Consider the following 87257-nt stretch of genomic DNA (forward strand, 5'->3'; position numbering starts at 1 on the left):
CCCGGAAGACATCATCGACCTCTACCAGCGCTGCCCGATCGGCACCGCGGTGCAGGTCCTGCCGCACATCGCCGACCAGGCGCCCGCTTCCACCACTGTCGAATGATTGGCGCCTCATGAACCGCATGATTGAAAACACGCGCCGGCTGCTCGCCGCCGGCCTGCTGGTGTTGGTCGCATCCTGCTCGACCAGCAACACGCTGGCCCCTTCCACGCCCGACGTCACCAACACCGAGGTTGCCGGCTTCCAGAACGTGCAGCCGGGCAGCGAGGAGGATTTTATCCTCAATGTCGGCCGCCGCACCTATTTCACGCAAGGTTCGGCCGCGCTCGATTCTGTCGCCAAGGCCACCCTCGACACCCAGATCGCCTGGTTAGCAAAGCATCCGCGCTGGCTGCTCAAGCTGCAGGGTTTCGCCGACGATCCCGGCGCAAGTGAAACGGCGCTGTCGCAGCAGCGCGCCGATGCGGTGATGGACTACCTCGCCGCCGGCGGCATAGACCGCAACCGCATGTGGGCCAAGGGCTACGGCAAGGACAGGCTCGTCCGCGAGTGCCCCGACACCGCCTGCAGGTCGCAGAACCGCCGCGTTGTGTCTAATTTGCGCGATGTGCGGGACGAGCCGTAGGGGGCCGCTGTTTTGCTTGTCACCAAATCAGAGTCTCGCACCCGACGGCGGCATGGCTGCTTTGCGTCTCATCTCGGACATTGAGACCAGCATCGCTGTGCGCTCAGAACGGACCCTCGCGATGGAAGAGTTCGATGCGCTGTGCGAGCGCCTGTTCCGAGACCGAAGCAACGTCGCGCGATACCACACGATGTTCGTGATCCGAACGGCCAAAGAAGTGACCGCAATTCCACTGTGGTGTTCGGGTTGCGATAGACCTGCTAGGCCGATTACGCATGCGCCGACTACTTCGCAACGAGACGCTGGAAGTTCGGTTTCAAATGCCCTCGATGCGGAGGCAATCGCGCCTCGCGCCTGGCCAAGCCTCGCTCCGGAAGTTGTCGAAAGGGGCTTCCTTCGCCACGTTCCAATCGGCTCAAAGCTGACCGGAAGCCGTCGGAAAACATCCGAAGTTAACTAGCAGGATCAAGGCGTTCAAACATACTGTCGTCCGGGATGCGCCAGCATCCGTCATTGACCGTCAAGCATCACAGCCATGCATATGGCGTCGACATAGCGACCATCAATGCAAACGCTACGCCTGAGGACACCTTCCGTAACGAAACTAGTTTTTTCATACAGCGTTATGGCCCGGCTGTTATCGGCGTGCACCGAGAGTTCAATGCGAACGAAGTTTTCTTGCCGAGCTTTTTCTAATGCGGCGGTGATGAGGCGACGGCCCAATCCCTGTCCACGAAAACCGGGTATGATTCCCATCGCTAAACTTCCGCGATGAGCGTGGGATGGAAAGAAATGGCGGGTGATGTCGCACCATCCCACAACACGGTTTCCTTCCGTCGCCGCGATATGCGGGTTTCGCTGCTTAATCATATTCAAGACGAAATCGCGTGTCTCGGGAAGCGGGAACGCTTGAAGCATGGTCAGGTATTTTCTCTCCCGCGCGACAACGTCGAGAGCCGCATGGAAACTCTCAATGTGCTCTACGGCTGTATTGACAATCTCAGCCACATTTCCTCCCGAGGTTCTCCAGTATTCCAAAGTCTTTGCCGAAGATTGCCTGATCCGCCAGCGCCCGCAGCTTGGAGGCAACGCCTCGCGCACGCGAGGACGATCGCCGGCGCCGAATGTCGGAACTGGGCGCCAGCTCGGCGCATTTCGTGGCGCCTCCCTCACGCCCAGGCATGAAGCTGTCCTTGTTGACTCAAGGAGTATTTGCATGCGTGGTCATTGCTTATGTGGCGCTATTGCTTTTGAAGTCGATGGCCCGGCACAGGCCTGCGTGGTCTGTCATTGTGAAAGTTGTCGGCGGCAATGTTCTGCGCCGATGACCTCCTATATTGGCGTCTTGAACGGTCAATGGCGATGGCTGGGCAAGCTACCGAAGGTATTCAACTCTTCTCCCGGTGTGGAAAGAACATTTTGCGATCACTGTGGCACGCCGCTGTCCTTCCGCTCAAAGAACATGTCTGATGTCATGCATTTTTTTGCGGCAGCGATGGAGGAGCCAGAAAAATTTGCACCTACGCTGCATGTCGCTTTTGAGGAGAAGCTCCCTTGGTTGAAACTCGCCGACAACCTGCCGACCCGTTTTGGGCCTGACTATACGAAAGACTAGGATCTGCTCGCATCGAGACAAACGGTGGAAGCTGCGGACAGCATGCGGAAGCGAGATGATGACCCCTCCGTTCCAACGGTGATCGAACATTATCGATCGCGGCTGCTCTCGACCTGCTTGAGCGGCAGCAGGTAGGCGATGATCTTCTGATCGCCGAGAGCTGGATCAAAACCAATAATGTCGGATGCAAAAAGGTCGTGGGCGGGGCGTCTCTCGAAGCCAAGGCTCTCATACAGCTTGCATGCAGACGTCATGAACAAGGCGGTGTGAAGCGCAAGGCCGCCTGAGCCCTGCAGACGCGCTTGCAAGACGCACCATTCGCAAAGCGCGCGGCCATATCCGCGGCCCCGTGCCGAGGGAGCAACCGCGAGGGTCCTGAGGCCTGCCAGCCCGGGCGGCCAGCCCATGCCGTCAAAGGCGGCATCGGCGTAGTAGGTGACCGTCCCGACGAGCCGTCCCTCGGCTTCGAGCACCGCGACGCTAGCCTTCGTCCATCGCCCCGCGACATCCCGTGCATCGTTCACGTAGGGCTCGAAGATGTGTGGCGCCAGAACGGGCCGTAACGATGCGAAAGCGTCGGAGACGAGCCCGCCAATTTCATCCAGTTCCTGACGGCTTGCCAGGCGGACGCGTGGCTTGGATGCGATCTGCATGCAGGCCCTCACTGCACCATTTATCTGGACCATATGTAGGGCATTGCATGTCCCTTCGGTTGGCCGGAGTCGCCCGGCTTCGTCCGTCGGCCGCAACCGGAACAGTCGGCTGCCACAATAGCGAAAAATTGCTGCCAAGCCAGCTACGGGCGGGCTCGAGGTTGGCTGCACGAGGCCGTTTCGCGGCTTGAGGTCGAGCCCAAATTATCCCCCGGCAAGACGCGGCAGCAGGAATATCTCCGCCCCTTCCGGCAATTCCTTCGACCAGGTGTCGCGATAGATCGTCCCATCGATGGCGACGGCGATGCCGCGATCGATGTAGGGCTCGAGGCCGGGATACTGTTCAGCCAGTTTCCTGAACAGCTCCCGAATATCCTTCGCCTCGATCTCGACCTTGCTCTTGCCTCCGGCGATCGCGGCGAGCGATCCCCAGAGCGTTACTTCGACCATCAGCCTTCCCGTTCTGCCTCGAGCGCCGCCAGGATGCGCGGCGGCGACATCGGGATGTGCGTCATGCGCACTCCGACCGCGTTCGACACCGCATTGGCGATCGCCGCCAGCGGCGGCACGATCGAGGTCTCGCCGACACCGCGCACCCCGTAGGGATGGTTAGGGTTGGGGATCTCGAGGATCTGTGTGTCGATCATCGGCAGGTCCGAGCAGACCGGGATCCGGTAGTCCAGGAAGCCGGGGTTCTGCAACCGCCCGTCCTTGCCGTAGATATACTCCTCGTTGAGCGCCCAGCCGATGCCTTGCGCGGCACCCCCCTGATACTGCCCCTCGACATAGGTCGGATGCACCGCCTTGCCGGCGTCCTGAACGACGGTGTAGCGCAGCACCCTGGTGGAGCCGGTCTCGGGATCCACCTCGATATCGCAGATATGGGTGGCGAAGGAGACGCCGGCGCCGTCGGCGACGAGCTCACTGTGGCCTGCGATGGGTCCGCCCGTCTTTCCGGAAGCGGCCGCGATCTCCTTCAGCGACAGCGGCGAAAGGTTGCCGTGCGTCGCGCCTTTGGCAATCGCGTGACCCTCTTCCCAGACCACATCGTCGACGGGTATGTCCCACATCTGCGCGGCGCGCTGCCTGAGGACCTTGATGGCGTTGCGTGCCGCCGAGATCGTCGCCATCGAAGACGAGAAGGTGCCGCGGCTGCCGTCCGTCATGTCGTTGTAGCCGAGGCTGGACGTATCGGCGACCACCGCCTTGACTTGCTCATAGGGGATACCGAGCTCCTCCGCCGCGACCAGCGAAAGCGAGGCGCGCGAACCACCCACATCCACGGTTCCGACGGCGAGCGAGACCGAACCGTCCATGCCGATGTTGAGGTCCGTGCAGGTCTGGCCACCGAAATTGAACCAGAAGCCGCAGGCCATTCCGCGGCCCTGATTCTTGCCGAGCGGCGCCTTCATGTGCGGGTGGTTCTTCACCGCCTCCAGAGTCGGGCCGATGCCGATCGGGCCATATACCGGGCCGTAGGATGATCTGGTGCCTTCCTGCGCCGCGTTCCTGATCCGGAATTCGACCGGGTCCATGCCGATTTCCTTGGCCAGTTCGTCGACCGCGCTTTCCACCGCAAACGCCGCCATCGGAGCCGACGGCGCGCGATAGGCCGCGGTCTTGGGCCGGTTGACCAGCACTTCGTAGCCGACCGTCTTGACGTTCTCGAGCTTGTAGCAGGCAAAGGCGGTCATGGCGCCGATCTCGGCCCACATGCCGGCATAGGGGCCGCAGCTATAGCGCAGCGTCGCCTCGGCCGCCGTGATCGTGCCGTCCTTGCGGGCGCCGATCCTGACATCGATCGAGGTGGCGCTGGTCGGGCCGGAGGCGCGGAACACCTCGTCGCGCGTCATGACCAGCTTGACCGGCCGCCCGGCCTTGCGTGACAGCGCCAGTGCCACCGGCTCGGCCCAGACATGGGTCTTGCCGCCGAAACCGCCGCCGATCTCCGACGAGGTGACGCGCAGCTTCGAGGCTTCCATGCCAAGCAGTTGGGCGCAGTGTTGGCGGTAGACAAAATGGCCTTGCGTGCAGACCCACAGGTCGGCGGTGCCGTCCGAGCTGACATTGGCCACGCAGGCATGCGGCTCGATGTAACCCTGGTGTGTCTGCTCGGTCTTGAAGGAGCGTTCGACGACGAAATCGGCCTGGCCGAAACCTTCATGGATGTCGCCATGGCCATACTGGGTGCGCTTGGTGACATTGGAAGGCTTGACGGGCTTCTCCTCGAGGCCCTCGGTGAAGATGGCGTCGTTGACCAGGGGTGCGGAGTGCTTCATCGCCTCGTCGACGTCGGTGACATGCGGCAGCACCTCGTAGTCGACCTCGATCAGCTTCAGTGCCTGTCTCGCCGTGCGGGCATCGACCGCCGCGACCGCGGCCACGGCATGGCCGTCATAGAGCGCTTTCTTGCGCGCCATGCAGTTGTCGAGGATGTCGTACATGGCGGCATCGCCGTCGGTGAGGTCGGGCAGGTCGGCCGCGGTGATCACGGCCTTGACGCCGGCGAGCTTCTCCGCCTTCGACGTGTCGATCTTCCTGATCGTGGCATGCGCATGAGGGCTTCTGAGAACGCGCCCGACCAGTTGCCCGGCCATGTTGAAGTCGGCGCCATAGCGTGCGCGGCCCGTCACCTTGTCGACGCCGTCGGGACGGATAGGACGCGTGCCGACAGAGGTGAAATTGCGTCCGGAGTAACGCGGATCGAAATTCATCGTCAGGCTCCCTTCATCACGCTGGCGGCGTCCTGAACGGCACGCACGATCTTGTCATAGCCGGTGCAGCGGCAGAGGTTCCCGGCAAGGCCGAAGCGGATCTCCTCCTCGGTCGGATCGGGGTTCTTGGCCAAAAGGTCCTTGGCCGCCATGAGGAAGCCCGGCGTGCAGATGCCGCATTGAAGTGCGGCGTGCTCCAGGAATTTCTGCTGCAGCGGATGCAGCCTGTCGCCACGCGCCATGCCCTCGATGGTCTCGACGTGCCGACCCTCGGCCTCCGCGCCGAGCACCAGGCACGAGCACACCAGCCGATCGTCGAGGATGATGCTGCAGGCGCCGCAGTCGCCGGTGCCGCAGCCTTCCTTAGCACCCGTCAGCCCCAGGCGATCGCGCAGCACATCAAGCAGCGTTTCGTCCGGCTGGCAAAGGAACTCGACATTGTCGCCGTTGATTGTCGTTGATACTGCCACACCAGCCATCATTTGCCTCCTGCGCGCGCATAGGCGGTCGTGGCGGCCCGCTTGGCCAGCACACCCGCAACTTTCCGTCTGAATTCGATAGTGCCCCGCTTGTCGTCGATCGGACGGCAGGCCCCCGAGCAGACCTTGGCGAGCCTCTCCAGCGTGGCTTCGTCCAGCTTGGAGCCGATGAGAACCTCGGCGGCCTCCTCGACCAGAATCACCGTCGGCGCCACGGCGCCTAGCGCCAGGCGGGCGGATTTGACGCGACCTTGCTCGTCGAGCGTCAGGTTCACGCCGGCGCTTACCACCGCGATGTCCATCTCCGTGCGCGGAATGAAACGCAGATAGGCATCGCCCGAACGCGGCAGACGTTTGTCGAGCAGGATTGCCTCGATGATCTCGCCCTTGGCCAGCGACGTCTTGCCCGGCCCAGTCGGTACCGCTTCCACGGCAATCGTGCGCCTGGTTCCCGGGCCGACGACCACCGCCTTGGCGCCAGCGGCCACCAGCGCCGGCACGCTGTCCGCGGCCGGCGAGGCGTTGCACAGATTGCCGACGATGGTGCAGCGTCCCTGCACCTGCTTCGAGCCGATCAGGTTCGCAGCTTCGACGACGCCGGGCCATGCGTTCTTCAGGGCCTTGCTCTCGCCCAGCACTGCGCAGGGGACCGCCGCGCCGATGCTGAAGCCCTCGGCTGTTTCCCTGATCTCGCCAAGCCCGTCGATCGCCTTGATGTCGACGATCAGGTCGGGTTCGATAAAGCCGCCTTTCATTCTCACCAAGAGGTCGCTGCCTCCGGCGAGGATGGCGGCCGTGCCGGCTGAACCGGCCAACAGCCCGGCGGCGTCTTCAATTGAAAGCGGACGTATGTAACGCATCGTCTCCCCTTAGTGGTCATAGTCACATCAACTGATATAAACCGTCTCTACGCAATGGCCATCCCGTTCGTGCATTCGCGGATTGGGCCAGGCGGCGCAATTTCATTTGCTCGACCAACTGGACGTCCCGCTGGCCACTAATGCTCGATCGGTCCTTTCGGCATCACCAGCGCCGTGCCTGCTGTCGTCGGGCGCTCGATCATACGGCGGACGCGGGGTGGCTCGTTGCCGCTGTGCAGCGCCCTTATGCGCTCGCCGATGACGGCGTCGGCGTAGGTGGCGCGCCTGTTGTGGCGGATGTATTCGACCCAGGTCGGCGTGTGGTAGTGCTCGATCCATATCGACGGATTTTCGAGATCGCGCGCCAAGGTCCAGTTGCGGGCGCCGTCACGCCGGCGAACGCGGCCGCGCTCGGCCATGGTGGCGAGGAATTCCGGCACGTCCTCGTTACGGATGACATATTCGATCATGATGGCGATGGGGCCGCTGCGTGGCTTGAGATCAAGCGCCAGATGCGGTTCCTGGAAACGGTTAAGCGGATCGAGGTTAAGCACCGCCTGCTGCGGCAGCGGCAGCAGCAGGCCGATGGCGCCTCCCGCCAGCATCGCGACGCTGGCCGCCATCAGGGCGACTTCGGCGCCATGCGCGTCGGCAACGACACCCCAGACCCAGCTGCCGAGCGCGATGCCGCCGAAGGTCGCGGTCTGGTAGACCGACAACACGCGGCCGACCACCCAGCGCGGCGTCGACATCTGCACGGTGACGTTGAAATGCGACAGCGCAGTCACCCAGCAGGCGCCGCCGACCAGCAGGCCGAGCGACGTCTGCCAGGCATGATTGCTGACGGCGGCGTTGAAGGCGCAGACGGCGAAACCGGCAAAAGCCATGCGCACCATGGTTTCGCTGGACAGCAGCTGCCGCAGCCTGACGCTGGTCAGCGCGCCGCCGACGGCGCCGATGCCGAAGGCGCCGAGCATGATGCCGTAGCTCAAGGCATCGCCCTTGACGACGTCACGCGCGACCAGGGGAAGCAGCGCCAGGACCGCGCCGGCGCTGAAGCCGAAAGCCGAGCTCCTGACCAGCACCTTGCCGATATTGGGCGACATGGCGACGTAGCGCAGGCCGGCGCCCATTGCGGCGCCCAGCGTCTCGCGCGGCAAGGTCGATGCCGGCAGTTCCGGCCTCCAGCGGGCCAGCACGACGATGAGGCCGACATAGCTCAGCGTGTTGACGGCAAAGGCCGCGGCGGCGCCTGCGGCGGCAACGATGATGCCGCCGATCGCCGGGCCGACGCTGCGTGTCAGGTTGAACCCCATCGAGTTGAGAGCGATCGCCGCCGGCACCTTGGTGCGAGGCACCATGTCGCCGACCGAAGCCTGCCAGGACGGACTGTTGAGCGCGGTGCCGCTGTCGATCAGAAAGGTGAAGGCGAGCAGCGTCCACGGCGTCATCAGGTCGAGATAGGTGAAGACGGTCAGAAGTGCCGAGACGGCGAGCATGAAGATCTGCGCGATCAGCATGATTTTGCGACGGTTGAAGCTGTCGGCGATGGCGCCGGCCAGCAGCGCGAAGAGCATGATCGGCAAGGTGGTCGAGGCCTGGACCAATGCGACCTGGTAGGACGAGGTGGCGATCGTCGTCATCATCCAGGCGGCGCCGACGCCCTGGATCAGGCCACCGAAATTGGAGACGAGGCTGGCGGACCACACCGCCCGGAAGATGCCGTGCCGGAACGGCGCCAGCGCCGAGGCGCTTTCGCTTTCCGGTATGTCGTCGTTCATAAATGCTTTCCCGGGCTCAAACGCGTTTGTTCTTCCGATGAATCGGCCCCTCAAGCCATGGATTCAAAAAATAGAACATCATGTCGCAAAGGGCGAACGCATTCTGGAAAAACATCATGGTCCAACAACAAGATAGCGGACCGGCCAGCGCGTGCCGCTGCAGGCGGAGCGGTCGGTCAGGCCGGCGGCACCGCTTGCCGAGCGCTGCCATGTAATTGGCAGGCACCGGCAGCACTTCTAGCGGTCCTCGAAGCCGGTCAGCACGCCGACGGCGTTGATGCCGATCTCCTCGACGGCGTAGCCGCCTTCCATGACGAACAGCGTCGGCAGGCCGAGCCTGGCGATGCGGCGGCCGATCCTGGGATAGTCGCCCGTTTTCAGCTTGAACTGGCTGATCGGATCCTTCTCGAACGTGTCGACGCCGAGTGAAACCACGACGACGTCAGGAGCATAAGCCGAAAGCCTCGTGCAAGCGTCCTCAAGTGAGGCGTTCCACACGTCCCAGCCGGTGCCGAAGGGCATCGGGTAATTGTCGTTGAAGCCTTCGCCGTCGCCCTCGCCGCGTTCGTCGGCATGGCCGAGGAAGAACGGATATTCGGTCATCGGATCGCCATGCAGGTTCAGCACCTGAACGTCGCCGCGGCGGTAGAAGATCTCCTGGGTACCGTTGCCGTGGTGATAATCGACGTCGAGGATCGAAACGCGCCCGGCGCCATGGTCGCGGAACCATTGCGCGGCGACGGCGGCGTTGTTGATGAAGCAATAGCCGCCCATGAAAGCTGCACCGGCATGGTGCCCCGGCGGGCGGCAGAGCGCGAAGGCGGACGGCTCACCGGCCTTGACCAGCGCGGCGGCGGTCAGCGCGACGTCATAGGACGACTTGATCGCGTCCCATGTGCCTTTGACGAACGTCGCGCCGCCGTCGAAGGAGTAGAAGCCGAGCAGCGCGTCGATGCCTTTCGGGCGCACGTCGCCGCGCAGGCCGCGCGTCGGCCAGGTGAAGGGAATGGCCGAACCGCTGCGGCCCGACGCTTCCCAGAGCGGCCACACGGTCGGCAGGAAATCGATGTAGTCGCTGGCATGCACCTTCCTGGCGGCGGCGAGGTCGTGGATTTCCGGCGGCAGGATCGGACCGAGCTTCTCGCTCTCCACCCGCGCCCTGATGAACTCGGCGCGCGAAGGTTTTTCAAATGCCGGCACGATGGCGCCGGCGATCAATTCGACATTGCCGGAATGGCCGGCATGGAGAGGCGAAAAAACAGTCTTCATGAAATTGTTCCGTGGTGAGACGCGGCGACCCTAACCGTCCTGCACTGCCTTTCACAAGGCGCTGGGCCAACCAGCCATGGCTTGCTGGCACGGTAGCCGGTCGTCTAGCCTGCCGGCAGCGCAACCGAACCGCGGGTAATCATGAGTTCAAATGCCGACCTAATCGTCACCAATGCCCGTGTGCTGACCATGGACGAAGGCAATCCGACGGCCGAGGCGGTGGCGGTAAAGGACGGCAACATCCTGGCGGTTGGCGATCGTCGGACGATCGAGGCGCTGAAAGGGCCGGCCACGAAGATTATCGATGCGCAAGGCGGTTCGGTGGTGCCGGGCTTCATCGAAGCGCATATGCATCTTTTCGGCGGCGCGGCCGAGCTCGACAATCTGCACCTTCAGGGCGTGCATGGCTTCGATGCGCTGAGCGACGCGATCCGCGCCTATGCGGCAGCACGGCCGAACGCCAAATTGCTGCTTGGGGCCGGCGTCGACTACACCATCCTTTCGAAGGAAGAGCCGGTCACCCGCCATCATCTCGATCGCATCATCGCCGACCGGCCGTTCGCGATGTCGGCTTCCGATCACCACACGATGTGGGCCAACACCAAGGCGCTTGAGCTGGCTGGCATCCTGCACGGCAAGCAACTCGGCCCCGGCAATGAGATCGTCATGGGCGCCGACGGGCTCGCGGCGGGCGAATTGCGCGAGGGCGAGGCGTTCGGGCCGATCCTCGAGCTTTCCGGGCAGAACCGCGTGCGGCTCGGCCTTGCGACAGGCGGCGAGCCCGAGCCGTACCCTTCCGCCGCCGAAGTCGCGGCCGATCGTGACCTGATGCATCGCGGGTTGGAATGGTGCGCCCGCCACGGCATCACCTCGATCCAGAACATGGACGGCAATCTTTACCAGCTCGAGCTGCTAGCCGGGCTGGAACAGGAAGGGCGGCTGCTCTGCCGCACCAAGATACCTTTTCATTTCAAGAACTTCATGACGCTCGACAGGCTGGAAAAGGCATCGAGCATGGCCAACTCCTACCAATCGGAATGGCTGTCGTCCGGCATGGTCAAGATGTTTTACGACGGCGTGCTGGAAGGCTGGACCGCGGTCATGGTCGACGACTATGCCGACCGGCCGGGCTGGCGCGGTGAGCCGCTGTTTACGCCGGAGCATCTCGCCGAGGTGGCGGTGGAGGCCGACCGGCGCGGGCTGCAGGTCGCGGTGCATTCGATCGGCGACGGCGCGGTGCGCGCGGTCCTCGATGGGTACGAGGCGGCGCAGCGGAAGAACGGCAAACGCGACAGCCGGCACCGGGTCGAGCACATCGAGGTCACCACTGCCGCCGACGTGCCGCGCTTCGCCGAACTCGGCGTCATCGCCTCGATGCAGCCGCCGCACCCGCCCGGCGCCATGGACTTCCCGTTGGAGCCGACGCTTTCGCGCATCGGTCGCAAAAGATGGCCGCTGAGCTATGCCTGGCGGACGCTGAAGCAGGCGGGCGCGCATGTCGTCTTCGCTTCCGACTGGCCGGTGTCGCGGATCGACCCGATCCTGGGCATTCAGGCGGCGATGCTGCGCAAACCTTGGGCAGACGGCATTCCCGACCAGAGCTTCTCGCTGTTGGAAGCGCTTGCGGGCTATACGGTCGAAGGCGCTTATGCCGAATTCATGGAGCACCGCAAGGGCCGGCTGAAACCAGGCTATCTGGCCGATCTGGTGGTGCTGTCGGCCGATATCGAGGCAGCTGAACCGGGTTTGTTACACAAGGTGCATCCGGTCAGCACCATTTGCGGCGGCAAGACCACTTATCAGGTTTAATGGTGGCGCTGACTATGGCACGGGGCTTGCGTTCTGAACCGAGATTCAGATGCATGGTTGCCAAGCCGACCGGCATATGCTGACAATCGAATGGGAACTGGATCCGCCAACAAGAGCGGACATAACAATGGGGAAGTGCGTGCCGGATCAGCCGGGTAAGAGTGCAATCGAAGTCCGCGGCGTCCGCAAGGTATTCGGTACCGGGGATGTACAAGTCGCAGCTCTCGACACGGTTTCGGTGTCGATCCGCGAGAACGAGTTCTTCACGCTGCTGGGGCCGTCCGGTTGCGGAAAGACGACGCTGCTTCGGCTGATTGCCGGCTTCGATTTCCCCAGCGAAGGCGAAATCCTGCTGCACGGCCAGGACATCGCGCCGCTGCCGCCGTTCAAGCGGCCAGTCAACACCGTCTTCCAGTCCTATGCGCTGTTCCCGCACATGACGGTGGCCGAGAATATCGGCTTCGGCCTGGAGATGCTGGGCAAACCGAAAGCCGAAATCAAGGCACGCGTTGCCGAGATGCTGAAGCTGGTCAAGATGGAGGCGCTGAGTGCCCGCCGCACCAGCCAGATCTCCGGCGGCCAGCAGCAGCGCGTGGCACTGGCGCGCGCGCTGGCGCCACAGCCGAAAGTGCTGTTGCTCGACGAGCCGCTGTCGGCGCTCGACTACAAGCTGCGCAAGGAAATGCAGATCGAACTGAAACGGCTGCAGCACCAGACCGGCATCACCTTCATCTTCGTCACCCATGACCAGGAAGAAGCGCTGACCATGTCCGACCGCATCGCCGTGATGTCGGCCGGCAAGATCCTGCAGGTCGGCACGCCGCGCGATATTTACGACCGGCCGGCCGAGCGCTTCGTCGCCGACTTCATTGGCGAAACCAATTTCCTCAAGGGCACTGTCGTGTCGAAGAAATCCGGCATCGCAATGGTGAAGATCGCGTCCGAAGCTACGGTGGCGGCGGGATTTCCGGAAAACTTCGACCCTTCCGGGGCGGTGACTGTGGTGGTGCGGCCGGAACATGCTGATCTCGTCGCCGATGCCGCCAAGGGCATGGTCTCGGGAACCCTGGCAAATGTCGTCTATTTCGGCACCGACACCCACTATCACGTGAAGCTCGAAGGCGGCGACGATTTCATCGTGCGCCACCAGAACAGCCGCTCGGGCGCCGTCTCATTCGAGCCGGGCGCCAAGGTCGGTGTCGTGTTCGAGGACGATGGCGCGCGCATTTTGAGGGATTGATGGCAATCACCTTTTCCAAGGCGGCGGTATTCGAAGCGGAGGCGGAGAAAGCCACTGCAAGGCGCCACCGCCTGCTTTCGTTGCCGGCTTTGGTCATCATCGGCGTCTTCGGCGTGCTGCCGCTTCTCATCATCCTCATCTATTCATTTCTCGCCGCAGCACCCTATGGCGGTGTGCAGTGGAAGTTCTCGACAGACGCCTATCTGAACTTCCTGTTCCAGCGCGATATTTTCGACGACACGCTGCAGTTCACGCCGGATTTCCTGATCATCTATTTGCGCTCGTTTCTGTTTGCCGTGGTGACGACGATCATCTGCCTGCTGCTCGGCTTTCCGACCGCCTATTTCATGGCGACGCGACCGCCGGCGCAGCGCAACTGGTGGGTGCTGTTGATGACCATCCCATTCTGGTCGAACCTTCTGGTGCGCACACTCGCCATTATGTTCATCATCCGCGACGAGGGCCTCATCAACAACGCGCTGATGGCACTTGGGGTGATCGAGAAGCCGATCACCATGCTCTACACCAACTTCGCCATCCAGCTCGGCCTGCTCTATTCGTTCCTGCCGTTCATGGTGCTGCCGCTCTATTCCAGCCTGGAGAAGCTGGATTTCCGCCTGGTCGAGGCGGCCTACGACCTCTATGCGACCCGTCGGCAGGTGCTGTGGCGCGTGATCATCCCGCTGTCGCGGCCCGGCATCATCGCCGGTTGCCTGCTGGTCTTCATTCCAGCCCTCGGCGCCTATGTGACGCCGCTGATCCTGGGCGGCGGCATCCATCTGATGATCGGCGATCTCATCGCCCAGCAATTCGGTTCCGGGCGCAACTGGCCGCTCGGTTGCGCACAGGCGCTGATCCTGATGGCCGCGGTGCTGGTGGCGCTCTATTTCTATGTCCGCACCACGTCGGGGAAGATGCGGCATGGCTGACCCCCGCAGTGCCGATATCAAGGACCAGCCGGGGTTCCGCTCGATCGCCATCATCTGCCTCTGCGTGCTTTACGCGCCAATCCTGATCCTGATGATCTTTTCGCTGAACACCGGTTCGCTGGTGACGCGTTGGGAAGGCATCGGATTCGGTTGGTATGGCAGTGCGCTGCTCAACCAGGAATTCCACAACGCCGCCAAGAACACACTGATCATCTCTGTCACCGCCACGATCATTTCGACGATCGCCGCGACGCTGGCGGCAATCGGCATGACCCGGGTGAAGCCGTGGCGCGGGCTGTCGGCCGCCTTCATGATCATCAATCTGCCGCTGATGGTTCCGGAAATTATCACAGCGGTGGCGACGCTCTCGTTCTTTGCGCTGATCGCGGGCACGCTCGGGCTCAATTTCGGCATCGGCAATCTGATCCTCGCCCACACCGTCTTTTGCATTCCATTCGCCTATATGCCGATCCGGGCGCGGCTCGAGGACATGGACCTGACGCTCGAAGCTGCGGCGGCCGACCTCTATGCCACGCCGTGGCATGCTTTCAGGCGCATAACGCTGCCATTGCTGGTTCCCGGCGTTCTGTCGGGTGGGGCGCTCGCCTTCATCGTCTCCTTCGACGATTTCACCATCACGCAGCTGGTCGCCGGCCCCGGGCAGACGACGCTGCCCCTCTACATCTGGAACCAGATCAGGCGGCCGATGACGCCGGAGATCAACGCCATCTCCACCATCCTGCTGCTGGTCTCGATCCTGTTCGTCTCGATATCGTTCCTGATCGCGCGCCGCCGCGCCAAGTGACTCAAGGCCAAGTGAATCAATGGGAAGGCAAAGGAGAGTGTGATGTCTAGGAAACTGATGGCTGCCGTGTCGACGGCGGCGCTTTTATGGGCGGTGCCTGCGCTCGCTGACGGCGAGCTGCACATCTACAATTGGGGTGACTACACCAACCCCAAGCTGATCGAAAAATTCGAAAAACAATACAACGTCAAGGTGACGCTGGACGACTACGATTCGAATGAGACCATGCTGTCGAAGGTACGCGCCGGCAATTCCGGCTACGACATCGTCGTCCCTTCCGACTACACCGTGAAGATCATGATCGACGAGGGCCTGCTCGAAAAGACCGAGCCCAATGCGATGCCAAACGGCAAGAACCTCGACCCGCGCTTCGTCGACATCTACTGGGACAATGGCCGCCACTACACCGTGCCGTGGCAGTTCGGCACCACGACCTTCGAAGTCAACACCGACAAATACAAGGGGGACATCGACACGCTGGCGATCCTGTTCGACCCGCCGGACGAGTTGAAGGGCCAGATCAACATGCTCGACGATGTCAACACTGTGATGCATGCGGCCGAGCGCTACGCCGGCGTACCGCGTTGCGGCGCCGATAAGGCCAATCTGAAGAAGGTCAACGACATACTGATGGCCGCCAAGCCGTCATGGAAGACCTTCAGCTACGACACCATCACCAAGATCACCTCCGGCGACGTGATCGTTACCGAGGCTTGGAATGGCGCGACCTATCGTGCGCGCCAGAAAATCCCGGCGATCAAATATGCCTATCCCAAGGAAGGCATCGAAGGCTGGATGGACAATGTCGCCGTGTTGAAGGGCGCCAAGAATCTCGAAAATGCCAAGCTGTTCCAGGACTTTGTCATGGCTCCCGAAAACGCGGCGCTGATTTCGGAATTCGCCGGCTACGATAACGGCATCACCGGCAGCCACAAGTTCCTGCCGCCCGATTTCGCCAGCGCGCCGGAAATCAATCCGCCGGCCGGTGCACCGGCGGCGGAATTCGTACCGCCTTGCCCACCGGAAGTGGTCGAGATCTACAACAAGATCTGGACCAATTTGCGCAAGTAGCCTTGCTCTAGGATCAGACCGAAGGGAGGCTTCGGCCTCCCTTCCTTGTGCAAGGGGATTGGATGAATTCTTACCGCAACAGCGAACCGGCGCCGCCGATCATGCAGGGTTCGCCGCCGCAGATGGTTCCGCCGAAGCTCGACTGGGACCGGCCGCCATGGAATCGATGGGCGTTCCAGCATATCCGCGAAATTCTGCCGACCGTCGAAGTCTGGCGCGGCAATGGCCATCGCCACAGGCTGGAGCGCGCCGAGGTCAACCTCGACCCGCTGCCGGTGGACGACAGCATGGGGCAGCCGACGACGCTGGCCGGGCTGCTCGACGAGACCTATACCGATGGGTTTCTCGTGCTCAAGGACGGCAAGATCGTCTATGAGCGCTACTTCAACGGCATGACCGAGCGCACGCTGCATCTGTCGCAGTCGATGGCGAAGTCGGTCACCGCCTCGGTGTTCGGCATACTGGTCGGGCGCGGGCTGATCGATCCGGCGTCGCCGGTGACGACCTATCTGCCGGAGCTGGAAGCGACCGGCTGGGCAGGCGCCAGCGTGCAGCATGTGCTCGACATGACGAGCGGGGTGCGCTTTTCCGAGGAATACACCGATCCCTATTCGGACATCGGCCAGGTCGACGTCGCCACCGGCTGGAAGCCGGTGCCGCCGGGCAGCGATCCGGCCTTCCGCTGGCCGTCGCACATATTCGAATTGATCCTGGGCCTCAAGGAAAAGAGCCGGCCACACGGCGCTGCCTTCGAATACCGCTCGATCGAGACCGACGTGCTCGCCTTCATAATGGAACGCGTGAGCGGCAAACGGCTGGCGCAGCTGGTCTCGGAAGAGCTCTGGCAAAAACTCGGTGCGGATGAAAGCGCCTGCTTCACCGTCGACAGCGCCGGCTATGCAGTTGCCGATGGCGGCTTCAACGCCACGCTGCGCGACTATGGCCGCTTCGGCCAGCTGATCCTCGACAATGGCGGTGGCGTCGTGCCGGCCGACTGGATCGAGGCGACGCGCAATGGCAGGCATGGACCGGATTTCAGTCCCAGCCTGCCGGAAGGCAGCTACCGGAACCAGTTCTGGATCGAGGACCCGCGCTCGCGGGCGCTGATGTGCCGGGGCGTGTTCGGGCAGCTGATCCATATCGACTGGGACACGAAAATGGTCGTGGTGAAGCTTTCGAGCTATCCGAATTTTACCAACGTCGCCTATTCGGTGGCGACACTGAAAACCGTGCACGCCATCGCCGCGGCGCTCGCCTAGAACGCCAAAGACCGAAGGAAGCGCCAATGGCCGGCAAGACCGCGTTCGAAACCAGATATGGCTTTGCCCGCAAGGAGGTGCTGCTCGGCAATTGGCGGGAAAGCCCGTTCAGCCGGTGGTCGTTCCAGAATGTCGGTGAACTGGTGCCGAGCGCTGCCGTGGCGGCAAAGCCGGGCAGCAGCGAGGCGCCGGCGCAGGATTTCGGCGGGCTACTTGGTGAAAAGGTCGCTCTTGCAGGCGGCGCGCAGACCGTCGCAGCTTTTCTCAAGCGCTCCGATACCGACGCGCTGACGATCATTAAGGGCGGCAAATTCGTCGGCGACTGGTTCGCGCCGCATATGGAGTCCGGTGCACGCCACATCATCTTTTCGATTAGCAAGTCGCTGACCGCGATTGTCGCCGGCATATTGGAAGGGGAGGGGATTTTCGATCCGCAGGCTCCGGTGACCCATTATATCCCGGAAACCGCAGGCTCGGCCTATGGCGACGCGAGTGTGCGGCACGTGCTCGACATGAGTGTCAGCCTCGACTTCGAAGAGGCCTATCTCGATCCGGAAAGCGCCTTCGCCCGCTATCGCCGCGCCATGCTGTGGAATCCAGGCGGGGGCACCGAGAGCCTGGCCACTTTCCTCATGACGCTGCAGGGCCTGTCCGAGCCGCATGGCCGGACGTTCCGCTACCGTTCGCCCAATTCCGACCTGCTCGGCATCCTGCTCGAACGTGCGTCGGGCCGGCGCTTCGCCGATCTGATGCGCGAGAAATTATGGGAGCCGCTCGGCGCTGTCAGCGAAGCTTTGGTAACCGCGGACATGGAAGGCACGGCGCGTACGGCCGGCGGCATTTCGGTGACGCCGCGCGACCTCGCCCGGGTCGGCGAGATGATGCGGCAAGGCGGCATGGCCAATGGCTGCCGTATCGTGCCGGAGAGCTGGGTGCGCGACACGACCGAAACTGGCGGTGACGCCGAGGCTTGGCAACGCGGCACGATGGCGTTCCTGTTTCCGCGTGGCCGCTATCGCAACAAATGGTACCAGACGGGCGCGGCAAGCGGCGCCTTCTGCGGCATCGGCATCCACGGCCAGTGGCTTTACGTCAATCCGAAGGCCGAAATGGTAATCGCAAAGATGTCGTCGCAGCCGGTACCGGTCGACGATCCGCTCGATCTGGATATGATTTCTTTCTTCGAGGCGCTGAGCCGGATGGTCTGATCCGATCCAGACAGCCGCGCCTTTCCTGTGGACCTCTCGCCGGGTTGAAAATGGCGCAGTTGGCGCAGCAGTGCTCTGCGCCTATGGTCGCTGCTCTTTTCGACCAACGACAGGTACGACATGGCATCCGACATCAAGCGCATCGCAACCATCATAGCCGCCGAGATCGGCGCGCGGCCCGAACAGGCTGCGGCGGCGATCGGCTTGCTCGACGACGGCGCGACGGTGCCGTTCGTGGCGCGCTACCGCAAGGAGGTCACCGGCGGCCTCGACGACACGCAGCTGCGCGACCTTGCCGAGCGGCTCGCCTATCTGCGCGAGCTCGACGCGCGCCGCGACACCATCCTCGGTTCGATCCGCGAGCAGGGCAAGCTGACCGAAGAGCTCGAGGCAAAGATCGCTGCGGCCGCTACCAAGGCCGAACTCGAAGACATCTACCTGCCTTACAAGCCGAAGCGCCGGACCAAGGCCGAGATCGCACGCGAGCGCGGGCTGGGCCCGCTGGCGGAAGCCATTCTCGCCGACCGTACGGCCGTACCCGCCGAGCTGGCGCTGGCCTACATCAGCGAAGACGTCGTCGATACCAAGGCGGCGCTCGAGGGAGCGCGCGATATCCTGTCCGAACAGTTCGCCGAGAATGCCGACCTAGTCGGCAAGTTGCGGACCTATATGAAGGAACGCGCCTTCCTGCGCTCGCGCGTCGTCGATGGCAAGCAGGAGGCGGGCGCGAAATTTTCCGACTATTTCGACCATGTCGAGCGCTGGGCCAACGTGCCCAGCCATCGCGCGCTGGCCATGCTGCGCGGCCGCAACGAGGAGGTGCTGTCGCTCGAGATCGAGGTCGATGCGGACGATGTGTCACCGGTGAAACCGGTCGAGCGGATGATCGCCGATACCTACGCCATCGGCCGCCAGTTGCCGGGAGACCGCTGGCTGATGGAAGTAGCCGGCTGGACCTGGCGCATAAAGCTGTCGCTTCACCTGACGCTCGATCTGATGCGCGATCTGCGCGAGCGGGCCGAGGAGGAGGCAATCCACGTCTTCGCCCGCAATCTCAAGGATTTGCTGCTTGCCGCGCCTGCCGGCTCGCGGCCGACGATGGGGCTCGATCCGGGCATTCGCACCGGCGTCAAGGTCGCGGTGGTGGACGGCACCGGCAAGGTTCTGGCGACGACAACCGTCTATCCGTTTCCGCCGAAGAACGATGTCCGCGGCACGCAGGCCGAACTGGCCAAGCTCATCCGGCTGCACAACGTCGAGCTGATTTCGATCGGCAACGGCACTGGCAGCCGCGAGACCGAAAGGCTGGTGGCCGACATGCTGGGTGACATGCCTGCCGGGTCCGGACCGAAGCCGCTCAAGGTGATCGTCAGCGAGGCCGGCGCCTCGGTCTATTCCGCCTCGGCAACGGCGGCGGCGGAATTTCCCGGCCTCGACGTGTCGCTGCGCGGGGCGGTGTCGATCGCCCGGCGCCTGCAGGATCCGCTCGCCGAACTTGTCAAGATCGAGCCGAAATCGATAGGCGTCGGCCAGTACCAGCACGATGTCGATCAGTACCGCCTCGGCCGCTCGCTGGAAGCGGTGGTCGAGGATGCGGTCAATGCCGTCGGCGTCGATCTCAACACGGCGTCGGCGCCGCTTCTGGCGCGGGTTTCGGGTCTCGGCGCATCGCTGGCCGAGGCGATCGTTGCGCATCGCGACGCCTCCGGCCCGTTCGCCAGCCGCCGCGAACTGTTGAAGGTCTCCCGCCTTGGACCCCGCGCGTTCGAGCAATGCGCCGGCTTCCTGCGCATTCCGAACGGCAGCGAACCCCTCGACGCCTCGGCCGTGCATCCGGAAGCCTATGGCGTGGCCAAGAAGATCGTTGCGGCCTGCGGGCGCGACGTTCGCTCGCTGATGGGCGACAGCGCCGCACTCAAGGCGCTCGATCCGCGCGTCTTCGTCGACGAGCGCTTCGGCCTGCCGACGGTGCGCGACATCCTGGCGGAGCTGGAAAAGCCCGGCCGCGATCCGCGCCCCGGCTTCAAGACCGCGACCTTTGCCGACGGCGTCGACGATATCAAGGATCTGAAGCCCGGCATGCGGCTTGAAGGCACCGTCACCAATGTCGCGGCCTTCGGCGCCTTCGTCGATATTGGCGTGCACCAGGACGGATTGGTGCACGTCTCGCAACTGGCCGACCGTTTCATCAAGGACGCGCACGAGGTGGTCAAGGCCGGCGACGTGGTCAAGGTGCGTGTCGTCGACGTCGATTTCAAGCGCAAGCGCATTGGCCTGTCGATGCGCAAGGACGGTGACGGTGGCGCACCGAAGCCGCGCGACAATGGCAGCAGGCCGGTGCCGCGTGTGCCGGCGCCCCAACGCCAGCCGGAGCGGCCGGCGCAGCAGGGCGCTTTCGGCGCCGCTTTGGCCGATGCGTTGAAGCGGAAGTAATTTCGCGAGCCGGGCTGCGCCAGGTCAGACGGCGGCGCTCGATATTGATGATCCATCACCAATGCTCATGCATCGGCGAAGCTATTTCGTTTGATTTTTTCAGGACGGGAGCCGATAAGCCGCGCGTTTCAAGATTTCTGTTTCGATGCATGTCGTTATCTCCAAGCTGCCAAACACCGTCGGGTCAGGCCCGCGGGCAAGCTTTGGGCCACATGCATGAGTTTGGGAGACCGAGAGCCATGGCCGCCGATAAGAACGCATTCGTCTGGGATGATCCTTTCCTGATCGAGGACCAGCTTTCGGAGGACGAGCGCATGGTGCGCGATGGCGCCGCGGCGTTTGCCGCCGACAAGCTCGCTCCGAAGATCGAGGAAGCCTATCTCGAAGAGAAGACCGACGCCGGCATCTTCCGCGAGATGGGCGAGGCCGGTCTGCTCGGCATCACCATCCCCGAGGAATATGGCGGGCTCGGCGCCAACTACGTCACCTACGGGCTGGTCGCGCGCGAGGTCGAACGCGTCGATTCCGGCTATCGCTCGATGATGAGCGTGCAGTCGTCGCTGGTAATGTATCCGATCCATGCCTATGGCTCGGAAGAGCAGCGCAAAAAATACCTGCCGAAGCTGGCGTCGGGCGAATGGATCGGCTGCTTTGGCCTGACCGAGCCGGATGCCGGTTCCGACCCGGGCGGCATGAAGACGCGGGCCGAAAAGACTGCGAACGGCTACAGGATCTCCGGTTCGAAGATGTGGATTTCCAACGCGCCGATCGCCGACGTGTTCGTCGTCTGGGCAAAGTCGGCCGCGCATGACAACGAGATTCGCGGCTTTGTCCTGGAAAAGGGCATGAACGGGCTGTCGGCGCCGAAGATCGGCGGCAAGCTGTCGCTGCGAGCCTCGATCACCGGCGAAGTGGTAATGGAAGGCGTCGAGGTCGGCGAGGACGCGCTGCTGCCCAACGTCTCGGGCCTGAAAGGACCGTTCGGCTGCCTCAACCGGGCGCGCTACGGCATTTCGTGGGGAGCGATGGGCGCGGCTGAGGATTGCTGGCACCGCGCCCGCCAATATGGCCTCGACCGCAAGCAGTTCGGCAAGCCGCTGGCCGGCACGCAGCTTTTCCAGAAGAAGCTCGCCGACATGCAGACCGAGATCGCGCTGGGCTTGCAGGGCAGCCTGCGCGTCGGGCGGCTGATGGATGAAGGCAAGATGGCGCCGGAGATGATCTCGCTCGTCAAGCGCAACAATTGCGGCAAGGCGCTCGACATCGCCCGCCAGGCCCGCGACATGCATGGCGGCAATGGCATCCAGATCGGTTATCACGTCATGCGCCACGCCCAGAACCTGGAGACCGTCAACACCTACGAGGGCACGCATGATGTGCATGCGCTGATCCTCGGACGGGCGCAGACCGGGTTGCAGGCGTTCTTTTAGCATTGGCAGGTCTCCTCCGCTTCCAGGGCGCCACTGCTTGGCATCTCCCTTCGCAAAGCGGGAGATCGCAACTTTTGCCGCGGTGCCACATTTTGTTCTTGCTTTGTGCCGGCAGCTATGCTACTAATCTCACTATGGTGCTAATTAGCGCCAACGACCCGCCCACCGAGGCGGGTTTTTCTTTTCAGCTTCTTTTCGACCAAGCATCGCGCGTGCTGCCGATACCGCCACGCTGCGGAATCCCAGGGTCGGCGCTCCGTTTCGTGAAGCTGTGAAAGCTGCTTAATTTAGGTGCAGCGCAACATCTCTGCTTGGAGAATGGTCAGCATTCGTGTCAGGGTTCAGCGAACTCCTTTTGAAACGCCGACTTCAGGGGCACCATGGCAATTCTGGCAGCCGTCTATCACCTGACCCACTACAAATACGACCGGCCGGTCGTATTGGGCCCGCAAGTCATAAGGTTGCAGCCTGCGCCGCATTCCCGCACGAAAGTGCTCAGCCATTCGCTGAAGGTCGGGCCGGCAAATCACTTCGTCAATTTGCAGCAGGACCCCTACGGCAATTTCCTTGCCCGCTTCGTCTTCCCCGAACCGGTGACGGAACTGAAGATCGAGGTCGATCTCGTTGCCGACATGACGGTCTACAATCCGTTCGATTTCTTCGTCGAGCCCTCGGCCGAGACGTTTCCGTTCGAATACCCCGAAGAGATCAGGGACGATCTGACCATCTACCGAACGCCGGAACCGGCGGGGCCGCTGTTGGAGGCATTCCTGAAAACCCTCGACCGCAGCCCGACCAATACCGTCAATTTTGTCGTCGACCTCAATGCGCGGCTGCAGCGCGAGATCGCCTATATCGTGCGCATGGAAACCGGCGTCTTCTCGCCCGAGGAAACGCTGGCCGCGGGCAAGGGGTCGTGCCGCGATTCGAGCTGGCTCCTGGTGCAGATATTGAGGAACCTCGGCATCGCCGCGCGTTTCGTCTCCGGTTATCTGATCCAGCTCAAACCCGACCTCGTCGCGCTCGACGGGCCGCCTGGCACGGCGACCGATTTCACCGATCTTCATGCCTGGTGCGAGGTGTATCTGCCGGGCGCCGGCTGGATCGGCTTCGACCCGACCTCCGGCCTGCTCACCGGCGAAAGCCATGTGCCGCTCGCGGCAACGCCGCATTTCCGCAATGCCGCGCCGATCTCCGGCATGGCGAGCTTCGCCAATGTCGAATTCGGCTTCGACATGCGGGTCGATCGCATCGCCGAACATCCGCGCATCACCAAGCCGTTCTCCGACGAGAGCTGGCAGGCGCTCGATGCGCTCGGCAACCAAGTCGATGCCGCGCTCCAGGCCGGCGACGTGCGGCTGACCATGGGCGGCGAGCCGACATTCGTCTCGATCGACGATTTCGAGGCTGCCGAGTGGAACACCGCGGCCGTCGGGCCGACCAAGCGGGAAAAGGCCGATGCGCTGATCCGCCGGCTGCGCGAACGCTTCGCGCCGGGCGGCTTCCTACATTACGGGCAGGGCAAATGGTACCCCGGCGAAAGCCTGCCGCGCTGGACGTTCTCGCTCTACTGGCGCACCGATGGCGAGCCGGTGTGGAGCGACCCGTCGCTGATCGCGCATGAAAAGAGCGAGGCGGATGTCGGACCAAAGCAGGCCGAGAGCCTGCTGACCGCGATTGCCGACGAACTCGGCATCGACAAGATGATGGTCAGCGAAGCCTATGAGGATCCGGCCGAATGGCTGCTCAAGGAAGGCAAGCTGCCGGACAACGTCGATCCTTCCAATTCGAAGCTGGAGGACCCGGAGGAGCGCAGCCGCATGGCGCGGGTGTTCGAACGCGGGCTGACCAAGCCGTCGGGCTATGTGCTGCCGGTCCAGCGCTGGAACAGCCAGGCTTCCGGACCGCGCTGGCGCTCGGAGAAATGGAAGACGCGCCGCGGCAGGCTGTTCCTGGTGCCCGGCGATTCGCCGGTCGGCTACCGCCTGCCGCTCGGCACGCTGCCTTATGTGCCGCCGGCGCAGTTCCCCTATATCGTGCCGGTCGATCCATCGCTGCCGCGCGGACCATTGCCGGCGCGTGAGGCGATCTTGCCCGGTGCTGCTTCTTCGCCTGCTCCGGCCGAACTGGAAGGCGCCGACGAGATGGCGCGCCGCCAGCAGGCGGTATCCTTCACGGCCGTTACAGGCCAGCAAGACCGCGTCGAACAGGAGATCACCGAGATCGGCGGCGCCGTGCGCACGGCACTTTCGGTCGAGCCGCGCGACGGACGGCTTTGTGTGTTCATGCCGCCGGTCGAGGCGCTGGAGGATTATCTCGAACTGGTCGCGGCGGCGGAGAATGCGGCAAGGGCGATCGGACTGCCGGTGCACATCGAGGGCTACGGCCCGCCGCACGATCCGCGCCTCAATGTCATCCGTGTCGCACCCGATCCCGGCGTCATCGAGGTCAATATCCACCCCGCCGCGAATTGGCAGGATTGCGTGGCGACGACCACGGCGATCTACGAAGAGGCGCGGCAGACGCGGCTTGGCGCCGACAAGTTCATGATCGACGGCCGCCACACCGGCACCGGCGGCGGCAACCACGTCGTCGTCGGCGGTGCCACGCCCAATGATAGCCCGTTCCTGCGCCGCCCCGACCTGTTGAAAAGCCTGGTGCTGCAATGGCAGCGGCATCCGTCGCTGTCCTATCTGTTCTCCGGCCTGTTCATCGGCCCGACCAGCCAGGCGCCGCGCTTCGACGAGGCGCGCCATGATTCGCTCTTCGAACTCGAGATCGCGATGGCGCAGGTGCCGCATCCGGATAAGGGCGCGGTACCCCTGCCGTGGCTGGTCGACCGTCTGTTCCGCAACCTTCTGACCGACGTGACGGGCAATACGCATCGCTCGGAAATCTGCATCGACAAATTGTTTTCGCCGGACGGGCCGACCGGCCGGCTGGGGCTGGTCGAATTCCGCGGCTTCGAGATGCCGCCCAATGCGCGCATGAGCCTGGCGCAGCAATTGCTTGTCCGCGCCATCATTGCCCGGGCCTGGAAGAACCCGCTCGACGGCCGTTTCGTGCGGTGGGGCACCTCGCTGCACGACCGTTTCATGCTGCCGCATTATGTCTGGGCGGATTTTCTCGATGTGCTGGACGACCTCAAGCTGAACGGCTTTGCATTCCGTCCGGAATGGTTCGACGCGCAGCTCGAATTCCGCTTCCCGTTCTGCGGCGAGGTCCAGCATGCCGGTATCAAGCTGGAGCTCAGGCAGGCGCTGGAGCCGTGGCATGTGATGGGCGAGCAAGGCGCGATCGGCGGCACCGTGCGCTTTGTCGATTCCTCCGTCGAGCGGCTGCAGGTGAAGACCGAGGGACTCAACCCGGAGCGTCACGCCGTCGTCTGCAACGGCCGCCTGGTGCCGATGAAGGTGACCGACAACCGCGAGATCGCTGTGGCCGGCGTGCGCTTCAAGGCCTGGCAGCCGGCGTCGGGCCTACATCCGGCGCTACCGGTCAACACGCCGCTGGTCTTCGATATCTATGACCGCTGGTCGGGCCGCGCGGTCGGCGGCTGCGTATACCATGTGGCACACCCCGGCGGGCGCAGCTACGACACGTTCCCGGTCAACGGCAATGAAGCGGAGGCGCGGCGGCTCGCCCGCTTCGAGCCGCGTGGCCATACGCCGTCCAGCTATGTGCTGCGCAACGAAGAAGCCTCTGAAGATTTCCCGATGACCCTTGACCTTCGGCGGCCGCAAAGACTCTGATCAACAATGGCGAAGGGGAATCACAAAAGGCTGCGCAGCAAGCCGCAAACCCACAGTCTGCTGGAGCACTACCAGCCGATCGACGGCGTCGTCGACGAGATGGTCGATGCGTCGGGCAATCCGCGGCCGGCCTGGCGGCACTTCATCGAGGCACTGGAGGACCTGGGGCCGGAAAAACTTGCCCAGCGCTTTGCCCGCGCCGACCAGTACCTGCGCGATGCCGGCGTCTATTACCGCGTCTATGACAAGGCCGGCGCCAATGAGCGAGAATGGCCGCTGGCGCATGTGCCGCTGCTGATCGAGGAGCAGGAATGGGCTGACATCAGCGCCGGCCTGGTCCAGCGTGCCGATCTGTTCGAAGAGACCATCGCCGACATTTATGGACCGAACCGGCTGGTCGAGAAAGGCATTCTGCCGGCCGGATTGATCGCGGCCAGTCCCGAATATTTGCGGCCGGTCGTCGGAACCAGGCCGGCCAGCGGCCATTTCCTGCACTTCTGCGCCTTCGAGCTCGGCCGTGGCCCGGATGGCCGCTGGTGGGTGCTTGGCGACCGCACACAAGCGCCGTCGGGCGCCGGCTTTGCGCTGGAAAACCGCGTCGCCACCACAAGGGCGCTGTCCGACATTTACGGCGAGATGCATGTGCACCGCCTGGCCGGTTTCTTCCGCCGTTTCCGCGATGCGCTGATCGGCATGGCCAAGCAAGCCGGCGGCCGTGTCGCCATCCTGACGCCGGGACCGCTGAACGAAACCTATTACGAACATGCCTACATCGCCCGTTATCTCGGCATCATGCTGCTCGAGGGCGAGGACCTGACCGTCTCCGGCGGCAGGCTGATGGTGCGCACGGTTTCGGGGCTGATGCCGGTCAGCGTCTTGTGGCGACGACTCGACGCCGCCTTCGCCGATCCGCTCGAACTGCGGCCGGACTCGCAGATCGGCACGCCGGGGCTGGTCGAAGCGGTCCGGCAAGGGGCGGTTTCGGCCGTCAATGCACTGGGCTCCGGCCTGATGGAGACCCGCGCGCTGCTCGCCTTCCTGCCGAAGATTTCGCGCGCCCTGCGCAATGAGGAGCTGCTGCTGCCGACCGTCGCGACATGGTGGTGTGGGCAGGAGACGGAGCGCGAGCATGTGCTCGCCAATATCGACCGCATGGTGATCGGCCCGGCATTGTCGACACGGCTTGCCTTCGAGGACGACGGCTCGACCAAGCTCGGGTCAGCGCTGTCGGTCGAGGAACGGGCCGCGCTCGTCGCCCGGATCGAACAGGACGGCGGCGACTTCGTCGGCCAGGAAGCGGTGACGCTATCGACCACCCCGGTCTATGTCGGCGGCTGGCTGGAGCCGCGGCCGGCAAGCCTGCGCGTCTATCTGGCGCGGACGCCGGAAGGCTGGACGGTGATGCCGGGCGGTTTTGCTCGTGTCGGCTTTTCGCTCGACCCGACGGCCATCGCCATGCAGCGCGGCGGCCAGGCGGCGGATGTGTGGGTGGTCAGCGACAGGCCGGTCGAGCGCGAGACGCTGCTGCCGCAGGAGCACGACAGCTTCACCCGAACCTTGCCGGGCAGCCTGCCCAGCCGCGCGGCTGAGAACCTGACATGGCTCGGCCGCTATATCGAGCGGTCGGAAGACACGGTGCGCATCCTGCGCGCCTACCATGTGCGGCTGGCCGAGACATCCGATCCCGAGATGCCGCTGCTCGCCGATATCAGGGACTATCTCGCGCCGTTCGGCATCGACGTCGAGACGGCAATCCCATTGGGGCTCATCGGCACCCTGGACAGCGCCGTCTACAGTGCCGGACAGATCCGCGACCGCTTCTCGCCCGATGGCTGGCTGGCATTGAAAGATCTGTCGAAGACCATCCATCAATTTGCCGCGACAGTGGCGCCGGGCGACGACGCGACAAGGGCAATGACGGTCATCCTGCGCAAGCTGGCCGGGTTTTCCGGCCTGCTGCACGAGAACATGTACCGCTTTGCCGGCTGGCGTTTCCTGGAAATCGGCCGCAGGCTCGAACGCGGCATCCAGATCGCCCGCACGCTCGCCCGGCTGACCAGAGCCCAGGCGCCGGAAGGCGCGCTCGACATGATGCTGGAGATCGGCGACAGCGTCATGACCCACCGTCGGCAATATCCGGTGCAGGCGGGACGGCGCACGGTGGTCGACCTTCTGGCGCTCGATCCGCTCAACCCGCGCTCAATCCTTTTTCAGCTCGAACGGCTGAAGGCCGAAATCGCGCTGCTGCCCGCTGTCGGCGCTGAAGGCCATATGTCGCCCGCGGCCAAGGAAATCCTGCAGCTCAACACGTCGATTGCCATCAAGGAGCCTTCGGACATGACTGCCAAGGCCCTCGGCGATCTCGCCAATGAAATCGGCGGGCTCTACAACAGCCTCTCCAAAGCCTATTTCGGGTAGAGACGGCATGCTCTACGACATCAGGCTTCACCTGCGTTACGACTATGATGCGGCGGCCGGCGGCGGCCGCCATCAGGTCCGCGTGCTGCCGCCGACCATCCCTGGCGTGCAGCGCGTCATCGCCGCTTCTCTGTCGTTTGTGCCGGCGCCCAGCGAACGCTCCGACTTTTCCGACTTTTTCGGCAACAGTGTCACCTCGATCGCCTTTCGTGACGCGCATGATGCGCTCGACATCAGGATGAGCGCGCGTGTTTCAGTGTCGCGGCCGGAGCCCGGGCTCGACGTATCGCCGGACATACGCCGGCTGAGGGAAGAACTCGGCGCAGTGCACTCGCTGGCGCCGGCTTCGCCGCATCACTTTCTGGCCGCCAGCGATCATGCCGGCATCGATGCGGCAATCACTGCCTATGCGAAAGGCAGTGCCGGCAGTTCGACAGTCGGCACGGCCATGGCTCTGTGCAACCGCATTCACCGCGATTTCACCTATGACGGCGAGGCGACCACCGTGCAGACGCGGGCCAGCGACGCCTTCGGCCTGAAGCGCGGCGTCTGCCAGGATTTTTCCCACATCATGATCGCCGGCCTGCGCGGCCTCGGCATCCCTGCAGGCTATGTCAGCGGGTTCCTGCGCACCATTCCGCCGCGCGGGAAGCCGCGGCTCGAAGGCGCCGACGCCATGCACGCCTGGGTCAAGGTGTGGTGCGGGCGCGATGCCGGCTGGCAGGAATTCGATCCGACCAATGGCATGCGGGCAAGCAACGACCATATCACGGTAGGCTATGGCCGCGACTACTCCGATGTGGCGCCGATCGTCGGCGTGCTGAAAACCACTGGTGGACAGGTCGGCGAGCAAGCGGTCGACGTCATTCCGGTCGTGCTCGAAAAGGCGTGAGAATGCACCTCTTCATTGCACGGCGGTGTCGATAGGCTGTCCTGGAACCAAGAGATCAAGAGGCGGTGGAACCCGCAGCCGGCAAGCGGCTTATCTACGGAAATTCCGTGGAGAGGACATGCTGGACAAATCCGGGTCGTCGTCTGGCCGATCGGCTGTGAGGAAAGCTGCACCAAAGAACGGGGTGCCGCAGAACGGAGCGCTGGAGAACGGCGCGCAAGCCTCGGCCGTTCGGGCCTCGCTCAACTATGTCACCGACACTGAACCCGGTATTCGCCGGCTGCGTTCGGGCAAGGGGTTCTCGTACAAAGGACCCGACGGGCCGATTGTCGACGGGGAGGCGCTGGCACGCATCAAGGCGCTTGCCATTCCACCGGCCTGGACGGATGTGTGGATCTCGCCGGATGCCGACGGTCACATCCAGGCGACCGGTCGGGACCAGCGCGGCCGCAAACAATACCGCTATCATCCGCAATGGGCAGAGGAGCGCGACGGGGTCAAATATTCGAGCCTCATCGCCTTCGCCGAAAGCCTGCCCGAATTGCGACGGAAGATCGACGCCGATCTGCGTCGTCACGGCCTGCCGCTGGAGCGCGTCGTGGCGGCCATCGTCTGGCTGCTCGACAACACAATGATCCGTGTCGGCAATGCCGCCTATGCCCGCGACAACAAGAGTTTTGGACTGACCACGCTGCGTGACCGCCATGTCGACATCAAGGGCTCGAGCCTGCGTTTCGCCTTCACCGGCAAATCCGGCAAGGAATGGAGATTGAAGCTTGTCGATCGCCGGATCGCCAAGATCGTGCGTGGAGCGCAGGACCTGCCGGGACAGAAGTTGTTCCAGTATCTCGACGAGGATGGAAACAGGCGTCCGGTGCGCTCAGACGACGTCAACCGCTATATCAGGGATAACGCCGGGGCGGAGTTCAGCTCCAAGCACTTCCGAACCTGGGGCGGCACCATTCATGCGGCGTCGCTGTTTGCGCAAACCGAACGTCCGGAAAGCCAGGCGCAGCAAAAGCGGGTGATGAACAATGTCATCGACAAGGTTGCCGAGCGGCTTGGCAACACACGCGCGGTTTGTCGCCAATGCTACATCCATCCGGAAGTCTTCCGCGCCTGGTCCGAAGGACGGCTGCTCGACGAAATGGCGGATGCCAACAAAGGGAAACGGTCGATCGCCGGGCTCGACGACGAGGAAGCCTTGGTCTTGAGATGGCTGAAGGCGAGGGAATGACGCCGGACCGGAGCGTATTTTTTTGTCGACGCCATGTCGGCATCGGTCCTAGTGTTTCGTCCTTTGATAAAGAAAAGGACGACCCATGCTCTACGCGATCCTCTGCTATGCCTCTGAAGATGTCGTTTGCTCCTGGAGCAAGGAGCAGGACGATGCCGTCATGGAAAAGCTTATCGGCGTGCAGGAAAAATATGCCCAGGCCGGCCGGCTTGGCCCGGTGGCGCGGCTCTTGCCGACGACCGCGGCGACGACGCTGAGGAAGGTCAAGGGCGAATCGATCGTCATCGACGGGCCGTTTGCCGAAACCAAGGAACAGTTCCTCGGCTTCTACACGCTCGAATGCGCCGACCTCGATGAGGCCGTCGACTTCGCGCGCGAGCTTTCCGAGGTCAACCCGAGCGGCGGCTCCTACGAAATCCGGCCGGTCTCGCTCTTCAATCCCGCCAAGGTTTCCGCATGACCGAACTCGCCTGGATCAGCACGGCAATCAGCACCGCTCGCCCGCAGGCGATGGGGGCATTGCTGCGCTACTTCCGCGACCTCGACGCGGCGGAGGAAGCATTCCAGGACGCCTGCCTGAGGGCACTGAACAACTGGCCGAAAAACGGTCCTCCGCGCGATCCGGCAGCCTGGCTGATCTTCGTCGGCCGCAACAGCGGCATCGATGCGGTGCGCAAGCGCGCCAAGCAGGCGCCGCTGCCGGAAGAGGATCAGATCTCCGATCTGGAAGATGCCGAGAGCGACGTCGCCGAGCGGCTGGACGGGGCGCATTACCGCGACGATATTTTGCGGCTGCTGTTTATCTGCTGCCATCCCGACCTGCCGGCGACACAGCAGATCGCGGTGGCGTTGCGCATCGTCTCCGGCCTGGCGGTCAAGCAGATCGCCCGCGCCTTCCTCGTCGGTGAAAGCGCCATGGAGCAACGTATCACGCGCGCCAAGGCGCGTATCGCCGACGCCGGGGTGCCGTTCGAGACGCCGGGAGCGGTCGAGCGCTCCGAACGGCTCGCCGCCGTCGCCGCCATGGTCTACTTGATCTTCAACGAAGGCTATTCCAGCAACAGCGGCGAGGCTTCGGCGCGTGCGCCGCTTTGCGAAGAGGCGATCCGGCTGGCCCGCCTGCTGCTCAGGCTATTCCAGACCGAGCCGGAGATCATGGGGCTGACCGCGCTGTTGCTGCTGCAGCATGCACGCTCGCCGGCTCGCTTCGACGAGAACGGCGAGATCGTGCTGCTCGAAGACCAGGACCGCAGCCTGTGGAGCCGCAAGATGATCGATGAAGGCCTGGCGCTGGTCGATAAGGCGTTGCGCCATCGCAAGCCCGGTCCCTACCAGGTGCAAGCGGCGATCGCCGCACTGCATGCGCGGGCGGAAAAGCCCGAGGATACGGACTGGAACGAGATCGACCTGCTCTACGGCCTGCTCGAGCAGATGCAGCCGTCGCCGGTGGTGACGCTCAACCGCGCCGTCGCGGTCTCCAAGGTGCGTGGACCGGAAGCCGCACTCGCCATGATCGAGCCGCTGGAGGGAAGGCTTTCCGGCTATTTCCATTTCTTCGGCCTCAAGGGCGGACTGCTGATGCAGCTTGGCCGCGGCGAGGAGGCACGCGTCGCTTTCGACCGCGCCATCGCGCTTGCCAATACGGCCGCAGAGGCAGCGCATATCCGCATGCATATCGACCGGCTGATGAAAGAAGGCGCTAAGCAAACGGCGCATTGATCCGACGCCTCCGCCTGGTTCAACGGTCTGACCTTTGCTTAGACCATGCCGGGGTGGCGATTTTTCCCTGAAACGCGTAATGCCACGCCATGACAGCGCCTGGTGTGCCGACCGGCAGGGAGCGGGTATGGCGCAAGGCTTGGACCGACGCCATATGAGCGACGGGATCTGGAAAGGGATGAAAATGACGATTGCGAAGGAAACGGCCGGGCTTCTGGCGAAACTGGGCGTTGCCGAGGGCGCGCTTACGGGCGGCGACCTCATCGTGCGCAGCCCGGTGACCGGCGAGCAGATCGCCGCGCTGAAGACCATCTCGCCGGCTGATGCGGCAACGACCATCGACAATGCCCACAAGGCTTTCCTGGCGTGGCGGCAGGTGCCAGCTCCCAAGCGTGGAGAGCTGGTGCGGCTGCTCGGCGAGGAATTGCGCACACACAAGACCGAGCTTGGCCGGTTGGTGTCGATCGAAGTCGGCAAGATCCCGTCCGAGGGTCTAGGCGAAGTGCAGGAGATGATCGACATCTGCGATTTCGCCGTCGGTCTTTCCCGGCAATTGTACGGCCTGACCATCGCCACCGAGCGTCCCGGCCATCGCATGATGGAAACCTGGCATCCGCTCGGCGTCGTCGGCGTGATCTCGGCCTTCAACTTTCCGGTGGCGGTATGGTCGTGGAACGCGGCACTTGCGCTGGTCTGCGGCGACGCGGTGGTGTGGAAGCCGTCCGAGAAGACACCGCTGACGGCGCTCGCCTGCGAAGCGATCTTCAAGCGCGCAGCAGAACGTTTCGGCGATGCGCCGAAGGGGCTGGCGCCGGTTCTGATCGGCGATCGCGCCGTCGGCGAGATCCTGGTCGATCATCCCAGGGTGCCGCTGGTATCGGCCACCGGCTCGACGTGCATGGGCAGGGACGTCGGCCCACGGCTGGCGAAGCGCTTTGCCCGTGCCGTGCTGGAGCTCGGCGGCAACAATGCCGGCATCGTCTGCCCGACGGCCGACCTCGCCATGGCGCTCCGCGCCATTGCCTTCGGCGCCATGGGCACGGCCGGCCAGCGCTGCACGACGCTAAGGCGCCTTTTCGTGCATGAGAGTGTCTACGACCAGCTCGTTCCGCGCCTGAAGAAAGCTTATGAAAGCGTCTCGGTCGGCAATCCGCTGGAGACAAGCGCTCTGGTCGGCCCGCTGATCGATAAGGCTGCCTACGGGAATATGCAGAAGGCGCTGGAGGAGGCGGCTTCGCATGGTGGTAAGATAACCGGCGGAATACGGGTCGAGAACGGCCATCCCGAGGCCTACTATGTGCGTCCGGCGCTGGTCGAAATGCCGCGGCAGGTTTCGCCAGTGACGGAGGAGACCTTCGCGCCGATCCTCTATGTGATGAAATATTCGGACTTCGACGCCGTGCTTGACGAGCACAATGCGGTGGGAGCGGGGCTGTCGTCGTCGATCTTTACCCGCGACCTGCAGGAATCCGAGCGCTTCCTCGGCGTCGACGGGTCGGACTGCGGTATCGCCAATGTCAATATAGGCACGTCGGGGGCAGAGATCGGTGGTGCCTTCGGGGGCGAGAAGGAGACCGGCGGCGGCCGCGAGAGCGGCTCCGACGCTTGGAAGGCCTATATGCGGCGCGCCACCAATACGGTGAATTATTCCAAGGCGCTGCCGCTTGCGCAGGGCGTGTCGTTCGACATCGATTGAAATGCCAGACCTCCGTCGCGGCGGCGCCAAGGCTGCCACGACGGCGTTCGGCTCGCGGTTCAGCTGCCGTCGGAAGCTACAACACAATTGTCGAAGGCTGTATCGATGATGGCGAGCTTGACCGCCTGGGCGGTCATGTATTCCTGATAGAACTCGCTCGACACCCACATGACCGAATGACCGCGCTGGCCCAGCCAGCCGATGCTGCCGAGTTCCTCGGCATCGCGCAATTTGCGTGACAGGTGGGTCCGGGAGAGCTTGAGCCAGTTCGCGAAATCTCCGATTGAGACGACACCGGTCGGAATTCGGTCCAGGTCGGCATGATCGGGATCGACGCCGGACATCAGCCAATCCATGACGATGCCGCCATTGTCGAGCCAGGTGAACAAGGAAAAAGTCTGTCTTGGCTCGCGCACGGCATGCGACGAAAGCAGTCCGTCGGCCACCAGTGGCTGCAGTTTGGCGAGTACGTCCGGTTGTGCGACGAATGCAGCCAGTCGAGATCCACCGTCCAGGCTGTCCAGCGTTTTCAGATGGGCCATGACCCAGCCGGCAACCGTCTCCAGAGTGCCCGCGGTCGGCTCAAAGGGGCGGATGCGCCCATATTTAATCGGCAGATGCCGGATGAAACCGTAATGCAGCATCTCCTTCAGGAAGGCATCGGCGGTGTTGCGGCTGGCCACCGAATGCCGGCAGATGCCGTCCATGAACCGTGTAGACGTAAGTCCCTTGCGATGATCGTCCGGCTCTCGATCGAAATACAAGGCAAGGCCGATATGGGCCATCAGCCAGCGTTGTTGCGTGGCGAATACGGAAGCCAGCCGCGGGTTCGCTTCATAGGTCTGGAGCAGCGTCCGCGACTGAGCCTGGACATGGCGACGCAATGCCGGATGGCCGGCAATGTCTTCAGAAACCAGCGCCATCCCCGCCGAGCCCAACCAAATTTGCAACTGGAAATGCCGGTAACAATTTCAGCCTTCGCGGGCCGTGTCCAGAGCCGGCGCATCAGGATACGAGCTGAATCCCGCCGGCTAGTAGCTGAATTCCGTGACTTGGTCGCCGAGGACCCTGATCTCGCGAGCGCTGATCTTGCCGCACGAGGCTAGCCTGCTCGAACCCACAAATGGTGGCTTCGCCTGGCCAGCCCGTGCTACCGTCGATGGCGATGCGGAACCAACACAAGTTTTGCTCGTTGAAGAACGCTGATTGGACTGAGACAGTAAGGAACTACAAATGGAGAATGGCCTTCTTGCCACGCCGCCTGCAGCTTTCCGGCAAACAGAGTCGGTCTGGCCACGAGCGCTCAAGTGGCTGTTGCGCCGGGTGCGCAGTGCCTCCGACAGCTCGGGAACCATGTTGAAGCCAATCCTTTCCGAACCCGGGGACGATAGCGGGCCTACTTCGCCTCGACGCGCTTGAGGCTGACCGCGCTGCTATCTTGACGTCAAAAATGACCGCTCACATATCTCTTTATGGCTGCCGCCGCAGCCGACAGCCATGACCGCTTCGAAGGCCTGTCACGGCGGCGTGTCCGCCTGATGCAGCAGGCGAGAGCGGCCGTGGCACGCAGCGGCGGGAACCATCGGGCGTGCTTGGCTATTAGATACAGGCGGCTGCTGGTCTGCCGGGCCAGGAGCCATTGCTATGATCATCAATCCCCCACCGGAAAGCGCCATCCCGGCATCCGTTCCGTCGGTCGATCCAAAAGCCGCCCCGACGCTTCGCAATGCCGAAGCGGAGGTCTTTTATATCGAAGCGATCCGCGAACTTGTCGCGACCGGCATCCCCTTTCTTGTCGCCGGCACCTATGCCGTAAGCGCCTATACCGGGATCATCCGCCTGACCAAGGATCTCGACATTTTCTGCAAGGCCGGCGACTGCCCGCGCATCCTCGCCCATTTCAAGCGGATCGGCTACGCCGTCGTGGTCGAGGACGACCGGTGGCTGGGCAAAGTGTTCAAGGGGACGCATTTTTTCGACGTCATTTTCGCCTCAATGAACGGCACAATGCCGGTCGACGACCAGTGGCTGGAGCACGCCCGTCAGGGCGAATTGCTGGGCAGCCAGGTGCGGATCATCGGTCCCACCGAGCTTGTCTGGTCCAAATGTTTCATCCAGGACCGCGGCCGCCACGATGGCGCCGACGTTTCGCACACCATCCTCAAGACGCACGACCAGATCGACTGGCAAAGGCTGCTTTCCTACATGGAAGTTCATTGGGAAGTTCTGCTGATGCATCTCTTGAACTTCCGATGGATCTATCCGTCGGAGCGGGGCCGCGTACCCGCTTGGCTGCTCGACGAGCTGCTTGACCGGCTGGCCAAGCAGCGCGAATTGCCACCTTCCCGGATGAAAATCTGCCGTGGGCGCATGCTTTCACGAACCGACTATGAGATCGACGTCAAGGACTGGGGCTTTGCCGACGTCGGCGGTGAAGGAGAACATAGCAATGGCTGACGAGCTCGAAACTGCTCCGGCAAAGGCGGAAAGCGGCAGCGCACTCAAAGTCGCCGCCATTGGCGATCTGCATGTCGGCAAGGAAGACCAGGCCTCGTACCGCGATCTTTTCGGCGAGATGTCGCGTGAAGCCCAGGTTCTCGTGCTGACGGGCGACCTTACCAATCTCGGCAAGCCTCGGGAGGCCGAAATCCTTGCCGAGGAACTGCGTGCTTGCACGATCCCGGTCGTCGCCGTACTTGGCAACCACGACTATGAGTCAGGCGCCGTCGCCCAGGTCACCGACATTCTGCGCCAGGCGGGCGTTCACCTGCTCGACGGCGAGGCGACAGAGATTCACGAGGTCGGGTTCGTTGGGGTCAAGGGTTTCGTTGGCGGTTTTGGATCGCGCATGCTCGGCTCCTTCGGCGAACCAGCGATCAAGTCAATGGTGGCGGAAAGCGTGAACGAAGCGATGCGGCTTGAAAACGCAATGCGGCAGGTCCGCGCCAAACGCACGCTTGTCGTTCTGCACTACGCGCCTGTCATCGAGACGGTCGAAGGCGAGCCGCTGGAGATATTCCCGTTTCTCGGTTCGTCACGCCTGGCCGAGACAATAGACCGGTTCCAGGTCAGCGCGGTGGTGCATGGTCATGCGCATCGCGGCGCCTATGAGGGCCGCACGCCGGGCGGGGCGCCGGTCTATAACGTTGCCATGCATGTCGCCAAGCCGACCGGCCGCCCCTACGCCATGCTCGAAATCTAATAGGTGTTGAACGCCCGCTTTGGCGGAATATCGTTTTCATCCGGATTGGGAATGGGGTCCTCGTCGGGAAGCCTGTCGGGGTCCGGCTCACGCACGGGCTTGGGATCTGGGATGGGAGGCGGTGGCACCGGGGTCGGTGTCGGCTCGGGTGTGGGAACAGTGGCCATCGTAATCATCTCCTCTTGGCGCAGAACAACGCAACGGGTCGGCTGGTTCCCGGCTTGCCCGTTTTTGGAAAACCACACCGTCGCACTTGCCGGTCAGCCCATTTCGGGATTCGGCTGGCTGCCGCCCGACTTGCTTGACCGGAGCAGCAGCGCCAGCGGAACAAGCAGGGCGGTTGCCATCGCGCAGTAGCGGAAGACATCGACATAGGCGAGCAACGTGGCTTGGCGGGCGATCAACTGGCCGAGCCAGCCGATCGCTTGTTGCTTCGCCTCGACCAGCGGCGAACCATGGGCGACGAAATGCTCGGTCGCCTGCCGAAGCACCTGCTGATAGGCGGGCGACGATTGCACGGTGCGGCCGACCAGGTTCGATTGATGGATCTGGGAGCTTTGCGCAATGACGGTGTTGGACAGCGAGACGCCGATGCTGCCGCCGATATTGCGTGCAACGTTGATCAGCGCCGATGCCTGGTTGGTCTTCTGCGGGGCAGGCCGACATAGGCCGCGGTTGAAATGGGAATGAACAAGAACGGCAGCCCGACCATCAGGAAGGCACGGGCAAAGGCAAAGAAGCGGAAGCTGGCGTCCGGGGTGAGCGAGGTCATGTGCCAAAGGGCCACTGCGACCACCGACATGCCCATCATGATCAGGTATTTGGGTTGCACGATGCTGCCTACAAATCCGGACACCGGCATCAAGATCAGCATGGCGATGCCGCCCGGCATCATCGAAAGGCCCGAGAGCGTCGCGGTGTAGGCAAATGTCGTCTGCTGCAGCTGCGGAACGATCTGGGTGGTGCTGAACAGGATAGCACCGACCGCCATCATGACCAGGAAGGCCGTACCGAACTGGCGCGTGAACAACAGGCGCATGTCGACGACCGGATCGCTGCGACTGATTTCCCATGGGATGAGCAGCAGGAACGCGATCGCGGAAATCACTGCGAAAGTGGTGATGGAATTCGAGGCGAACCAATCGTAGCGCTGGCCCCGGTCGAGGAAGATCTCCAGGCATCCCAAGGCTATCGCCACCAGGACGAACCCGACCCCGTCTATCTTCAGGCCGCCTTTCAGCCGTTCCTTGCGTTCGCGTTCGAGTACGTCCGGTTCGACCAACAGCCATTGCACCAGCGCCAGCGACAGGATGCCGAACGGCACGTTGATGAAGAAGATCCAGTGCCAGGAGAAATGGTCCGTCAGCCAGCCGCCGATCGTCGGCCCGACCGTCGGTGCGACGATGACGGCAATGCCGTAAAGTGCGAAGGCTTGCGAGCGCTTTTCAGGCGGAAAGGTGTCGGCAAGGATCGATTGTTCGCTTGGCGCCATGCCGCCGCCACCGAGGCCCTGAAGGACCCTGAACAGGATGAGCAGTTCCAGGTTGGGCGCCAGTCCGCATAGCAGCGACGCGACGGTGAAGGTCGCCACGCAGAGCATGTAGTAGCGCTTGCGGCCGATGACGCTTGCCAGCCAGCCGCTGACCGGGATGATCACCGAGTTGGCGACGAGATAGGTGGTAATCACCCAGGTGCTTTCGTCCATTCCGGCAGCCAGGCTGCCGGCGATGTTGCGCAGGGCGACATTGGCGATCGAGGTGTCCAGCACCAGCATGAAAGTGGCGATGGAGACGACGACGGCGATGAGCCAGGGATTGTGTGTCCCGGCGGCGGATCGGCTTTCGCCCTGATTTCTGGCGCTTTCGCCGCTCATCGCACCTTGACCGTCGGCACCACCGACAGGCCTGGACCGAGAAGCACATCCGGCGGCTTGTCGAAGACGATCTTCACCGGCACGCGCTGCACCACCTTGACGTAATTGCCGGTGGCATTTTCGGCCGGCAGCAGGCTGAAGGCAGTGCCGCTGCCAGCTTGGATGCTGTCGACCCGGCCATGGAAGGACTTGTCCGGGTAGGCGTCGATGTCGATGTCGACCGGCTGTCCCTGCCGCATCAGGTCGAGCTGCGTCTCCTTGAAATTGGCCTTCACCCAGACCTCGTCGGGAACGAACATCATCAATACCTGGCCGGGTTGGGCGTAGGTGCCGTCAGCGGCCGAAATGCTTGTTGCCCGCCCGGCTGCGGGTGCCGTGATGGTCGTGCGTGACAGCGTCGTGCGGGCCTGCTCCTGGCTGGCCTTGGCCTGCTCGAGCTGCGCCTCGGCGCTCCTGGCCTGCGCCTGCAAGACCGAAACCTGGCTTTTTGCCGAGGCGACATTGGCCTCGGCGCTGTCCAGCGCGGCCTGATCCTGACGCAGCGTCGATGCTGCCTGCTGCGCTTGCTGCTGCGTTGCTGTGCCCCTGGCCAGGAGTTCGCGATTGCGTTGATCCTCAGCCTTGGCGAAATCCAGCGCTGCCTTGGCCTGTCCAACCTGCCTCTGGGCAGCGTTCACCTTTGCGTTTTGAGCCTCGATCTGGGCGGTGACATTGACGATTTCGGCCTCGGCCGCGGCGACGCCGGCATCGGCCTGCTTCAGATTCGCCTGATAATCGCTGTCGTCGATATGCAGGAGGACATCGCCCGCCTGTACATGCTGATTGTCGGTAACCGCCAGCTCGGTGATACGGCCGGCGATTTGGGCGCCGATCGTCACCGTTCGGGCGTCAATGAAGGCGTCGTCGGTCGATTCGTACTGGCGGGCGTTCAGCCACCAGATCGCGACGCCTGCCGCGACGAGCAACAGCGCAAGCGCGATGGCTGCGGCCGCATAGGGATGGCGCCTGGGAAAGCCGAGCAGACCTGCCTTTCGTTGCGAGGCATTCCCGTCAGGCTTTTCCTGCCGGGGCCCTGCCGATCGCTCACGAGATTCTCTAACCGGGGTCGGTTGCTCCCGGGTTTCATTTACAGGCTCGACGTCGTGTTCGACGCTTTGAGGCTTCGTGTCCAACGGAATTGCTTTCAAGATTGATATTGCAGCCGCCGAAACGGACGCAAAGCCAAACGGCAAGCTTCCGCAAAAGTTCCTGTCCGGAACGGGTTCGGTTAACGAGTCGACATCGGACCCACCGGCGCGGGCGCGTTGGAATACGAGTGCCGCTTCACCGGGCTGGTGATCCGTACGCTTCATGTTGCGGCGGTCCGGCCTTGTCAGCGCTCCACGGCGCGATAATTGCTCATATAGGCGTGGGCAAATTCACCTGTCGACAGGAGCCGACCATGAAACATCAAACACTCGACCAACTGCATGCCGTCGCGGAAGTTGAGTCCTTCGCGGCGTATCCGGCGATGACTCGAAACCAGCGGATTGAACGTTGGGCAGAACTTCTCGAACAAAACCCGACGCGATGCCTTGGGGCGCTTCCAGGCACCGAATATATGAACAGGGAAGCGCGTGACAGATCGCGTGGGGCTGGGACGCCGCTCACTGTCGCGTTCGAGGATCCGGTTCTGCGTGCCATGGGCCTCAACGACGATACCTATGGTGAGGCAAAGCGCTTCTTCGAACTGAGCGACCGGCAGTTGCACCAAATCGTCTGCCATTGCCATGTTGGCGCTACGATGCAAGCGAGATGGGCCGCTGCCAGGGTGCGCGGGATAGTTCGCGGCAACAGATTTGTTGCCTGGATGAAGGGCTTGATCGTGCATTGACGCGGTACGAGGAACGGCGGAACACGCGTTCTTTCCGCGCCGTGGAGAGCGCTTCCGAACTTGGAAGGGCTCGTGGCCCGTCAGGCCGCGCAGATTGTGAAACTCCTCGACGCTTGGCTGCGCCTTGTCGCGGCCATGCGTCCGTCTTTGATGTGAGAATTTGAGTTGGCCCGCCGCAAGTGAGAGCCTTCGTCCACTGGCGTTCGCGCGCCGTCCAGGCCTGCCTGCGCGGTCTGCTGAGGACGAATGATCCTGCGATCGGGGAAGATCCTGCGACCTGGCTAAACTAGCGATCGATTTCTCCGAACACGATGTCGAGCGAGCCGATGATCGCGGCAACATCGGCGATCATATGGCCTCGGGACAGGAAATCCATCGCTTGCAGGTGGGCGAAGGAAGGTGCGCGGATCTTGCATCGGTAGGGAATGTTGCCTCCGTCCGATACGAGGTAGACGCCGAACTCGCCCTTCGGCGCTTCGACGGCGGCATAGACTTCACCGCTCGGCACGCGAATGCCTTCGGTATAAAGTTTGAAGTGTTGGATCGTCGCTTCCATCGAGCGCTTCATTGTAGCACGCGGCGGCGGCGTGATCTTGCGGTTCGGGATCGCGAACGGCCCCTGGCCTTCGGGCGAGCGCAACTTTTCCAGGCATTGCCGCATGATCCGGACCGACTGGCGCATTTCCTCCATGCGTACGAGATAGCGGTCGTAGCAGTCGCCATGCTTTCCGACCGGGATATCGAAATCCATCTCCGAATAGCATTCGTATGGCTGCGCCTTGCGCAGATCCCATGAGGCGCCCGATCCGCGCACCATCACGCCGGAAAAGCCCCAGGCCCAGGCATCATCGAGGCCGATCACGCCGACATCGACATTGCGCTGCTTGAAAATGCGGTTCTCGGTCAACAGCCCTTCGAGATTGTCGCAGACCTTGAGGAACGGATCGCAGAAATTCCAGATGTCGTCGAGGAGTTCCGGCGGCAGATCCTGATGCACGCCGCCGACCCTGAAATAGTTCGCGTGCATGCGGGCACCGGACGCGCGCTCATAAAAGACCATCAGCTTCTCGCGTTCGGCGAAACCCCAGAGCGGTGGCGTCAGCGCGCCGATGTCCATGGCTTGCGTGGTGACGTTGAGGAGGTGCGATAACAGCCGGCCGATTTCGCAGAAAAGCACGCGGATGAGCTGCCCGCGTTTCGGAATTGATATTTCGAGGAGCTTCTCGGCGGCGAGACAGAATGCATGCTCCTGGTTCATCGGCGCGACGTAGTCGAGCCGGTCGAAATAGGGCAAGGCCTGCAGGTAGTTCTTGTACTCGATGAGCTTCTCGGTGCCACGATGCAGCAGGCCGATGTGGGGATCGGCGCGTTCCACGATCTCGCCGTCGAGTTCGAGCACCAGCCGCAGGACGCCGTGAGCGGAGGGATGTTGTGGCCCGAAATTGATGGTGAAGTTGCGAACTGCAGCCTCGGCCATGACAGTCCTCCGCGATCAGGCGGACTTCGGTTCCGTGCCGGAACCGGCTTGTCCGCTTTCAGCCGCTCACGTCGTCGTCTGGATGATCAGCGTCAGCGTGCCGTCGCCGTCGATATTGGCCGCCACGACCTGAGTGGAATTAAGTCCGTTCGCCGCCAGTGCCGATGCCGCCTGCGGCGATGCGTCGATCGAACTTTGCAGGATGCGCAAATCCTCGGCGCTGGTCTGGGTGACGACGGCCTCCGCCTGTGCCTTGATTTCAGGAGGCAGATCCTCCATCGCCACGATTGTCACAGCGGTGAAATTCTGGGCGGAGAAGGCTTGGTCAGGTGTAGCCTGGTCGGGAGTGGCCCCTTCTGGCGTGGCTTGCTCTGGCAGGGTTTGCGGCGCCGTTGGCGGGACAGGGGCAAGCTCTGGTCCCACGGATTGCGCATAGACCGGCGAGGCAAGGGCCAGTGCCGAAAGTGTGACAATTGTCGTCGATAGGCGCATGGCCGTTCCTTCCGTTTTGCTCAGCGGACGATCAATTCGGTCCCGACAAAACCATCGTGTCGAAATATGGTTCCGTTACGGAGGTTGCTGTCTTGCCGAAAGCGGTGATTGTCGCGGAAAGCAGGGCGCGAAATCCGGCGTTGCCCTGTCTCAGGCAGCGGCGTGGCTGCGATCGGGCTGCGGCCAGCGCTGCAATGCTTCACGGCCCTGAGCGGTCAGTTCGTAGACCCCGCGATCGGTGCGCGCGAACCAGCGATACACGTTGTGCAGCAGGATCTTGGGTGCGTTCGGCAGGTTGGGCTTCAAGTCACGTGGCCGCTTTGGACCATCGGCGAGCGCTGCGGCGCATGCCAGTGCCTGCTGGCGATAAGCGGTCATGATCGGCGCACGCGAGCCGCCGCCGGCGACGGGATCGCCCTGCCGACGCCGATGTTCGTCGATTAGTTTCGAGCGGCGACGGGGATCCCGACGCGGGGCCAATGCCGCCGGGCTGAGCAGCACCTGAACCTCGCCGTTCGCCCGCACGCCAAGCAGGCCAAAGCCGAGGCGACGGCAGAGATTGCGGTATCTCACATCGCTCTCACGGCCTTTGCCACGGGCCGACACGCATGCCGCGAGCCAGACCTCATCGCTCGCCGCCATACGGTCGACGCCCTGGAGGACCAGCTCGAGATTGAACTTCAGCTTCAGCTCGCAGATGACGACGATCGGTGGAGAGTCGGCACTCAGCGCCAGCAGATCGCAGCCGCCGATCTCGCCCTTGACCATAAATCCCAGGCCTTCGAGGAAGGTCTTGACCGGGCTGTAGAGTGACGTTTCGAGCATGGGCCTTTGTTGGCTGCGAATCATCCCGCCGATCGGCGGTTCAGCGCGATGATCGCTCTTTGCCGTTGAACAGGAGGTAAACGACGGCCAAACAATTGGTCAGAGCCGTGCCACGCCGCTTGCCAATTTGGTATGCTGGTATAATGTGTACCTGATATAGCATGCTCCGCCTAGCGGCGCTGTGCTGGACGGTGCCCACGACATCGTCCAGGGGAACGTCATTTAAGCGGCGGCTTTCCGCCTTTTCTAATCCGCCAGCCGGCGGCAATGTGCATACAAGTCAATGGAACGATCGGCAGGGCCGTCGTTGGTAATCAGGAGTAACGGACACATGACAACGATTGCGCTGTTTGGTGCAGGCGGCAAAATGGGTTACCGCCTGTCGACCAATTTTCGCGGATCTCCCTACACGATACGCCATGTCGAGGTCAGCGACGCCGGCCGCGAGCGGCTTAAGTCGGGCCTCAACATCGATGCCGTCAGCGCCGATGAGGCGCTTGATGGCGCCGATGTGGTGATCCTGGCGGTGCCGGACACGCATATCGGCAAGGTCGCGGCGAGCATCGAGAGCAAGCTTGCATCAGGCACGATGGTTGTCGTGCTCGACGCCGCGGCACCTTTCGCCGGGCATTTGCCGAAGCGACCGGACCTGACCTATTTCGTCACCCACCCGTGCCATCCGCCGATCTTCAACGACGAGACCGACATGGCGGCCAAGAAGGATTATTTCGGCGGCGTCAAGGCCAAGCAGCACATGGTCAGCGCCTTGATGCAGGGACCGGAGGGAGATTTCGCCAAGGGTGAGGCGATCGCAAAGATCATCTGGGCGCCGGTTATGCGCTCGCATCGCGTCACTGTCGATCAGATGGCGCTGCTCGAGCCCGGCCTTTCGGAAACGGTATGCGCCTCGCTGCTCGTCGTCATGAAAGAGGCGGTCGACGAGGTGGTGGCGCGCGGGGTCGACAAGCAGGCGGCGCTCGATTTCCTGCTTGGCCATATGAACGTGCTTGGCGCCGTCATCTTCGGCGAGACCAAAGGCGTGTTCTCCGACGCCTGCAACAAGGCGATAGAGTTCGGCAAGCCGGTGCTGATGCGCGACGACTGGAAGCGGGTGTTCGAGCCGGAGGAGATTGCCGCGAGCATTCAGCGCATCACCTGAGGGCGCGACGCGTCTTCCGGAACATATCACCTGAAATTGTCATTGACTCATTATACCAGTTGGCTTAGCTGTTCAATGGATCGGACCGTCAAGCTTCGCAACAGGCTCAGGGGCTGGATGAGTGGAGGGATAGGGGGAGCGATCCGTCGAGTTGAAGCCGGCAAAGGCTTGTGAATCTGACGCGACCCGCCGCCTACGGCCGGCTAACGAAATCGAATGCATATAGCCTTGGGACAAGGCGCGGATTTTCAACGGGAGGAATACATGAAACTGACACGCAGAATGACGCTTGCGGCTTTTGCCGGCATACTGGCGCTTGGCACCGCCGCACCCGCCTATGCGGCGGATTTGATCGCCATCATCACGCCCTCGCATGATAATCCGTTCTTCAAGGCGGAAGCTGTCGGCGCGGAGGCCAAGGCTAAGGAACTCGGCTACGAGGCGTTGGTGCTCGTCCATGACGACGACGCCAACAAGCAGTCCGAATTGATCGACACGGCGATCGGCCGCGGCGCCAAGGCGATCATCCTCGACAATGCCGGCGCCGACGCCACCGTCGCCGCGGTGCAGAAAGCCAAGGACGCAGGCGTTCCTTCCTTCCTGATCGATCGCGAGATCAATGCCACTGGTGTCGCCGTCGCGCAGATCGTCTCCAACAATTATCAGGGCGCCCAACTCGGCGCGCAGGAATTCGTCAAGCTGATGGGCGAGAAGGGTAATTTCGTCGAGCTCGTCGGCAAGGAATCCGACACCAATGCCGGCATCCGCTCCAAGGGTTACCACGACGTCATCGACGACTATCCGGACCTGAAGATGGTGGCGCAGCAGTCGGCCAACTGGAGCCAGACCGAGGCCTATTCAAAGATGGAATCGATCCTTCAGGCCAATCCCGATATCAAGGGCGTGATCTCCGGCAATGATACGATGGCGATGGGCGCCTATGCGGCACTTGCCGCTGCCGGCCGCAAGGACGTCATCGTCGTCGGCTTCGACGGGTCGAACGATGTGCGCGACTCGATCACCTCCGGCGGCATCAAGGCGACAGTCCTGCAGCCGGCCTTCGCGCAGGCGCAGATGGCGGTCGAGCAGGCCAACGACTTCATCAAGAACAAGAAGTCTCCCGCCGAAGAAAAGCAGCTGATGGACTGCGTCCTGGTCAATGGCGACAATGCCGCCAAGCTGGAGACGTTCGCGCTCACCAACTGAGCCGGCGTAACATCAAGCAGCAAGGGACGAGCCTCCGGTTCGTCCCTTGCTTCCATTTCGCCCTTGCTTCCATTTCTCTGGGTGCTCCTGACCGCCATGCCGAACGAGCCGACATGTTCAACACGCTGATCCGGCCGATCCTTGTCGCGTTGTTCCTCGCAGCAATAGGCAGCCTGACCGCCTGCAAGATCCTGCCGACGCCGTCAGCGGAAAACGGCGGCACTGGCTCCGCGTTCAATCCCGACAAGATGGTCGAGGACATCTGGGCGACGAAAGTGATACCCTATCTACAGCAGAAGGCCGGGCCGTTTGCCGAGGTTCATGCCTTGGCCAAGATCGACCCCGCCGCTGCCGGCGCCAAATACGGCAATCCGAAGAAGCAGGCGAATTCGCCATGGACCTTCGCCGTTCGGCTCGAGGGCAAGATCGTTGCAGCCAACACACAGTCACGGGCGGCGACGATGGACGTCGATGCCGATGGCGACGGCAAGGCGGACGCGCGGGTGCAGATCGGCCCCGCCATGCGCGGAACCGCGCTGCGCGACAGCCTCGACTTCATCCAGTTCAATGATTTCACCAACCAGATCGACTTCGCCCAGTTCGGCAAGGCTTTCAACGCCTATGCCGACAAGACCGTGCTTTCCAAGCTGCCGCGCGAGGCACTCGAGGGCCGCAGCGTCAAGGTCCTTGGCGCCTATACGCCGGGCAGTGGCCAGGACCTGCCGCTGGTGACGCCGGCGGAGGCAGAGATCGGGCCGAAGCCATGAGCGGCGATCAAGATGTCATCCTGAAGCTGGAGGATGTCTCGAAAGTCTATTCCGGCACCGTCGCAGTCAAGCGGGCGAATTTCGAGGTGCGCAAGGGCGCGGTCAACGTGCTTGTCGGCGAAAACGGAGCCGGCAAATCGACGCTGATGAAGATCATCGCCGGTGTCGAGCAACCGACGCTCGGGCGCATCCTGCTGGACGGCGAGGAGGTTTCCTTCTCGTCATCCGGGGATGCGGTGAATCGCGGCATCGGCATGGTGTTCCAGGAGCTGAACCTGTTCGGCAATCTGACGGTCGCCGAAAATATTTTCGCCACCCGCGAGATCACCAATCGTTTCCGCAAGATCGACCGCAAAGAGCAGGAGCGCCGCGCGGCGGAATTCCTTGAACGCCTGGAGGCCGGCATCCGGCCGGACATGCTGGTCGAGGATCTGCGCATCGGCCAGCAGCAGCTGGTCGAGATCGCCAAGGCGGTTTCGCTCGATGCGCGCATTCTCATCATGGATGAACCGACCTCGGCGCTGAGCGCGGCAGAAGTCGAGATACTGTTCAAGGTGATTGCCGATCTCAAGGCGCGCGGCGTGGCGATCGTCTACATCTCGCACCGGCTCGAGGAACTGATCCGCATCGGCGACACCATCACCGTGCTGCGCGATGGGCGCATCACCGGCCAGGCGGAGATGAAAGACGTCGACACCCAGTGGATCGTGCGGCAGATGATCGGCTCGGACGCCAAGGACTTCGCCAAGGCCGACGGCCATGTGCCGGGCGAAGAGATATTCCGCGCCGAGGACATCTGCCTGCCGCGCGTCACCGGCGGGCTTGCGGTCGATCACGTCTCGCTGTCGCTGCGCGCCGGCGAAATCCTCGGCATCTACGGTTTGATGGGCGCCGGACGCAGCGAGCTGTTCGACTGCATCATGGGCCGCCACGGCCATTCGACCGGCACGATATTCATTGCCGGCAAAAAGGTGCACGAGCGGGACACGACGCGGCGCATCCGGCGCGGGCTGGCGCTGATCCCCGAAGACCGCCAGCGCGAAGGGCTGGTGTCGATCCTCTCCGTCGCCAGCAATCTGACGCTGGCCAGCCTGTCGCGGTTCGTGCGCCTGTTCCACATTCGTGGTGCCGCCGAACGACAGGCGGTGACCCAGACGGTGCGCGAACTGGCCATCAAGGTCGCCGATCCGGCGCAGGAAGTCTCGTCGCTGTCGGGCGGCAACCAGCAGAAGGTGGTGATCGGCAAAGCGCTGCTCACTGGACCGAAGGTGCTGCTGATGGACGAGCCCAGCCGCGGCATCGACGTCGGCGCCAAGGCCGACGTGTTCCGCACCATGCGCAAGCTGTCGCGCGACGGCCTGGGGATCCTGTTTGCCACCTCGGATCTCGATGAGGTGATGGCGTTGTCCGACCGCATCGCAGTGATGAGCAATGGAAAATTGACCGGTATGTTCGATCGCGCAGAGGCGACGGAGGCCGCACTTGTCGCTGCCTCGGCCTTCGGCCACGGACCGGTCCCGCACGGAGAGCAAGGCGCATGACTGACATTCCAGCCAAGGCGGCGGTCAACTCCATTTCGAGCGGCTCGGTCCTGCTGACGCTGATGAAGGCGAGGACGTTCATCGCGCTGATCGCCGTGCTGTTGTTCTTCTCGATAGCTGCCCCCAATTTCCTCTCGGCCGCCAATCTTATCCTGATGTCGAAGCACGTGGCGCTGAACGCATTCCTCGCAATGGGCATGACCTTCGTCATCATCACCGGCGGCATCGACCTGTCGGTCGGCTCGATCGTCGGCCTGTGCGGCATGGTGGCCGGCTATCTCGTGCTCAACGGCGTCGACCTGCAGGTCGGCTATACCATCTATTTCAACGTCTTCGAGATCGCGCTGATCACGCTTGCCGTCGGCATATTGATCGGCGCCGTCAACGGCTTGCTGATCACCAGGCTTAACGTTGCGCCGTTCATCGCCACGCTCGGCGTGCTCTATGTCGCGCGCGGCCTGGCGCTGCTGTCGTCCGACGGGCGCACCTTCCCCAATCTCGTCGGCAAGCCGGAGCTCGGCACCACCGGGTTCGGCTTTCTTGGCGCCGGCCGGCTGCTTGGCCTGCCGGTCGCGCTGTGGATTTTGCTCGTTGTTGCGCTAGGGGCGGCCTATCTCGCCAAATACACCCCGCTCGGCCGCCACATCTTTGCCGTTGGCGGCAATGAGCGGGCGGCGCGGATTTCAGGCGTCCGCGTCAACATGGTGAAGATGTTCGTCTACATGTTCTCCGGCTTCTGCGCGGCGATCGTCGGGCTGATCATCTCGTCCGAACTAATGGCCTCGCATCCGGCGACCGGAGAGAGCTTCGAACTCAACGCCATTGCCGCGGCAGTGCTCGGCGGCACCTCGATGTCGGGCGGACGCGGTACCATCGGCGGCACCATTGTCGGCGCCTTCGTCATCGGCATCCTTTCGGACGGGCTGGTGATGATGGGGGTGAGCTCGTTCTGGCAGATGGTGATCAAGGGCCTCGTCATCATCGTCGCCGTCGTCGTCGACCAGGCACAGCGCCGGCTGCAGAGCCGTGTCACGCTGATGCAGATGGCAAAGGCCGGCTGACATGGCGGAGCTGCGTGGAGCGCTGATCGGCTGCGGCTTCTTTGCCGTCAACCAGATGCATGCCTGGCGCGACGTGGAGGGCGCCTCGATCGTGGCTATCTGCGACCGCGATCCGGACCGGCTGCGGGTCGTCGGCGACCAGTTCGGGATTGCGCGGCGCTATACCGATGCGGCCGCTTTGTTTGCCGGCGAAAGGCTGGATTTCGTCGACATCGCCACCACCGCACCAAGCCACAGAACGCTCGTCGAGATGGCGGCGCAGCACGGCGTTCCGGCAATTTGCCAAAAACCGTTTGCGCCGACGCTTGCCGATGCCAAGGCGATGGTGAAGGCCTGTGCCGACGCCGGCGTGCCGTTGATGGTGCATGAAAATTTTCGCTGGCACTCGCCGATCCAGGCGGTGCGCGCCGTACTCGACAGCGGTGAGGTCGGCACGCCCTTCTTCGGACGGATCTCGTTCCGCTCTGCCTATGACGTGTTTTCCGGCCAGCCCTATCTTGCGACCGGCAAGCGCTTCATTATCGAGGATCTCGGCATCCATATCCTCGACATCGCCCGCTTTCTGCTGGGCGACGTCTCGACGGTCACCGCCCGAACGGCGCGCGTCAACCCTGCCATTGCCGGCGAGGACGTTGCGACGATGCTGATGGACCATACGAGCGGCGCCACTTCCGTGGTCGATTGCAGCTATGCAAGCAAGCTCGCGACAGAGCCGTTTCCCGAGACGCTGATCGAGCTCGACGGCAAGGACGGCACGATCCGGCTGGCGCAGGGCTACCGCCTCACCGTCACCGGCAGGAGCGGGACGGCCGTCAGCGACGTCTCGCCGCCGCTGCTGCCTTGGGCATCGCGGCCGTGGCACAACATCCAGGAAAGCGTCGTCGCCATTCAAAAGCATTGGGTCGATTGCCTGACCAATGGAACCGAGCCCGCGACCTCGGGCGCGGACAACCTGAAGACATTAGCGCTGGTCGAGGCAGCGTACGCCGGCGCCGCAAGCCGCGAACCGGTGCAACTCGACGCCTTGCTGAAATGACAGCCGACGCCTTCCTCCTCTACGGTACACGTGCCGTTGAAGCCGAACCGGTCAGGCTGCGCGCCGGCGCGCTGACGGCGGACTTCGTCAACGGCAATCTGCGCACCATCCGGCACGGCGACACCGAAGTTTTGCGCGCCATCGCCTACATCGTCAGGGATCGCGACTGGGGCACCTACGAGCCGGGGCTCACCAACCTTGTTATCGAGCAGGATGCCGAGGCTTTTTCCGTCAGCTATTCGGCAAATTGCCGGGCACCGGACGGCAGCCGGCTCGACTTCCGCGCGACCATCAAGGGCTCCGCCGATGGCCAATTGGTCTTCGACGTGAGCGCTCTTCCCGACAGCGATTTCGAAACCAATCGCTGTGGTTTCTGCATCCTGCATCCGATCGCCGGCCTGGCCGGCAGCCCGGTCACGGTCGAGCATACCGATGGCAGCGTGGTCGCGACCAGGCTTCCAGAGCTGATCGATCCCTGGCAGCCGTTCAAGGATCTGCGGGCGATCACCCACCAGGTCCGGCCGGGCGTCACCGCCGAATGCCGGATGGAAGGCGATACCTTCGAGATGGAGGACCAGCGCAACTGGTCGGATGCCTCCTACAAGACCTATGTCCGGCCGCTCGCGCTGCCATGGCCATACGTGCTGCCGGCCGGCGAGACCTTCCGCCAAACCATCAGCTTGCGGGTGGCGGGTCGCGGGAAAGTGCCGGCCGCCGCGGCAAGTGCCGAACCGATTCGTGTCAGGCTCGGCCAAGCCGGACCGGTGCTGCCGGATATCGGCGTTATCATCTACCCGGATGAGGTCGAGGCGGCGCTGGGCAAGCTGTCGGTGCTGTCCGGGCTTGGCCCGCAGCAATTGATGTTCCACTATGACCCGACGCGCGGCCACGGGCTCGCCGCCTTGCGGTCCTATGCCAGGCTCGCCGCCGCCTATCCGGTCCGGACAACGCTCGAATGTGTCATTGCCGGCGACGGCGATCTCGACGCCGAGCTTTCAGGCGTCGCCGACAGGGTGCGCCAGGCCGGGCTCAAGCTTTCGGCCATTGCCGTCTCGCCCTCGGTCGACCGGCAGTCGACGCCACCGGGCAGCGCGTGGCCGCAATGCCCGCCGCTCGAAGACGTCTATGCCGCGGCGCGGCGCGCCTTTCCCGACACCCGCCTCGGCGGCGGCATGTTCAGCTATTTCACCGAACTCAACCGCAAGCGTGTGCCGGCCGATCCGCTCGATTTCGTCACGCATTGCACCTCCCCGATCGTGCATGCCGCCGACGATCTCAGCGTCATGCAATCGCTGGAGGCACTGCCTTTCATAACGGCGTCTGTACGGGCGATCTTTGGAACAAAACCTTACCGGATCGGGCCGTCGACCATTGCCATGCGCCAGAACCCTTACGGCGGCGCGACCAAGGCCAATCCCGACAATCAGCGCATCGCCATGGCCGACCGCGACCCGCGCCATGTCGGGCTGTTCGGGGCCGCATGGACGATCGGCTATGCCGCACATGTTGCGCCGGCCGGGCTCGAAATGCTCACGCTCTGCAGCTTCACCGGACCATTCGGCGTACTGGCCTCGTCGGGCGAACCTGTCGAAGAAGGTACACCCCGGCCGATTTTCCACGCGGTGAAAGGACTTTGCGAGCTGGCCGGCCATGCGCATGTGGCGGCGACAACGACTGATGAGACGCGGGTGCTGGCGCTGGCCGGCCGCTCCCAGACAGGCAAGATCATCGTCTGGCTGGCGAATCTTACCCCGGACGACGTTCCGGTCGACGTTTCCGGGCTCGGCTCCGATCAGGGCCCTCTCAAGATTTGGGATGGACGAATGTCACGCCAGATTCAGCAAGACGCGTCGGGCCGAGACCGTCTTGTGATGACGCCCTACGCAATCGTGCGGGTCGGCTGAAGTCATTTGCCGAGGTTCATGGGTAGCCGCCTTCCGCAGCGGTTGCCCGCAGCCGCAGCACTTCCGTTGCCGACTTGTCACCGGATTTGCTTTCGAAACTCGCCTGGCGCCATTCCAGTTGTCTTGGAAAAAAGACGGCTGAACGAGGCGACGTCTTGATATCCCACCCGATAGCAAATTTCTGACACGCTCAGTTTCGTTTCCTCAAGCATGGATTTTGCCAACTCCAGCCGCCGTTCCTGGATCCATTTTCCCGGCGTTGTCTGGAGTTCGTCGAAAAATCTGCGAGACAGGGTTCGCGAAGACATGCCCAATTCGGTTGCGAGAAATTTCAGATCGATTTCCGACATCTTGTCTTTCGAGAGCTCGCGCAGCTTGTTCTCGAATGGGCTGGCCTCGTTCGAAATTTCGTCGAGAGGAAATTCGTAGGGACTCTGGAATTTGCGCGGCGGAGGAAGAACCAGAAGTTTTCGAATGATTCGCTCCTCCTTCGAGAAGCCCAGATCGATCAGCAAAGCCCTGGCGAGTTCGAGCCCGGAAAACCCGCCTCCGCATGTGTAAAGGCGGTCCTGGCGAATGAGCAAGCGGGAAGCGTCCCATCGCACTTGCGGAAACCGGCGGCTTGCCTCGGCTTTCAGCCACCAGGATATCGTTGCGCGTTTGCCGTCCAATAATCCTGAATTGGCGAGCAGATAACATGCACCGCAATGTGCTGCGATGATTGCGCCCTGCTGTTGTGCGAGCGCGATCAGCGGTTTTGAATGTTCACTCTCCTCGTCGAGCGAGCGCAGAAGCTCGGGAATCTCGACACCCGGCATCGCAATGAGAATCAGGACATCCATTTTCCGGGATGGTTGAGCCTTTGTCGGGAAGGAAATTCCGGTGCTTGATGTCGACGGCGCGCCCCTTGAAACGAACTCACATGAAAGAACCTGTGAACGGCAGACGTCATTCACAAGCTGAAACATTTCCACGAGCGTCGAGACAACGGCCGAATAGAAATTCGACGGCAGCCAGATCACAACGTGGAGGCTCCTGACAGCCATTGCGGTACTCCAGTGTCGTTCTCGTCGACTGGCAAGTTTAGCATAGTCTTTGTCAAAATTGCCAATTCCAGAGCAACCGCGGCGCCTCCAGGATGGCCGCATGCGGGCTGCCGACGACGCCGCCCGCGGAAATCCATGGCTGGGAACTACAAATGCTGAAATCGCTGAATGAAAACACGCGGCAAATACATCGGATTCAGACGGCAATAGAAAACTGCGTCGGTCCGGGCTCAGGCTGATCTGTGGTCAGTCAGTAGGCCGAGAGCACGGTGCCGGCCGCTACGCCGGTCGGGACCTTGCTCTAGATTTTCAGTTTCCGGAGTTCATCACGTAGAGCGCACGCGAGCGTTCGAGGTGCTTGATCATCGCCTTCTCGGCGCCATCCACATCCTTGGCTTCGATGCGTCCGATGATCTCTTCGTGCTCGGTCAGCGTGAACTTTTCCTTGCCGGTCCAGATCAGCATTTCGGTGTGGTATTCCTTTAGCCAGCCAAGCATTGCCTCGCTGACGGCGACATAGATCGGGTTGCCGGATATTGCCGCGATCTGGGTGTGGAATTTCATGTCGGCGGATATGAAGGCTTCCGAGTCGCCACGATGGCTGCGCTGCTCGGCGACCGTTGCCCGCAGCCGCTGCACGTCCTCGGCTGTGGCCTTTTCTGCAGCTTCCTTGACCATGCCGCGCTCGAAGAAGATGCGCGCGTTCTTGAGGTGCTCGAGCGTGTCCTTCGATGACGACAGGATGATCTTGGCTGCGCCGTCGACCTGCTTGATGATCGACTTGGCGGTCAGCTGCAGCACCTTGGCCCGCTCGCCATGCGAGATCGCGACCAGTCCCATATTGCTCAACGCCTGCATCGCCTCGCGGATCGCCGGCCTGCCGACCTCGAAGCGCTCCATCAATTCGCGCTCCGATGGCATGTCGTCACCCGGCAGCAATTCGCCGCTGGTGATCAGGCGCTTCAGTCTCAAGAATACTTCGTCGGAAAGCTTGCGCCGGACGATCGGCTCCGAACGGTTCATCGTCGCGAATCACTCCTTTGACCGGCCTATACCTAGCATTTCCGCCGTGAATCCCGGAACGCCTGTTGCCGGCTCGCCCTTACCTGCCAAGCCGGATAGGGCTTGCAATGCTTATGTACTCATTATACCAGATTTCGAGGGCCAAGGAACCTTTTTCGAACCACCCTGACAGGCCGCGCAAATATGATTGTTCTCACCTATCGCATCGAAACGCCCGGCAATATCGAGGCGCTGGCGGCCAAGATCGCAAGCGACCAGTCGACCGGAACCTTCGTCGCGCTGGCCGGCGAGACCGAAGAACTCAAGGCCAGGGTCGCGGCGCGGGTCCTGGCGATACGGCATCTGCCGGATGCGGATCGGCCGTCTCTTCCCGAAACCTGCCCCGAAGCCAGCAACGGCCCGGTCAAGCGCGCCGACGTCGACATCGCGTTTCCGCTGGACGCCATCGGCACCGACCTGTCGGCGCTGATGACTATCGCCATCGGCGGCACGTTTTCGATCAAGGGCCTGTCCGGCATTCGTGTGGTCGACATGAAGCTACCCGAGGAGTACCGGGGCACGCATCCGGGTCCGCAATTCGGCGTCGCAGGCAGCCGCACGCTGACCGGCGTCGCGGGTCGTCCGATCATCGGGACCATCGTCAAGCCGGCGCTGGGGCTCCGCCCGCACGAGACGGCCGCGATGGTGCAAGAATTGATTGCCGCCGGCGTCGATTTCATCAAGGATGACGAGAAGCTGATGAGCCCGGCCTATTCACCGCTGTCGGAGCGGGTGAGGGCAATCATGCCGCTGATCGTCGACCACGAGCAGAAGACCGGCAAGAAGGTCATGTATGCCTTCGGCATCTCACATGCCGATCCCGACGAGATGATGCGAAACCACGACCTGGTGGCAAAGGCCGGCGGCAATTGCGCGGTGGTCAACATCAATTCGATCGGTTTCGGCGGTATGGCTTACCTCCGAAAACGCTCCAGCCTGGTGCTCCATGCCCACCGCAATGGCTGGGACATTCTCACCCGTCATCCCGGCCTCGGTATGGATTTCAAGGTCTGGCAGCAGTTCTGGCGGCTGCTCGGCGTCGACCAGTTCCAGATCAACGGCATCGCCTCGAAATACTGGGAACCCGACTGGTCCTTTGTCGAATCCTTCAAGGCGGTGACCACGCCGATCTTTTCGCCGGCCGATTGCGCATTGCCGGTCGCCGGCTCCGGCCAGTGGGGCGGGCAGGCGCCTGAAACCTTCCAGCGAACCGGCCGGACGGTCGATCTTCTCTATCTCTGCGGCGGTGGCATCGTCAGCCACCCGGACGGGCCGGGCGCCGGCGTCCGCGCCGTGCAGCAAGCCTGGCAAGCAGCGGTCCAAGACATTCCGTTGGCGGATTATGCCTTGGGCCATGTCGAGCTGGCGCGGTCGATCGAGAAGTTCGGCGGCGGCGAGGCGGCCTGACGCCATGCAAAACCTGCTTCTGAGTTACTATGGCGACGACCTGACCGGCTCCACCGACGTCATGGAGGCGCTCGAGCTCGGCGGCGTGCCGACCGTGCTGTTCATGCGCCGGCCGGACGAGGCGCTGCTTTCGCAATTCGCGCATTGCCGCGCCCTCGGGCTGGCCGGCACCAGCCGCAGTGAGACACCGCTGTGGATGGACACGCATCTGCGAGATGCCTTCGCCTGGCTGAAGACCGTCAACGCCGAGATCTGCCACTACAAGGTCTGCTCGACCTTCGATTCCAGCCCGGCGATCGGCAGCATCGGCCGGGCGATCGAGATCGGCCGCTCGGTTTTCCGGCAAGGCAGCGTGCCGCTGGTGGTCGGCGCGCCGCAGCTGAAGCGCTACACCGCCTTCGGTCATCTCTTCGCTGCCTATCGCGAAAAATATTTCCGCATCGACCGCCATCCCGTGATGAGCCGCCATCCGACCACGCCGATGGACGAATCCGACCTGCTGATCCATCTGTCGCGCCAGACCGACCTCAGGTCTGGGCTGGTCGACCTGGCGACGCTGCAGTCTGCGTCGCGGTCGGAAGCATTCGACCGGCTTGTGGAGAATGGCACAGGTATCGTGCTTGTCGATGTCGATAGCCCGGAAACCCAGGCGCTTGCCGGCAAGGAGATTTGGCGCGCTCGCAAGCCGGGCGGTTATTTCGTCGTCGGCTCTTCGGGCATCGAATATGCCTTGCTGGCCGAATGGGCATCGAACCGGATCGTGGATGCCAAACCCGCCTTTTCGCCGCCGGGCGCTGCCGGCAGGATCGCCGTGGTCTCGGGGAGCTGCTCGCCGACGACGGAACGACAGATCCGGCATGCTCTGGCCGAAGGCTTCGACGGGATCGAGCTCGACCCGGTCGAACTGGTTTCCGAGGCTTCGAACGACGCTATTGCGCGCGCGGTTGCAACCGGCCGCTCCAGCCTACGGGCCGGGCGGAGCGTCATCCTCTACACCGCGCTCGGACCTGCGGCCGACCGCGGTGCTGAAATCGACCTCCGGGAAGGCGCCCGCCATAAGCTCGGCCGCGGCCTTGGCGAGCTTCTCCGCGAACTGACGCTTCAAGAGAAGCTACTGCGCGTGGTCATCGCCGGCGGCGACACGTCGAGCCATGCACTGGGCCAGATGGGCGTCGACGCGCTGACGGTGCGAATGCCGCTGCCGGCATCGCCGGGTTCGCCGCTTTGTGTGGCGCACTCGCGCATCAAGGCGATCGACGGGCTGGAAATTGCCCTCAAGGGCGGGCAGGTCGGAACCGACCGCTATTTCTCCGCTATTCGCGATGGGGTCGGCGGTTGAGAGCGGGGAATATCAGGTCAAATCGGTGATGCTCAATCGAGATCTAGGATAATCATTAGTCGGCAAACCAGAAAACTTCAGGCGTTCAGATCAGCGGCAATGCCACTCATCCCGCTATCTTGTACGGCCTATTGCCCTGCTTGGATGATACTGACGGGCATAGGCGACACAGGCGTCCACCGTGCTGACACAGAGCGCATCGCGGTTGTTCGGCAGGTTGTTGTCGCCGGCGTAGGCAACCTCGGCAACATGACCGTCAACCATTCGAATTTGTGTGTTGCAATAGCCGCCGGGGGCGACGTTGACGGAACCTCCGAGCGCCGGAACGGGGCCAATGGCCACCGTCGGAACCACAATGTTGAGATTGCCACGTTGAACGACGCGCTGATAGGTCCAGATCTGGCCGGATTTGCCGACAGCGGCAGTGGCGGTCGGAAAGCCGGCGCACATTCGAACGTCCGCCTCGCTAAGGCCGACCATCTCCTTGCGGGCTGCCGCCGCCGTGGCGTCCTCCTTCGCAGTGCTCGACGTGTCGTCTGGCATGACGCAGGAAGACAGGATGAAGGCGCTTGCCGATAGAAGGAGAAGGGCAAGCTTTCGGGTGTGGAAAGATGTCATACCAACTTCGGATTGGACGGGAGCCCCGAATGCCAACTTAGGAAGTGGGCCAATCGAGTCAACCGGCACAAAATTCACGAAGTCGTTTGGTCCGCCATTCCGCCGCACGCATCCGCTGCAAGAGGTTGAGGCTGCCGCCGTGACCCTCGCGCCCTATCTTCCGCCTGGGCATCGGATTTCCAAACCCGACCCCTTCTTGTCAGATGTACTGACGCACGGTGCTGTGACTTTGGTTCGGCCGACGGTGTGCTAGTTTCCAGCCAATTGTTCCGGAGACGTCATGCCTATCAAGCTGCAAGAAATCGCCCTCGCTCTTCTGCTGTTGGCTGCCGGCGCCGGGGTCGGTCATGCGGAGACGGCCCAGCGGCCGCCGCCCACGGGCGGGGTTCTCTCGCTCCTGCCACCGCCGCAGACTTCCGATCATTCGATCTCCATTGCCGGACGCACGCTCGATTACGAGGCCAAGGCCGGCACGCTGTCATTGCCGTCCGGCAAAGGCGATATCACCGCCGAGATTTTCTATGTCGCCTATGCTCTGCACCCCGGGAAAGACATGGGACCGGATCCGCGGCGCCCGATCACCTTCGTGTTCAATGGCGGTCCGGGAGCAGCTTCCGCATATCTTCATCTCGGCGCGCTCGGTCCGCGGGTCCTGGCGACTGCGGCCGATGGAAGTTTCCTGCCGCCGCCACAGAGGCTGTTCGATAACCCCGACACTTGGCTTGACATGACGGACCTGGTCTTTGTGGACCCTGTCGGAACCGGTTACAGCCGTGAAGCGCCCGGCACGGAAGCACACAGCTTCTGGGGCGTCAGCCAGGACGCCGCGTCGATAGGCGCGTTTATCCGGCTCTATCTGGCGCAGACGAACCGAACGGCATCGCCTGTCTTCCTGGCTGGCGAGAGCTATGGCGGCTTCCGAGCAGCATTGCTCGCCAGGAAGCTTCAGGAAGACATCGGCATCAGCCCGAGCGGCGTCGTGCTGATTTCGCCGGCGCTCGAATTCACGCTGGTGCGCCCGGACGAGTTCCAGCCGCTCCACTGGGCGCTGGAACTGCCGTCGCTGGCGGCAGTGCGCCTGCACAGCGAAGGCGTTTCCGGCCCGGCTCTGCAGGAGCGGCTGGCCGAAGTCGAACGCTATGCGCTCGGCGATTATCTGGCCGCGCTGGCCGGTGGGCTGGAGCAAGGTGGACGCCTGGCGAGCCAGCGTGTCGCCGCAATCACCGGTCTGCCGCTCGATCTCGTCCAGCGGCACTTTGCACGCATTCCCATAGGGCTCTTCGCCAAGGAGTTTGCACGGGCAAAGGGCAATGTTCTCAGCGCCTATGACGGCAACATCGCTACAGCGGACGTGGCGCCAGAGAGCCTGGGAGTCGAGGGTCCCGATCCGGTGCTCGATCGAAGCGTGCCGGCGCTCACCTCCGCTTTCGTCGGCTATGTGCGTGATGAATTGAACTTCCGTACGGATATCAGCTATCGGCTTCTCAACCGCGAAGTCAGCGGCAATTGGGACTATGGAACGAGCCCGACGCGTCAGGGCTATGCGGGTGTCATGGACGACCTTCAGCAGGCGCGCACGCTGAACCCCAGCCTCGGCGTGCTGATCGTCAACGGCTACAGCGACCTGGTGACACCGTATATGGGCTCGCGCTACCTGCTTGGTCAAATTCCTTCGCTTGCCGGCGCAAAGCCCATTCGCAGCGAGGTGCTGGAGGGCGGGCACATGATGTATCTGAGGCCGGATGGACGGGCGGCACTGAAGCAGGCCGCGTCCGAGCTTTACCGAACGACGCAATGAGACGGTTTGCGCAAAAAAGCGCCGGATGCGCTGTTCGCCCTCTCATCAGGCCCTAGTTCCATCGCGATTGATCGGTTACACACCTAGGATGGCGTCTTTTAGCGACGTTCGACAGCGGATTAGCCGGCTCTCCAGAATCGCGCCACTGGTGCGGCGTGCTGCCGAGCGGGCCATTCGGAATACCAGGCCACACAGGCTGACAAGCCTCGTCGACCGCTGGAATGCGCTGTCGCTGGCCACGCAGTTCCTGCTCGCGGGCGGTCTATTCTCCCTGTCGGCCATGGTGGTGGTCGGGATTTCAGTCACGAGCCACATAGAAGCCGTGGTCACGCAGAATTCGGCTTCCGCTACGGCTCTTTACGTGGACAGCGTTATCGCGCCGCTGCTTCCGGATATGCGCAAGAGCGAAGTCCTCGACGAGAGCGTCGCCCACGCGCTCGATGAAACGCTGGGACAAGGGGCACTCGGCACAAGGCTCGAATCGTTCAAGCTCTGGCGTCGCGACGGAACCATCCTGTATTCGACCGACAAGACATTGATGGGCAAGCGCTTTGAACCCAGCGACAATCTCCGGGCAGCATTCGCAGGCCAAATGGTTTCGGAGTTCGACAAGCTCGACGATCCGGACAGCGAGGCCGAAAGAGCCAGCGGCTTGCATCTCCTCGAGATCTACAATCCGGTGCTGCAGCCATGGTCGGGGGAAGTGGTAGCCGTTTCGGAATTCTACGAGGTCGCCACTGATTTTGAAAGAAACCTGCATCAGGCACTCATTCGAACCTGGCTGGACGTTGCCGCCGTCACAGCGGCCTTCTTTCTCGGACTGTCGGCAATCGTGTTCCGTGGCAGCCGCACGATCAGTTCGCAGAGCCGCTCGTTGAAGCAGCGCATTGCCGAGCTTTCCGATCTGCTTGCTCAAAACAGACTGTTGAGGCTGCGGGTGCAGCGTGCCTCGCAGCGTGCCACCGCAGTTAACGAACGCTATCTCAGGCGCATCGGTGCGGACTTGCACGATGGCCCCGCGCAACTGGTTGCTCTCGCGGCGCTGGGGATCGACAGCCCCGTCATTGGCGATCCCGCTACGACGCAATCGAAGCGTGCACAGGAATTGCTGGCCATCAAAGCACATCTGGACAATGCCATGCGCGAGATCAGGAGCATCAGCAAGGGCCTTGTCCTGCCGCATATCGAGCATGCCGAACTGGGTGAGATTCTCCAGCTTGCCGTACAGGCGCACGAAGAACGAACCGGCGTCAAAGTGAGATTATCGATGACCGGCGGCCATACGCCGTTGTCGCCAGCGGCCAAGATCTGCATCTTCCGCTTCGTCCAGGAGGCGCTGAACAATGGATTCCGCCATGCCGGAGGTGAAGGTCAGTCGGTCGAGAAACATTTCGACGGCGAGCGCGTTTGTATCGAAGTGTCCGACGCCGGCGCTGGGTTTGACCCGCAAATCGTGCGTCCCGAGAGGCTGGGACTCGTTGGGCTGCGCGAGCGGGTGGAAAGCCTCGGGGGCCAGTTTACCGTGACTTCCTCACAGAGTGGCACAGTCGTAAGAATGGCCCTCAACATCGTTGAAATGGGGCAGACATGACAGTAGCCATCAAACTCGCCATCGTCGACGACCACCCGCTGTTCAGGGAAGGCGTTGTGCGCACGCTCGATCAGATCGGCGGGTTCGAGATCGTCGGTGAAGGAAGCAGCAGAGACGATGCCCTGCGGATAATCGAAGACCAGCGGCCCGACATTCTGCTGATGGACATCTCGGTTCCTGGAGGTGGCCTTGGCGTGATCGGACCGGCCCTGGAGCGGCATCCGGCACTGAAAATTGTGATGCTGACCGTTTCGGAAGAAAACCAGCACGTGATGACCGCGTTGCAGAGCGGGGCGAGGGGCTATGTTCTGAAGGGGGTCGGGTCGAGGACGTTGGCTGCGATCCTGCGCACGGTAGCGTCGGGCGAACGATATGTCTGTCCACAATTGTCGGCGCGCCTGTTGGCCGATCTGTCGGCTCAATCAAATGAGCCGGCGAAAGCTGACGGACTTGCCGAACTCACCAGCCGCGAAAGGGAGATCCTGACGCTGGTGGCCGCGGGACTGAGCAACAAGCGGATCGGGCTTCGGCTGAACCTGCATGAGAAAACGATAAAGCACCACATGACGCGAATCCTGGCCAAGCTCAACGTCAGCAACAGGACCGAAGCCGCGATGACCTTGCGCGACGCGACTGAGCGCCGGCATCCGCCTGTTCGCGATCATGCTTGAGCCGAAATTGCCGCACGGCGCGGCTATGTGAACTGGCCCTCAGTTGATCATTTCAAGCAACCTGTCCCGATCGGAACGCGTCGCCAGGCGCCGAATGATGGTGCGGCCCTTGGCATCTCGCATTTCATATTGGCCGCTATCAATGCGCTCGCTGAGGCCGTTCGAATGCACCACGCCAATGCTCGGCCCGCTCACCTCGACCCGGTCTCCCGTGGTTGCATTGATGAAGAGTTTCGGCTTGCTGTCGGGGTTTGCCGCAGGGGCCAGATCAGGGGGATTGTCCTCCTGCGACTTTGCTTTGTCCTTGCCCGGATTGCTATTCGAGTTTGAGTTGCCAGAGTTTCCACCTGGATTGCCGGAATTGCCGTTCCCGTTCCCGTTCCCATTGCCATTTCCGTCCCCGCTACCACTACCACCATCTTTGGCCCAGGCAGTTTGCGGGCCGAGCGTCGGCGACGGTCCGTCGAACATGACGCGATAGGGGCTCACGACGAGAATGAAGGTCAACACGACTACAGAAATGCCGACACGACGTCCTCGTGAAGATCCGGTCCTTCGTCTCCGGGTCGTCATCAGTGAACTTGCCAGTCGCATGTCGGAAATGCCCTTAACCATACGGCTCTGTCGTACTGCCTCCTGTTCGAATTCGTGTGACGCTTAAAACAATGGTTTGCATCCGGGACGTCAAGACCCACCAGTTCCACGATGGTAACTGGTGGGTCTCGCTAGCGCAGGAAGGGACTATTTACTGCGCAAGTTTTTTGCCTTCCTTTGGTTGCGTCTCTCGGCGAAAGCGCCGACTTCCCACCATCAGCCAACTATGAATCCAATTGCCGTGATCCCGAAACACAGGCCAAATAACGGAAAAAGCAGCCAACGTGCCTGGTGAACGCTCGGGTCCATAGCGGCCTCCTGTAACAGTCGGCATCGCAACGGGGCCATCGGAACTCGGTTCCTGAAACTGTCGCCTTTCGGGCTTTTGCGATAGCAGCCTCGGACCAAAGTTTGGCCGTGCAGGTCCTTGGTCGACAGTCTTACAGACTGAAGTCCAATACCAGGAGCAATGGACCCCGCCCTGCGTTCGGCGCCCTTTGTATCCACCTGGCGGCTGCGATCCACCGCTTCCTTCGAATGCTTTGCGTTCCTGGCACTATGGCAACAGCGACGTTGGTCCACTGCTATGTCGTTGAAACGTCACCAATACAGACCCACATCTAAGCTGCGTCGGATGTCTCCTCCCATTGCGTCCGGCGTGTTCCCCTCTCGAGGTTATAGACCTTCACGCTTGGCCGGGCTCAACAGTCCGGCCTTTTCTTTTGGCATTTGTGCAATCCGCCTGATGGCCCTAATTTGCGAGACGCCGGAAAAAATCGATTTGCAAATGCATTCATGTACTCATAATCTGTCACCATGAGCACGATTTCCAAAGTTGCCACGCGAGCGGGCGTGTCGCGCACGACTGTGTCGCATGTCATCAACCATGCCGACCGGGTGTCGAAATCGCTGCGTGAACGTGTGCAAGCGGCGATCGACGAACTCGGTTACACGCCGAACCCGCAGGCGCAAAGTCTGCGCACCGGCCGCACCAACATCATCGCGATGCTGATCCCGGACATCCGCAACCCGTTCTATCCGGAGCTGGTGAAAACGGCGCAGTCGACGCTCGAACTGGTCGGCCTCGACATGCTGATCTTCAACACCGACGTGCCGGGCGGACATTCACAGGATCACGGCCGCGAATATTTACGCCAGATCGGGCGCAAGCGGGTCGACGGCGTCATCGTTGCCGACTTCGCGCTGCACGGCATGCACAGCGAACTGCTCAGCCTCGATGTGCCCGCCGTCTTCATCGGCCATCTGCCGAACCATGCTGTCGACAGCGTCCAGCTGGACGATTTCGGCGGCGGCTATCTGATGGGCGAGTATCTGGCGAAGAGGGGCCATCGCCGCGTCGCCCATGTCACCGGGCCTTCCTTTTTCAAGGAAGCGATGGCGCGCGCCGCCGGCTTCGAAAAAGGGCTCGCCGACAATGGCGTGCCAATCGCCGCCGATCTGCGGTTCGAGGGAAGCTATCTTGCTCCGTCCGGACGGGAAGCCGTTACCTGGCTTAAGGAGAAGCACGGCGGAAACCTGCCGTCGGCGATGTTCTTCGCCAATTATCTGATGGCCTCCGGTGCGCTGACCGAATTCTACGACCATGGGATCAATATCCCTCAGGATATCGCCATCGCAGTCTTCGATGACCTGCCTCAACTGGAATATGTCAGGCCGAAGCTGACCCGTGTCGGCAACAGTCCGACAATGCTTGCCAAGCGCGCCACGGAAATGCTGCTCGAACGGCTGGGTGGCAAAGTCGAGGGCGCGCCGCGCACCGAAGTGATCCCATGCGCATTGAGCCCATTCGACAGCGCGTGACGGCAGATGCCGGCAATGGGAACGGAGGTCCCTTCGCCAACGTTCGACCGAACAACATCAAAGGGAGGAATTGATGACTGACAAAACGACCCGCGGCCGGCCATTGGCCAGCCTGAACCGCCGTCGGCTGATCCAGGCCGGCGCTACTTTCGCCGCCGGCCTCACAGGCTTCCCGTTCATCAACAGGATGGCCGTGCGCGCTCAGGAAGCGCCGCTGAAATTCTGGCAATTCTATGCGCCTGGTGGAGACGTGAAGCCGCAGGTCCAGTGGTTCGAGAAGCTGGTGGCCGACTGGAACGACGCCCACGACCAGAAGGTCGAGCTCGAGTATGTCGTCAACAGCGAATACATCTCCGGTTCCAAGCTGGCAACGGCCTTCGCGTCGGGCGAGGGCCCCGACATCTTCCTCATCAGCCCCGGCGATTTCCTGCGTTATTACAATGGCGGCGTATTGGCCGACCTGACGCCGCATATCGAGGATGCCGCCAAAGCCGATTTCCCGGAAAGCGTCATCGCCAACCGCATGGTGGACGGCAAGATCTACGGTGTGCCGATGGAGGTCGAGCCGATGGCCTTCTACTATTCGGTCAAAGCGTTCGAGGATGCAAAACTCAACGAGAACGACGTGCCGAAGACCTGGGACGAGCTGTTGGCGGTCGCCAAAAAGCTGACGACGCCCAGCCGCTACGGCGTGCTGTTCGAAACGACGCCCGGCTATTACCAGAACTTCACCTGGTATCCGTTCCTGTGGCAGGGCGGCGGCGAGTTCCAGGATAAGAACGGCAAGAACGCCTTCGATTCGCCGGCCACCGTCCAGGCGCTGAAACTCTGGCAGGATGCCATCAACGCCGGCGTGGCGCCGCGTCAAGTGGTCGGCGGCGGCTTCGACATAGTCGCCAATCTCGGGGCAGGGCTGTGCGCCATGCAGAACTGCGGCATCTGGGGCATTTCGGCGATGGACAACAACGCCAAGGACGTGCCCTACGGCATCTTCAAATTGCCGACACCGGCCAATGGCAAATACGTCACCGTCGGCGGTGGGTGGGCCTTTGTCGCCAATGCCGGAGGCAAGAACCCGGATGCTTCCGCCCAGTTCTGCGCCTGGGCGCTGGCCTCGATGGATCAGGCCTCGATCGACCGGGTCGTCAACTGGTGCACGGTCGCCAAGAGCGACATGCCGCCGCGCAACAGCGCGCTGAAGGCCGGCGCCGATGTCTTCAGCACCGGCAAGTTCGGCACATTCGCCAAAGAGATCCACCCGGGAACGCGCGCCGAACCGCGGGTTCCGCCTGAGGCCTACAAGATCATCTCCGATGCCATCCAGTCGGCACAGCTTGGCGGCGTCGATGCCCAGCAGGCGGCGACGGCGGCCAGTCAGCAACTCGATGCGTTCCTCGCCTCCTATTCCGGCGCGCCGATCCTTTAGGCGCTTTCCAACATGCATGTGGACCAGATGGAACCGCCAGCCGCGAGCACCAAATCCGCTCGCGGCCTTACCGCCAAGCAAAGGGAACTCTGCGCCGCATGGCTGTTCGTCCTGCCCGATGCGCTCGGCCTGCTGGTGTTCGTCGGCGTGCCGATGCTGCTTTCGCTCGCCGTCGGGTTCTTCGAAGTCAACGGCTTCGGCGGCTATAGATTCGTCGGGCTCGGCAATTATCGGCGCATGTGGAGCGATCCGCTGTTCTGGTCATCCGTGAAGGTGACCGTGGCCTATGCCGTCATGCTTGTGCCGGCGCTCTACGCCGCCGGGCTGGGGCTGGCGCTTCTGGTACAGAAGACCAACCGCTTCAACGCGGTCATGCGCTCGATGTTCTTTGCGCCACAGATGGTCAGCCTCGTCGTGGTGGCCCTCGTGTGGCAGCTCATGCTGGTCGAAAAGGTCGGCATCGTCAGCCGGCTGGCGCCGCTCGTCGGCCTCGGCGGAATTTCGCTGCTCGGTGATCCAAATCTGGCGCTGTTCACGCTGGTCGTGGTCAGCGTCTGGTTCCTGATGGGCTTCTACATGCTGATCTTCCTCGGCGGGCTCCAGGACATCCCGGCAGAGTACTACGAAGCCGCAAAGATCGACGGCGCCGGGCCGGTGACAAGCTTCTGGTACATTACCTTGCCCTTGCTCAAGCCGACCAGCTTCTTCGTCCTCCTGGTCTCGCTGGTCGCGGCTGTCGCCGGCGGCCAGGTCTTCGACCTGATCTATGTGATGACCAAGGGCGGGCCGGTCAATTCGACCTCGGTGCTGATCATCTACATCTACAAGCAAGCGTTCCAGTTCGGCGCCTTCGGCTATGCATCGGCAATGGCATCGCTGCTGGTGCTGGCGCTGATGCTGGTCACGGTCTTCTTCTTCCTGCTGACGCGTGGCGGACGTTTCGAGCATGACTGACAGCCGAACTCCTTCCGCGCGTTCGCAGATACAAGCGGCGAGGCTTGCCTGGATGCTGGCGACCGCGGCGCTTGGCCTGATGACGGTGTTCCCGCTGGTCTGGATGCTGGTCATCTCGCTCAAGCCGGCGAGCGACGTCTTCACGCCGAGCCTCATTCCGGAACGGCCGACGCTCGGCAATTTCCTCTACGTGCTGACCGAGGTGCCGTTCCTGCGCTATCTCTTCAATTCGTTCTTCGTGTCGGCGACGGTAACGGTCGCTGCGCTGTTCTTTCATTCGATGGCCGGCTATTCGCTCGCACGGCTGCATTTTCCGGGCCGCGACATCCTGTTCCTCGCCATGTTCTCGACCTTCCTGGTGTCGCTGCCGGTAATCATCGTGCCGCTGTTCATTTTGACGCGGACGCTGCACATGCTGGACAGCTATGCCGGGCTGATCATTCCGGCGATCTTCAACGCGTTCGGCATCTTTCTGCTCAGGCAATACTACCTGTCGCTGCCGAGGGAGTTGGAAGAAGCGGCGATCATGGATGGCGCTGGCTACTGGCGCATCTATTGGAGCATCATCCTGCCGCTCAGTCGGCCGATTCTGTCGGCGTTGGCGATCCTGTTTTTCCTCGCCAACTGGAACGCTTTCCTGTGGCCGTTGACGATCACATCGGACCTCAACCTCTGGGTGGTGCAGGTAGCCATTGCAAACTTCAAGAGCCAGTACGCCGCCGCCTGGAATTACGTCATGGCCGCCTCGACCATCGTCGCCGTGCCGATGCTGGTCCTCTTCGTGATCTTCCAGCGCCAGATCATGGAATCCATCAAGACAAGCGGCCTGAAATAACCGCTGAAGCAAGAGGAGAAACACATGGATAATGCCGGCCTGTCGCCGCTTCGCGGGCTCGCCAAATTGCGCGACGCCAAAACCCGCCGGTTCTCAAGCTACGACCGCACCGGCGGCAATGACGACCGGCTGCATATTGAACCTGGCCAGACGGTGGTGATTGCCGAGCATAATGGTGCCGGCATCGTCACGCATATCTGGGCGACGCTCGCATGCAAGAGCGAGGACTTCCTGCGCAAGATCGTATTGCGCGCGTATTGGGATAGTGAGCAACATCCGAGCATAGAAACGCCGATCGGCGATTTCTTCGGCATGGGCCAAGCCCGCACCCGCAATTTTGCCAGCCTGCCGGTCCAGGCAAGCCCAGAGGACGGCAAGGCCTTCAACTGCTATTTTCCGATGCCGTTTGCCAGCCATATGCGGTTCACCGTAACCAATGAAGCCGATGACGACCTGCTTTTCTATTATTATGTCGATCTCGAACTGCACGAAAAACTGGAGGAAGGCCTGGGCCGCTTCCACGCCCAGTACAGGCAGCAACGACCTGATGGCATCGACGAAGCGGGGCTGGCCAACGAGCAGTTCCTATTTGGCGGCGAAAATATCGACGGGAACGGCAACTACACCATCCTCGAGGCGGAAGGTCACGGCCACTATGTCGGCGTGCTCTATTCCGTCTATTCGCGCCGCCGCTCCGCTCTGTGGGACTGGTACGGCGAGGGCGACGACATGATCTTCGTCGACGGCGAGCCGGGCATTTCCGTGCCGGATACGGTGCGTAAGCCCGATCCGCGTATCGGACTGAAGGCCGGACTGATCGGAGATCGTGGCGAGACCAGCCCCGGCGCCAATGATGCCTGGCCGCCGACCCTGCACGGCACCGGCACCGAGGATTATTTCAATACGGCATGGTGCCCGACACAAGATTACAGCGCGCCCTATCACGGCATCATCGCTGCCGGCGGGCCGAACTGGACCGAGCCGGTTACGCTCTATCGCTGGCACATAGAAGACCCGGTCATCTTCCACAAACGCATCCGGGTGACCATAGAGCACGGTCACGCCAATCGCCGCTCGGACGACATCTCGTCGGTCGCCTTTTGGTATCAGGCCGAACCGCACAAGCCGTTCGAAGCGCTTGCCGATGTCGAGGACCGCATCCCCACCTTTCGCGCGCCTTATCATAATTGGAAGGCTGCCTTCGACGAGAAGAGGCGTTAGGCCGGCGTGCGTTCGAATTGAGCCGTGCATCCCGCGCTATCTGCGTCGGGGCATCACCCTGCCGTAGCGCGCCGCCTCAGCTGCGAGGTGGAAGTTGCTGGACAGACCAGGTGTTGCCGTCGGGATCCTCAAAGAAGACAAATCTGCCCCACGGAAAATCCTTGATATCGCTGACCTCGATACCTTGAGCGGCCAGGTACCGGTGTGCCTCATCGATATCGGGCACGACCAGTTGCAGGCCCTTTATGGATCCCGGGGGGCTGTCGACGAGGCCCTTGCCCATGGCAATCGAACAGGCCGAACCGGGCGGCGTCAATTGCACGAAACGTATCTCGTCACTTACGGTGTGGTCGTGATCGAGATGAAAGCCGACCTTGCCAACATAAAAGGCGATTGCTCTATCGACGTCCGATACGGGGACCGGGACTAGTTCCAGCTTCCAATCCATGACAGCCCTTTCGCAGCTTGATTGCCAAGTGGTGCCGAACACCGTGGGCGACATCCCGCCATCTCCCCAATGCCATTGTCGGCGCGGGCCGCTCAGTCAGTCAAGAGATATCCGGGTTCGGTCGGAGACTTCAAGGCCGGGTCGGCCAAAGCTCCCCACGCCAGGCGATTTTCACAGGACCACGAAACAATTGTCTCCGGTCGCCGTTTTGCCCGCAGAACCTTTCGAGGAGGCGACGATGAGCGCAACCGGCTTGGACGTTTTTGACAAAACGCTGCAAATAACAAACATCTGGCTTGACGAGGTCATGGCAGATCTTGGTCCGGATCGACACATCGCCTGGCATGCATTGGGCGCCGTTCTGCGAACCCTTCGTGACAGGCTACAGATCGGACTGGCGGCCAAATTGGGAGCGGAACTGCCGCTGCTCGTGCGCGGCGCCTACTATGATCGCTATCGGCCCGCCGACATGCCCGACAAGACACGCTCGCTCGAGGAGTTCCTGCAACACATCGCCGATGAATTGAAATCGACCCGTCCTGTCGATCCAGAGGATGCGGCCCGCTCGGTGCTGCGTGTGCTTGCACGGCATATCGACCTTGGCCAGTCGGCAAAGGTGCGGGATGCGCTGCCAAAGGAAATCCAGGTCCTCTGGCCTGAAAGCATGGGGGTCAAATAGCGGCTAAAGTCAGAGGTTAGTGGAGTGCACCGGACCGGACTGCGCCACGCTCAAGGGCGAAGTTCTCAGCCGGTATGGACGGTCGCGGCTTAACCTGGAAAGATTGTGAAAACGCCATCGACGCGGATTACCTGTCCGTTGATGAAGGCGCGCGCGGACCGGCGAGGAAGGCCAACGCTTCGGCGATCTCTTCAGGCTCCGCATACCGGTTCAGACCGACGGTGTCCAGGTCGTCACGAACGCCGCACGATGTGTTCGACAAGGCGGGGCGCCTCCTCGGCGACTGCCAATATTGTGCCTGACTTGCGTGTGGAGGCGAAGTCCAACCCGGCGAAGTAAATGCCTGGCAGGGCGGCCACGCCATCCTCGTGTTCAGGCTGTCCTTCCGGGTCGAGCAGACCGGAAAGCCTCACCCAACTGAAATCACCCTTGAAGCCGGTGCACCACACCACGGTCGTGATGCCGGACCCGGCGAGATCAAGCGAAACGATAGCCGGGTCCGGCCGATGCGCTGTGACGGTATCCGCTGGATCCGGCTCCGACACGGGAGCATCGATTCCAGAGCGGCTGATGTATTCGTCGATATAGCGTTTAACGTTTGCGGAGGCTTCATCCGCAAAACGAATATGCTCTTCGAGATCGTCGGCGAATGACAGACGGCCGTCGTCCTCGACGCCCGCGAGTCGCCCTAGCAGCACGATGCCTCGGGCGCCGAGCGCTTGCAGGCTTATCGTGTGTTCCACCCCAAGCAGACCACGAGGTGGAATGCGCCCCGCAAGTCGAATGATCTCGTCTCGACGCACGTCGAGAAACCCGCTTTCGACGAGCCAGATCATGATGTCGCGACCTCGGTAGCGCCGCGAGAGCCGCCCGACGCGGCTGGTGGCAAGGAAGACCGTTCGGCCTGCTTCTGCCAGTTCCTCCGCGATCTGGACACCAGACTGGCCGCTTCCGACCACCAGCACCGCTCCAGCCGGGAGATCGGCGGCGCTGCGGTAATCAGAAGCATCGATTTGGCGCAGGCCCGGCGGCAAGGCAGCGGCGAAAACTGGCCGCACCGGACAATTCAAGTCACCGCTTGCGATCACCACGTTGCGTGCCAAAACTGTGCCGCGCGAGGTGGTCAACCGATAGACGCCATTCCCGTGCCCACCGGATAGCTCGGTCACAACAGTGTCCGGTTCGACCGGTAGTTCATTTCGCCTGGCGAAATCATCAAGCAGGGCGACGAACTGGTCGCGCGTCAGGGCACCGAACGGATCTGAACCGTCATAGAAGTCGCCTGGCATGACGGTCTGAACGTTGGGGGTATTCATCCGGAAAGAATCCCACGCTGGGTGCGCCAGGTCTCTCCGATGCGGCCTCGCTCCAATACGGCATGGCGCAAGCCTTGCGGTGCCAGCGAATAGCTGACGCCCAGGCCGGCCCAACCGGCCCCGACCACCACCGCATCAACGATGTTGGCGTCATCCGTCATTTGCCGCGGATCCGGGTGCTAGCGCCGGAGCAGCGCTTCGAGGCGGCACCAACGCCATCAGCGTAACGCCTTGGCCGGCGAACAACCGCCAAACAGCACCCGATGCTGCCTGAACCCATCCCCGCGATCTGCATGGTTTCGCCCCCGACGCGAGGGCACGATAACAGCTTTATCGGGTCACGGCACAACCAAATACTCATCCGAAACCGGCAACGGTCGCAGCTTAACCTGGAAAGAGTGTGAAGCCGCCGTCGACGCGGATTACCTGTCCGTTGATGAAGCGCGCGCGCGGACCGGCGAGGAAGGCCACCGCTTCGGCGATCTCTTCAGGCTCCGCATACCGGTTCAGCGATTTCTTGCTCGAATCCATGCGCTGCGGATCGACCACGCGGCTCGCCTGGAACCGTGCCGTCTTGGTGGCGCCAGGGCTCACCGCATTGACGCGTACGCCATCGTCGATCAGTTCCTTGGCGAGGCAGCGCGTATAATGGACGACAGCTGCCTTGAGCGTCGAGTAGACCACTTCGGGCGAGCATCCGATATGCGCTGCCGCCGAGGCGATGTTGATCACCGAGCCCGAGCCGCGCTTGACCATAGGCGGAACGAACGCCTGGCAGACCAACATCGTGCCGATAAGGTTGTTCTCGGTTAGAACCTTGATGTCTTCGTAGTCGATGTCGAGCGCGTTGTTGGGACTGGGCTTTACGCCCTTGGCGCCGATGTCGCCGCCGGCGCAGTTGACCAGTACGTGCACGTCGCCGAGATCCGCCTCGATCTTCCTCCTCATTTCGGCGACGGCCTGCTTGTCGCCGATGTTGCCGGTGACCGCGGTGATGCGCGTCCCATGCTTCTCCAAGCCCCTGGCAGAGTCGCCGAGGTCCGCGAATTCGCCATATTGAGATGGCCGGGTCCAATCGAGGTCGTGGACCGCGACGTTTGCGCCAAGTTCGGCCAAGCGGTCGGCCATCACGCGGCCGAGGCCGCGTCCCGAGCCGGTCACGAAGGCGGTCAGGCCGCTGAGTTCTCGGGCAGTCATGCTGATTTCTCCTTTGCAATGAAATCGAACTTCATCATGTTGGCGGCGCTGCGCCGGATCATGTCGAGCTCGTACGAAACGAGCGCACCGTCATCATCGCGCTCCCATGGCGTGCGGTAGTCGGCGTCGTCCGCAAGGCGGTTCAGGCGCGCAGCACTCAGGCAGGCCGCGAATTCGCGGGCGGTCTTCGGCGCATATCCGTTCCACCAGTCGTCGGTGAGACAGCGAACGTGACGGGCCTCCAGCGCGCCGGGCTCAAGCACCGCCGTCAGCGTGTCGTGGTGCTCGCCAAGGATGGCTGCCAGTTCGGCGAATGGCACGGCGCCGTCGCCGATCGCGCAGCGGACCAGGCGGTAGCCCTCATCCGTGAACTGGACGCGATAATCCTTGAGGTGAACGTGGCGGACATGGGGCGCGATCCGGCGCGTGAAGGCAAGCGGCGCCTCGCCGACAGGAAAGGTGTTGCCGGTGTCGTAGGTGATGCCGACACCCGGCCCGCCGAGTTCGCAGAACGCAACCAGTTCGTCGCTGCCGAAGTCCTGATGGTTCTCGATGCCGAGCACGCGGCCCTCCGCCGCCGCACGCGGCCCCCATTCCGTCAAGGCAGCGCGAATCGTTGCGTTGAATTCGCTCCATTTCCGGCCCCACGCATTGCGGTCGCCGCACAGGACGGGCGTCAGTGCGATACGGATCGTTGTTGCCTCGAGCAGGCGCGCAGCCCGAAAGGCGTTGTCCAGTGGACCTGCCACGAGCAGTCCGCCGCTCACCACCGGGACGATGTCCAGCGCGGCAAGACGCCTGCGCAGCGCGACGATTTCGGCGTCCGTTAGTTCGGTCAACCAGGGTTCGTAGATCTCGAGCGTGCGTGCGCCCAGTTCCTGCGCCAGTGCTATGAAGCCTTCCAGCCCCGCGCCGTCCGGATTGTGCCGCGGCGTGCCGCGGCCCTGCAGTCCGAGATGGTAGGTCAGTCCGTAGGGGTTGAGGCCGAGACGAAGCATCAGCTTGGCGGTTCCAATGGAGAGCGGAGAGGCGTCACTAGCGCAGACCGGCATCGACGGTTATGGACTGTTTGGTGATCATGCGGCTGTCGTCGGCCGCAAGGAAGAGCACTGTCCGTGCAATCTCCTCGCCCAGCAGGACGCGGCGGATCAGTTGCCGCTGCACCGTCTGGTCGACTGCCTCCTGCGTCTTGAACCACAGCTCGCGCTGCCGCTCGGTCATGACGGCGCCGGGTTCGACTGCATTGACGCGGATGTTGTCCGGTCCGAACGACCGCGCCAACGCACGCGTCAGCGCCACCACAGCCCCCTTTGCGGTGGCATAGGCCACCATCTGGTCCGCTCCGAACCGCCAGGCGATGGAAGAGAAATTTATGATCGAGCCGAAGCCGAGTTCCTTCATATGCGGATGCACTGCCTGGGCGGCGAAGAAGTGATGCCGGAGATTGACGTCGAAGCTGCGGTCCCAATATTCCGCCGTTACCGCGTCTATGGGATGGCGCTGATCATTGGCAGCGTTATTCACCAGGACCGCGACCGGACCAAGCCGCGCGCGCACGCCTTCTACCGACGCCTTTAGCGCATCGACGTCGGTTACATCGCAATGGAGGTACAAGGGAGCCTGCCCGGCGGCACCACCGAGCTCGCGCACCAACGCCTCCGCTGGCTCATCCTGCACATCGAGAAAGGCTACCCGGGCGCTATTCGAGGCGAAGGCGCGGACCATATCGGCGCCGATGCCGGAGGCGCCGCCGGAGATCAGCACGACCCGATCGGTCAAGCTCGGATAAGTCGCGAATTGTACGGACATCGATTACAGAAGCGCCTTGGTTGTTGGATCGAACAGGCAGGCGCGCGACATATCGATGCCCAGCATTATCGTCTCGCCCATGACCGGAGCGTCGTCCGGCTCGAAACGGCCGGTGATCTCCAGGTCACCAAGCCTGAGCACGGCAAGCGTCTCGGCCCCGGTCGGCTCGACCAGTTCGACCGGCGCCTGCATGGACGCCACAGCCGGTTTGCGCGACTTCAGGTCGGTCGTGAAACGGTAGATGTGTTCCGGCCGGATACCGAGCACGACGTCCTTTGGCGCACCGGCGGGCATCGGTGCGGCAAGGGCGAGGCTGGCGTCGCTGCCGTCAGCGGCGCGTACCGAGATGCTGGTCGAGCCCGTAAGCCGGGCGGGAATGAAATTCATCGCCGGCGATCCCATGAAACCGGCAACGAACATGTTGGTCGGCCGGTCGTAAATCCGCTTCGGGGTGTCGAACTGCTGTACCGAGCCCTGGTTCATCACTGCAATGCGGGATGCAAGCGTCATCGCCTCGACCTGATCGTGGGTGACATACACCGTGGTCTTGCCGACGCGATGGTGAAGCTTCTTGATTTCGGTACGCATGTCGACGCGCAGCTTGGCGTCGAGGTTGGACAGGGGCTCGTCGAACAAAAACAGCTTCGGGTCGCGGACGAGGGCACGCCCCATCGCCACGCGCTGCCGCTGGCCGCCCGAGAGCTGGCCGGGCTTGCGTTTAAGCAGCTGTTCGATCTGCAGGAGTGCGGCAACCCGCTGGACAGCTTCCGCTTGCACCGCTTTTGGCACGCCTCGGCTTTCCATGCCGAAGGTGATGTTCTGGCGCACGGTCATCGTGGGATAGAGGGCGTATGACTGAAACACCATCGCAATGTCGCGGTCCTTGGGTTGCACCGAGTTCACCAGCCGGTCGCCGATCCAAATCTCTCCCGACGTGACGGTTTCGAGACCGGCAATCATGGCGAGCAAGGTTGACTTGCCGCAACCTGACGGGCCGACAAGGGCGACGAATTCTCCGGTCTTAGCCTCGAGATCGATGCCGGCAAGAATCTCGAGCGAGCCGTAGCTCTTGTGAAGGTTGCGGATCGTCAACGCGGACATGGGCGACGCCTCATTTGATGGCGCCCTGGGTGAGGCCGCGCACGAAGTATTTTCCACCGAACAGGTAGATCAGCAGCGGTGGCAACGCGCCGATCAGCACTGCTGCGCTCATCACATCGTAAGCACGTGCGGTCGTGCCGCCGGCCGTGAGTGCTACCAACGCCGCCGTGATCGGCTGCTGCTGGCCTGATGTGAAGACGACGCCGAACAAATACTCGTTCCAGATGCCGGTGAACTGCCAGATGACGGTGACGATCAGAATGGGCGGCGACAGGGGCAGGATGATCTTGCGGAAGATCCGCCAGAAGCCGGCGCCGTCGATGCGTGCCGCCTTGATCAGGTCGTCCGGTATGCTGACGTAGAAATTGCGGCAGAACAGGGTGGTGAACGAGATGCCCTGGACGACGTGGATCAACACCAGCCCATATGTGGAATTGGTCAGGCCGAGCTTGCCGAGCAGGAACGCCCACGGCATCAGCGAAATCTGGCCGGGCATGAATACGCCGAGCAGCATCAGATTGAAGATCAGTTCGGAACCCCTGAAGCGCCATTTGGAGAGGATGTAGCCGTTCATGGCGCCGAGAATGGTCGAGATGATCGTGGCGGGGATCGTCATCGCCAGCGAGTTGAAGAAATTGCGCTTCATGCCCTCGCAGGTGCCGCTGACACAGTAGGATCCCCAGGCCTGCGCCCACGCATCGAACCGGAAGCTGCGCGGTACGGAGATGAGGCCGTTGCGGGCAATCTCCGACTGCTCACGCAATGAGTTGAAGATCACCACCAGCAACGGCACGAGATAGACGATCGCGAAAAGCGTCAGCACGGCATAGACAAGGAAGCGGCTCCAGAAATGCCGGCGCGTGGCAGCGGCTTCTTCCGGATCAAAACGGGCATTGGGGGCAATTTCAGCCATTGCGGCCCTCCGCCCGCCGGCGCCAGACAATCCACAAGGAGTACGGCACCAGCACCACCGCTACCGCTGCGAGCATCATCATCGCCGCGGCGGCACCCTCGCCGATTTGGCCGCGCTGGAACATCAGGTCGTAGACATAGATGGCGGGGAAGGTGGTGGACACACCTGGCCCGCCCCGCGTCAACGCCGCCACCAGGTCGAAGGTCTTGATGGCGAATTGTATCTGAATGACCGCCACCGCCAGGAATATCGGAGCGATGGTTGGCAGGATGACCCTGCGATAGGTCCGGAAAACCGACGCGCCGTCGATTTGCGCGGCTTTGACGAGATCCGGATCGACGGACCGTAGACCAGCCAGGAAAAGTGCCATTGCGAAGCCGGACGACTGCCAGATACCGGTTATGATCACCGCATAGATCGCGGTGTTGCGGTTGGCCGTCAGGGCGAAGCTGAAGTCGGTCCAGCCAAGCCCTCGAACGAAGGCCTGGATACCGTCGACAGGATTATACAGCCAACTCCACACCGTGCCGGTGACGATGAAGGACACCGCCAACGGATAGAGGAAGATGGTGCGCCAAACCGCCTCGCCGCGGACGCGCTGGTCGATCGCGATGGCGAGCAGCAGGCCAACCGCCATCGAGCCAACGATATAGAAGCCGCTGAACAGGAAGAGATTCGTATAGGCGATGTTCCAGCGCCGGTTTGCCCAGAGCGAAGCGTAATTGTCCAGGCCGACGAACCCATAGGTCGGCAACAGCGACGAATTGGACAGCGAGATGTAGAGCGTCCAGAGCGTGAAGACGAAAACATAGATGAAACTCGCCGCTATCGACGGCGCCAGCACCAGAATGGGCACCATCGTGCCCAGGCGCTCGCGCCACGGACGGGCCGCGGCAGCTGCAGCTGGTACTATCAGATCATGGGTGGACATCGGGCTGCTCCGGCGAGGTCTGGCCGGGCGCTTCGCCCCCGGCCATCATCGGCAGCGTCACTTCTGCGCTTGGGCCGCATCCGCCATCGCATTGGCCGCGTCCTGCGCACTCATATCCGGCGTGGCCACAAACTCGGTAATTGTATCCATGATTGCGCCGCGGACCTTTTGCGGCACCGTCATGTTGTGCGCCATCGAACGCACGAGCGTGCCGGCGGCGATCGAGGCTTGCAGATCCTTTTGCGAGAGTTGCTGGCAGGGATTGAAGCCGTTCGAAAGATCGACGTCGAGACGGGCCGGTATCGAGCCTTTGGTCTGATTGAAAATGGTCTGGAACTCGGGCGACAAGATAGTGCTCGCAAGCAGCTTTTGGCCCTCGATATAGTCCGGGTCCTTCTGCTTGAAGAACACGACCGAGTCTGAATTCAAGATGAAGCCAGGCTTGCCCCAATCGGTCGGCGCCTGGGCGCAGATATAGTCGGTGCCCTCCTTGAAGCCGCCGGCCGTCAGCAGGCCGAGCGTCCAGTCGCCCATGATGTGGAAAGCGGCCTCGCCACGGCCGACCAGGTGCGACATGGTATCCCAGTCACGCCCGTTCATGCCGGGATCCATGTACTTCGAAGTCATGGTGCGGAACTGCTCGAAGGCCTTGACCATGCCGTCGCTGCGCATGGCATCGACGTCGCCCTCAACGAAAGCTTTCCTGTAGAGATCGAGGTCCTGACCGTACACGACCACTTCGAAGACGGTCGAGTCGGTCCAGTCGGCGGTCGAGTGCGAAATGCAAATCTTGCCGCTGGCCACGATCTTGTCGCAGGCGGCGTTGAATTCCGCCCATGTCTTTGGCATCTCGGTGACGCCCGCGTCCTTCATGACCTTCGGCGATGCCCACAGCCAGTTGATGCGGTGGATGTTCATCGGCGCCGCCACCCAATTCCCGGTCGGCTTCATCACCGGCAGCAATTCGGGAGCGACGACCTTCTCCCAATTTTCCGCCTTCGCCAGGTCATCGAGATTGGCTGTCATGCCCGTCTCGTTCCATTCGGCGATTTCGGGGCCCTTGAGCTGCACAGCGGGAGGAGCGTTGCCGGCGATCACATCGGCACGCAGTTTGGCCAATGTATTGGCCGTATGGCCTGCGATGGAGGTCTGCTGCCAGGTGCCGCCCTTGGCGGTAAACATCTCGCCGAGCTTGGCGATAGCCTGGGCGTCCGATCCGGTGGCCCATTGATGCAAGAGGTTGGTCTTGGGCTCCGCGAGCGCTGTTCCGGTAGCCAAGGTGAAGGCGGTAGCGGCCGCAAAGGCCGTCCTCAGATATTTCATCGTTTCACTCCCATATGTGATGCACGGTTCGTATCGACCGCTTGTGGCCCGCGATTTGAGGTCGTGGCCGGTGAGATGCAGTAATCTCCGTTCTTTCCAAGATGACATATTTGAGCTATCAGTCAACGTGCTTTGTGCTCATCATGAACAAACCTTCGCTTAGAAATTGGCTAATCGACAGGCCGTCCGCGTCGCCGGAGAGCCTGATCGTCCGATGCCTGCGTGAGCGCGGCGTGCTTTCTGCGTCGCAAATTACCCGCATTACCGGTTTGGCGCGGTCGACGGTTTCAACCGCGCTCAATGGCTTGAGAAAGTCGGGGATGGTGATCGAATCCTCGGCCCATCATGACGCGGCCAGGGGTATTGGCAGGCCTGCCGCGACATTGACGCTCAATCCTGCTGCGGGCACCTGCGTCGGCATCCATCTGGGCCTCGACGAGATGCGCTGCGTCGTCGCCGATGTCTCGCATTCTTTCATTGCCGAACAAACTATCCCCATGGGTCTGGACTACCAGCCACAGCAGGCGGCCCAGCTCGCCAAGTCAGTAATTGCCCGATGCTACGAAGAGAACGGTCTGCCGATGGCGGGGCTCCTGGGGGTTGGGGTCTCCGTCTCGGGCCCAGTCAGCCGCGAAGGAGTGGTGCTGCGCGCGAGTATCGTTCCGACCTGGGCCGGGGTCAACATCCGCGATGTGTTCGGGCCGGTCCTCGAACAGCCGATCTTCGCCGACAATGAGAGCAACTGCTCGGCCATTGCGGAGTTGATGTGGGGTGCGGCCGTCGGCCAGGACGACTTCGTGCTGTTCAAGGTCGATCTGGGCGTCGGCGGGGCCATTGTGCAGCACGGCCGGCTGGTGAGCGGCATCGCCGGCGGCGCCGGCGAATTCGGGCACATCAGCATCGATCCCGGCGGCGACCTTTGCCGGTGCGGCAATCGCGGATGCCTGGAGCTCTATGCCAGCTTTGCCCGGCCGCTCGAGCAGATTTCGCGCATCGTGCGACGGCCGGTCACGATGGACGATGTGATCATGATGGCCGAGCAGGGCGACGTGAGGGCGCTGCGGATGATCGAGGACACCGCCGAGTTCGCCGGCCGTGGCCTTGGCTTGATCGGTTCGGTGCTCAATCCGCCGCTCATCATCATCGGCGGCCGCATGGCCTTGGCGGGCGACATTCTCCTGGCGCCACTGATCGCGTCATACGAACGCCACACGCTCATCAAGTCCCGCGATGTGGCGCCCGCGCTGCGCACACGGATAATCGTTGGCAAGCACACGGAGAACGATGCATTGCTCGGCGCGGTCGGCCTCGTGCTGCGCCACAACAGCCGACTTCAGTGACCCGGCTTCGCTTCGGGTGGTGCTCTGATTTTACGAGCTGCTGACCGAAGCGGCGGTGCTGATGTTGCCTACGCGACACGCACCGTGCGCTGCCTCGGCTTGATCGCGGTGGCGAGCAGCAGGCCGGCGACGATGAAGGCGGCGCCGGCGAGATCGTAGTCGTGCAAGCTTTCGCCAAGGAACAGATAAGCGAGCACGGCGACGAAGGCAGTCTGCAGATAGAGCAGCATGCTGGCCCGCCCGGCGCCAAGCGCCTCGACGCTACGGTTGTAGAGATAGTACATCAGAGCGCCGCCCGGGCCGGCAACATAGGCGAGAGCCAGAAGGCCGTTCGCATGCAGCGCCGAACGATCCCCGGAAAATAGTTCCCAGAGATAAAGCGGCAGTGCGGCCAGCGCGCCGGCTCCCAGCAGCAGGACCACCATCGGCAGAAGCTCGATAGCGAATTTCGCGCGACGCAGCAGCACAGTGTAGAGGCCCCAGCAAAAGGCGCTGCCGACGATCCACAATTCGCCGGGATTGAATTGTAGCTGCATCAGCGCGGCAAGGTCGCCGCGCGCCACGATCACCACCATCCCGACCAGAGCGAGCAGCGCTCCAAACGCCTTCCAGACACCGAGGGGCTCGCCAAGCACGAAGCGGGCAAGCACCATGGTCATGATCGGCGACAGCGCCATGATGATGCCGGCGGTTGTCGCGTTGGTGTAGTTGAGGCCCGTGTAGATCATGCCCTGACACAAGGTCAGCCCGATGGCGCCGATGACCAGCACCTCGATCACCCGGGATTGGATCAGCACGAGCATTGCCCCGTGATGACGATGGACGATAGGCAGCAGGATCGCGCAGGCGAGCGCCAGCCGCCAAAAGCAGAGCGCCCAAGGCGGCATCTCGGGGGCAACCCACTTGGCGGCAATATACACGCCGGCCGACAGGAGCCAGCAGAGCGTCGCGAGGGAATAGGCGAGCGGAAGTGAAGCGTCGGGTGTCGCCTTCGCTACACTTGGATGTGCTATAGGCAGCGATTGGATATCCGTCTCCTCCCACCGCAGATTTTAGCAGATCTGCAGCGTCTTGCTAAGCAGCAGCAACAGCTGTTTCACCAGCTAGTGCAATTGGTGGGTCATTGGGGGTCCCGCCGTTCATGGTCTCGTTCCATTCGAACGCATGTTGGCCCATGAGCAACTCGATACCGAAAAGCGCAAGCCGTATCGATTTCGTGCGATACGAATCTGAGATTCATATCGCGCGACAGATATTCGCGCGGTTGCCACAATCTTCTCGCGCCATATTTCTGCCGAGAGCAGATCTGTCGCGAATTCCTGGCCCTCGGATCACTAGCGCCGCTGTTTTTTTCGAAGCAATTGGAAGAATAAGCCACTGACTTCCGTTTGCACAAAGAGCGCGACACAAATCCATGCGGAGGACGTCCGATGCATGCCGGCTTCCGAGGAAGCGTACTCGTAGCGGTGTTGGGCGCCGTCATGGCAAGCTGCGCTGGCATTCCGGCGCAAAAAACCGGGGCAATAACCGGCTATGGCCCCAACCCCACCTTACCGAAACCAAGACCGACGCTGATCCCGACTGTTAACATAGCCGAGGCGAAAGGCTGGCAGAAAGGAGGTATGCCGACCCCGGCGAAGGGGCTGACAGTGAACGCCTTCGCCACCGGTCTCGACCATCCGCGCTGGCTGCATGTGCTTCCGAACGGCGACGTGCTGGTTGCTGAAACCAATGCCCCTGCCAAGCATGACGAAGGCTTCAGTCTTAGAAAGGTGTTCATGGACCTGGCTATGAAGCGGGCTGGCGCCGCGACCAAAAGCGCCAACCGCATCACGCTCCTGCGCGACACCGATGGCGACGGCATTGCGGATGTGCGCACGACGTTCGCGGAAGGCCTCAATTCGCCCTTCGGCATGACGCTGTCCAAAGGCAAGCTCTTTGTCGCGAATACCGACGCGCTCGTCGCTTTCCCCTACTCCACTGGCCAGACCCGAGTCAGCACGTCGCCGGAAAAGATCATCGACTTGCCGGCCGGGGACCTCAACCATCATTGGACCAAGGACGTGATAGCAACTCCGGATGGACGCAAGCTCTATGTCACCGTTGGTTCCAACAGCAACGTTGGAGAAAATGGCATAGCCGCGGAGAAGAACCGCGCCGCTGTCCTTGAAGTGGATCGGTCGACCCGCCGCACTCGGGTCTTCGCCTCGGGCCTGCGCAACCCGAACGGGCTCTCCTGGAATCCTGGAACTGGCGAGCTTTGGGTCGCCGTGAACGAGCGTGACGAGATCGGCGACGACCTTGTGCCGGATTACATGACCTCGGTTCGTGACGGTGCTTTCTACGGCTGGCCCTACAGCTACTACGGACAGAACGTCGACGAACGCGCCAAGCCGCAGCGCCCCGATCTCGTGGCGACAGCGATCAAGCCCGATTACGCCCTGGGCTCTCATACCGCCTCGCTGGGACTGACCTTCTCCAAAGGCGCCCGGCTCGGTCCGGCCTATGGCAACGGCGCCTTCGTCGGCCAGCACGGATCGTGGAATAGAAGCGTGCACAGCGGCTACAAGGTGATCTTCGTGCCGTTCCATGGTGGCCAACCGAGCGGTTCTCCGAAAGATGTGCTCACTGGCTTCATCGGGCGTAATGGCGAGGCGATGGGCCGTCCGGTCGGCGTTGCTATCGATCAGACTGGCGCACTGCTCGTCGCCGATGACGTCGGTAACGTCATCTGGCGGGTCCGCCGGGCGAATGGCCGTTGAGCGCAGGTGCCTTTCTGATTCCGACCTCAGCCTTCGGCTACAGCGCCACGCCCGATATGGCTGCATTCGGCTACGGTTTCGATGCATATGCCAGGCGACGACATCGCGCCTGCCGCATGTCGGTCGCTACGGCGAGTTCTATTTTGCGCATGGCTATTCGGGCAAGGGGGTGATCCTGTCGACGCTGTCGGGCACGCTGCCCGCTGAGGCGATCACCGGTGATGCTTCGCGGCTCGATCTGTTTTCGACCCTAAGCCACTACGCGACGAACGGTCCGCAGGCAATGTGGCCGCGTGTCGGTCCTTGCCTTGCTCCCGAAGCCTGGACCCCGATAGACCGGCCTGCTGTTTCCTCAGCTAATAGATCGATATGATTGCAGGATTAACCGTTTCATAGCCCAGGCGCGGCTCCGATTTGTCTTTCGAAATTGCGCTGGAGACAGTTCCGGTTGAACTGCAATCCACCTTTGTTTCCCTGTTTTTCTTGATCGTGCTGCCCGACAGGTCGGCGCAGGCCGACGTTACTTCTGTACTGACCACCTTCTCTTTCTCGTGCGCAACGGCGGCGGTGGATACGGCAATCACAATTGCCCCACAAATAATCGTCAATCTCATTGATTTCCCCCTTAGGGCACCGCAAACGTGTGGTCGACTGCTTTGAGACGCCGGCGAAGACGGTACTCGCGCCTGGCCGGCCCATGCGGCTTTCGACGGCACAAGATTGTAACTACATTAGCTGCAGCGCAAGTAACCATTTCGGACTAGGGAACGGGGTTCACCCTTCGACGGAAAGCGGCTGAGCTGCCGGCGAAAAAGCAGGCGTTTTAACCGTTTCCGCCGCCGGGCACCTTCTTGAGAGCGATGTAGTCGATCGCGACTGAATGCGGCTTTGCAGGAGGTGGCAGAACAGAGCGACCGCTCTGCTTCGAGCACTACGCTGGACGGCGCGAGGTCTCGCTGTCCCTGGTCGCCGAGGCTGCGCTCGCGTCTTTGCTGCCGGCGGATGCCGAAGAGCGAAAGCAAGCGGCGGTTACTCGCCGCCTCGACCGGATCAATCGACGCGTGCAGCGTGTCGAACGTGACGTCGGAATTGCCATTGAGACGCTTCGCATTGTTCGTCCGCTCTTGGCTCAACTCGACTCCAGCCTTGCCGGAATCTGCACAAGCCGAGGCGCGCGAAGGGTTTGCGGCGCCACGATTTGCGCGTTATTTCGATTACTTATCTGAATTTTGGTAGCGGGAGAGCGCTACATCGCAACACCCACTATCGACGACGCCTTCTTCTGCTATCGACGGCATGCGGCATAGCAGCAACCCACGAGTCTGGGGTCCCAAAGGCGATGATCGGAAAAATGCAGTGTTGTTCTTGATGGGTCTCGGCCGGAAAGAGCCGGGGAAATAGTACTGGGCTGTCTTATTGTAATTGTCCAAGTATCGATAAGAGGTAATTATCGATAGTGAAGAATGCTGCGGAGATAATCCGCTGTGACGGAACTAAATGGCGAGATAGCTTCCGCTACGCGAATCGGCTACAAAAGAATCAATGGCTTACGACTTCACCACTCTGCCGCTGAACACCCTGCTGGGGCCGCTCGCACGCGCCGAAGACCTTGTGGCCCGCCTCGATGAGCGCGTGTACAAAAGCCCTGTCCGCGACGGTTTTTTGCAACGCCAGCATTTTGCCGACGCGGCCGCGGCGCTCTGGCTGGAAGGCGAACTCGTCCACATGGAAGACCTCGTCCTGCACGACGCAAATATGGACATCCGCATCCCGAGCCACGAGCTCACCCGGGCGCATGCCGTGCTGCGCACCCGCCGCCGCATTCTTTTGCACCCACCCGACTGGGCGCTTTCTCGCGTAGGCATTTTGGCGTTGCGCGGCCGCGAAGGCAGGGCGGCGGCGACCGGTCTAGCGCGGGGCAGGTTGGCTCCCGTCCCGATTCAGGGACGGCGGCCGGTGGGGCGGATTACGACGTCGACGAAAGCCTTGCCGAAGACACCGGCCAGGAGGACGCTCTTGCCGAAGAGCTGGCGGAGATCGACGCCGTGTTGGCCCGCTCCGGCCGACTGCTGGCCAGCGAAAAAATCGCGCCGCGCGCCGCGGACAGCCCGGAGGTCCAGACGGAAGGGCAAGGGGCAAACGCGCGGGAGGCCTTGCCGGACGGTCTCGGGCCGCTGATCCGCGATCTCGACTGGAACGAGGACCAGCGGCTGGTCGACTGGCTCGCCGTCGTTGAGCGGCTGCGCGGCGACAACATCCCGGCCGTGCTGGCCGCGGCGATTGCCTGGGAGGCGTGGCAAGACATCGAACCACTGCAGCACCAGCACGGGCTTGGCAATCTGCTGGTGGCCGCGCTGCTCAGGGAGCGCGGCAAGGTTAGTTCGCATCTTTTTGCTCTTAATTTGGGGCTGCGCCTGATCGCCAGGGAACGGCGCAAAGGTCGCCGACCGGGTGATCTTCATGGACGCTGGGCAGATCGTCGAGGAGGGCATGCCCGACGCGTTTTTCGGCAACCCGCGCCATGATCGAACGAAGTTGTTCCTCAGCCAGATACTGAAGCATTAGACTTCCAGAAAAAGGCTGCTTTTTCACGTCGCTTTCGGAAAGCGGACAGTCTGCTTCCGGCCCCAACCGAGACCTCCAATGCCACGCTGCTGATCGCTGTTTCCTTGGGGCGCGAAACTGGCGTCCAGGGTCGGGTAGCAAAGCCGCCTTCGGGTTCGATGTGCACGCTTTGTGCTTCGAAAGTCGCATAAGATTGCAGTCTGGAACTGGCCTCTCGCGAGGGCCATCGACCGATCGCATCAGGTCGTATCTAAAGGCCGTAAGAAAAACCGGCAGTTTGCCCAATCCTTGCTGCGACTGCGTGCCCCGTTGTGCGGCAGCAGGAGTAGGTGAAGCTGGAGGGCAGCGCCGCGGACTCAACGAGCGCTACTGTTATGACGGCAGGAACGAAGAAGCAGTCCTCATGGACCGATGCATGCTATGCATTGCTTCGATCACGCCCAGCACGTGGGGACATGGGCGAACTCCGGCGAAGAGTTTGACAGCGGAGATCAGCGCAAGATGTCCGACAGGCTCTCGGGCTTCTTCTCGCCAAGCGACAGATCAAGGCCCGACAGAAGGTCGATGAGATGACTTTGCATCAGGTCGGACGCGTTTTTTGCGTCGTGCTTTTCGATGGAATCAACGAGGGCGTGATGGGCGTGGCTTTCGCAGGTGGTGTCGCGGCGGCGCCAGTAGAGCGCGATGATCAGCGACGACCGCGACAACAGGTCCTTGACGAAGCCGGTCAGGATCGAATGGCCGGCGATTTCAGCGATGCCGACATGGAATTTTGCCGACAGCATTATGGCGTCGCTGTCGCGGCCGGCATGCAGGGCCTCGTGCTCTTTTTCGAGATGAAGCCGCAGTTGCGCGATCTCGGCCGGCTTTGCCACTTCGGCGGCAAGCGCCGCGACCTTGGGCTCGATCAGCGCCCGCGCTTCGAACACCTCGCGCGCTTCCTGCTTGGTCGGCTGAGCGACGAACGCGCCGCGGTTCGGCTCGAGCCGAGCCAAGCGGTCATGCGACAGCGCCTGCAGCGCCGCGCGTATCACCGCGCGGCTCACCGAATAGATCGAGGCGAGCTCGTCCTCGGGCAGCTTTGTGCCCGGTGCGAGGCGATGGCTGACGATGGCGTCGCGCAGGCCGGCATAGACCGGAAACCAGCGCATCGTCGGCTTGTCGCCATCCCGTGTCTTTGGTCCAAGCAGGTCCATCGTCTCATTGTCCCGGCGGCCGGATCGCATAGCGGCGCGAACACCGCGTTTCCGGCCGGACATCGAACATCCTGTGTGGGAGTGTCAACAATTTTGCACGCATCAGGATACACGGCCGGAGGGCGAAAAGGGCGCAAAGATTCCGGCGAAGGATTTTTCGAGTGGAACCTGGTAGCCGCCGCGCTTCGAGGTCGACAAGCCAAGGCTGACGAGGCTCTCGCAGAGTTGTACGGCGCAGGCGACGCCGTCGAGCACAGGAAGGCCATGTTCGCGGCTGAGCGCGGCGGCGAGGTCGGCCATGCCGGCGCATCCCAGCACAATCGCTTCGGCCCGGTCGTCGCGGATGGCGCGCTCGATCTCCTCCGAAATTCGATGGCGGGCGTTGGAGCCGGGCACTTCGAGCTCTAGAACGGGAACGTCGCTTGCCCGCACCCTGGCGCAGCGGCTGGCGAGGCCGTAGCGCACCAGATTGTGCTCAATCGCCGGCACCGAACGCGACAGCGTGGTCACCACGCTGAACTTGCCGGCAATTAGGCTCGCCATGTGAAACGCCGCTTCGCCGATGCCGACCACCGGCATCTCGCCGACGCAGCGTACTGCGTCGAGGCCGGTGTCGTCGAAGCAGGCGATAACGCAGGCGCTCGCCGCCGGATGTCTCTGGATCTCGCCGATCATTCCCGGGATGGCGAAGACCTCGTCGAAATAGCCTTCGACGCTCGGCGGCCCGTCCTTCGGATTGACGGCGATGATCCTGGTGCCGGCCGAAGCCGCGCCGCGCGCCGCCTCGCCGATCTTTTCGGTCATGGACGCAGTGGTGTTGGGATTGACGACGAGTATGTCCATTTGCGCTTTCATATTTCCCCGCCGAGATAGAGTTTCTTGACCCGGTCGTCGCCAAGCAGCTCAGCCGAATGTCCGGCCAGCGCGATCTTTCCGGTCGTCAGTGCGTAGGCGCGCTGCGAGATGCGCAGCGCCATGCG

At 62.4% G+C, this 87257-nt stretch carries 76 protein-coding genes and 8 pseudogenes (1 of these 84 running past the window's edge); 48 read left to right on the plus strand and 36 right to left on the minus strand.

Translation table 11 applies throughout. The features are described 5' to 3' along the window. The 4 genes and pseudogenes from NKH70_RS08975 to NKH70_RS08990 form a co-directional block, all read left to right on the plus strand. Positions 1-106 carry the 3' end of a L,D-transpeptidase gene (locus NKH70_RS08975; protein WP_352713452.1) on the plus strand. Its footprint begins 554 nt before the window's first position, so 106 of the gene's 660 nt are visible here — the last part of the coding sequence; its start codon lies beyond the left edge, outside the window; the stop codon is at positions 104-106. Between the two features lie 10 nt (positions 107-116). Beyond that, the gene (locus tag NKH70_RS08980; protein ID WP_352664401.1) at positions 117-629 is read left to right on the plus strand and encodes an OmpA family protein; all 513 of its coding nucleotides are present in this window, start codon (positions 117-119) and stop codon (positions 627-629) included. A 121-nt stretch (positions 630-750) separates the two neighbouring features. Further along, positions 751-864: pseudogene (locus NKH70_RS08985) on the plus strand (Lrp/AsnC family transcriptional regulator); the annotation flags it as partial. 44 nt (positions 865-908) lie between these two features. After that, positions 909-1085 (plus strand): annotated as a pseudogene (locus NKH70_RS08990) (hypothetical protein); the annotation flags it as partial. A 54-nt stretch (positions 1086-1139) separates the two neighbouring features. Here the strand turns inward: NKH70_RS08990 and NKH70_RS08995 are convergent. Beyond that, a complete protein-coding gene (locus NKH70_RS08995) occupies positions 1140-1637 on the minus strand; it encodes a GNAT family N-acetyltransferase (RefSeq protein WP_352713449.1) in 498 nt (165 codons plus the stop codon). Between the two features lie 208 nt (positions 1638-1845). Here NKH70_RS08995 and NKH70_RS09000 point away from each other — a divergent pair, with 208 nt between their 5' ends. Beyond that, a complete protein-coding gene (locus NKH70_RS09000) occupies positions 1846-2244 on the plus strand; it encodes a GFA family protein (RefSeq protein ID WP_352448190.1) in 399 nt (132 codons plus the stop codon). 89 nt (positions 2245-2333) lie between these two features. Here the strand turns inward: NKH70_RS09000 and NKH70_RS09005 are convergent, their stop codons facing one another. The 7 genes from NKH70_RS09005 to NKH70_RS09035 all read right to left on the minus strand — a co-directional run bounded on the left by NKH70_RS09005 (position 2334) and on the right by NKH70_RS09035 (position 10000). Further along, a complete protein-coding gene (locus NKH70_RS09005; RefSeq protein ID WP_352713446.1) occupies positions 2334-2897 on the minus strand; it encodes a GNAT family N-acetyltransferase in 564 nt (187 codons plus the stop codon). 204 nt (positions 2898-3101) lie between these two features. Continuing rightward, positions 3102-3347: a MoaD/ThiS family protein gene (locus NKH70_RS09010; RefSeq protein WP_352713444.1), complete on the minus strand. Its 246-nt coding sequence runs from the start codon at positions 3345-3347 to the stop codon at positions 3102-3104. Further along, entirely contained in the window at positions 3347-5611 is a 2265-nt protein-coding gene (locus NKH70_RS09015; RefSeq protein WP_352713442.1) for a xanthine dehydrogenase family protein molybdopterin-binding subunit, read from the minus strand. Before NKH70_RS09015 ends, NKH70_RS09010 begins: the two co-directional genes overlap by 1 nt. Before the next feature lie 2 nt (positions 5612-5613). Then, complete coding sequence (locus NKH70_RS09020; RefSeq protein WP_352713439.1) at positions 5614-6090, minus strand: (2Fe-2S)-binding protein; 477 nt, start codon at positions 6088-6090, stop codon at positions 5614-5616. Then, the gene (locus tag NKH70_RS09025) at positions 6090-6950 is read right to left on the minus strand and encodes an FAD binding domain-containing protein (RefSeq protein ID WP_352713436.1); all 861 of its coding nucleotides are present in this window, start codon (positions 6948-6950) and stop codon (positions 6090-6092) included. The genes NKH70_RS09020 and NKH70_RS09025 overlap by 1 nt, the downstream gene beginning before the upstream one ends. Positions 6951-7087: 137 nt before the next feature. Continuing rightward, complete coding sequence (locus NKH70_RS09030; RefSeq protein WP_352713432.1) at positions 7088-8731, minus strand: MFS transporter; 1644 nt, start codon at positions 8729-8731, stop codon at positions 7088-7090. A 237-nt stretch (positions 8732-8968) separates the two neighbouring features. Beyond that, entirely contained in the window at positions 8969-10000 is a 1032-nt protein-coding gene (locus NKH70_RS09035; protein WP_352713429.1) for a histone deacetylase family protein, read from the minus strand. A 141-nt stretch (positions 10001-10141) separates the two neighbouring features. Between NKH70_RS09035 and NKH70_RS09040 the strand changes: the two genes are divergently transcribed. From NKH70_RS09040 to amaB, 16 genes are all read left to right on the plus strand, one after another. After that, positions 10142-11809 carry an amidohydrolase gene (locus NKH70_RS09040; RefSeq protein ID WP_353025122.1) on the plus strand — a complete coding sequence of 556 codons (1668 nt, stop codon included), beginning with the start codon at positions 10142-10144 and terminating at the stop codon, positions 11807-11809. 139 nt (positions 11810-11948) lie between these two features. Next, positions 11949-13049 carry an ABC transporter ATP-binding protein gene (locus tag NKH70_RS09045; RefSeq protein ID WP_352714565.1) on the plus strand — a complete coding sequence of 367 codons (1101 nt, stop codon included), beginning with the start codon at positions 11949-11951 and terminating at the stop codon, positions 13047-13049. Beyond that, positions 13049-13978: an ABC transporter permease gene (locus tag NKH70_RS09050; RefSeq protein ID WP_352713423.1), complete on the plus strand. Its 930-nt coding sequence runs from the start codon at positions 13049-13051 to the stop codon at positions 13976-13978. Before NKH70_RS09045 ends, NKH70_RS09050 begins: the two co-directional genes overlap by 1 nt. Then, entirely contained in the window at positions 13971-14783 is an 813-nt protein-coding gene (locus NKH70_RS09055) for an ABC transporter permease (protein WP_352713421.1), read from the plus strand. Before NKH70_RS09050 ends, NKH70_RS09055 begins: the two co-directional genes overlap by 8 nt. Positions 14784-14825: 42 nt before the next feature. After that, on the plus strand, positions 14826-15854 hold the full coding sequence (locus NKH70_RS09060; RefSeq protein WP_352713418.1) for an extracellular solute-binding protein: 1029 nt from the start codon (positions 14826-14828) through the stop codon (positions 15852-15854). 62 nt (positions 15855-15916) lie between these two features. Next, positions 15917-17113 (plus strand): serine hydrolase domain-containing protein, encoded by a 1197-nt coding sequence (locus NKH70_RS09065; RefSeq protein WP_352713417.1) that lies wholly within the window; start codon positions 15917-15919, stop codon positions 17111-17113. Between the two features lie 26 nt (positions 17114-17139). Further along, entirely contained in the window at positions 17140-18321 is a 1182-nt protein-coding gene (locus NKH70_RS09070; RefSeq protein ID WP_352713415.1) for a serine hydrolase domain-containing protein, read from the plus strand. A 120-nt stretch (positions 18322-18441) separates the two neighbouring features. Next, the gene (locus NKH70_RS09075; RefSeq protein ID WP_352912611.1) at positions 18442-20754 is read left to right on the plus strand and encodes a Tex family protein; all 2313 of its coding nucleotides are present in this window, start codon (positions 18442-18444) and stop codon (positions 20752-20754) included. A 239-nt stretch (positions 20755-20993) separates the two neighbouring features. After that, complete coding sequence (locus NKH70_RS09080; RefSeq protein WP_352664437.1) at positions 20994-22184, plus strand: acyl-CoA dehydrogenase; 1191 nt, start codon at positions 20994-20996, stop codon at positions 22182-22184. A 380-nt stretch (positions 22185-22564) separates the two neighbouring features. Continuing rightward, positions 22565-25936, plus strand: coding sequence for a transglutaminase family protein (locus NKH70_RS09085; protein WP_352912610.1), 3372 nt, complete (start codon positions 22565-22567; stop codon positions 25934-25936). 6 nt (positions 25937-25942) lie between these two features. Beyond that, positions 25943-28354, plus strand: a complete 2412-nt coding sequence (locus NKH70_RS09090; protein WP_352713410.1) for a circularly permuted type 2 ATP-grasp protein — start codon at positions 25943-25945, stop codon at positions 28352-28354. 7 nt (positions 28355-28361) lie between these two features. Then, a complete protein-coding gene (locus NKH70_RS09095) occupies positions 28362-29246 on the plus strand; it encodes a transglutaminase family protein (protein ID WP_352448166.1) in 885 nt (294 codons plus the stop codon). Positions 29247-29364: 118 nt separating this feature from the next. Further along, positions 29365-30483: a DNA topoisomerase IB gene (locus tag NKH70_RS09100; protein ID WP_352713408.1), complete on the plus strand. Its 1119-nt coding sequence runs from the start codon at positions 29365-29367 to the stop codon at positions 30481-30483. Positions 30484-30568: 85 nt separating this feature from the next. Next, positions 30569-30943, plus strand: coding sequence for a YciI family protein (locus NKH70_RS09105; RefSeq protein ID WP_292663532.1), 375 nt, complete (start codon positions 30569-30571; stop codon positions 30941-30943). Continuing rightward, a complete protein-coding gene (locus NKH70_RS09110; protein ID WP_352713407.1) occupies positions 30940-32202 on the plus strand; it encodes an RNA polymerase sigma factor in 1263 nt (420 codons plus the stop codon). Before NKH70_RS09105 ends, NKH70_RS09110 begins: the two co-directional genes overlap by 4 nt. Before the next feature lie 184 nt (positions 32203-32386). Continuing rightward, entirely contained in the window at positions 32387-33898 is a 1512-nt protein-coding gene (gene amaB / locus NKH70_RS09115; RefSeq protein ID WP_353025123.1) for an L-piperidine-6-carboxylate dehydrogenase, read from the plus strand. A gap of 59 nt (positions 33899-33957) precedes the next feature. Here amaB and NKH70_RS09120 read toward each other — a convergent pair whose 3' ends face one another. Then, a complete protein-coding gene (locus tag NKH70_RS09120) occupies positions 33958-34821 on the minus strand; it encodes a hypothetical protein (protein WP_353015134.1) in 864 nt (287 codons plus the stop codon). Positions 34822-35542: 721 nt separating this feature from the next. Here NKH70_RS09120 and NKH70_RS09125 point away from each other — a divergent pair. Beyond that, the gene (locus NKH70_RS09125) at positions 35543-36355 is read left to right on the plus strand and encodes a nucleotidyltransferase family protein (RefSeq protein ID WP_352713400.1); all 813 of its coding nucleotides are present in this window, start codon (positions 35543-35545) and stop codon (positions 36353-36355) included. Next, positions 36348-37100 (plus strand): metallophosphoesterase family protein, encoded by a 753-nt coding sequence (locus NKH70_RS09130; RefSeq protein WP_352713397.1) that lies wholly within the window; start codon positions 36348-36350, stop codon positions 37098-37100. The genes NKH70_RS09125 and NKH70_RS09130 overlap by 8 nt, the downstream gene beginning before the upstream one ends. Here NKH70_RS09130 and NKH70_RS09135 read toward each other — a convergent pair. The 3 genes and pseudogenes from NKH70_RS09135 to NKH70_RS09145 form a co-directional block, all read right to left on the minus strand. Continuing rightward, entirely contained in the window at positions 37097-37267 is a 171-nt protein-coding gene (locus NKH70_RS09135) for a hypothetical protein (protein ID WP_352713396.1), read from the minus strand. The genes NKH70_RS09130 and NKH70_RS09135 overlap by 4 nt on opposite strands. Before the next feature lie 93 nt (positions 37268-37360). After that, positions 37361-38973: pseudogene (locus NKH70_RS09140) on the minus strand (DHA2 family efflux MFS transporter permease subunit). Then, positions 38970-39938 carry an HlyD family secretion protein gene (locus NKH70_RS09145; protein WP_352713391.1) on the minus strand — a complete coding sequence of 323 codons (969 nt, stop codon included), beginning with the start codon at positions 39936-39938 and terminating at the stop codon, positions 38970-38972. The pseudogene NKH70_RS09140 and the gene NKH70_RS09145 overlap by 4 nt, the downstream one beginning before the upstream one ends. A 476-nt stretch (positions 39939-40414) precedes the next feature. Here NKH70_RS09145 and NKH70_RS09150 point away from each other — a divergent pair, with 476 nt between their 5' ends. After that, complete coding sequence (locus NKH70_RS09150; RefSeq protein WP_352465792.1) at positions 40415-40846, plus strand: hypothetical protein; 432 nt, start codon at positions 40415-40417, stop codon at positions 40844-40846. A gap of 286 nt (positions 40847-41132) precedes the next feature. On the opposite strand, the gene NKH70_RS09155 is transcribed toward NKH70_RS09150, so the two are convergent. The 3 genes from NKH70_RS09155 to NKH70_RS09165 form a co-directional block, all read right to left on the minus strand. Then, on the minus strand, positions 41133-42323 hold the full coding sequence (locus tag NKH70_RS09155; RefSeq protein ID WP_352713388.1) for an NADH-quinone oxidoreductase subunit D: 1191 nt from the start codon (positions 42321-42323) through the stop codon (positions 41133-41135). Between the two features lie 66 nt (positions 42324-42389). Beyond that, positions 42390-42815: a hypothetical protein gene (locus tag NKH70_RS09160; protein WP_292663156.1), complete on the minus strand. Its 426-nt coding sequence runs from the start codon at positions 42813-42815 to the stop codon at positions 42390-42392. A gap of 150 nt (positions 42816-42965) precedes the next feature. Further along, on the minus strand, positions 42966-43640 hold the full coding sequence (locus tag NKH70_RS09165) for a DUF2161 domain-containing phosphodiesterase (protein WP_352713386.1): 675 nt from the start codon (positions 43638-43640) through the stop codon (positions 42966-42968). A gap of 331 nt (positions 43641-43971) precedes the next feature. Between NKH70_RS09165 and NKH70_RS09170 the strand changes: the two genes are divergently transcribed. The 7 genes from NKH70_RS09170 (at position 43972) to apnL (ending at position 52314) form a co-directional block, all read left to right on the plus strand. After that, positions 43972-44799 carry a phosphogluconate dehydrogenase C-terminal domain-containing protein gene (locus NKH70_RS09170; RefSeq protein WP_352713384.1) on the plus strand — a complete coding sequence of 276 codons (828 nt, stop codon included), beginning with the start codon at positions 43972-43974 and terminating at the stop codon, positions 44797-44799. Positions 44800-45063: 264 nt separating this feature from the next. After that, positions 45064-46005: a D-ribose ABC transporter substrate-binding protein gene (locus NKH70_RS09175; RefSeq protein WP_352466724.1), complete on the plus strand. Its 942-nt coding sequence runs from the start codon at positions 45064-45066 to the stop codon at positions 46003-46005. Between the two features lie 113 nt (positions 46006-46118). Then, positions 46119-46772 (plus strand): DUF2291 family protein, encoded by a 654-nt coding sequence (locus tag NKH70_RS09180; RefSeq protein WP_353025125.1) that lies wholly within the window; start codon positions 46119-46121, stop codon positions 46770-46772. Then, positions 46769-48313, plus strand: a complete 1545-nt coding sequence (locus NKH70_RS09185; RefSeq protein ID WP_292663146.1) for a sugar ABC transporter ATP-binding protein — start codon at positions 46769-46771, stop codon at positions 48311-48313. The genes NKH70_RS09180 and NKH70_RS09185 overlap by 4 nt, the downstream gene beginning before the upstream one ends. Beyond that, a complete protein-coding gene (locus tag NKH70_RS09190; RefSeq protein ID WP_352713379.1) occupies positions 48310-49374 on the plus strand; it encodes an ABC transporter permease in 1065 nt (354 codons plus the stop codon). The genes NKH70_RS09185 and NKH70_RS09190 overlap by 4 nt, the downstream gene beginning before the upstream one ends. A gap of 1 nt (position 49375) precedes the next feature. Then, positions 49376-50410, plus strand: coding sequence for a Gfo/Idh/MocA family protein (locus NKH70_RS09195; RefSeq protein WP_353025127.1), 1035 nt, complete (start codon positions 49376-49378; stop codon positions 50408-50410). Then, on the plus strand, positions 50407-52314 hold the full coding sequence (gene apnL, locus NKH70_RS09200; RefSeq protein WP_353025129.1) for a D-apionate lactonase: 1908 nt from the start codon (positions 50407-50409) through the stop codon (positions 52312-52314). The genes NKH70_RS09195 and apnL overlap by 4 nt, the downstream gene beginning before the upstream one ends. Positions 52315-52391: 77 nt before the next feature. On the opposite strand, the gene NKH70_RS09205 is transcribed toward apnL, so the two are convergent. Continuing rightward, positions 52392-53360, minus strand: coding sequence for a GlxA family transcriptional regulator (locus NKH70_RS09205; protein ID WP_352713371.1), 969 nt, complete (start codon positions 53358-53360; stop codon positions 52392-52394). A 309-nt stretch (positions 53361-53669) separates the two neighbouring features. Further along, positions 53670-54383 (minus strand): transcriptional regulator NanR, encoded by a 714-nt coding sequence (locus tag NKH70_RS09210; RefSeq protein WP_352713369.1) that lies wholly within the window; start codon positions 54381-54383, stop codon positions 53670-53672. A 183-nt stretch (positions 54384-54566) separates the two neighbouring features. On the opposite strand from NKH70_RS09210, the gene oiaX reads away from it, so the two are divergent. Together oiaX and NKH70_RS09220 are read left to right on the plus strand one after the other, a co-directional pair. Further along, entirely contained in the window at positions 54567-55829 is a 1263-nt protein-coding gene (oiaX, locus tag NKH70_RS09215; protein ID WP_352713366.1) for a 3-oxo-isoapionate-4-phosphate decarboxylase OiaX, read from the plus strand. 4 nt (positions 55830-55833) lie between these two features. Then, the gene (locus tag NKH70_RS09220; RefSeq protein WP_352912604.1) at positions 55834-57168 is read left to right on the plus strand and encodes a four-carbon acid sugar kinase family protein; all 1335 of its coding nucleotides are present in this window, start codon (positions 55834-55836) and stop codon (positions 57166-57168) included. A gap of 114 nt (positions 57169-57282) precedes the next feature. Here NKH70_RS09220 and NKH70_RS09225 read toward each other — a convergent pair whose 3' ends face one another. Continuing rightward, positions 57283-57786: a hypothetical protein gene (locus NKH70_RS09225; RefSeq protein WP_352713361.1), complete on the minus strand. Its 504-nt coding sequence runs from the start codon at positions 57784-57786 to the stop codon at positions 57283-57285. A gap of 280 nt (positions 57787-58066) precedes the next feature. Here NKH70_RS09225 and NKH70_RS09230 point away from each other — a divergent pair, with 280 nt between their 5' ends. The 3 genes from NKH70_RS09230 (at position 58067) to NKH70_RS09240 (ending at position 61846) form a co-directional block, all read left to right on the plus strand. Next, the gene (locus NKH70_RS09230) at positions 58067-59584 is read left to right on the plus strand and encodes a S10 family peptidase (RefSeq protein WP_352912603.1); all 1518 of its coding nucleotides are present in this window, start codon (positions 58067-58069) and stop codon (positions 59582-59584) included. Between the two features lie 148 nt (positions 59585-59732). Then, entirely contained in the window at positions 59733-61175 is a 1443-nt protein-coding gene (locus NKH70_RS09235; protein WP_353015140.1) for a sensor histidine kinase, read from the plus strand. Next, complete coding sequence (locus NKH70_RS09240) at positions 61172-61846, plus strand: LuxR C-terminal-related transcriptional regulator (RefSeq protein WP_352713353.1); 675 nt, start codon at positions 61172-61174, stop codon at positions 61844-61846. The genes NKH70_RS09235 and NKH70_RS09240 overlap by 4 nt, the downstream gene beginning before the upstream one ends. Before the next feature lie 39 nt (positions 61847-61885). Here the strand turns inward: NKH70_RS09240 and NKH70_RS09245 are convergent, their stop codons facing one another. Then, positions 61886-62353, minus strand: a complete 468-nt coding sequence (locus tag NKH70_RS09245) for a hypothetical protein (protein ID WP_353025131.1) — start codon at positions 62351-62353, stop codon at positions 61886-61888. A 903-nt stretch (positions 62354-63256) separates the two neighbouring features. Here NKH70_RS09245 and NKH70_RS09250 point away from each other — a divergent pair. From NKH70_RS09250 to NKH70_RS09270, 5 genes are all read left to right on the plus strand, one after another. Next, positions 63257-64261 (plus strand): LacI family DNA-binding transcriptional regulator, encoded by a 1005-nt coding sequence (locus tag NKH70_RS09250; RefSeq protein WP_352912601.1) that lies wholly within the window; start codon positions 63257-63259, stop codon positions 64259-64261. Between the two features lie 73 nt (positions 64262-64334). Further along, the gene (locus tag NKH70_RS09255; protein WP_353025133.1) at positions 64335-65687 is read left to right on the plus strand and encodes an ABC transporter substrate-binding protein; all 1353 of its coding nucleotides are present in this window, start codon (positions 64335-64337) and stop codon (positions 65685-65687) included. A gap of 27 nt (positions 65688-65714) precedes the next feature. Beyond that, positions 65715-66641: a carbohydrate ABC transporter permease gene (locus NKH70_RS09260; RefSeq protein ID WP_352912599.1), complete on the plus strand. Its 927-nt coding sequence runs from the start codon at positions 65715-65717 to the stop codon at positions 66639-66641. After that, a complete protein-coding gene (locus tag NKH70_RS09265) occupies positions 66634-67476 on the plus strand; it encodes a carbohydrate ABC transporter permease (RefSeq protein ID WP_352912598.1) in 843 nt (280 codons plus the stop codon). The genes NKH70_RS09260 and NKH70_RS09265 overlap by 8 nt, the downstream gene beginning before the upstream one ends. 24 nt (positions 67477-67500) lie before the next feature. Then, entirely contained in the window at positions 67501-68697 is a 1197-nt protein-coding gene (locus tag NKH70_RS09270; protein ID WP_353025134.1) for a glycoside hydrolase family 172 protein, read from the plus strand. Between the two features lie 76 nt (positions 68698-68773). Here NKH70_RS09270 and NKH70_RS09275 read toward each other — a convergent pair whose 3' ends face one another. Next, positions 68774-69199 (minus strand): VOC family protein, encoded by a 426-nt coding sequence (locus NKH70_RS09275; RefSeq protein WP_352912596.1) that lies wholly within the window; start codon positions 69197-69199, stop codon positions 68774-68776. A gap of 184 nt (positions 69200-69383) precedes the next feature. Here NKH70_RS09275 and NKH70_RS09280 point away from each other — a divergent pair, with 184 nt between their 5' ends. Continuing rightward, on the plus strand, positions 69384-69824 hold the full coding sequence (locus NKH70_RS09280) for a DUF2267 domain-containing protein (RefSeq protein WP_353025135.1): 441 nt from the start codon (positions 69384-69386) through the stop codon (positions 69822-69824). A 233-nt stretch (positions 69825-70057) separates the two neighbouring features. Here the strand turns inward: NKH70_RS09280 and NKH70_RS09285 are convergent, their stop codons facing one another. The 9 genes from NKH70_RS09285 to NKH70_RS09325 all read right to left on the minus strand — a co-directional run bounded on the left by NKH70_RS09285 (position 70058) and on the right by NKH70_RS09325 (position 78414). Continuing rightward, positions 70058-71140 (minus strand): NAD(P)-binding domain-containing protein, encoded by a 1083-nt coding sequence (locus NKH70_RS09285; RefSeq protein ID WP_353025136.1) that lies wholly within the window; start codon positions 71138-71140, stop codon positions 70058-70060. Then, on the minus strand, positions 71137-71301 hold the full coding sequence (locus NKH70_RS09290) for an NAD(P)-binding protein (RefSeq protein ID WP_352912593.1): 165 nt from the start codon (positions 71299-71301) through the stop codon (positions 71137-71139). The genes NKH70_RS09285 and NKH70_RS09290 overlap by 4 nt, the downstream gene beginning before the upstream one ends. Before the next feature lie 223 nt (positions 71302-71524). Further along, complete coding sequence (locus NKH70_RS09295) at positions 71525-72337, minus strand: SDR family NAD(P)-dependent oxidoreductase (protein WP_352713345.1); 813 nt, start codon at positions 72335-72337, stop codon at positions 71525-71527. Then, positions 72334-73335 carry a sugar phosphate isomerase/epimerase family protein gene (locus tag NKH70_RS09300; protein ID WP_352466742.1) on the minus strand — a complete coding sequence of 334 codons (1002 nt, stop codon included), beginning with the start codon at positions 73333-73335 and terminating at the stop codon, positions 72334-72336. Before NKH70_RS09300 ends, NKH70_RS09295 begins: the two co-directional genes overlap by 4 nt. A gap of 37 nt (positions 73336-73372) precedes the next feature. Continuing rightward, on the minus strand, positions 73373-74146 hold the full coding sequence (locus NKH70_RS09305; RefSeq protein ID WP_352466743.1) for an SDR family NAD(P)-dependent oxidoreductase: 774 nt from the start codon (positions 74144-74146) through the stop codon (positions 73373-73375). Positions 74147-74149: 3 nt separating this feature from the next. Next, entirely contained in the window at positions 74150-75247 is a 1098-nt protein-coding gene (locus NKH70_RS09310) for an ABC transporter ATP-binding protein (RefSeq protein WP_352466744.1), read from the minus strand. Positions 75248-75257: 10 nt separating this feature from the next. Then, positions 75258-76160, minus strand: coding sequence for a carbohydrate ABC transporter permease (locus tag NKH70_RS09315; RefSeq protein ID WP_352912592.1), 903 nt, complete (start codon positions 76158-76160; stop codon positions 75258-75260). Further along, a complete protein-coding gene (locus NKH70_RS09320) occupies positions 76153-77091 on the minus strand; it encodes a carbohydrate ABC transporter permease (protein WP_352466746.1) in 939 nt (312 codons plus the stop codon). Before NKH70_RS09320 ends, NKH70_RS09315 begins: the two co-directional genes overlap by 8 nt. Before the next feature lie 57 nt (positions 77092-77148). Continuing rightward, complete coding sequence (locus NKH70_RS09325) at positions 77149-78414, minus strand: ABC transporter substrate-binding protein (protein WP_352466747.1); 1266 nt, start codon at positions 78412-78414, stop codon at positions 77149-77151. 143 nt (positions 78415-78557) lie between these two features. Between NKH70_RS09325 and NKH70_RS09330 the strand changes: the two are divergent. Both NKH70_RS09330 and NKH70_RS09335 read left to right on the plus strand, forming a co-directional pair. After that, a pseudogene (locus NKH70_RS09330) lies at positions 78558-78731 on the plus strand (ArsR family transcriptional regulator); the annotation flags it as partial. Between the two features lie 3 nt (positions 78732-78734). Then, entirely contained in the window at positions 78735-79754 is a 1020-nt protein-coding gene (locus tag NKH70_RS09335) for an ROK family protein (RefSeq protein WP_353025139.1), read from the plus strand. A 68-nt stretch (positions 79755-79822) separates the two neighbouring features. Here the strand turns inward: NKH70_RS09335 and NKH70_RS09340 are convergent, their stop codons facing one another. Beyond that, positions 79823-80782 carry a DMT family transporter gene (locus NKH70_RS09340; protein ID WP_352466839.1) on the minus strand — a complete coding sequence of 320 codons (960 nt, stop codon included), beginning with the start codon at positions 80780-80782 and terminating at the stop codon, positions 79823-79825. Positions 80783-81184: 402 nt separating this feature from the next. On the opposite strand from NKH70_RS09340, the gene NKH70_RS09345 reads away from it, so the two are divergent. Further along, entirely contained in the window at positions 81185-82516 is a 1332-nt protein-coding gene (locus tag NKH70_RS09345) for a PQQ-dependent sugar dehydrogenase (protein ID WP_352466749.1), read from the plus strand. A gap of 85 nt (positions 82517-82601) precedes the next feature. Further along, positions 82602-82889 (plus strand): annotated as a pseudogene (locus NKH70_RS35780) (hypothetical protein); the annotation flags it as partial. On the opposite strand, the gene NKH70_RS09355 reads toward NKH70_RS35780, so the two are convergent. From NKH70_RS09355 to NKH70_RS09365, 3 genes are all read right to left on the minus strand, one after another. After that, entirely contained in the window at positions 82873-83130 is a 258-nt protein-coding gene (locus NKH70_RS09355) for a hypothetical protein (RefSeq protein WP_352466750.1), read from the minus strand. The pseudogene NKH70_RS35780 and the gene NKH70_RS09355 sit on opposite strands and share 17 nt — an antisense overlap. Positions 83131-83247: 117 nt before the next feature. Then, the gene (locus NKH70_RS35785) at positions 83248-83649 is read right to left on the minus strand and encodes a hypothetical protein (RefSeq protein WP_502903715.1); all 402 of its coding nucleotides are present in this window, start codon (positions 83647-83649) and stop codon (positions 83248-83250) included. Between the two features lie 406 nt (positions 83650-84055). Beyond that, positions 84056-84313: a hypothetical protein gene (locus NKH70_RS09365; RefSeq protein ID WP_352466751.1), complete on the minus strand. Its 258-nt coding sequence runs from the start codon at positions 84311-84313 to the stop codon at positions 84056-84058. Between the two features lie 248 nt (positions 84314-84561). Here NKH70_RS09365 and NKH70_RS09370 point away from each other — a divergent pair. Both NKH70_RS09370 and glnQ read left to right on the plus strand, forming a co-directional pair. Continuing rightward, a pseudogene (locus NKH70_RS09370) lies at positions 84562-84900 on the plus strand (DUF1612 domain-containing protein); the annotation flags it as partial. 40 nt (positions 84901-84940) lie between these two features. Next, a pseudogene (glnQ, locus tag NKH70_RS09375) lies at positions 84941-85081 on the plus strand (glutamine ABC transporter ATP-binding protein GlnQ); the annotation flags it as partial. Positions 85082-85572: 491 nt separating this feature from the next. Here glnQ and NKH70_RS09380 read toward each other — a convergent pair. The 3 genes and pseudogenes from NKH70_RS09380 to NKH70_RS09390 form a co-directional block, all read right to left on the minus strand. Next, positions 85573-86277: a GntR family transcriptional regulator gene (locus tag NKH70_RS09380; protein WP_023722328.1), complete on the minus strand. Its 705-nt coding sequence runs from the start codon at positions 86275-86277 to the stop codon at positions 85573-85575. A 102-nt stretch (positions 86278-86379) separates the two neighbouring features. Continuing rightward, the gene (locus NKH70_RS09385) at positions 86380-87120 is read right to left on the minus strand and encodes an aspartate/glutamate racemase family protein (RefSeq protein WP_023722329.1); all 741 of its coding nucleotides are present in this window, start codon (positions 87118-87120) and stop codon (positions 86380-86382) included. Between the two features lie 8 nt (positions 87121-87128). Continuing rightward, positions 87129-87257: pseudogene (locus tag NKH70_RS09390) on the minus strand (ABC transporter ATP-binding protein); the annotation flags it as partial.

It is taken from the genome of Mesorhizobium sp. M0991 (genome assembly GCF_040318915.1).
In the GTDB taxonomy this organism is placed as follows: domain Bacteria; phylum Pseudomonadota; class Alphaproteobacteria; order Rhizobiales; family Rhizobiaceae; genus Mesorhizobium.

Bases quoted from the DNA above. Each gene is read 5' to 3' on its own strand.
- NKH70_RS09015 (WP_352713442.1), bottom strand. From the start codon at position 5,611: ATGAATTTCGATCCGCGTTACTCCGGACGCAATTTCACCTCTGTCGGC.
- NKH70_RS09050 (WP_352713423.1), top strand. From the start codon at position 13,049: ATGGCAATCACCTTTTCCAAGGCGGCGGTATTCGAAGCGGAGGCGGAG.
- NKH70_RS09125 (WP_352713400.1), top strand. From the start codon at position 35,543: ATGATCATCAATCCCCCACCGGAAAGCGCCATCCCGGCATCCGTTCCG.
- NKH70_RS09055 (WP_352713421.1), top strand. From the start codon at position 13,971: ATGGCTGACCCCCGCAGTGCCGATATCAAGGACCAGCCGGGGTTCCGC.
- amaB (WP_353025123.1), top strand. From the start codon at position 32,387: ATGACGATTGCGAAGGAAACGGCCGGGCTTCTGGCGAAACTGGGCGTT.
- NKH70_RS09150 (WP_352465792.1), top strand. From the start codon at position 40,415: ATGAAACATCAAACACTCGACCAACTGCATGCCGTCGCGGAAGTTGAG.
- NKH70_RS09070 (WP_352713415.1), top strand. From the start codon at position 17,140: ATGGCCGGCAAGACCGCGTTCGAAACCAGATATGGCTTTGCCCGCAAG.
- NKH70_RS09180 (WP_353025125.1), top strand. From the start codon at position 46,119: ATGTTCAACACGCTGATCCGGCCGATCCTTGTCGCGTTGTTCCTCGCA.
- NKH70_RS09195 (WP_353025127.1), top strand. From the start codon at position 49,376: ATGGCGGAGCTGCGTGGAGCGCTGATCGGCTGCGGCTTCTTTGCCGTC.
- NKH70_RS08980 (WP_352664401.1), top strand. From the start codon at position 117: ATGAACCGCATGATTGAAAACACGCGCCGGCTGCTCGCCGCCGGCCTG.
- NKH70_RS09075 (WP_352912611.1), top strand. From the start codon at position 18,442: ATGGCATCCGACATCAAGCGCATCGCAACCATCATAGCCGCCGAGATC.
- NKH70_RS09210 (WP_352713369.1), bottom strand. From the start codon at position 54,383: ATGAACCGTTCGGAGCCGATCGTCCGGCGCAAGCTTTCCGACGAAGTA.
- NKH70_RS09290 (WP_352912593.1), bottom strand. From the start codon at position 71,301: ATGACGGATGACGCCAACATCGTTGATGCGGTGGTGGTCGGGGCCGGT.
- NKH70_RS09135 (WP_352713396.1), bottom strand. From the start codon at position 37,267: ATGGCCACTGTTCCCACACCCGAGCCGACACCGACCCCGGTGCCACCG.
- NKH70_RS09100 (WP_352713408.1), top strand. From the start codon at position 29,365: ATGCTGGACAAATCCGGGTCGTCGTCTGGCCGATCGGCTGTGAGGAAA.
- NKH70_RS09080 (WP_352664437.1), top strand. From the start codon at position 20,994: ATGGCCGCCGATAAGAACGCATTCGTCTGGGATGATCCTTTCCTGATC.
- NKH70_RS09310 (WP_352466744.1), bottom strand. From the start codon at position 75,247: ATGTCCGCGTTGACGATCCGCAACCTTCACAAGAGCTACGGCTCGCTC.
- NKH70_RS09355 (WP_352466750.1), bottom strand. From the start codon at position 83,130: ATGAGATTGACGATTATTTGTGGGGCAATTGTGATTGCCGTATCCACC.
- NKH70_RS09090 (WP_352713410.1), top strand. From the start codon at position 25,943: ATGGCGAAGGGGAATCACAAAAGGCTGCGCAGCAAGCCGCAAACCCAC.
- NKH70_RS09270 (WP_353025134.1), top strand. From the start codon at position 67,501: ATGGATAATGCCGGCCTGTCGCCGCTTCGCGGGCTCGCCAAATTGCGC.
- NKH70_RS09175 (WP_352466724.1), top strand. From the start codon at position 45,064: ATGAAACTGACACGCAGAATGACGCTTGCGGCTTTTGCCGGCATACTG.
- NKH70_RS09190 (WP_352713379.1), top strand. From the start codon at position 48,310: ATGACTGACATTCCAGCCAAGGCGGCGGTCAACTCCATTTCGAGCGGC.
- NKH70_RS09155 (WP_352713388.1), bottom strand. From the start codon at position 42,323: ATGGCCGAGGCTGCAGTTCGCAACTTCACCATCAATTTCGGGCCACAA.
- NKH70_RS09060 (WP_352713418.1), top strand. From the start codon at position 14,826: ATGTCTAGGAAACTGATGGCTGCCGTGTCGACGGCGGCGCTTTTATGG.
- NKH70_RS09230 (WP_352912603.1), top strand. From the start codon at position 58,067: ATGCCTATCAAGCTGCAAGAAATCGCCCTCGCTCTTCTGCTGTTGGCT.
- NKH70_RS09285 (WP_353025136.1), bottom strand. From the start codon at position 71,140: ATGAATACCCCCAACGTTCAGACCGTCATGCCAGGCGACTTCTATGAC.
- NKH70_RS09130 (WP_352713397.1), top strand. From the start codon at position 36,348: ATGGCTGACGAGCTCGAAACTGCTCCGGCAAAGGCGGAAAGCGGCAGC.
- NKH70_RS09095 (WP_352448166.1), top strand. From the start codon at position 28,362: ATGCTCTACGACATCAGGCTTCACCTGCGTTACGACTATGATGCGGCG.
- NKH70_RS09295 (WP_352713345.1), bottom strand. From the start codon at position 72,337: ATGACTGCCCGAGAACTCAGCGGCCTGACCGCCTTCGTGACCGGCTCG.
- NKH70_RS09165 (WP_352713386.1), bottom strand. From the start codon at position 43,640: ATGCTCGAAACGTCACTCTACAGCCCGGTCAAGACCTTCCTCGAAGGC.
- NKH70_RS09320 (WP_352466746.1), bottom strand. From the start codon at position 77,091: ATGTCCACCCATGATCTGATAGTACCAGCTGCAGCTGCCGCGGCCCGT.
- NKH70_RS09335 (WP_353025139.1), top strand. From the start codon at position 78,735: ATGGTGATCGAATCCTCGGCCCATCATGACGCGGCCAGGGGTATTGGC.
- NKH70_RS09065 (WP_352713417.1), top strand. From the start codon at position 15,917: ATGAATTCTTACCGCAACAGCGAACCGGCGCCGCCGATCATGCAGGGT.
- NKH70_RS09030 (WP_352713432.1), bottom strand. From the start codon at position 8,731: ATGAACGACGACATACCGGAAAGCGAAAGCGCCTCGGCGCTGGCGCCG.
- NKH70_RS09380 (WP_023722328.1), bottom strand. From the start codon at position 86,277: ATGGACCTGCTTGGACCAAAGACACGGGATGGCGACAAGCCGACGATG.
- NKH70_RS09005 (WP_352713446.1), bottom strand. From the start codon at position 2,897: ATGCAGATCGCATCCAAGCCACGCGTCCGCCTGGCAAGCCGTCAGGAA.
- NKH70_RS09185 (WP_292663146.1), top strand. From the start codon at position 46,769: ATGAGCGGCGATCAAGATGTCATCCTGAAGCTGGAGGATGTCTCGAAA.
- NKH70_RS09085 (WP_352912610.1), top strand. From the start codon at position 22,565: ATGGCAATTCTGGCAGCCGTCTATCACCTGACCCACTACAAATACGAC.
- NKH70_RS09385 (WP_023722329.1), bottom strand. From the start codon at position 87,120: ATGGACATACTCGTCGTCAATCCCAACACCACTGCGTCCATGACCGAA.
- NKH70_RS09280 (WP_353025135.1), top strand. From the start codon at position 69,384: ATGAGCGCAACCGGCTTGGACGTTTTTGACAAAACGCTGCAAATAACA.
- NKH70_RS09345 (WP_352466749.1), top strand. From the start codon at position 81,185: ATGCATGCCGGCTTCCGAGGAAGCGTACTCGTAGCGGTGTTGGGCGCC.
- NKH70_RS09120 (WP_353015134.1), bottom strand. From the start codon at position 34,821: ATGGCGCTGGTTTCTGAAGACATTGCCGGCCATCCGGCATTGCGTCGC.
- oiaX (WP_352713366.1), top strand. From the start codon at position 54,567: ATGATTGTTCTCACCTATCGCATCGAAACGCCCGGCAATATCGAGGCG.
- apnL (WP_353025129.1), top strand. From the start codon at position 50,407: ATGACAGCCGACGCCTTCCTCCTCTACGGTACACGTGCCGTTGAAGCC.
- NKH70_RS09220 (WP_352912604.1), top strand. From the start codon at position 55,834: ATGCAAAACCTGCTTCTGAGTTACTATGGCGACGACCTGACCGGCTCC.
- NKH70_RS09025 (WP_352713436.1), bottom strand. From the start codon at position 6,950: ATGCGTTACATACGTCCGCTTTCAATTGAAGACGCCGCCGGGCTGTTG.
- NKH70_RS09260 (WP_352912599.1), top strand. From the start codon at position 65,715: ATGGAACCGCCAGCCGCGAGCACCAAATCCGCTCGCGGCCTTACCGCC.
- NKH70_RS09160 (WP_292663156.1), bottom strand. From the start codon at position 42,815: ATGCGCCTATCGACGACAATTGTCACACTTTCGGCACTGGCCCTTGCC.
- NKH70_RS09000 (WP_352448190.1), top strand. From the start codon at position 1,846: ATGCGTGGTCATTGCTTATGTGGCGCTATTGCTTTTGAAGTCGATGGC.
- NKH70_RS09205 (WP_352713371.1), bottom strand. From the start codon at position 53,360: ATGGCTGTCAGGAGCCTCCACGTTGTGATCTGGCTGCCGTCGAATTTC.
- NKH70_RS09240 (WP_352713353.1), top strand. From the start codon at position 61,172: ATGACAGTAGCCATCAAACTCGCCATCGTCGACGACCACCCGCTGTTC.
- NKH70_RS09365 (WP_352466751.1), bottom strand. From the start codon at position 84,313: ATGCGCCCGGGTGAGCTCGTGGCTCGGGATGCGGATGTCCATATTTGC.
- NKH70_RS09315 (WP_352912592.1), bottom strand. From the start codon at position 76,160: ATGGCTGAAATTGCCCCCAATGCCCGTTTTGATCCGGAAGAAGCCGCT.
- NKH70_RS09225 (WP_352713361.1), bottom strand. From the start codon at position 57,786: ATGACATCTTTCCACACCCGAAAGCTTGCCCTTCTCCTTCTATCGGCA.
- NKH70_RS09110 (WP_352713407.1), top strand. From the start codon at position 30,940: ATGACCGAACTCGCCTGGATCAGCACGGCAATCAGCACCGCTCGCCCG.
- NKH70_RS09105 (WP_292663532.1), top strand. From the start codon at position 30,569: ATGCTCTACGCGATCCTCTGCTATGCCTCTGAAGATGTCGTTTGCTCC.
- NKH70_RS09035 (WP_352713429.1), bottom strand. From the start codon at position 10,000: ATGAAGACTGTTTTTTCGCCTCTCCATGCCGGCCATTCCGGCAATGTC.
- NKH70_RS09305 (WP_352466743.1), bottom strand. From the start codon at position 74,146: ATGTCCGTACAATTCGCGACTTATCCGAGCTTGACCGATCGGGTCGTG.
- NKH70_RS09325 (WP_352466747.1), bottom strand. From the start codon at position 78,414: ATGAAATATCTGAGGACGGCCTTTGCGGCCGCTACCGCCTTCACCTTG.
- NKH70_RS09040 (WP_353025122.1), top strand. From the start codon at position 10,142: ATGAGTTCAAATGCCGACCTAATCGTCACCAATGCCCGTGTGCTGACC.
- NKH70_RS09255 (WP_353025133.1), top strand. From the start codon at position 64,335: ATGACTGACAAAACGACCCGCGGCCGGCCATTGGCCAGCCTGAACCGC.
- NKH70_RS09170 (WP_352713384.1), top strand. From the start codon at position 43,972: ATGACAACGATTGCGCTGTTTGGTGCAGGCGGCAAAATGGGTTACCGC.
- NKH70_RS09275 (WP_352912596.1), bottom strand. From the start codon at position 69,199: ATGTCGCCCACGGTGTTCGGCACCACTTGGCAATCAAGCTGCGAAAGG.
- NKH70_RS09020 (WP_352713439.1), bottom strand. From the start codon at position 6,090: ATGGCTGGTGTGGCAGTATCAACGACAATCAACGGCGACAATGTCGAG.
- NKH70_RS09300 (WP_352466742.1), bottom strand. From the start codon at position 73,335: ATGCTTCGTCTCGGCCTCAACCCCTACGGACTGACCTACCATCTCGGA.
- NKH70_RS09250 (WP_352912601.1), top strand. From the start codon at position 63,257: ATGAGCACGATTTCCAAAGTTGCCACGCGAGCGGGCGTGTCGCGCACG.
- NKH70_RS09010 (WP_352713444.1), bottom strand. From the start codon at position 3,347: ATGGTCGAAGTAACGCTCTGGGGATCGCTCGCCGCGATCGCCGGAGGC.
- NKH70_RS09265 (WP_352912598.1), top strand. From the start codon at position 66,634: ATGACTGACAGCCGAACTCCTTCCGCGCGTTCGCAGATACAAGCGGCG.